The organism is Streptosporangium jomthongense, from assembly GCF_042650425.1.
GTDB lineage: Bacteria > Actinomycetota > Actinomycetes > Streptosporangiales > Streptosporangiaceae > Streptosporangium.
In genome coordinates this window covers 87,358-170,675 of the sequence record NZ_JBHSBC010000009.1, presented here as the reverse complement: position 1 = coordinate 170,675, position 83,318 = coordinate 87,358, and the positions used below count along the sequence as shown (strand labels likewise).

Annotated in this window: 86 protein-coding genes, 2 pseudogenes and 1 CRISPR repeat array; of the genes and pseudogenes, 47 read left to right on the top strand and 41 right to left on the bottom strand. The window is 69.2% G+C overall.

Annotated features, from left to right (window positions below; translation table 11 throughout):
- Window positions 1–46: 46 nt before the first annotated feature.
- From ACFOYY_RS10580 to ACFOYY_RS10570, 3 genes are all read right to left on the bottom strand, one after another.
- Window positions 47–1,027: a COG1361 S-layer family protein gene (locus ACFOYY_RS10580; protein ID WP_386189600.1), complete on the bottom strand. Its 981-nt coding sequence runs from the start codon at window positions 1,025–1,027 to the stop codon at window positions 47–49.
- A gap of 380 nt (window positions 1,028–1,407) precedes the next feature.
- Window positions 1,408–1,980, bottom strand: a complete 573-nt coding sequence (locus tag ACFOYY_RS10575; protein ID WP_352014005.1) for a MarR family winged helix-turn-helix transcriptional regulator — start codon at window positions 1,978–1,980, stop codon at window positions 1,408–1,410.
- Window positions 1,981–2,191: 211 nt separating this feature from the next.
- A complete protein-coding gene (locus tag ACFOYY_RS10570; protein ID WP_352014004.1) occupies window positions 2,192–3,001 on the bottom strand; it encodes an acetoacetate decarboxylase family protein in 810 nt (269 codons plus the stop codon).
- A gap of 175 nt (window positions 3,002–3,176) precedes the next feature.
- On the opposite strand from ACFOYY_RS10570, the gene ACFOYY_RS10565 reads away from it, so the two are divergent.
- On the top strand, window positions 3,177–4,541 hold the full coding sequence (locus ACFOYY_RS10565) for a glutamine synthetase family protein (protein WP_352014003.1): 1,365 nt from the start codon (window positions 3,177–3,179) through the stop codon (window positions 4,539–4,541).
- A gap of 61 nt (window positions 4,542–4,602) precedes the next feature.
- On the opposite strand, the gene ACFOYY_RS10560 is transcribed toward ACFOYY_RS10565, so the two are convergent.
- Complete coding sequence (locus tag ACFOYY_RS10560; protein WP_352014002.1) at window positions 4,603–4,803, bottom strand: ferredoxin; 201 nt, start codon at window positions 4,801–4,803, stop codon at window positions 4,603–4,605.
- A 128-nt stretch (window positions 4,804–4,931) separates the two neighbouring features.
- On the opposite strand from ACFOYY_RS10560, the gene ACFOYY_RS10555 reads away from it, so the two are divergent.
- The 3 genes from ACFOYY_RS10555 (at window position 4,932) to ACFOYY_RS10545 (ending at window position 8,263) form a co-directional block, all read left to right on the top strand.
- Entirely contained in the window at window positions 4,932–5,555 is a 624-nt protein-coding gene (locus ACFOYY_RS10555; RefSeq protein ID WP_352014001.1) for a TetR/AcrR family transcriptional regulator, read from the top strand.
- A gap of 183 nt (window positions 5,556–5,738) precedes the next feature.
- Entirely contained in the window at window positions 5,739–7,100 is a 1,362-nt protein-coding gene (locus tag ACFOYY_RS10550) for a YVTN family beta-propeller repeat protein (RefSeq protein ID WP_386189599.1), read from the top strand.
- Window positions 7,097–8,263, top strand: a complete 1,167-nt coding sequence (locus ACFOYY_RS10545) for a polysaccharide deacetylase family protein (protein WP_386189598.1) — start codon at window positions 7,097–7,099, stop codon at window positions 8,261–8,263. Before ACFOYY_RS10550 ends, ACFOYY_RS10545 begins: the two co-directional genes overlap by 4 nt.
- 3 nt (window positions 8,264–8,266) lie before the next feature.
- Here the strand turns inward: ACFOYY_RS10545 and ACFOYY_RS10540 are convergent, their stop codons facing one another.
- On the bottom strand, window positions 8,267–9,106 hold the full coding sequence (locus ACFOYY_RS10540) for an SAM-dependent methyltransferase (RefSeq protein WP_386189597.1): 840 nt from the start codon (window positions 9,104–9,106) through the stop codon (window positions 8,267–8,269).
- A gap of 146 nt (window positions 9,107–9,252) precedes the next feature.
- Here ACFOYY_RS10540 and ACFOYY_RS10535 point away from each other — a divergent pair, with 146 nt between their 5' ends.
- Complete coding sequence (locus ACFOYY_RS10535) at window positions 9,253–10,140, top strand: helix-turn-helix domain-containing protein (protein WP_386189653.1); 888 nt, start codon at window positions 9,253–9,255, stop codon at window positions 10,138–10,140.
- A gap of 468 nt (window positions 10,141–10,608) precedes the next feature.
- Here ACFOYY_RS10535 and ACFOYY_RS10530 read toward each other — a convergent pair whose 3' ends face one another.
- The 3 genes from ACFOYY_RS10530 to ACFOYY_RS10520 are packed head-to-tail and all read right to left on the bottom strand — an operon-like array spanning window position 10,609 to window position 12,439.
- Window positions 10,609–11,433, bottom strand: coding sequence for a class I SAM-dependent methyltransferase (locus ACFOYY_RS10530; protein ID WP_386189596.1), 825 nt, complete (start codon window positions 11,431–11,433; stop codon window positions 10,609–10,611).
- The gene (locus ACFOYY_RS10525) at window positions 11,430–12,284 is read right to left on the bottom strand and encodes an inositol monophosphatase family protein (RefSeq protein WP_386189595.1); all 855 of its coding nucleotides are present in this window, start codon (window positions 12,282–12,284) and stop codon (window positions 11,430–11,432) included. Before ACFOYY_RS10525 ends, ACFOYY_RS10530 begins: the two co-directional genes overlap by 4 nt.
- Window positions 12,281–12,439 carry a DUF5919 domain-containing protein gene (locus ACFOYY_RS10520; protein ID WP_352013994.1) on the bottom strand — a complete coding sequence of 53 codons (159 nt, stop codon included), beginning with the start codon at window positions 12,437–12,439 and terminating at the stop codon, window positions 12,281–12,283. The genes ACFOYY_RS10525 and ACFOYY_RS10520 overlap by 4 nt, the downstream gene beginning before the upstream one ends.
- Window positions 12,440–12,608: 169 nt before the next feature.
- Between ACFOYY_RS10520 and ACFOYY_RS10515 the strand changes: the two genes are divergently transcribed.
- From ACFOYY_RS10515 to ACFOYY_RS10485, 7 genes are all read left to right on the top strand, one after another.
- Window positions 12,609–13,817 carry a transcriptional regulator gene (locus tag ACFOYY_RS10515; protein ID WP_386189594.1) on the top strand — a complete coding sequence of 403 codons (1,209 nt, stop codon included), beginning with the start codon at window positions 12,609–12,611 and terminating at the stop codon, window positions 13,815–13,817.
- 53 nt (window positions 13,818–13,870) lie between these two features.
- Window positions 13,871–14,161, top strand: a complete 291-nt coding sequence (locus ACFOYY_RS10510) for a hypothetical protein (RefSeq protein WP_386189593.1) — start codon at window positions 13,871–13,873, stop codon at window positions 14,159–14,161.
- Between the two features lie 50 nt (window positions 14,162–14,211).
- Window positions 14,212–14,430 (top strand): hypothetical protein, encoded by a 219-nt coding sequence (locus ACFOYY_RS10505; protein WP_352013991.1) that lies wholly within the window; start codon window positions 14,212–14,214, stop codon window positions 14,428–14,430.
- The gene (locus tag ACFOYY_RS10500; RefSeq protein ID WP_386189592.1) at window positions 14,427–14,810 is read left to right on the top strand and encodes a hypothetical protein; all 384 of its coding nucleotides are present in this window, start codon (window positions 14,427–14,429) and stop codon (window positions 14,808–14,810) included. Before ACFOYY_RS10505 ends, ACFOYY_RS10500 begins: the two co-directional genes overlap by 4 nt.
- 59 nt (window positions 14,811–14,869) lie before the next feature.
- On the top strand, window positions 14,870–15,208 hold the full coding sequence (locus tag ACFOYY_RS10495) for a hypothetical protein (protein WP_386189591.1): 339 nt from the start codon (window positions 14,870–14,872) through the stop codon (window positions 15,206–15,208).
- 324 nt (window positions 15,209–15,532) lie between these two features.
- Window positions 15,533–15,766 carry a hypothetical protein gene (locus tag ACFOYY_RS10490; RefSeq protein WP_386189590.1) on the top strand — a complete coding sequence of 78 codons (234 nt, stop codon included), beginning with the start codon at window positions 15,533–15,535 and terminating at the stop codon, window positions 15,764–15,766.
- 17 nt (window positions 15,767–15,783) lie between these two features.
- Window positions 15,784–16,008, top strand: coding sequence for a BldC family transcriptional regulator (locus ACFOYY_RS10485; protein ID WP_352015793.1), 225 nt, complete (start codon window positions 15,784–15,786; stop codon window positions 16,006–16,008).
- An 18-nt stretch (window positions 16,009–16,026) separates the two neighbouring features.
- A CRISPR array of direct repeats spans window positions 16,027–16,298; the repeat unit is 28 nt; unit sequence GGACCATCCCCGCGTGCGCGGGGAGCAC.
- A 697-nt stretch (window positions 16,299–16,995) separates the two neighbouring features.
- Here the strand turns inward: ACFOYY_RS10485 and ACFOYY_RS10480 are convergent.
- Complete coding sequence (locus ACFOYY_RS10480) at window positions 16,996–17,814, bottom strand: SAM-dependent methyltransferase (protein WP_386189589.1); 819 nt, start codon at window positions 17,812–17,814, stop codon at window positions 16,996–16,998.
- 402 nt (window positions 17,815–18,216) lie between these two features.
- Here ACFOYY_RS10480 and ACFOYY_RS10475 point away from each other — a divergent pair, with 402 nt between their 5' ends.
- From ACFOYY_RS10475 to hutI, 5 genes are all read left to right on the top strand, one after another.
- On the top strand, window positions 18,217–19,080 hold the full coding sequence (locus ACFOYY_RS10475; RefSeq protein WP_352013983.1) for a MurR/RpiR family transcriptional regulator: 864 nt from the start codon (window positions 18,217–18,219) through the stop codon (window positions 19,078–19,080).
- 90 nt (window positions 19,081–19,170) lie between these two features.
- Complete coding sequence (hutU, locus tag ACFOYY_RS10470; RefSeq protein ID WP_352013982.1) at window positions 19,171–20,841, top strand: urocanate hydratase; 1,671 nt, start codon at window positions 19,171–19,173, stop codon at window positions 20,839–20,841.
- A gap of 47 nt (window positions 20,842–20,888) precedes the next feature.
- Entirely contained in the window at window positions 20,889–22,046 is a 1,158-nt protein-coding gene (locus ACFOYY_RS10465; protein WP_386189652.1) for an allantoate amidohydrolase, read from the top strand.
- A complete protein-coding gene (locus tag ACFOYY_RS10460; RefSeq protein WP_386189588.1) occupies window positions 22,043–23,446 on the top strand; it encodes a formimidoylglutamate deiminase in 1,404 nt (467 codons plus the stop codon). The genes ACFOYY_RS10465 and ACFOYY_RS10460 overlap by 4 nt, the downstream gene beginning before the upstream one ends.
- A 231-nt stretch (window positions 23,447–23,677) precedes the next feature.
- Entirely contained in the window at window positions 23,678–24,838 is a 1,161-nt protein-coding gene (gene hutI / locus ACFOYY_RS10455; RefSeq protein ID WP_386189587.1) for an imidazolonepropionase, read from the top strand.
- 75 nt (window positions 24,839–24,913) lie between these two features.
- Here the strand turns inward: hutI and ACFOYY_RS10450 are convergent, their stop codons facing one another.
- Window positions 24,914–25,213, bottom strand: a complete 300-nt coding sequence (locus ACFOYY_RS10450; RefSeq protein ID WP_362911261.1) for a putative quinol monooxygenase — start codon at window positions 25,211–25,213, stop codon at window positions 24,914–24,916.
- 33 nt (window positions 25,214–25,246) lie between these two features.
- Window positions 25,247–26,287 carry an aldo/keto reductase gene (locus tag ACFOYY_RS10445; protein ID WP_386189586.1) on the bottom strand — a complete coding sequence of 347 codons (1,041 nt, stop codon included), beginning with the start codon at window positions 26,285–26,287 and terminating at the stop codon, window positions 25,247–25,249.
- A gap of 132 nt (window positions 26,288–26,419) precedes the next feature.
- Between ACFOYY_RS10445 and ACFOYY_RS10440 the strand changes: the two genes are divergently transcribed.
- Window positions 26,420–27,295, top strand: coding sequence for a helix-turn-helix transcriptional regulator (locus ACFOYY_RS10440; RefSeq protein ID WP_386189585.1), 876 nt, complete (start codon window positions 26,420–26,422; stop codon window positions 27,293–27,295).
- Here the strand turns inward: ACFOYY_RS10440 and ACFOYY_RS10435 are convergent.
- The 5 genes from ACFOYY_RS10435 to ACFOYY_RS10415 form a co-directional block, all read right to left on the bottom strand.
- On the bottom strand, window positions 27,273–28,052 hold the full coding sequence (locus tag ACFOYY_RS10435) for a MerR family transcriptional regulator (protein ID WP_386189584.1): 780 nt from the start codon (window positions 28,050–28,052) through the stop codon (window positions 27,273–27,275). The two genes, ACFOYY_RS10440 and ACFOYY_RS10435, sit on opposite strands and share 23 nt — an antisense overlap.
- Before the next feature lie 101 nt (window positions 28,053–28,153).
- Window positions 28,154–28,438 (bottom strand): hypothetical protein, encoded by a 285-nt coding sequence (locus ACFOYY_RS10430; protein WP_352013974.1) that lies wholly within the window; start codon window positions 28,436–28,438, stop codon window positions 28,154–28,156.
- Window positions 28,439–28,754: 316 nt separating this feature from the next.
- Entirely contained in the window at window positions 28,755–29,267 is a 513-nt protein-coding gene (locus tag ACFOYY_RS10425; protein ID WP_386189583.1) for a GNAT family N-acetyltransferase, read from the bottom strand.
- Window positions 29,268–29,933: 666 nt separating this feature from the next.
- The gene (locus tag ACFOYY_RS10420; RefSeq protein ID WP_386189582.1) at window positions 29,934–31,697 is read right to left on the bottom strand and encodes a hypothetical protein; all 1,764 of its coding nucleotides are present in this window, start codon (window positions 31,695–31,697) and stop codon (window positions 29,934–29,936) included.
- A gap of 407 nt (window positions 31,698–32,104) precedes the next feature.
- Entirely contained in the window at window positions 32,105–33,184 is a 1,080-nt protein-coding gene (locus tag ACFOYY_RS10415; RefSeq protein ID WP_386189581.1) for a Gfo/Idh/MocA family protein, read from the bottom strand.
- A gap of 116 nt (window positions 33,185–33,300) precedes the next feature.
- On the opposite strand from ACFOYY_RS10415, the gene ACFOYY_RS10410 reads away from it, so the two are divergent.
- Complete coding sequence (locus ACFOYY_RS10410) at window positions 33,301–33,879, top strand: TetR/AcrR family transcriptional regulator (protein ID WP_386189580.1); 579 nt, start codon at window positions 33,301–33,303, stop codon at window positions 33,877–33,879.
- Between the two features lie 212 nt (window positions 33,880–34,091).
- Here the strand turns inward: ACFOYY_RS10410 and ACFOYY_RS10405 are convergent, their stop codons facing one another.
- Window positions 34,092–34,550 (bottom strand): NUDIX hydrolase, encoded by a 459-nt coding sequence (locus tag ACFOYY_RS10405; protein ID WP_352013969.1) that lies wholly within the window; start codon window positions 34,548–34,550, stop codon window positions 34,092–34,094.
- A 423-nt stretch (window positions 34,551–34,973) separates the two neighbouring features.
- On the opposite strand from ACFOYY_RS10405, the gene ACFOYY_RS10400 reads away from it, so the two are divergent.
- Entirely contained in the window at window positions 34,974–35,369 is a 396-nt protein-coding gene (locus ACFOYY_RS10400; RefSeq protein ID WP_386189579.1) for an ankyrin repeat domain-containing protein, read from the top strand.
- Window positions 35,370–35,445: 76 nt separating this feature from the next.
- On the opposite strand, the gene ACFOYY_RS10395 is transcribed toward ACFOYY_RS10400, so the two are convergent.
- The 3 genes from ACFOYY_RS10395 to ACFOYY_RS10385 all read right to left on the bottom strand — a co-directional run bounded on the left by ACFOYY_RS10395 (window position 35,446) and on the right by ACFOYY_RS10385 (window position 38,305).
- Window positions 35,446–36,333: a hypothetical protein gene (locus ACFOYY_RS10395; protein ID WP_352013967.1), complete on the bottom strand. Its 888-nt coding sequence runs from the start codon at window positions 36,331–36,333 to the stop codon at window positions 35,446–35,448.
- On the bottom strand, window positions 36,330–36,905 hold the full coding sequence (locus ACFOYY_RS10390; protein ID WP_386189578.1) for an RNA polymerase sigma factor: 576 nt from the start codon (window positions 36,903–36,905) through the stop codon (window positions 36,330–36,332). The genes ACFOYY_RS10395 and ACFOYY_RS10390 overlap by 4 nt, the downstream gene beginning before the upstream one ends.
- 209 nt (window positions 36,906–37,114) lie before the next feature.
- Window positions 37,115–38,305 carry an MFS transporter gene (locus ACFOYY_RS10385; RefSeq protein WP_386189577.1) on the bottom strand — a complete coding sequence of 397 codons (1,191 nt, stop codon included), beginning with the start codon at window positions 38,303–38,305 and terminating at the stop codon, window positions 37,115–37,117.
- A 101-nt stretch (window positions 38,306–38,406) separates the two neighbouring features.
- On the opposite strand from ACFOYY_RS10385, the gene ACFOYY_RS10380 reads away from it, so the two are divergent.
- Both ACFOYY_RS10380 and ACFOYY_RS10375 read left to right on the top strand, forming a co-directional pair.
- Window positions 38,407–38,988 carry a TetR/AcrR family transcriptional regulator gene (locus ACFOYY_RS10380; RefSeq protein ID WP_362784606.1) on the top strand — a complete coding sequence of 194 codons (582 nt, stop codon included), beginning with the start codon at window positions 38,407–38,409 and terminating at the stop codon, window positions 38,986–38,988.
- Between the two features lie 275 nt (window positions 38,989–39,263).
- The gene (locus ACFOYY_RS10375) at window positions 39,264–40,553 is read left to right on the top strand and encodes a cytochrome P450 (RefSeq protein ID WP_386189576.1); all 1,290 of its coding nucleotides are present in this window, start codon (window positions 39,264–39,266) and stop codon (window positions 40,551–40,553) included.
- Here the strand turns inward: ACFOYY_RS10375 and ACFOYY_RS10370 are convergent.
- On the bottom strand, window positions 40,505–41,188 hold the full coding sequence (locus ACFOYY_RS10370; protein ID WP_352013962.1) for an acyl-CoA-like ligand-binding transcription factor: 684 nt from the start codon (window positions 41,186–41,188) through the stop codon (window positions 40,505–40,507). The two genes, ACFOYY_RS10375 and ACFOYY_RS10370, sit on opposite strands and share 49 nt — an antisense overlap.
- A gap of 99 nt (window positions 41,189–41,287) precedes the next feature.
- Window positions 41,288–42,556: an MFS transporter gene (locus tag ACFOYY_RS10365; RefSeq protein WP_386189575.1), complete on the bottom strand. Its 1,269-nt coding sequence runs from the start codon at window positions 42,554–42,556 to the stop codon at window positions 41,288–41,290.
- A gap of 258 nt (window positions 42,557–42,814) precedes the next feature.
- Here ACFOYY_RS10365 and ACFOYY_RS10360 point away from each other — a divergent pair, with 258 nt between their 5' ends.
- From ACFOYY_RS10360 to ACFOYY_RS10350, 3 genes are all read left to right on the top strand, one after another.
- A complete protein-coding gene (locus tag ACFOYY_RS10360; protein ID WP_386189574.1) occupies window positions 42,815–43,342 on the top strand; it encodes a hypothetical protein in 528 nt (175 codons plus the stop codon).
- A 140-nt stretch (window positions 43,343–43,482) separates the two neighbouring features.
- The gene (locus tag ACFOYY_RS10355) at window positions 43,483–44,592 is read left to right on the top strand and encodes a serine hydrolase domain-containing protein (RefSeq protein WP_386189573.1); all 1,110 of its coding nucleotides are present in this window, start codon (window positions 43,483–43,485) and stop codon (window positions 44,590–44,592) included.
- 197 nt (window positions 44,593–44,789) lie between these two features.
- Window positions 44,790–45,101 carry a hypothetical protein gene (locus tag ACFOYY_RS10350; RefSeq protein WP_352013957.1) on the top strand — a complete coding sequence of 104 codons (312 nt, stop codon included), beginning with the start codon at window positions 44,790–44,792 and terminating at the stop codon, window positions 45,099–45,101.
- Window positions 45,102–45,273: 172 nt separating this feature from the next.
- On the opposite strand, the gene ACFOYY_RS10345 is transcribed toward ACFOYY_RS10350, so the two are convergent.
- On the bottom strand, window positions 45,274–45,690 hold the full coding sequence (locus ACFOYY_RS10345; RefSeq protein WP_386189572.1) for a ribonuclease domain-containing protein: 417 nt from the start codon (window positions 45,688–45,690) through the stop codon (window positions 45,274–45,276).
- A 194-nt stretch (window positions 45,691–45,884) separates the two neighbouring features.
- Window positions 45,885–46,832 (bottom strand): helix-turn-helix transcriptional regulator, encoded by a 948-nt coding sequence (locus tag ACFOYY_RS10340; RefSeq protein ID WP_352013955.1) that lies wholly within the window; start codon window positions 46,830–46,832, stop codon window positions 45,885–45,887.
- 147 nt (window positions 46,833–46,979) lie between these two features.
- Between ACFOYY_RS10340 and ACFOYY_RS10335 the strand changes: the two genes are divergently transcribed.
- Entirely contained in the window at window positions 46,980–47,924 is a 945-nt protein-coding gene (locus ACFOYY_RS10335; RefSeq protein WP_386189571.1) for an alpha/beta fold hydrolase, read from the top strand.
- 208 nt (window positions 47,925–48,132) lie between these two features.
- Here the strand turns inward: ACFOYY_RS10335 and ACFOYY_RS10330 are convergent, their stop codons facing one another.
- The 3 genes from ACFOYY_RS10330 to ACFOYY_RS10320 all read right to left on the bottom strand — a co-directional run bounded on the left by ACFOYY_RS10330 (window position 48,133) and on the right by ACFOYY_RS10320 (window position 52,448).
- A complete protein-coding gene (locus ACFOYY_RS10330; protein WP_386189570.1) occupies window positions 48,133–49,443 on the bottom strand; it encodes an FAD-dependent oxidoreductase in 1,311 nt (436 codons plus the stop codon).
- A gap of 28 nt (window positions 49,444–49,471) precedes the next feature.
- On the bottom strand, window positions 49,472–50,044 hold the full coding sequence (locus ACFOYY_RS10325; RefSeq protein ID WP_386189569.1) for a TetR/AcrR family transcriptional regulator: 573 nt from the start codon (window positions 50,042–50,044) through the stop codon (window positions 49,472–49,474).
- A gap of 301 nt (window positions 50,045–50,345) precedes the next feature.
- Window positions 50,346–52,448, bottom strand: a complete 2,103-nt coding sequence (locus tag ACFOYY_RS10320; RefSeq protein ID WP_386189568.1) for a HelD family protein — start codon at window positions 52,446–52,448, stop codon at window positions 50,346–50,348.
- A gap of 532 nt (window positions 52,449–52,980) precedes the next feature.
- Here ACFOYY_RS10320 and ACFOYY_RS10315 point away from each other — a divergent pair.
- The 4 genes and pseudogenes from ACFOYY_RS10315 (at window position 52,981) to ACFOYY_RS10300 (ending at window position 56,056) form a co-directional block, all read left to right on the top strand.
- A complete protein-coding gene (locus ACFOYY_RS10315) occupies window positions 52,981–54,066 on the top strand; it encodes a hypothetical protein (RefSeq protein WP_386189567.1) in 1,086 nt (361 codons plus the stop codon).
- A 109-nt stretch (window positions 54,067–54,175) separates the two neighbouring features.
- Window positions 54,176–54,484 (top strand): annotated as a pseudogene (locus ACFOYY_RS10310) (DNA glycosylase AlkZ-like family protein); the annotation flags it as partial.
- Window positions 54,485–54,502: 18 nt separating this feature from the next.
- The gene (locus ACFOYY_RS10305) at window positions 54,503–55,309 is read left to right on the top strand and encodes an alpha/beta fold hydrolase (RefSeq protein ID WP_386189566.1); all 807 of its coding nucleotides are present in this window, start codon (window positions 54,503–54,505) and stop codon (window positions 55,307–55,309) included.
- A gap of 27 nt (window positions 55,310–55,336) precedes the next feature.
- Window positions 55,337–56,056, top strand: coding sequence for a VOC family protein (locus ACFOYY_RS10300; protein WP_386189565.1), 720 nt, complete (start codon window positions 55,337–55,339; stop codon window positions 56,054–56,056).
- Window positions 56,057–56,152: 96 nt separating this feature from the next.
- On the opposite strand, the gene ACFOYY_RS10295 is transcribed toward ACFOYY_RS10300, so the two are convergent.
- The 4 genes from ACFOYY_RS10295 to ACFOYY_RS10280 form a co-directional block, all read right to left on the bottom strand.
- Window positions 56,153–57,571, bottom strand: coding sequence for an endo-1,4-beta-xylanase (locus tag ACFOYY_RS10295; protein ID WP_386189564.1), 1,419 nt, complete (start codon window positions 57,569–57,571; stop codon window positions 56,153–56,155).
- Between the two features lie 804 nt (window positions 57,572–58,375).
- Entirely contained in the window at window positions 58,376–58,579 is a 204-nt protein-coding gene (locus ACFOYY_RS10290) for a DUF397 domain-containing protein (RefSeq protein ID WP_362784551.1), read from the bottom strand.
- Between the two features lie 291 nt (window positions 58,580–58,870).
- A complete protein-coding gene (locus ACFOYY_RS10285) occupies window positions 58,871–59,224 on the bottom strand; it encodes a hypothetical protein (RefSeq protein WP_352013946.1) in 354 nt (117 codons plus the stop codon).
- 139 nt (window positions 59,225–59,363) lie between these two features.
- Window positions 59,364–59,555, bottom strand: coding sequence for a DUF397 domain-containing protein (locus tag ACFOYY_RS10280; protein WP_386189563.1), 192 nt, complete (start codon window positions 59,553–59,555; stop codon window positions 59,364–59,366).
- 187 nt (window positions 59,556–59,742) lie between these two features.
- On the opposite strand from ACFOYY_RS10280, the gene ACFOYY_RS10275 reads away from it, so the two are divergent.
- The gene (locus ACFOYY_RS10275; protein ID WP_386189562.1) at window positions 59,743–60,117 is read left to right on the top strand and encodes a hypothetical protein; all 375 of its coding nucleotides are present in this window, start codon (window positions 59,743–59,745) and stop codon (window positions 60,115–60,117) included.
- Between the two features lie 304 nt (window positions 60,118–60,421).
- On the opposite strand, the gene ACFOYY_RS10270 is transcribed toward ACFOYY_RS10275, so the two are convergent.
- Entirely contained in the window at window positions 60,422–60,907 is a 486-nt protein-coding gene (locus tag ACFOYY_RS10270) for a UTRA domain-containing protein (RefSeq protein ID WP_362784656.1), read from the bottom strand.
- 90 nt (window positions 60,908–60,997) lie between these two features.
- Window positions 60,998–61,195, bottom strand: a pseudogene (locus ACFOYY_RS10265) (winged helix-turn-helix domain-containing protein); the annotation flags it as partial.
- A 77-nt stretch (window positions 61,196–61,272) separates the two neighbouring features.
- Here ACFOYY_RS10265 and ACFOYY_RS10260 point away from each other — a divergent pair.
- The 9 genes from ACFOYY_RS10260 (at window position 61,273) to ACFOYY_RS10220 (ending at window position 66,358) form a co-directional block, all read left to right on the top strand.
- Window positions 61,273–61,626, top strand: a complete 354-nt coding sequence (locus tag ACFOYY_RS10260; RefSeq protein ID WP_352013942.1) for a hypothetical protein — start codon at window positions 61,273–61,275, stop codon at window positions 61,624–61,626.
- A gap of 952 nt (window positions 61,627–62,578) precedes the next feature.
- A complete protein-coding gene (locus tag ACFOYY_RS10255) occupies window positions 62,579–62,800 on the top strand; it encodes a hypothetical protein (protein WP_386189561.1) in 222 nt (73 codons plus the stop codon).
- Window positions 62,797–63,297, top strand: a complete 501-nt coding sequence (locus tag ACFOYY_RS10250) for a hypothetical protein (protein WP_386189560.1) — start codon at window positions 62,797–62,799, stop codon at window positions 63,295–63,297. The genes ACFOYY_RS10255 and ACFOYY_RS10250 overlap by 4 nt, the downstream gene beginning before the upstream one ends.
- Window positions 63,294–63,644, top strand: coding sequence for a hypothetical protein (locus tag ACFOYY_RS10245; protein ID WP_362784537.1), 351 nt, complete (start codon window positions 63,294–63,296; stop codon window positions 63,642–63,644). Before ACFOYY_RS10250 ends, ACFOYY_RS10245 begins: the two co-directional genes overlap by 4 nt.
- Before the next feature lie 548 nt (window positions 63,645–64,192).
- On the top strand, window positions 64,193–64,426 hold the full coding sequence (locus ACFOYY_RS10240; RefSeq protein WP_386189559.1) for a hypothetical protein: 234 nt from the start codon (window positions 64,193–64,195) through the stop codon (window positions 64,424–64,426).
- Between the two features lie 17 nt (window positions 64,427–64,443).
- Window positions 64,444–64,668: a BldC family transcriptional regulator gene (locus tag ACFOYY_RS10235; protein WP_386189558.1), complete on the top strand. Its 225-nt coding sequence runs from the start codon at window positions 64,444–64,446 to the stop codon at window positions 64,666–64,668.
- A 285-nt stretch (window positions 64,669–64,953) separates the two neighbouring features.
- On the top strand, window positions 64,954–65,079 hold the full coding sequence (locus ACFOYY_RS10230) for a hypothetical protein (protein ID WP_386189557.1): 126 nt from the start codon (window positions 64,954–64,956) through the stop codon (window positions 65,077–65,079).
- A gap of 48 nt (window positions 65,080–65,127) precedes the next feature.
- Window positions 65,128–65,973 (top strand): hypothetical protein, encoded by an 846-nt coding sequence (locus ACFOYY_RS10225; RefSeq protein WP_386189556.1) that lies wholly within the window; start codon window positions 65,128–65,130, stop codon window positions 65,971–65,973.
- 253 nt (window positions 65,974–66,226) lie between these two features.
- Window positions 66,227–66,358 (top strand): hypothetical protein, encoded by a 132-nt coding sequence (locus ACFOYY_RS10220; protein ID WP_386189555.1) that lies wholly within the window; start codon window positions 66,227–66,229, stop codon window positions 66,356–66,358.
- Window positions 66,359–67,214: 856 nt separating this feature from the next.
- Here ACFOYY_RS10220 and ACFOYY_RS10215 read toward each other — a convergent pair.
- Together ACFOYY_RS10215 and ACFOYY_RS10210 are read right to left on the bottom strand one after the other, a co-directional pair.
- On the bottom strand, window positions 67,215–68,033 hold the full coding sequence (locus tag ACFOYY_RS10215; RefSeq protein WP_386189554.1) for a phosphotransferase family protein: 819 nt from the start codon (window positions 68,031–68,033) through the stop codon (window positions 67,215–67,217).
- Window positions 68,034–68,233: 200 nt separating this feature from the next.
- The gene (locus ACFOYY_RS10210; protein ID WP_386189553.1) at window positions 68,234–68,518 is read right to left on the bottom strand and encodes a hypothetical protein; all 285 of its coding nucleotides are present in this window, start codon (window positions 68,516–68,518) and stop codon (window positions 68,234–68,236) included.
- 373 nt (window positions 68,519–68,891) lie between these two features.
- On the opposite strand from ACFOYY_RS10210, the gene ACFOYY_RS10205 reads away from it, so the two are divergent.
- The gene (locus ACFOYY_RS10205) at window positions 68,892–70,505 is read left to right on the top strand and encodes a M4 family metallopeptidase (RefSeq protein WP_386189552.1); all 1,614 of its coding nucleotides are present in this window, start codon (window positions 68,892–68,894) and stop codon (window positions 70,503–70,505) included.
- Between the two features lie 81 nt (window positions 70,506–70,586).
- Here the strand turns inward: ACFOYY_RS10205 and ACFOYY_RS10200 are convergent, their stop codons facing one another.
- Both ACFOYY_RS10200 and ACFOYY_RS10195 read right to left on the bottom strand, forming a co-directional pair.
- Window positions 70,587–71,096, bottom strand: a complete 510-nt coding sequence (locus ACFOYY_RS10200; protein WP_352015800.1) for a DinB family protein — start codon at window positions 71,094–71,096, stop codon at window positions 70,587–70,589.
- Window positions 71,097–71,152: 56 nt separating this feature from the next.
- A complete protein-coding gene (locus ACFOYY_RS10195; protein ID WP_386189551.1) occupies window positions 71,153–72,436 on the bottom strand; it encodes a sensor histidine kinase in 1,284 nt (427 codons plus the stop codon).
- Between the two features lie 276 nt (window positions 72,437–72,712).
- On the opposite strand from ACFOYY_RS10195, the gene ACFOYY_RS10190 reads away from it, so the two are divergent.
- The 4 genes from ACFOYY_RS10190 to ACFOYY_RS10175 all read left to right on the top strand — a co-directional run bounded on the left by ACFOYY_RS10190 (window position 72,713) and on the right by ACFOYY_RS10175 (window position 75,529).
- Window positions 72,713–73,291 carry an RICIN domain-containing protein gene (locus ACFOYY_RS10190; protein WP_386189550.1) on the top strand — a complete coding sequence of 193 codons (579 nt, stop codon included), beginning with the start codon at window positions 72,713–72,715 and terminating at the stop codon, window positions 73,289–73,291.
- A 96-nt stretch (window positions 73,292–73,387) separates the two neighbouring features.
- A complete protein-coding gene (locus ACFOYY_RS10185) occupies window positions 73,388–74,278 on the top strand; it encodes a DnaB-like helicase C-terminal domain-containing protein (protein ID WP_386189549.1) in 891 nt (296 codons plus the stop codon).
- A gap of 63 nt (window positions 74,279–74,341) precedes the next feature.
- A complete protein-coding gene (locus ACFOYY_RS10180) occupies window positions 74,342–74,713 on the top strand; it encodes a VOC family protein (RefSeq protein WP_386189548.1) in 372 nt (123 codons plus the stop codon).
- A gap of 183 nt (window positions 74,714–74,896) precedes the next feature.
- Window positions 74,897–75,529, top strand: a complete 633-nt coding sequence (locus ACFOYY_RS10175) for an AAA family ATPase (RefSeq protein WP_386189547.1) — start codon at window positions 74,897–74,899, stop codon at window positions 75,527–75,529.
- Between the two features lie 653 nt (window positions 75,530–76,182).
- Here ACFOYY_RS10175 and ACFOYY_RS10170 read toward each other — a convergent pair.
- On the bottom strand, window positions 76,183–76,704 hold the full coding sequence (locus ACFOYY_RS10170) for a hypothetical protein (protein ID WP_386189546.1): 522 nt from the start codon (window positions 76,702–76,704) through the stop codon (window positions 76,183–76,185).
- A 757-nt stretch (window positions 76,705–77,461) separates the two neighbouring features.
- Between ACFOYY_RS10170 and ACFOYY_RS10165 the strand changes: the two genes are divergently transcribed.
- Window positions 77,462–78,268, top strand: a complete 807-nt coding sequence (locus ACFOYY_RS10165; RefSeq protein ID WP_386189545.1) for a class I SAM-dependent methyltransferase — start codon at window positions 77,462–77,464, stop codon at window positions 78,266–78,268.
- Here the strand turns inward: ACFOYY_RS10165 and ACFOYY_RS10160 are convergent.
- A complete protein-coding gene (locus ACFOYY_RS10160; RefSeq protein ID WP_386189544.1) occupies window positions 78,244–79,089 on the bottom strand; it encodes a Vgb family protein in 846 nt (281 codons plus the stop codon). The two genes, ACFOYY_RS10165 and ACFOYY_RS10160, sit on opposite strands and share 25 nt — an antisense overlap.
- Entirely contained in the window at window positions 79,083–80,582 is a 1,500-nt protein-coding gene (locus ACFOYY_RS10155) for an ABC-F family ATP-binding cassette domain-containing protein (RefSeq protein ID WP_386189651.1), read from the bottom strand. Before ACFOYY_RS10155 ends, ACFOYY_RS10160 begins: the two co-directional genes overlap by 7 nt.
- A 74-nt stretch (window positions 80,583–80,656) precedes the next feature.
- Between ACFOYY_RS10155 and ACFOYY_RS10150 the strand changes: the two genes are divergently transcribed.
- Window positions 80,657–81,253, top strand: coding sequence for a TetR/AcrR family transcriptional regulator (locus ACFOYY_RS10150; protein ID WP_362911308.1), 597 nt, complete (start codon window positions 80,657–80,659; stop codon window positions 81,251–81,253).
- Window positions 81,254–81,705: 452 nt separating this feature from the next.
- On the opposite strand, the gene ACFOYY_RS10145 is transcribed toward ACFOYY_RS10150, so the two are convergent.
- Window positions 81,706–83,318 (bottom strand): helix-turn-helix transcriptional regulator (locus ACFOYY_RS10145; protein WP_386189543.1); only part of this gene is annotated, 1,613 nt, incomplete at its 5' end.

Below are 83,318 nucleotides of genomic sequence, written 5' to 3'. Positions count from 1 at the left end.
GGCTCGCCGTCCGCCCGGGCGGACGGCGAGCCCGACGGGAAGCGGGTTATCCGGCCCGCACGGACTTGGTGATCGTCAGATCGGCCACGGCGTTGATCGGCGTGTCGATCGTGACGGTGTTGTTGTCGGTGTCGGGGTCGGAGTTGTCACCGGTGACACTGGCGGTGTTGCTGACCGTTCCGGTCAGTTTGGCGTCGACGTTGACGTTCAGCGTGATGCTCGTGCTGGCTCCGGCGGCCAGGGTGCCGACCTCACAGGTCACCACCTGTCCCGCGGCGGTGCATCCGGGCGGCGTGCTGGAGACGAACGTCAGTCCGGCGGGCAGGGTGTCGGTGACGACGACTCCCGTGTCGTCCGACGGCCCGTTGTTCGTGACGGTGATGGTGTAGGTGCCGGTACCACCGGAGTTCAGCGTGCCGGCCGTCTTGGTGATCGACAGGTCGGACTCGGCGGCGACGTTGATGTTGGCGTTGTTACTGGTCTCCGGCGTCGAGTTGTCGGAGTCGACGTCGGCGACGTTGGGAATGACGGTCCCGACCGGCGTGTCGGGCCGGACCCTGACCGTGATGTCCCAGGTCTGCGTCGCGCCGACGGCGAGCGAGGCGACCGTACACGTGACGACCTGACCCGCGGCCGTACATCCCTCGGGCAGCGGGGGGACGATCTCAAGCCTGGAGTCCAGGGTGTCGGTGACCACGACGTTGGTGGCGACCGCGGGGCCGTTGTTGGTCACGCTCAGCGTGTAGATACCGTTCTGACCCGCGTTGACGGTGGCCTCGGGGTCGGCCTGCCTGATCCGCAGGACCCGGGGTGTCTCGCGCAACACCGTGCGGTGATGGACGACCAACCGGGCCCTCTTCTGGTCGGCGGCCGCCCGTGCGCGGTGCCGGAGCACGGGCCCCCTGGCCGTCTTGGCCCTCCTGGCCACCTTGCCCATCCTGTCGACGTGGGCCGTCTTGGCGATCTTGCCGGCCCTGGGGGCGCCGGTCGTGCCGGCCGCGCTCGCCGAGGTTGGGAGGGCCATCATGAGCGCGCAGGTCACCGCTCCCACGGACAGCCACACCGAGCGACGAGAACGCAGGATAGCTTTGGCGAACAATGTCTCTTTTATCACGGTTCTCCTTTTAGGTAATAAAGCAATGCATGCTATTTCCTTGAGAAACGCGAGGTCGCGCACCCGGTGTGGTGTTTTGTCAATGGTTTGTAGTAGGGGTTTCCGATGGGGTGGTTAACGGAAAGCCGCGATGGTCTTCCGTTAACTCCCCGAGGGAAAGGCCAGGGGCAATCGTCCCGGAGTGGAAAATAGGGTCATATCAATCGGATTTTGTCCTTCGGGCCGGAAAGCGCAAAAAGGCGGGGTCCCACCCGGAGAACGAGTGGGACCCCGCCCGAGGCGGAGCGAAGGGGCTACTCGGCGCGGCGGCGGCCACCGCGACGCGGCGGAGCCGGGTTCTCCTTGCGGAGCTTCGCGCGACGCTCCTCGCCGTGCTCCTCAAGATGGGTGACGATCCGGCGCAGGGACTCCGCCAGGGTCACGGCCTCCTCGGCGTCGAGGTCGGTGACCACGAACGCCTCCTCGTCGTTGAAGGCGGGGAAGAGCCGCTCCATCAGGGAGACCCCCTCGGGGGTCAGTCGCAGCAGGGCCAGCCTGCCGTCGTCGGGATGCTGGCTGCGTACGGCCAGGCCACGGGACTCAAGGGTCTTGATGATGCCGGTCAGCGTGCCCTTGGAGATGCCGGCCTCGGCGGCGACGTGCCGGGTCTCGATCTCCTCCCATATCCACACCACCCACAGCACGACGAACGCGCTCCAGGTCAGGTCGGCCACGCGCAGGGCGGAGTTCTCCAGGTGCTGTCGCACGGCGGTCGCCGCACGGTGCAGATTGGAGACGGCGGCCAGTGCCTCGCGTCTGATCGGGATGCTCCCGAGGCGGCGGCTGACCGCTTCCTCGGTCTCCGTCAATGAATAGTACGCGGGCACGCGAACTCCTCGATGTCGTACGGCGGGTGGTGGCCGGCCGGGAAGAACAGATCCTCACGCCATTTTCGACGGCGTCACTCCCTCCGCCGGTCAGGGGAGCGCTCTCCTTTCCATCCCAGCGGATGTTCGCCGCGCACGTCAACGGACTGGCGCCGGATATGACAGGACCCGTACGGGGTTGCACCGTACGGGTCCTGTCATATCCGGAAGGTCACTCGGCTCCGGAGCCACCCGCCTGCAGCAGGGTGCCGCCGTTCCAGACGACGCCGACCTGCCGGTAGTAGCCGCCGATGACCTCCTCGACGCGCAGCGCGGACAGCTCCTCGGTCGGGGCGTCGAACAGCTCGATCTCGGCGTCGCCCTTCCAGGCCTGGCCGCCCTCGAAGGACTGCCCGGCGCTGGAGATCAGCTCGTCGAGGGCCAGGCCGCCACCCGGCTCGATGGAGGGCAGCCAGCGGTTGTGGGCCATCGGGTGGCCGTTGACGAAGCCGTTGGTCTCGCTGGGCTCGTTCAGCCGTACGACGGCCTGGGCCAGACGGCGGTCGGCGGCGGCCAGGGTGGCGCCGAACGTGCCGCCCTCGCCGATGCGGGGCGCGGCCTGGCCGTACGGGTAGGGGCGGGTCTGGTGGATCGAGCCGAGCTTCTTGGGGTAGCCCTGGTGCATGCCACGGGCGATCGCGAAGTCCTTGTCCACCCAGATGTAGACGCAGCGGGAGAAGGTGCGCCCCTCGAAGGCGCAGCGCACCACGACGAAGCACTCCTTGTACTGCGAGCGCACCGGGTCGAGGAGCTCCTCCTTGCTTCCCGAGCAGGACTGCCAGTCGGCCCAGATGATCGCGACCGCGCCGGGGTCCTCGTCGGCGAGGGTCAGGGGCTCGGGCAGCAGCTCGGCCACCCTGGCGGGGTCGGTGCGATACTCGACGGTGAGCAGATCACCGGAGTAGTACCACGGCGGAGCCGGGACCAGCGAGGAGCGGCCGGTCGCCGTCTTGGGAGTGAAGAAGCCGCGCACCGTGGCCACGATGTCTCCTTGCCTAGGGAACGTCTTGGACTGTTTGGGGCCATACGATATGCCTTGAACTGCGAGATGTCACGATGGGAACGGCCGCCTTCCTGGCTGGAGCCTTGTTCCTCGGCTGTTCGAGGCGTATGTTTTGCATCCAAACGAAATCCTGGGACGAACCAAGGGGGACGCAGTGAGCGCGGAGTCCGCAGAACGGACGGTCGAGCGCCTGAGCGAACAGGGCATCGACGTCGTCCGGGTCGGCTACCCCGATCTGATCGGCACCGAGCGCGGCAAGGACGTCCTGCTGGAACGCCTGCCCGACGTCGTCCACAGCGGTGTCGCCTTCTGTCAGGCCGTCTACTACACCTCACCCCAGGGGGACACCGTCCCCGTCCCCGGGGGTCTGGACCGGGGCCTGCCCGACGTCTCCATCCGCCCCGACCTGGGCACCCTGGTCGAGCTGCCCTGGGAGCCCGGCGTCGCCCACGTCCTCGGCGACGCCTACGACCCGGCGACCGGCGACCCCTTCCTCGAATCCCCCCGCCAGGTGCTGCGCGCCGCCGTCGCCCGCCTGGCCGACCTCGGCCTGACCGCCCTGGCCGGTCCCGAGCTTGAGTACTATCTGCTCGAACCCGACCCCACGCCCGGCTCGTCCAGCGGGTGGCGGCGCTACGACGACGCCCTGGGCAACGTCTACGTCACCGGGCGCAAGGGGGACCGCCTGTCCCACGTCCTGCGCACGCTGCGCACCCTGCGCAAGCTCGACATCGGCGTCACCATGGGCAACCACGAGTTCTCCGGCGGCCAGTTCGAGATCAACCTGCACCACTCCGAGGCCCTCGACGCCGCCGACCGCGCCTTCCGCTTCAAGGGCGCGATCAAGGAGCTGGCCCGGCACGACGGCCTGATGGCCACCTTCATGGCCAAGCCCTTCGACGACGAGGGCGGCTCGGGCTTCCACGTCCACCTGTCATGTGTGGACGCCGAGGGCCGCAACGTCTTCGCCGCCCAGCCCGGCGACCAGGACGCCGAGCACGGCCTCTCCGTCACCGCGCTGCACGCCATCGGCGGCGTGCTCGCCCACGCCCCGGCCCTGGCCGCGCTGCTCAACCCCACGATCAACTCCTACAAGCGCTTCGGCCCCGACACCCTGGCGCCCTGGCTCAACGACTGGGGGCTGGACAACCGCAGCGCCATGCTGCGCATCCCGCCGGAGCGCGGCGCGGGCAGTCGCATCGAGGTACGGCTCGGCGACGCCTCGGCCAACCCCTACCTGGGCATCGCGGGACTGCTGGCCGCCGTCTACCTCGGCATCCGCGACCGGATCACGCCCCCGGCCCCGCTTGAGGGCTACGGCTACGACGCGACCAAGGCGCCGGTGCTGCCGATGACGCTGCCCGCCGCGCTGGACGCCTTCGAGGCCGACGCGGAGCTGACCGAGGTGCTGGGCAAGGAGTTCGCCGCGGCGTACCTGGCCTACAAGCGTGACGAGGTGCAGCGCTTCTCCAGGACCGTCACCGACTGGGAGTTCCGCGAGTACGCCTACCACCTCTGATGATCTTCCCGTCCCGGCCGGACTTTCGCGGGTCACGCGGCCGGGACGGGGAGCCAGGCGGTCAGTCGTCGAGAAGCACCGAGATGGCTCCCGAAGGGCACAGCCGCTCGGCCCGCTGGACCGCGGCCCGCTGGGCGGCCGGGGGCTCGGCGTCGAGAAGGACGACGGTGCCGTCGTCCTCGCTCTGGTCGAACACCTCGGGCACCGTGAGCGCGCACATGCCCGCGCCCACGCACCGTTGCGTGTCGGTGTGGATTTTCATCGGATCCTCCAGTATGTGTGGCCCGTGCGGTGGCGTGGGAGGAGATCGTTTGTCATCTCCCATAAAAGTACATGTGGTGTAAGTTTGCAATAAGTGCATAACATAATTCCATGCACTAAGATTCGCCCATGGGTGAGGTCCCCGGGCTGCGCGAACGCAAGAAACTCCGTACCAGACATGCTCTGATCTCCGGGGCCCTACGCCTCTTCCTGGAGAAGGGCTACGAGCAGACGACCATCTCCGAGATCGCCATGGCCGCCGACGTCTCGACACGGACGTTCTTCAGCTACTTCGCGAGCAAGGAGGAGGTGGTCCTGTGCGACGCCAGGGAGAGCCTCGACCGCCTGCTGCGGACGTTCGCCGAACGCCGCCCTGACGAGGGCCCCGCCGACCTGCTGGCCCGCGCCGTGGAGACGATCTTCGAAACCCTGGCCGAGGACGCCGAGATGGGCTGGGAGATCACCGAGATCAACCGCCTGGTCATGAGCGTCCCCTCACTCAGGGCGCAGGCGCTGCTGCTGATGTTCGACGTCCAGCACCAGATGGTCGAGGCCCTCCAGGACGCCTTCCCCGGCGAACTCGACGCCGTCGAGGCGTGCGCCGCCGTCGGCTCCGTGGTCGGGACCGCCAAACTCGCGATCTCCATGGGTCTGAAGCAGGGCGGCCCCGCCGAGGAGGTGCTCCAGGGGTGCAGAAGGGCCGTCGGCCTCGCCCTCGCCGGGCTGCGCGCCGTACCTCCCTTCGAGAGCTGACATTTCCTGACCTGGGTGGCCGTCGCGCGCCCGGGAGCGGGAAAAGGCGGGCCACCGATGACCACGGCATGACCCTTTCCTGACCGAGGGGTTCCTAGCGTCTTCCCTGGGCCTGTTCCGCGGGAGTCGCCCAGGTGTCCCGCGGGACGGGCCCTCGTTGGAACCAGGGCGACGGGGGCGGTCATGAGACGGCTGGAAGACGGACGAGGGCGGCTTCGCGCCGGTACGGCCCTGGTCATCGCGCTCGCGTGCGTGCCGGGATGCGGGAGCGGCCCCGCCGTACCGGCCGGCCCCGCCGAGCCCGCCGGGTCTCCGCACGGGCGGGTCCCGGTGAGGGCGGAGCCGAAGACGCCGGACGTCTACGCCCACGACCGGCCGGGGATGCTCAGCCCGGCCGTGAGGGACTTCCCGCCGCGGGTCTACGTGCCCAACAGCGAGAGTGACACCGTCAGCGTGATCGACCCAAGGACCTACCGGGTGATCCGCGAGTTCCCCGTCCACGGACGACCACAGCACGTCGTCCCCTCGTGGGACCTCAAGACGCTGTGGGTCAACAACAACGACGGCAACACGCTCACCCCGATCGACCCGAAGACCGGCAGACCGGGCAGGTCCATCCCCGTCGACGACCCCTACAACCTGTACTTCACCCCGGACGGCCGCACCGCCCTGGTGATGGCCGAACGCAACAACCGCCTCGACTTCCGCAACCCGCGCACCATGCGGCTGCGGTACTCGCTGCCGATGCCCTGCCGGGGCGTCAACCACGGCGACTTCACCGCCGACGAGACGGTCTTCCTGGCCAGCTGCGAGTTCTCCGGCCAGCTGGTGGCCGTGGACGTGGCCGCCAGGAAGGTCCGCGCCGTCGTCGACCTGACCCAGACGAAGGTGCCCCACGGCCACCCGGACACCGACGGCGTACGGCACGCCACGGCCGACGGCCACACGACGTCCGGAGGGCACGCGACGGTCGGTGGACATGCGCGGGTTGGGCACGCGAGGCCGGGTGGCCACGTGATGCCGGATGGGCGGGCGCCCGTGGGCCACGTGGCGTCCAGGGGACATGGGATGGCCGGGGTTCGGGGGAGCATGCCGCAGGACGTCAAGTTGTCCCCCGACGGCACCACCTTCTACGTCGCCGACATGTCCAGGAACGGGGTGTGGCTCGTCGGCGCGAAGGACTTCCGGGTGAAACGCTTCGTCAGGACCGGAGAGGGAGCCCACGGCCTCTACGTCAGTCGTGACTCGAAGCTGCTGTACGTGTCCAACCGGGGTGAGGGGTCGGTCTCGGTCATCTCCTTCGCCCGCCACAAACCGGTCGCCACCTGGCGCATCCCCGGCGGCGGCTCACCGGACATGGGCGGCCTGTCCGCCGACGGGCGCCGCCTGTGGCTGTCCGGCAGGTACGACGGGGTCGTCTACGTCCTCGACACCGCCGACGGCCGTCTCATCCGCAAGATCCCCGTCGGCGCCGGACCGCACGGCCTGGCCGTCTACCCCCAGCCGGGACGCTACTCGCTCGGCCACACCGGGATCTTCCGGTGAACGGGGAGGCCGTGGTCGGACGGCGCCTGGTCCTGGGCCTCGGGCTCGTCGCCGCCCTCGGCGGCGTGGTCTCCTGCTCCCCGGGCAGGAGAGGGCCGGGCGCGGCTCCCGAGATGGTGCCCGAGGCGGTTCCGAGGACGGTCCCCGGGGGGACCTCCCTGGTGCCGACCCCCCGGCCCCTCTCCGTCCCGGCCGCTCCGGGCCTCGCCGTGGGGCCCTCTGCGAGCCCCGCTGTGGGCCCTCGCCAGGCCGTTCAAGAACCCTGGCAACCTTTCCCCGACGACCGGCACCCCGCCCCGGGCCCCTGGCGGCCCACCGCTCCCGGGCAGGCCGCCTCGGATCTCCAGCACCCCGTCCGGAGATCGTGGCGGCCCGCCTCCGATCCTCCGGATCTTCAGAGCCCCGCCCCAGGCCCCTGGCAGACCGCCCCCGGTCCCGGGCAGGCCGTACCGGACCCGTGGCAGGCCCTGGGCATCCACCCCGCCCCTGCCCCCGGTCCCGCCGCCACCCCGGCCACCCGGAAGCGCATGTCCGCCAGGAGGAGGTCCGGTGCCGGGCGCATGGCTCGCGAGGTGAGCAACGGTCCCCGGGACCGGCCGAGGGTGGCGCTGACCTTCCACGGCGCCGGACCGGCCGACCTGGCCGAACGCGTCCTGTCCGAGGCCGAACGGCACGGCGCCCACCTGACGGTCCTCGCGGTCGGCGACTGGCTCGCCCGGCATCCCCGGATGGCCCGGCGCGTCCTGGCCGGTGGCCACGACCTGGGCAACCACACCGAGCACCACCTGGACATCTCCTCGATGGGGGAGCGCGAGGCCTACGACGAGATCGCCCGGTGCGCCGCCAGGCTGCGCCGCCTCACCGGGACGATCGGCTCCTACTTCAGGCCGTCGAGAGCCCACCACGCCACACCCATGGTCCGCGAACTCGCGGCCCGCGTCGGCTACCGGACCTGCCTGTCCTACGACGTGGACTCCGACGACCACAACGACCCCGGAGTCGCGACCGTCACGGCCAACGTCCTGGACACCGTACGGCCGGGCTCGATCGTCAGCCTGCACCTGGGCCACCCAGGTACGGCGGAGGCGATGCCCCACATCCTCAAGGGCCTTGCCCGCCGCCGCCTCCAGCCAGTGACCGTCACCGACCTCCTCGCCCTCTGACGGTCAGGGCTTTCTGGCGAGGGCACCGTACTGGGAGATCCGGGTGGGGAGCCCACCGATCTCGGGGAGGTCGGGGCGCCACAGGGAGCACGAGACCAGGCCGGGGTCGAGGATGTCGAGGCCGTCGAAGAAGCGGGCGATCTCCTCGCCGCTGCGGGCGGTGATCGGGGGCGTGGCGTGCTCGTTCCAGAACCGCATCGCCTCGACGTTCGCCTCCCCGCCCAGTTCCAGGGTCGGGTGGGTGAGCACCAGGTAGCTGCCCGAGGGCACCGCCGCCATCAGCCCGCGCACGATGGCCAGCGCCTCGTCGGTGTCGAGGATGAAGTTCAGGATGCCCAGCAGCATGACCGCGACGGGCCGGTCGAGGTCCAGTGTCCTGGCGGCCTCGCGCAGGATCTTCGCGGTGTCGCGGGCGTCGGCGTCGATGTAGTCGGTCGCGCCCTCGGGCGTGCTCGTCAGCAGGGCGCGGGCGTGCACCAGCACGAGGGGGTCGTTGTCGACGTAGACGATCCGCGACTCGGGGGCGAGGCGCTGGGCGACCTCGTGGGTGTTGTCCACGGTCGGCAGGCCGGTCCCGACGTCGAGGAACTGCCTGACGCCCGCCTGTCCGGCGAGGTGGCTGACCACGCGGCCGAGGAAGGCGCGGTCGGCGCGGGCGACGTGCACGATGTTCGGGAACATGCCGAAGACCCGTTCGCCGACCTCACGGTCCGCCGGGTAGTGGTCCTTACCGCCAAGCCAGTAGTTCCAGACCCTGGCGTTGTGCGCGACCCCGGGGTTCAGCCTGGTGGCCTCGGAGAAACCCGTCCTGTCGTCCACAAGCTCTCCCTGCTCCCGCGTCATGACGCCTCCGTCATGATCATTAGGATGATAATGAACACTTGGTTCCATGGATTCATCCCCCTGTGCCGGACCTGTCCGGCATGTAAAGCTTGGACCCGGCCGTACATCCTGAATAGGGAGCGAGCGTGCGTACTGTTCGGACGAGCATGACCTCGTCGGAGGAGAACCTCACGCCTGACTACCGGCGGACGGGACCAACGGTGGCGCGGATGCTGGTCGGCGCGCAGCTGCGCCGGCTGCGCGAGGCCAGGGGCGTCACCCGCGAGGAGGCCGGGGAGCACATCCGGGCCTCGCACTCCAAGATCAGCAGGCTGGAGCTCGGCCGTACCAGCTTCAAACGGCGTGACGTGGCCGACCTCCTCACCCTGTACGGCGTGGCGGACGAGGCCGAGCGCGCGACGCTGCTCTCGCTGGCCGAGCAGGCGAACGTGCCGGGGTGGTGGCAGGATTACCACGACGTGGTGCCCGACTGGTTCGAGGCCTTTCTCGGCCTCGAACAGGCCGCGAGCGTCATCCGCAGCTACGAGGTCCAGTTCGTCCCCGGCCTGTTGCAGACCGAGGGCTACGCGCGGGCCGTCGTCCAGCTCGGCCGTCGCGACGTCAGCCCCCTGGAGGCCGAACGACGGGTGGCCCTGCGGCTGCGGCGCCAGGAGCTGCTGCTCCGGAGGAACCCCCCGAAGCTGTGGATGGTGATCGACGAGGCCGCGCTACGCCGTCTCATCGGCGGCTCCGTGACGATGCGCGCCCAGATCGAGCACCTCATCCGCCTGTCCGCACTGCCCCACGTCACCCTGCAGATCATGCCGTTCCACATGGGGGGACACGCCTGCGCGGCGGGCCCCATCACGATCCTGCGCTTCCCCGAGGGGGAACTGCCCGACGTGGTCTACCTCGAACAACTCGCCGGTGCCCTCTACCTGGACAAACCTTCGGAGACCGAGAAGTACTGGCACGTCATGAACAGCCTCGACATAGAAGCCGAACAACCGAACGCGACCCCGATGATCCTGGAGCGAATCCTCAAGGAACTGTGAGGGGCCCTTCCCCGGGGTGCTTTCCGAAAGGCCGTCGTCGCTGGGCCTGTTCGTGAGGAGGGATGTTGTCGGCTGCGGGCATGGGTCGCGGTGGCGTTTGACGTGCGGGACCACCTGGTCAACGGCATCGTCCCAACCGAGGATCTTTAGCGGCCAGACTTCATTCAATCCGGTTGTGAACCCTTCAGGGCGATGAGCGACGAGATGATCAACAGTGGCGGACTCATGGTGTTGCGAACCCTTCAAGGTGATGAGCAACCCGAGGGTAAAGCCTCAGGTCAGGCCGGGCGCGGTGGGGGCGGAATGCGCTGGTTCTGCAACAGTCCGGCGGTAGCGCAGAGGTGCAGGCCAGAGCGTTGATCGTCTTTTGAAGTCTGGCCAGGTCCTATAACGCCCCCCTTCCCATGGCTGGTTTCAGGAGCCGCGAGAGATGTCCGGGCCGCTCGCTGGGTCACGGTGTAAGGCGGGTCATGTCCGGGTGCGGCAGGTGAGAATGCCGCCGTGGCAGGTGATGGTGAAGGCGCCTTCGGTTTCGATGACGGCTGCTGCCAGGTCGGTGGCGTGGCGGATGGTGGGGTGGAAGGGGACGCCGCTGAGGTGTGCCCAGGCTTCGTAGGAGGCCAAGTGGGCGGTGATCGGTGCGGGGTCGGTGAGGGTGATGGTGCCGGGCAGGTGGCGGGTGTGGATGTCGGTGAAGGCTTCGGCGAGGTAGGCGGGGGCTTTTTCCAGAGAGAAGCGGGAGCTGAGGGAGACGCGGGCGGGTCCTTCGGGGAGGCCGAGGATGTGGCCTGCGGCGGTGCTCCAGAGCCGGTCGAGTTCGTGTTTGTCGGTGTCGCTGTTGGTGGAGGCGATGAGCAGGCCGCCGGGGCGTAGGACGCGGGCGATCTCGGTGATCGTGGAGGGGACGTCGGTGACGTGGTAGAGCATGTGCATCGCCAGGACGGCATCGATGCTGTGGTCGGCGAAGGGCAGGGTCTGGGCGTCGGCCACGAGGACGGGCGGGGGAAGGTGGGTGAGGATGCCCGCTGACAGGTCCAGGCCGACGATGTTCAGGTCTGGCCGGCGGGCGCGCAGGTGGGTGAGGAATTTGCCGTTGCCGCAGCCGATGTCCGCGACGGCGCCGGTGACGGCGGCCAGTTCTTCGGTGACGATGCCGGGCAGGTCGTAGCGGGGGTGTTGCCAGCGGTAGATCGACTGGCGGGCGGCGAGGTGGCGCTCGTCGGCGTAGGCGTGTCCGGCGAGGATGGCCTTGTCGGCGACGGCGGCGTCCTGTCGTGTGGTGTTGCTCGTCACTGGGGCAACTCCGGAGGATTCGTGAGTGCGGGACGAGAATGATCTTCCCCGAAGGTGCTCTTGTCCGCTTTGGCAATGAGATCAAGTAGATCAGTGAGGATCGCCGGGGTGGTGGCGATGGTGGCCTGGGCGTTGACGGTGTGCGGAGTGCCGTCCAGATCGACGACCACAGCCCCGGCCTCGCGGGCGATGAGCACGCCTGCGGCGGTGTCCCATGGCTTGTTGCTCAACATGATCGCCGCGTCGATCCGTCCCTCGGCCACCCAGGCCAGATCGACGGCGGCCGAGCCGAACATCCGGACCCGCTGCACCCGGGCGGCCAGCTCCCCGGTGACGGCCAGCCGTAGCCGGTTCTTTTCTGCGGCGGCCTGTCCTACGGCGTAGTCGCCGATGCCCACGATCGCCTCGGTCAGGTCGTCGGTTCGGCCGCAGTGGATGGGGTGGCCGTTGAGGTGGGCGCCGCGGTGGTGGGCGGCGCTGTAGCGGGAGCCGAGGAAGGGCAGGTCGATCACTCCGAGGATGGAGGTGTCGTTGTCGATCAGGCCGAGGGAGACGCCGCACAGGGGGATGCCGTGCAGGAGGTTGGCGGTGCCGTCCACCGGATCGAGGGCCCACACCTGCCCCTCTTCCTTGGCTGGACCGCCCTCTTCCTCCCCGAGGAAGGCGATCTCCGGGGTTTCCCGGGTGAGGAAGTCACGCACGGCATGTTCCACGGCGTAGTCGACCTCGGTGGCCATGTCGCGGTCGCCTTTGGCGGTGACGGCTCCGGGAAGGCGGGTTCTGACGATGTCGGCGGCGATGGTCACGGCCTGCTCGGCGATGGGCAGAACCGTACGGACGTCAAGGGTCATACCGGCAGGCTCCGCTCCCACAGCGAGGTGAACACCCGATCGAAGACGGGGAACAACCCGTCGGCGGCGGTGTTGTCGTTGATCACAATCGTAGGGGAGTCGACACCGCGCGCCTGTGGGAGGTACGGCTGGACCACGCAGGTGGCACCGTCCACGATGAGGATGTTGAAGCCAGTCGCCCCTTTGAACGGGTTACCCAGGGCGTGACCTCTCCTGAGAGTTCGTGTCACGGTTCCCCTGGTTGGGAAGGCGTTGTCGCCCCGTGGTGAGGGGGGTGCGTCGTAGCCTGAGGGAGGTGTTGACACTCCCGGAGGTGCTGGGCGTATGCACGATCAAGCCACCATCGGAGCCCGGCTGAGGGCGCTGCGCCGTTGGCGGAGGATGAGCCTGGAACAGCTCGCCGGACAAGCCGGGCTGAGCAAGAGTTTCCTGTCGATGGCCGAGCGTGGGCAGCGGATTCTCGATCGCCGGTCCCATATCGCCGCACTGGCTTCGGCCCTTCGGGTCTCGGAGACCGAACTCGTGGGCGCTCCACATCTTGGCAGGGACCCCGAGCAGTCCGGCCCGCACAGGGTGGTGCCCATCGTGCGCGCAGCCCTGACCGGTAACACCCTCAACGACCCGGCCACGGATCAGGCGCGTCCTCTCGACGTCCTGCACACCGTCCTTTTTCGTGAGATAGCCGATATGCGGGATTCCGCGGACTACGTGAGCCGTGCGCAACTCGTGGCTCCCGTCATCGACGAGCTGCACTGGCACGCGGCCACAGGCGGTGAGGCGAACCGCCGCCGCGCACTGCGGCTGCTGATCGAGGCGTGCCACGAGACCGGGGTGACGACTCTGAAGTCGCTCGGTCATCAGGACCTGGCCTATCTCGCGGCGGCTCGGGCGAATGAGGCGGCGACGCTGCTGGATGAGCCCCTGACGACCGCCTATGCCGCGTATCTGCGGGCGAGGGCGATGCCGAAGGGCGACTGGGGCCGACCGTTGCGGATCGCCTCGACCGCTGCCGACCGCCTTGAGCCGCACATCGGGTCGAGGGACGCGGGCGAGCTGTACGGCATGCTGCACCTGACGGCGGCGCTGTCGGCCGCGGCCATCAGCAGGTCCGGCCTGGCCGCGGATCATTTGGCCGAGGCGCGGAGCGTGGCGGTACGGCTGGGCGAGCGTCAGAACGCGTTCGGCACGTTCGGTCCGACCAATGTGGCGCTGTGGGACATCGCCATCGCCATGGAGCGCGGTGACTACGGTCAGGCCGTCGCGGTCTCGTCCGGGGTGGTGCTCGGGCCGATGCCGAACATGGAGCGGCGTGCGGTCTTCCACGCCGACCGTGGGCGGGCGTTCGCTCATCTGAAAGGTGAGCTTCCCGGTGCGGTCACCGAGCTGAAGAAGGCTGAGCACATCGCCCCGCAGATCATTCGTAACAACCCTGTCGTGCAGGAGACGGTGCTTCATCTGCTCGGGCGTCCGCTGTCGGCTTCTCAGGGGCGGGAAGTGCGGGGCATGGCCGCTCGTATGGGCCTCCCTCACTGACCGCATCCGGCCAATCCCGTCGGAGTTCACACCTGTGAACTCCGACTGTTCCCATGCGACTACGTTCCGTGTCCATGGGGATCGACGCGGTCACTGACGCCGCCTTCCAGCTTGAGCGACTGCGCGCCGAACTCATCGGCCACTCGTGGGCCGCCGACATCCTCGGCACCGCGAAGCAGCCGGTTCTGCGCGTGAACAACCCCGCCGAGGCGGAGATGCACGACGAGGTCGTGTGCCAGGACGGCACCTTCCAGTGGGCATGGGGCGGGCTCATCGGACCGGTCGTCAATCCCGCTGAGGCAGCCGACCGCATCATGTTCGTGCTTCGAGAGGTCGCTTCCTGATGCACGCCGACCACCCGGCGCTCATGACTGATCACAAAGGAGTGAGACCCATGGAGAACGCCAGACCCGTTCAGTCGATCCCGGGGTGGCGGTTGATCATCAGCGACGCTGGCCGGTTCTGGGCGATCCGCAATCGGGCGTTCCCGCGTACGGCATTGCGCGCTGGGGCCGAGCCGACCGTGGACGCCGACACCTTCGAGCAGGTCCAGGAAGCCGTGGCCGCGCAGGAGGAGAAGGCTCGCGACGCTGTTGCGGGGGTGGTTTCGTGACCGGGCGGCATCGGGATGGCCTGCCGTACGCGCCGGTGTATCGGCGGGTGTGGGATGGCCCGGCGCGGGCCGAGGCCGAGCGGATCAACCAGGTGTGGGCCGACTGGACGGTTCTCTACAGCCTGGGGCGCCGCTGCTTCTACGCGATGGCTGTCTGGGACGGGCCGCGGCCGGTGATCGTCGAGGACGTCACAGGCGACGGGTTGGAGGAGCGGATGCGGGAGGCGGAGATGATTCGGGCGATGCGGCTCGCGGCTTCCACGTCGAAGTCTTCCCCGGCGCCGGTTCGTGGCGGGGCTTCCCGTAGGAGGGGTGGGGCGCTCGGTGAGGAGTCGGCGTTCGCTGGGGGACGGCGTTCGCCGGGTGGGAGGGCGGCATGATGCTCCCGGCCTGGGTTCCTCGTCAAGTTTCTGAGTTTTCAAATCGAGCCTGTAACTCCGTGCAGACGGCTCACCCGGACTGGCTCGTCTTCCACAGCTCGCGGTCCGGCCTGTGGAGCGCCTACCGAAGCGTCCTGCCCGGCAGGCCGTACCCCCGGGACGTGCTGTTGGTGCGGGCCGAGACTGCCGAGGAGCTTGACCGCAAGCTGAGCGCCCAGACGGTCCCGGCGGTGCCGCCGAGCATCCAGGCCGTCGCCGTCGCCCGCGCTCTGCAGGCCGCTCGGGTCAGGCAGTTGGCGAGGGCATCCGGTCTGGTCCAGGCCGCTCGAACCGTACGGACCGGTCAGGGCGCCGCGCTGGATCGTCCCACCGGATTGCGCAGGTTACTGCGCTCGTGAAGCCGGTACGGCGGGCGGTGGAAATTCATCCCACCCGCTGCTCGCCGTACCCCATGAACGTGCGGTCCAGGTAGGAGGGACCTGGGCCGCACATCTTCGCAAGGCGGCTCCCACGCACGTTCTGAGCGTGTTGGGGAAGGGGAGTCGTCTGGCGCACCGGTCTCACTCGTGGGGCCGGTCCTCCTCCAGGGTGCCCGGCCGTCGTGCTCCCCGGCTCGGGGCCGGGCACCCGCCCTCACTTCTTCGACTCTTCCTCGGCTCCCGGAACACCTCTGGAACAACCCCGGGAGGCTCTCGGAACAACTCCCGGAATCAGGGACGACCATGACCGAGTACGAACGCCGGTTGATCGACCTGCTCATCAGCGCCCACCCCGCCTGGCGCTACGAACACCTCCACCTACCCGGCCTTCCCCGATGGTGGGCCATCCGCTACAAACCGCTCCGCTCCGACCAACGCGCGGCCGGAGCCCGCGACATCCTCGGCAGAACCACCCTCCACCGCCTCGCCGAAGCCCTGGCCCACCACGACGAAATCCTCCACCGCACCCGCCCCTGACCCCTTACGGAGCCCCCATGTCCCCACTCAAGGCCGTAGCCCCCGACGGCACCTTCACCACCGGAACCGGCACCACCGAACGCCTCCTCACCCCAGGAGAGGTGGCCCGCATCTTCGGCGTCGACCCCAAAACCGTCAACCGCTGGGCCCTCACCGGCCGCATCCCCTCGGTGAGAACCCCCAGCAACCAACGCCGCTACCGCGAAACCGACATCAACGCCCTCCTCAACACCACGTCTTGATCACCATCGGATGGTGACGGATCATCCCCGCGTGCGCGGGGAGCACGGCACTGGAAGTTCACTTCTGCCGCACACGGCGGGACCATCCCCGCGTGCGCGGGGAGCACCGCTACCCCGCGACCGCGTGGCAGTGGTCGCAGGGACCATCCCCGCGTGCGCGGGGAGCACTGGTCCGGGGTGATCCCGGCCTTTTTCCAGGCGGGACCATCCCCGCGTGCGCGGGGAGCACTCAAGGGCGACTGGATCGACAAGATCCGGTTGAGGACCATCCCCGCGTGCGCGGGGAGCACCCTCGGCGACCTGCGGGTTTGTCGGCAGCGAGGGCTGAAAATCATTACTTTCGTTGAGACGGACATTTCGGGCATGTTGTTTGGTTGATGCGGAGGGCTCTGGGGGCAAGGGCGGCGGCATGGCTTTCTGGTGAGCGGTGGGTTTTCCGCCTCGGGGCGTACTTGTGGATCGGGGAGTTTTGCGTTGTGTCGCACGTTAGCCTGTGGTCGGCGCTGTCTCGGTGAACTTCATGGTGTGTCCGGTATGTCCAAGTCGATGGAAGTGATGATTTTCGGCCCTTGCCGCTGATAAACCCGCAGGTCGGCGAGGGTGCTCCCCGCGCACGCGGGGATGGCCCCTCCCCAGGACCCCCGGCCAAAGCCGGGGGTCTGTGCTCCCCGCGCACGCGGGGATGGCCCCCATGGAGCGCGTCCACATGGTCCAGGCGACCGGTGCTCCCCGCGCACGCGGGGATGGCCCCATGAGCGGCGTGCAGTTCCGCGCTCGTAACGCGTGCTCCCCGCGCACGCGGGGATGGTCCCGTCACCGGCACGGGCATCACATCGGCCAAGCAGTGCTCCCCGCGCACGCGGGGATGGTCCGGAGGGTGAGGTGACCTTGCTGCGCTGGTCGCCGTGCTCCCCGCGCACGCGGGGGTGGTCAGGTCGGTTGTGTGATGTGGTCGGACGCGCAGGGAGGCCCTGTTGAGGGGGTCGCCTATTCCTTGTGGCCGATGCCGCCGACTACCCAGATTGAGTCGGGGCGGTGGATCAGGTCGTCCTCGGGGCGCCATTCGGGGATGTAGACGACTCCGGGGTCCACCAGGGCGAGGCCGTCGAAGTAGCGTTCGATCTCGGCCTTGCTGCGCAGGCCCTTCCTGTGGGGGCCGCTGACGGCGCCCTCGTTCTGGTAGAAGGCGGCGAGCTTGGCGGTTGCCTCGGGGCGCAGGTCGCCGACCGGGTGGGAGATGGCCAGGTAGCTGCCCGGCGAGATGGTCTTGCGGAGGTAGTCGATGATCTGGTCGACCTGGGAGTCGTCCTGGATGTCCTGGAGCACGCCGAACAGCAGGATCGCGACCGGCTCCTCGGGGTTGATCATCTTGGTGAGGCCGGGGTCGGCGAGCAGCGCCTCGGGATCGCGGAGGTCGGCCTCGACGACCACGGTCAGCCGGTCGTCCTGCAGCAGGGCCTGGCCGTGGACCACGACCATGGGGTCGTTGTCGACGTAGACGACCCGGGCGTCCGGCGCCACCGCGTGGGCGATCTCGTGCACGTTGCCCTGGGTCGGCAGGCCGCAGCCGACGTCGATGAACTGCCGGATCCCGGCCTCCTGGGCGAGGAAGCGTACGGCCCGGCCGAGGAAGCGCCGTCCCTCACGCCAGAGCACGGGCAGTTCGGGGGTGATGGCCATCGCCGCTTTGGCCGCTTCCCGGTCGGCGGCGAAGTTGTCCTTGCCACCCAGGAAGTAGTCAGCGACCCGCCCCATGTTCGGGGTCGTGGTGTCGAGCCTGGGCCTCTCCGGCTTCGACGATGCCACCGTGTTCTCCGTCCAGCAGATCCATTTTCTGCGGAGGTTATCCGCTTTTCTTATGCCCCGGGGTCATATTCCGGCAACCGGTAGCCCCAGCCTGGCGGTTCATGGCACTTTTCGCGCGGGTCATGTCCACTTCCGCGCATGATCATGCGTTGAGGGCCCGGGCCTGGCACGGAAGGCGGGCAAACGACGGTGACGGCTGTCACTGGTCTCCGGCGGACGGCCGACCGGGCGGTGACCGAATAGCCCTTTAGGGAGCCTCCACCGTTCTGCATGTAGCCATGCAGGAGGCATGATGAATGAATATATTCCATGCCCAAGTCTGAAGCCCGGCCCCACTCCAGACCCGGGCTCTGAGTCACGGCCGCGCTGGGCCCCGACCGACGCCCCCGACCGAGGAGAAGTATGAGTCACGACGACGCCGGACCCCGCATGCTGCGGCTGTTCGAGGGACACCGGCTGACCCCCGCGCAGCGCAGGATCGCGCACTGCCTGGTGCAGCACGCCGGGGAGGCGGCCTTCCTGTCCAGCGTGGAGGTGGCCGAGCTGGCCGGGGTCAGTCAGCCGTCGGTGACCCGCTTCGCGATGGCCCTCGGGTTCGACGGCTACCCCGCGCTGCGCAGACAGCTGCGTGAGCTGGGCTCCCCGGAGACGGTCGTCCAGGACGAGGCCGGGGAGGGCGCCGAGGAGGAGGCGCCGAACGAGTTGCAGCGGGCCGTACTGGCGGAGATCGCCCACCTGCGGCGGCTGGCCGGGACGCTGGCCGATCCCAAGCCGGTCGTCGCCGCCGCGCGGCTGCTGTCGGTCTCCCGGCCGCTGCCGGTCCTCGGGCTGCGGGCCGCCGCCGCGCAGGCCGCGGGGTTCTCCTACTTCGCGGCCAAGGTCCACCCGGACGTGCGGTTGCTCGACGAGGGCGGGTCCATGCTGGCCGACCGGATCGAGCGGGCCGCGGCGGCGGGGGCGACCGCGCTGTTGTGCTTCGCGCTGCCCCGCTATCCGGCGGAGCTGACCGAGGCGCTCACCGTCGCCAGGGACGCCGGGCTGAGCGTGGTGACGGTCGCCGACAGCGCCTTCGCGCCCGCCGCGGCGCTGTCGGATGTGGTGCTGGCCGCCGAGGTCGGCACGAGTCTGGTCTTCGACACGGCCTGCGGCCCCATGATGCTGGGCAGAGTCCTTCTTGAGGCGATGTGCGATGAGATCCCCGGGGCCGAGGGACGGCTTGAGGCGTTCGAGGTGTCGGCCGCGGCCAGGGAGATCTTCACGGACTAGCCTGTTGACTGAAACTATTCAAGCGGGATACAAGTGAATACATCTATTTGAACATGTCGGCTGACGGCCGACGTGCTGGAGGGCGGAAGCGTGGCTGAGCAGAACGGCCGAGGTCCGATCAGGGCTCCGCGTGGGACGGAGCTGAACACGCGCGGCTGGCAGCAGGAGGCCGCGCTACGGATGCTCATGAACAACCTCGACCCCGAGGTCGCCGAGCATCCCGACAAGCTCGTCGTGTACGGCGGCACCGGCAAGGCGGCGCGTGACTGGCGCTCCTACGACGCCATCACCCGCACCCTGAGCACGCTGAAGGGCGACGAGACCCTCCTCGTGCAGTCCGGCCGTCCCGTCGGGGTCATGACGACCCACGAGTGGGCGCCGCGTGTCCTGATCGCCAACTCCAACCTGGTCGGCGACTGGGCGACCTGGCCCGAGTTCCGGCGCCTCGAACAGCTCGGCCTGACCATGTACGGGCAGATGACCGCCGGGTCGTGGATCTACATCGGCACCCAGGGCATCCTCCAGGGCACCTACGAGACCTTCAGCGCCGTCGCCGCCAAGCGGTTCGGCGGCTCCCTCGCCGGGACGATCACCCTCACCGCCGGGCTCGGCGGCATGGGCGGCGCCCAGCCGCTGGCCGTCACCATGAACGGCGGCGTCGTCATCTGCATCGACTGCGACCCGCGCAGCATCGACCGGCGCATCGAGCACCGCTACCTCGACGTCAAGGCCGACAACCTCGACGAGGCCCTGCGCCTGGCCTACGAGGCGCGCGACGCCCGCAGGCCGCTGTCCATCGGTGTCGAGGCCAACGCCGCGCAGGCCGTACCGGAGCTGCTCGCCAGGGGCGCCGAGATCGACGTCGTCACCGACCAGACCTCCGCGCACGACCCGCTGGCCTACCTGCCGATCGGCGTCGCCTTCGAGGACATGGCCGACGAGGCCGCCAAGGACCCGGAGGGCTTCACCCAGCGGGCCCGCGAGTCCATGGCCAGGCACGTCGAGGCGATGGTCGGCTTCCAGGACGCCGGGGCCGAGGTCTTCGACTACGGCAACTCGATCCGCGGTGAGGCCAAGCTGGCGGGCTACGCGCGCGCCTTCGACTTCCCCGGCTTCGTGCCCGCCTACATCAGGCCGCTGTTCTGCGAGGGCAAGGGCCCCTTCCGCTGGGCCGCGCTGTCCGGCGACCCCGCCGACATCGCCAGGACCGACCGGGCCATCCTCGACCTGTTCCCCGAGAACGAGTCCCTGGCTCGCTGGATCAAGATGGCCGGGGAGCGCGTCCACTTCCAGGGCCTGCCCGCGCGCATCTGCTGGCTCGGGTACGGCGAGCGCGACCGGGCCGGTGAGCGCTTCAACGACATGGTCGCCTCCGGCGAGCTGTCCGCCCCCGTCGCGATCGGCCGTGACCACCTCGACTGCGGCTCGGTGGCCTCGCCGTACCGGGAGACCGAGGCGATGCTCGACGGGTCGGACGCCATCGCGGACTGGCCGCTGCTCAACGCCATGGTGAACGTCGCCTCCGGCGCGTCGTGGGTCTCCATCCACCACGGCGGCGGTGTCGGCATCGGCCGTTCCATCCACGCGGGCCAGGTCACGGTCGCCGACGGTACGGCCCTGGCCGGGGAGAAGATCCGCCGGGTGCTGACCAACGACCCCGGCATGGGCGTCATCAGGCACGTGGACGCCGGATACGACCGGGCCAACGAGGTCGCCGAGGAGCGCGACGTGCGCGTCCCGATGCGCGAGGGCGACGCGTGAGCGACGCGTACGAGAAGGCGGGCGCGGCGGGGGAGGGCTTCCGCCGGATGTGGCGGGAGCTGCTGCCCGTCGGCCGGCACGCGGGCAGCGGCGGTTACCGGCGCCACGCCTGGACCTCCGCCGACGCCGAGTGCCGCGCCTGGTTCGCCGAGCAGGCCGAGGCCAGGGGCCTGGGCTACGAGATCGACCGCAACGGCAACCAGTGGGCCTGGCTGGGCGACCCGGCCGCCGGGGACGCCGTCGTCGTCGGCTCGCACCTGGACTCGGTGCCGGACGGCGGCGCCTACGACGGCCCGCTCGGCGTCGTGTCCTCCTTCGCCGCCCTCGACGCGCTGCGCGAGCGGGGCGTCACCCCGTCAAGGCCGTTGGCCGTCGTGAACTTCGGCGACGAGGAGGGCGCCAGGTTCGGCGTCGCCTGCGTCGGGTCACGGCTGATGGCCGGTGTCCTGGAGCCGGGCCACGCCAGGGACCTGCGTGACGGCGACGGCGTACGGCTGGCCGACGCGATGGAACGCGCGGGCCGGGACCCGGAGGCGATCGGCCGCGACGACGAGCGGCTGTCGCGGATCGGGGCGTTCGTCGAACTCCACGTCGAACAGGGCAGGTACCTCGCGGACACCCCGCACGCCGTCGGCGTCGCCTCCGCCATCTGGCCGCACGGCCGCTGGCGGTTCGACTTCCCCGGCGAGGCCAACCACGCCGGGACCACCCGGCTCGTCGACCGTCACGACCCCATGCTCGCCTACGCGGCGGCCGTGCTTTCGGCCAGGGAGCTGGCGCGGGAGGCCGGGGCGCTGGCGACCTTCGGCAAGATTCGCGTCGAGCCCAACGGGACCAACGCCATCGCCTCCCTGGTGACGGCCTGGCTCGACTCGCGGGCGGCCGACTCGGCGACGCTGGACGCGCTGGTCAAGGCCATCGCCGAGGCCGCCGAGGGAGCCGAGGTCACCCGGGAGTCCTACACGCCGGTCGTCGACTTCGACGTCCCGCTGCGGGACCGGCTGGCCCGGGTGCTCGGCGGCGTCCCGGTGCTGCCGACCGGCGCCGGGCACGACGCGGGCATCCTCGCCTCCGCCGTACCGACCGCGATGCTCTTCGTGCGCAACCCGACCGGGGTCTCGCACTCCCCGCACGAGCACGCCGAGGAGACCGACTGCCTGGCCGGGGTGAGCGCCCTGACCGACGTTCTTCAGGACCTGCTGTGAACGGCAGGTTCTGGGCACGACACGCCTGGACGGGAGGGGCACAGGCAGGAGCCCCCGGTCCCGGAACCCCTGGGGCTGGGGTATCCGGGTCCGGGGGTTCCGACCCCCTTGAGTCCGGGCTGCTCATCGAGGTGACCGACGGCCGGATCACGGCGTTGCGGCCGGGCGGCGAGCCCGGCGACGCCGTGGTCCTCGACGGGCTGGTGCTGCCCGGACTGGCCAACGCCCACTCGCACGCCTTCCACCGGGCGCTGCGCGGCGAGACCCAGGTCGGCGGCGGCACCTTCTGGACCTGGCGGGAGACGATGTACCGCGCCGCCGCGGCCCTCGACCCCGACACCTACCTCGACCTCGCCACGGCCGTCTACGCCGAGATGGCCCTGGCCGGGATCACCTGCGTCGGGGAGTTCCACTACCTGCACCACGCGCCGGGCGGCACGCCGTACGCCGACCCGAACGTCATGGGGGAGGCGCTGGTCGAGGCGGCGGCACGGGCGGGCATCCGGATCACGCTGCTCGACACCTGTTACCTGTCGTCCGGGTTCGGGGCGCCGCCCGACGCGACGCAGGCCCGCTTCAGCGACGGTACGGCCCACGCCTGGGCGGAACGCGCCGAGGCGCTGGCCGTCGCGCTGGACAAGCACCCGCACGCCGTCGCGGGCGCCGCCGTGCACTCCGTGCGGGCCGTCCCCGCCGACCAGCTCGCCGTCGTCGCGGCCTGGGCCGAGGGCAGGCTGGCGCCGATCCACGCGCACCTGTCCGAGCAGCCCGCCGAGAACGAGGGCTGCGTCGAGGCGTACGGCGTCACGCCGACCAGGCTGCTGGCCGACCACGGCGTGCTCGGTCCCCGGGCGACGGCCGTACACGCCACCCACCTGACCGGCGACGACGTCGCCCTGCTCGGCGGCAGCGCCACGACCGTCTGCATGTGCCCGACGACCGAACGGGACCTCGCCGACGGCATCGGACCGGCCAAGGACCTCCAGCTCGCCGGGTCGCGGCTCACCCTGGGCAGCGACAGCCACGCCGTCATCGACCTGTTCGAGGAGGCGCGCGGCATGGAGCTGGACGAACGGCTGCGCACCCGCCGCAGGGGGCACTGGAGCGCCGACGAACTGCTGCGCGCCGCCACCGGCGACGGACACGCCTCACTCGGCTGGCCGGAGGCGGGCCGCATCGAGGTCGGCGCCGTCGCCGACCTGGTGACGGTCTCCCTCGACTCGGTCCGCACCGTCACTCCACGGCCCCGCCCGGAGACCGCCGTCTTCGCCGCGACGGCCGCCGACGTGCGGGACGTCGTGGTCGGCGGCAGGCTGGTCGTACGGCACGGCGCCCACCGGCTCGTCCCCGACGTCCCCGCCGCCCTGCGCCGGGCCGTCGGCCGCCTCTGGGCGTCGTGACGTCATGGTCTCCCCGTCGCACCGGAGACATGAGCCGAGGTGCGCCGTGGTCTCCTCGCCGCGTCGGAGCCGTGTCACCCGGCACGACGGCGGCATCATGAACGCAGGGGCCGGTCCCTGGCCCGTCCCACACCATGCCGTGGTGAGCGCCGGGACCGGTCCCTGTACCCATTCACGCCGTGCCGTGGTGAGTCCCTGTTCCGCCTGTCTTTCCGCACGTCCGGAGGTACCGTGAGCCTGCTCGTCACCGGTCTGTCCCGTCTCGTCACCAACGATCCGTCGCTGGGGCAGGGGCCGCTCGGCGTGGTCGAGGACGCCGCCGTCGTCCTCGACGGGCCCACGGTCGCGTGGGTGGGTCCCGCCTCCTCGGCTCCGGCGGCCGACGAGGTCCACGACGCCGGGGGCAGGGCCGCGATCCCCGGCTTCGTCGACTCCCACGCCCACCTGGTCTTCGCCGGGGACCGCACGGCCGAGTTCGACGCCCGCATGTCGGGCACGCCGTACACGGCCGGGGGGATCCGCACGACGGTCGCGGCGACCAGGGCGGCGAGCGACGCCGAACTGTCGGCCAACGTCGCCAGGCTGGTCGCCGAGGCGCTGCGCCAGGGGACCACGGTCATCGAGTGCAAGTCCGGCTACGGGCTCACCGTCGAGGACGAGGCCCGTTCGCTGCGGATCGCGGGTGAGCACACCGACGAGGTGACCTATCTCGGCGCCCACGTGGTCCCGGCCGACACCGACGCCGACGCCTACGTGGACCTCGTCACCGGGCCGATGCTCGACCGGTGCGCGCCGTACGCCCGCTGGGTCGACGTCTTCTGCGAGCGCGGCGCCTTCGACGGCGACCAGGCGCGGGCGATCCTCGAAGCGGGCGCCAAGCGCGGGCTCACCCCCCGGGTCCACGCCAACCAGCTCGGTCACGGCCCCGGCGTACGGCTCGCCGTCGAACTCAGCGCCGCTTCCGCCGACCACTGCACCCACCTCGACGACGCCGACGTCGACGCCCTGGCCTCGGGGAACACGGTCGCCACGCTGCTGCCCGGCGCCGAGTTCTCCACCAGGGCCGCCTACCCGGACGCCCGGCGCCTGCTGGAGGCGGGGGCGACGGTCGCGCTGTCCACCGACTGCAACCCGGGGTCGAGTTTCACCACGAGCATGCCGTTCTGCGTGGCCGTCGCGGTGCGGGAGATGGGGATGACCCCGGACGAGGCCGTGTGGGCGGCGACGATGGGCGGGGCGCGGGCGCTGCGCCGTACGGACGTGGGCCACCTCGGCCCCGGCGCCCGCGCGGACCTCGTCCTGCTCGACGCCCCCTCCCACGTCCACCTGGCCTACCGCCCCGGCGTCCCCCTCGTCTCGGCGGTCTGGCACCGGGGCGAACGCGCCGTCTGACCCTCGGATGAGCGAATGCGGGAAACTATCCCGCACCGTGCGCGAAACTATCCTGCATTCGCGCACGGTTCTCGGTCACCCGTCGAACTTCGTGGGGGTGAAGGTGCCGACGGTCATCGGGGCGGCGAGGATCAGGTCGAGGACCTGCCGCACGTGCTGGAAGTGCGGGGTGGCGAAGTGCTCGGTCAGGGCCTCGGGGCCGGTCCACTCCTCGACGACGACCATCCGGGCGGGCTCGTTGGGGTCGACGTACGGCCGGTAGGCCAGGCAGCCGGGCTCGTCCAGGGACGGTTCGATCATCGCTTCGAGGGCGGTACGGAGCCGGTCCTCCTGGCCGGGCCTGGCCAGGAGTTCGGCGATGACGGTCAGGGACATGTCAGCACTCCTCCTTGGTTCTCGGAAAGGGCGTCACGGCCGGGCCGGGCCGACGCCCGCGCCCGAGGCGGTGATCGCGACGGCGATCTCCTCAAGGTCGGCCGGGGTGAGGCGCACCGCGTCCGCCGCGATCCACCCGTCGACCTGCGCGGCCGTACGGGCTCCGACGATGGCGCCGGTGATGCCCGGCCAGGCCAGCGTCCAGGCGATGGCCACCTCGGCGACCGTCACGCCGTGCCGCGCGGCGACGGGACGCAGGGCGTCGGCGAGCCGGAGGTTGGCGGGCAGGCCCGTGGTGAAGTCGCGGCTGGCGCGACGCCAGTCGTCGGCGGGCAGGGAGGCGACGCGTCCGGCGGAGAAGGTGCCGGTGAGCAGCCCCGACTGGAGCGGGGAGTAGACGATCACGCCGGTGCCGTGGGCGTTGGCCCAGGCGACCTCCGCCGCCGCCGAACGGTTGATCGCCGAGAACGGCGGCTGGACGACGTCGACGTGGGCGATCTCCTCGGCCGCCTGGAGCTGTTCGGGGGAGTGGTTGGACAGGCCGATCGCCCGGACCTTGCCCTCGGCCTTGAGGTCGGCCATGACCTGCCAGTACTCCTGAAGCGGTGTGGCGTTCGGCGAGACGGCGCCGCTACCGTCACCGGCGAACTCCAGCGACTCGCCGGTGTCCGGCCAGTGCACCTGGTACAGGTCGATGTGCTCGACTCCGAGCCGCCTGAGTGAGTCCTCGACCTCGCGGCGCACACTGGCGGGCTTCATGATCCGGCGCGGCGCGGCCAGCGGGTTGTCCGGGTCCCAGACCAGGCCGACCTTGGTGAACAGGTAGGGCCGGTCGGCCTCGGGCAGGCCCGCAACGGCCCTGCCGACCAGCTCCTCGGAGTGGCCGAGGCCGTAAACGGCGGCGGTGTCGATCCAGTTGACGCCGGAGGTGACCGCGCGCCGGATGGCGGCGATCGACTCGGCGTCGTCGGTGGCGCCCCAGCCGAAGTGCCAGCCGGGGCCGGAGACGGCCCAGGAGCCGAAGCCGAGACGGCTGACGTTCATGCCGGTGCTGCCAAGGGGAACGGTGGTCATGTCGGTGCCTTTCGGAGTTACCGGGTTGATGTCCACCACTTTCCTGCTCTTTCCACGGCTTACCCAGTGGCGGCCCGTGCCTGGGCACGGCGTGACCAGGCTCGCGTTTCCGGGGTTGGGGATACTGGATTCATGGCACTGGACAGACGTGTGGAACTGGGCGAATTCCTAAGATCCCGTCGCGCCAGGCTGCGGCCCGAGGAGCTCGGGCTGCCCGCCTACGGCGGCAACAGACGTGTCCCGGGGCTGCGCCGGGAGGAGCTGGCCATGCTCGCCGGGGTGAGCGTGGACCACTACGTACGGCTTGAGCAGGGCCGTACCCTGCACTTCTCCGAGGCGGTCCTGGACGCGGTCGCCCGCGCGCTGCGGCTGGACGCGGCCGAACGCGACCACCTGTACCGGCTCGCCCGCCCCTGGTCGGAGGCCGACCGGCGGGAGAACGTCCCCGAGCCGCAGCGGGTCAGGCCAGGACTGCGCAGGCTGCTCGACCTGGCGTCCGGGGTCCCGGCGTACGTCGTCGGACGCAACACCGACGTCCTGGCCTGGAACCCGCTCGCGGCGGCGTTGATCACCGACTTCGGCGCGCTGCCGCCGCGGCGGCGGAACCTGGCCCGGCTGGTGTTCCTGGACGAGGGGACGCGCGGCCTCTACGCCGACTGGTACGGCAAGGCCGCGGACGTGACCGCCTTCCTCAGGCTCGACATCGCGCGTTATCCCGACGATCCGGAGACGGCGGTGATGGTGGACGAGTTGTCGGCCGCCAGCCCCGAGTTCAGGGAACTCTGGAGTGAGCACGGCGTCCGCGACAAGACCCACGGCCGGTACGTCTACCGGCACCCGGTGGTCGGTGAGCTGGAGCTCGGATACGAGACGCTCCGGCTGCCCGACGACCCCGACCAGGCGCTGATCGCCCACACGGTCGAGGAGGGGTCAGGCTCGGAGACCGCGCTGCGGCTGCTGGCCCTCTGGGCGAAGGAGAGCCTCGTCAGCCCTCAGCCGCGTTCCTGACGCGCTCCAGGTAGGGGACGAGGGCGGCCATCAGGTCGGCGGGCCAGGGGAGGTTCCGGCTGAGTTCGGCGCCGTTGTCCCGCCACATCCGCCGGGCCGCCTCCTGGGTGTCGCCGGTCGTCCCGCCACCGGGGTGGAAGGCGGCGCCCAGTTCGTCCCAGCGGGTGACGAGTTCCCGGACCCGGGGGTCGTCCACGGGGGTGTCGGCCCGCACGTGGCCGAGGAGTTCCTCGACCAGACCGGCCCAGCGGGTCCTGGTCTCCTCGACGGCGGCGGCGCCGAGTACGGCCCTGCGCTCGGCGAGCTGTTCGCGCTGTTCCGGGGTGAAGTGGGTTTCGAACACAGAGATCATCTCCAGGGTCGTCATGAACCGCCCCGGGTCGGGCATCGTGCCGCCGTCGAGCTGCCCCAGCAGGTCGCGCAGCCGCAGCTTGAGCCGGTCGATCCGCTCGGCCTGCTCGTCAAGGCCGCGGAGCTGCGCGGACAGCAGCCCGCGCATCGTCGCCAGGTCGTCCGCCGGGTCCGCGAGCACGACCGCGATCTCGTCGAGCGACAGGCCGAGCGAGCGCAGGGCCCGAACCCGGTACAGCCGCCGCAGGTCGTCCTCGGTGTAGCGGCGGTGTCCTGAGGCGGTGCGTTCGCTCGCCGACAGCAGGCCGATCTCGTCGTAGTGGTACAGCGCGCGCACGGTCGTCCCGCTGGCCCGCGCCAGTTCTCCGATGCTCCACCGGCGTCCGGTGATGTCCTTCCCGGTCACCCTTGAAAAGGTAGAACCCCCCGTTACGGGGGGTTCAAGTCTCTTCTGGAGGAAGCGAGACTTCGAGGGGTGCCGACCGGAAGGCCGACACCCCGGTTCTCTTAGAAGAAGCGGACGGGGAAGCCGTTGAAGACGCCACCCCGGCAGAAGCCCCAGCGCCCGATCACGCGCACGGGCACGCCGCCGCCCAACTGGCACCGAGCCGGAGAGATCCAGCGAATGGTGATCTCGCCGGTCTCGGGTGTGGGGTCGTCGGCGGTGGTCGGGGCGGTGACGATCTCGGCGGGAGCCGGGTCGGCTGCTGCGCTGGCGGGCACCCCGGCGGCCAGCGGCGTCGCGACGACCGCTCCTGCGAGCGCCAGACCTGCGAGAAGACGACGGATCATGTTGAGTCCCTTCACGGTTTGTGATTTTGACGTAACCGATCGTGACTCATTCTCGGCCGGGCGAGGCTCTCCCACGCCGGGCCATTTGACTGACCGTGAGTTTTTAATCACTGGCGGTAATGCTGTCTTTCCCCGGCTTCTCGGTGGTTTTTTTCGGAGGCATTTCCTGTTTTGTCGCTCCGGGATGATGTGTTCAGTGGGGAAGGGGTGCTTTATTTGTTAAGCGAGAAAAGGGGCCTGTTTATCTGCTTTTGGCGGATGGATGTCGGCATTTTCTGCCAGATGGCGGTGATCGGTGGGGGTAGAGCGGGGGCCCTCACGGCTCGCCGATGGCCCCCCGGGCGGTGAACGAGATCCAGGCGTCGGGTGGCAGGTCGGGCCGGTTCGGGACAAGCCGGTGCTCCTCGGTCCAGGCGTCCCCGGCGATCGCGGTCGCGACCCGGCGCCAGAAACGCGCCGCGTCGGCGTTGTCGTCCTGGAAGGCGATCTCCCACGTGCCCGGATGCCGTGCGACGACCTGCCGTACGGCACGCAGCCCGACGCCCGTCCCCCGTGCGCCGCGCACGACGAAGAAACCGCTCAGCACGCGGACCGGGCCGTCCAGGCCGCGGACGACGGCCAGGCCGAGAGGGCGCTCGCCGTTCGTCACCAGATACGGCGCCCAGCCGGGATCGGTGAACGCCGCGTGCAACCGGTCGCTCCTGAAGGTCCCGTCCGCGTCGGGCAGGGCTCCGCGAAACTCCGACATGTCATGACAGAACATCAGCCAGAGCCGCTCGGCGACGGGCAGGTCGGCTTCCTGGGCGAGCTGGACGAAAACCTCTGACATGGATCTCCCCGGTGAAGGTCGTGGAACGCGAAAAGCCTCCTCGCGGGACGGGGTCCTGGCCGAGGAGGCTCAACGTTTCCCGGGAAACATATCAGGGTTTCCTCGTGGCTTGGACCGAAGGCGCCAGTTTGGTGAACTTCCGGATGTTTCACAGTGGTGTGGGACGGTCTCGGCTGGGCGGTGCGCGACGCTCGTCAATCCCGAACCCCTTTAACGTATATGCGCCGGTCTCCACGCTTTGACTGGATGTTGTGGGAAATTTCGGTGCGTGGTATTCGTTAGGACGGTGAGATCTGCGCGGCAGCGGCCCGATCGGGCCTGCGTGCCGTACGGACCGCACTTCCCCTCGACGGTCACAAGTCTTATCGCGGAGAGGTTCGATCCCGGTCGTCCGTGCTGATGTCACAGAAACCATCAACGACGCCGATCGGAACAGCGTGAACAAAAGGTTTACGCGTCACGGAGAGGGCGAGTCGTGAGCGACCCCCGAATTTATTCTCTTATCTGCGAAGCGCCTGAATGACGTTTGCGGGATGGCGGGGAACACGGCACGGACAGGAAAAGCGTTGCCGGGTCTCACCCTTGGGGCGGGACCGGTGGGCGAGCCACGGGCGTTCGGATGTCCGCCCGTGGCCGCTCAGCTCCCGGTACGGCCGGAGCCGGGCCTCACCGGATGAGCTGCTCGACGTTGATCTTCACCTCGTAGACGTCCCGGTACGGGCTCGTCCCACCACTGCTCAGGGGCCACAGGATGGGCAACGGCTGCGTCAGGTCGAAGGAGATGATCGGTGTGGTCGGCTGGACGGTGTCGACCGGATAGATGTTCCACCGCGGGGACGCCGTACCCCCCGTCCCGGGGGAGGACTGCGAGCCGGTGGGCGTGGGCCTGGGCTGCGAGCCGGGGTTCGTGGGGAACAGCGGCGGATCGAGGTTGACGAAGGTCATGGTCGAGCGCGGACCCACGTTGGGGGTGCTGCTGCCGCCTCCCCCACCGCCGCCGGTGCCGCCGGTCGATCCACCGCTCTGGGTGGGGGTGACGGGCAGGTTGTGGCGGTCGTTGCGGCTGGAGTCGCACGGCTGCGCAGCTCTGGCCGGTGGGCGCGCTCCGTCGGGCGCCTTGACGCGCAGCCCGAGTTCGCCCGCGATCATCAGGGCGTAGTGTCCCGCCAGCGCCTTCTGCCCCTGCTGGTTGGGATGCCCTGACTGCTGTTTCTGGTTGAAGGAGTCCCCGGCGGGTGCCCAGACGAGGTTGCGGGTGTAGGGGGTTCTGGTCCCCAGTTCGTGGCCGGCGAAGGCGTTCTCGATGTCCAGCAGGTCGGCGGCGATCCCGTGGTCGGCCAGGACCTGCTGCGCCTTCTTGATGGAGGCGGTCAGCCGAGGCGACAGGGCACGGAGTCTCGCCCAGTCCGCGTCCCGGTTGAGGATGAACGTCAACCATCTCATCGGGCCTCCGGGAAGGAGGCCGTTCGCGAGAGACTGGGGGTAGTTGACCATCATGATCCTGGCCTTGCCGCCGGTGGCGGTCTTCGTCGCCCGTACCAGCTGCACCAGTCGCGCCGACAGGGTCGACGGTTGCGTCAGCGGACGGACGAACGGCGGGCGCGGAGGTTCCGAATCCGCCCATTCCTGTTCGGAGGTGCGGGTGGTGTCGAACAATGGCGCGGTCTCCGCCTCGACGGCGCTCAGGTCGCCCTTCTTTTCGAGGAGGGCCTGCAGCCTGGGCCCGAAGTCGACGTCGTTTCCGCCGAAGCCGGAGATCACCAGGTCGGTGGCGTTGTCCAGCCCCTGGCTCTGCGGCGGGTTGACGCGGCCGTGGTCGTTCTGGCCCACGAAGAAGTGCTCGCTGGCGGCGCCGGAGGAGGCGTTGAAACGTACGTCGAAGAAAACCTCGGGATTGGCGCGGCGCAGCAGGTCGATGCCCTGCAGGACCGCCGCGTTGGCCGAACGGTGCCGGAAGTCATCCTCGTAGTCGGCCTGGGTGTGCCCCAGCGCCGGGATGGGCGGCTTCCCGTTACCGACCCAGAGGTAGGGGTCGGGCAGGAAACCGCGCTTGTTGAAGTAGTCTCCCGCCCCCTCTCCCGATATGTACGAGTCGCCCATGATGACGATCTTCACGACCTTCTGCCCAGGCAGGGGGACACCCTGGCGGAACTGGGTGGGTTTGTCGTCCCCCCAGAACAGCGGCCCGCCCGGCCCGGTACCCGTCGGCGGGCAGGTGTCGGTCGGCGCGTACCGCTGAGCCAGGTAATCCAGGCCGTTGGTGTTGGGGAGGTTCGCGAGCGTTTCGGCGTCGTAGTCGTTGAGCAGCGGGACGTCGCCGCCCACGGTGGCGCTCGCGGGAGTGAGGCCGGCGGCCGCGACCAGGACCGTGGCGAGGGCCGCTCCTGCGAGCGCGCGAGGCAGGGGGCGATGTAAGGATCTTCGCGTCATGCCGTCAACTATGAGCAACGCTCACATGGGGTACCTCCTGCTGAGGAAGGAGCCCACCCCCCGCCGACCGGCCGCCGCCCCCTCCTGCCGGGGAAGGATCCTCCCGTCACATCCGCGAAGGCGATGGCGGGTCCGGCCTGGTCACGGGCGCGGCTCGGTGGCCGGACGCCGTACGGACCGGGGCCGCCGCCGTCGTGGGTCGCCGGTTCACGCTCGGATGTCCCGGGTCGGGTGTGTGCGATCATGACCGGAACGGACGCCCGTTTCCTCGGCATCGCCGACCTGGTCGAAACCCCGTCCGTCGCGAGGGAGTCCATCCCGACGACGTCGCGCTCTGCCTGGAGGTCGACCGGTTCCCCTTCGCCATGGTGGCGGCCCTGGAAGGTCCGCTCATGGTTCTGCGTCCTTCACGCGACTCTCTGGGCGGTTCCCTCGGCCGCCGACCGTTCGACGGCGGCGAGGAGCCGGTGGTGGCGTAGGGCGGTCTCGAAACCGGGATACGGCTGCCGGGCTTCGGCGAGGGCTCGGGCCACCTCCTGGTAGAGGGCCGCGATGTTGGCCGGAGGGCCGGACCGGACGCTGTCCGGAACCGTGCGACAGGTGTCGGGCACGGCCAGGACGTCGTCTCCGATCCTGATGTTCCAGTCGCCCCAGTGGATGAACGTCCCGGGCTGGGCGGGGGTGGCGGTCAGCGTTCCCTCGCTGCCGACGAGTTTGAGAAGGAAGGCGTCCTGGGTGGACGCGTTGCCGCCGTGCACGACGACGGAGGCGGTGGCGCCGCTCGCCAGCAGCCCGTGCAGCAGCACGTGACCGGGCGTGGCGTTGGGCACGATCCGCTCCGTCCCGGTCACCAGCACGCGGTCGTGCAGGCGGGGCAGCCGGGCGGAGACCTCGGTCAGCGGGCCCGCGACCCGTTCGAGCGCGGCCAGGAAGTGACCGGCCATGATGGTCAGGACGTTGGTTCCCGCCGAGGGGTCGAGGCTGAACACCAGGTCCGGCCAGATCCGGTTGCCTCCGAAGGGGGCGCCCTCCGCCACCAGCGCGACCGATTCGAGCGTGCCGATCCGGCCCTCGGCCAGCAGGTCGGCGACGAAGCGGGCACTCGGGGAGTGGTGCCCCTGGAGCACGACCGCGTGGACGACACCCGCGGCGACGGCGGCCTCGGTCAGCTCCCTCGCCTCGTCGGCGTCGACGCCCAACGGCCACTCGGACACGACGTGCTTACCGGCGGCGAGGGCGGCCCTGATCACGGCGGCGTGCCCGGGGGTCTTCACCGAGACGACGACCAGGTCGACATCGGGATGCGCGACGAGTTCACCCACGTCGGCGAAGGCGTGCCGTACGCCGTGGGCGGCGGCGGCCCGGTCCGCGCCGGCCTGATCGGTGGTCGCGACCGCGGTCACGTCGAACTCCTCAAGCGCGGCGAGCGCGGGCAGGTGCGAGCCGTTCGCCCAACCGCCGGCACCGACAACCCCGACTCGGATCATGCGTGTCACCCCTTAGTTTCGTACCGATTGGTACGAAATTAGGATGATGCGGCGCCCTCGCGCAAGGGGTAACGTACCGATAGGTATAAAACTCGGAGGAGAGCACGGAGGACGGCATGCCCGGCGGGCGCCCACGCTCGTTCGACGCGGACACCGCACTCGACCGCGCGCTTGAGGTGTTCTGGCGGCACGGCTACGAGGGCACCTCGCTGACCGACCTGACCACCGCGATGGGCATCAACAAGCCCAGCCTCTACGCCGCCTTCGGCAACAAGGAGGAACTGTTCGCCAAGGTCCTCGCCCGCTACCTCGACGGTCCCGGCGCCTACACCGCCGACGCGCTGGCCGCCCCCACCGGCAGGGAGGTCGTCGAACGGCTGGTCCGCGGGGCAGTGGACCTGGTCGCGGGAGAGGACACGCCCCACGGTTGCCTGTGCGTCAACAGCGTGCACGCCTGCGGGCCCGACGCGCACGCCGTACGGCGGGACGCCATCGCGGTGCGCAAGGCCAGTGAGGCGGCGCTGCGCAGAAGGCTGGAACAGGCCACCGACCTGCCCTCCCGCCACGACCCGGCCACCCTGGCCGCCCTGGTCCACACGATCACCGACGGCATAGCCGTACAGGCCGCCGCAGGCCGAGGTCACGACGAACTACGCCGGATAGGCGACCTGGCCCTGCACGCCGTACTGACCTGAGAACCGCGGCTCACCATCAGGGCGACCCCGCCACGGCCGCCGAGCTGAGCCTGTCGGTCGGCATGGCCGGGGCCGCCGCCCGGTCACGCCCCGGGCGATGCCGTAAGGCGACGGCCTGTGGCGCGGTGCCGGGTGACGCTCCGCCTTCTCTCGGACATGCCTGACCGGTCCGGGAACGCGCGTCCCGCGCCACCCGGTCGCCTGCCCGGATTTCAGTCGGTGGGAAAGCCGTTCTCCAGCGAGGCCACCGTCCCGCTGTCGGCCGCGTGGACACACGCCTCGATCCGCCGGGCCGGCAGCGGACCGAGCCGCTCACCCACCTGACCGACCTCGACGAACGCCCATCCGGCCAACTCCTCCTCCGGCACCCGGATCGAGGCGATCTCCTGCGGCGTGAGCCGCCCGCCGTCGAACATGACGATCAGCCCTTCGGGTCGCTGCGGTTGTGAGGCCACCCAATCGATCGCCAGCACCCGTCCGGTCGGCCGGTCCAGCCCGAGTTCCTCGGCCAGCTCCCGCCGACACGCCGCCTGAGGCGACTCCTCGGTCTCCACCGCGCCACCGGGGATCTCCCAGCCGGGCTTGTAAGCCGGGTCGACCAGCAGAATCCGGCCTGCCGCGTCCCGCAGCAACGCCCCGGCCGCCATCCATTTACGTGCCAGCGATGCCATGTACTCATCCGGCGACATTCGTGGAGTGCTCGAAGTCATGGACGCGACCGTAACGGCGGCACGACCCCCAGCCCACCGGACACGCCTGCCTTCGTCCACATCATCAACGACGCGTACTTGGTATGAACAGGCCAAGCGGAAGGGCTGACCACTTGTCCGTTTCCAGCTGCCTTTTTCACATGGGTGCGGTGCTGAACCGGACGTTGGAACATGACGACCTGCGTGCGGATCGCCGGAGCCGAACGGGAAGGGCTTCGAGTCAGGCTCGCCGACACCGAGGGCGAGCTTGCCCAAGTCGGCCGATGCTCCTATGCGACTATTGTCGATCTTGATCTGTACGGGTCGGTGATGCCTCCGACCCGAGGTGCTTCGCTACACCGGTCGCACCTCCACGCTGACGTCCTCCGCAGAGGAGAGAGTGCCATGAGTCTTGATCGTGCTCGCAGGTCGCCGTTGCACTACGCGGCGATGTCCAACGACGTCAGCGCGGCCGAGGCGCTCCTGGACGCCGGAGCCGATCCGAGTGGATCAGACGAAAAAGGACTGACGCCACTGCACTTCGCAGCTCAGGAAGGCTCTGTGGCGGTCGCCCAGCTGCTCCTGCACCGACACGCGTTGGTTGACCAGGCCGACCACTACGGCAATACGCCGCTGAGCACTGCCGTGTTCTCCTCACGCGGAGATGGTCGAATGATCGAATTGCTGCGCCGGTGGGGAGCCGACCCGCTCAGGGCGAACAACAGCGGTCAGACCCCACTCGGCCTCGCCCGATTGATCGCCAACTACGAGGTCGCACGTTTCTTCGCCGACCTGACGTGACTTCGGAGAACGCCTCCTGATGGGTGGAGGAGGGCCTTTCCCGAGTACGACATAGGACCGGTAGCCGAGTACCGGTTCAGCGGTGCCGGGGGAAGGCGAGGGTTCGTGTGACGTACAGGCGGATCGTTCCCTTCGTCGATTCGTCCGCCTGCCAGACGAGCCAGTCACCCCCCACCGGGGTGTTCTGCCTCGTGGGGTACATCACGTAGGGCATGTCCGGGTCGCGTGGCCTGTCGGGGGCGGGTTCGGTGACCAGGTAGGTGGCCTTGAGGCCGCGTCTGCCGATCTCCGGGAGGACCTCGCCCACGGTCCTGCCCTCGACCCGGTACCCGCCCAGCGACGTCGCCCTCACCCAGGGGGGAGGCGTCTTCGCCAGGTAGTGCGGCCGGTCGTCGGGGACCGGATCGCAGGGCGCCACCGGGTCCCGCATGAGGATCGTGCTGGTGCCGTTCCATCCGTTGACGGGGTCGACGTACAGGGTCCAGACGAAGGTCTGGCCGGGCTTGAACAGCTTGGTGTCGATCTGCATCCGCCAGGCCCCGGGATCACCGGGGACGTTCGTGGGCGTGCGGTAGAGCCCCCCGGGGACGTCCGTCACGACGGCGCCGCGTGGCTCCCTGCACTTCCGGCCCGCCGGGACGTAGTCCACGACGGCGGGCACGTCGAGCTCCTGGAGCTGCCTGGTCAGCCCCTTCACGTCCGGGAAGTCGCCGGGTGCGACGTCGCGTACGGTGACGTGCACGACGCCGTCGGAGTCCTTGCTGACGGCGTAGGCGGGGGCGGCCCCTCCGACGGACGAGACGGTGATCGCGCCCGCCGCGGCGGCGACCGCCGTCCCCGCCGCCAGGGCCATGACGATCCGGCGGCGTGGCCGTCCGGCCCGCTCGGCCGTCGCCCGCGCCGCCACGTGCTCCTTCAGCTCGGCCAGCCGGCGCTCTTCGAAGCCTGCGAGAGATCCGTTCATGACGATCCTTCCAAGATGGTCTCCGGGCAGGTGCCGGGTTCGTTCACGAGCCGGCGGTGCGCGCGGTGCAGCCGTACCCGGGCGGTGGCGACACGGATGCGCAGGGCCGTGGCGGCGTCGGTGACGGACAGGCCGTCGACGTCCACCAGTTCGGCCACGGCTCGCAGGCCCTTGGGCAGCCGCTCGATGGCCGCCAGCAACGGGCGGGTGGCCCGTTCGGCGTCGATGCGTTCCTCAAGCCGCGCGATGTCGTCGTCGTCCAGAGGACGGCGCCCCGCGGCCCTGCCGTTCTTGTGCAGTTCCCTGGCCGCTCTGCGCAGTTCGGACGCCACCACGTTGCGCGCGATGCCGAACAGCCACGCCTCCTGGCTGCCCCGGTCGGGCCGGTAGGTGTTCGCCGCGTCGACGGCGGCCAGGAAGACCTCGGTGGTGAGGTCGTCCACCGTGTGCGGATCGGTCATCCGGCGGGCCACGAAGCGGCTCACCCGTTCGACGTGTCTTCGGTAGAAGACCTCGAACGCCTCGGGATCCCGCATCGTCTGCCGGAGATCCTCCGGTGGAACGTCTGTCATCCACTGCGCCTTCCGCTGACTCGGGACTTTCCCCTTCTTGGTGAGCAGCGGGGCGGGATATTACATCCCGATCGGATCGGCCTCCCGCCGTACCGGCGTCCTCGTCATGAGCGCGACGGACATCGCGGGCCAGACGGACGCGGCGACAGGACCCGCCTCCGACGACGGAACCCACGCCAGGGCCCGCACGCGGCGTCAGACCCCTGACGTCACCGCAGGCTCGGGACACGGCGCGCGCTCCACACGGCCAGCGCGGCGGCCAGGAGGAGGACACCGGCCAGCCAGAGGACGCCCCGCAGCGGCAGCGCGTCGACGACCGTGCCCCCGGCCAGCGCGCCGAGGCCGATCGCGAGGTTGAACACCGCGACCCACAGGGCGGAGGCCTCCTCGACGGCCTGGGGAGCGGCCTTGATCATCCAGGTCTGCAGGCTGGTGGAGACCCCGCCGTAGACCAGGCCCCAGATGACGAGCAGGGTGACTCCGCCCCCGGCGGTGAGTCCCGCGACGGGGTAGAGGAGCACGGTCACTCCCAGGGCGGTGGCGATGGCCAGGACGGTGCGGTGGAGCCTCTTGGCGACGACGGCACCGGCGACGAAGTTGCCCGCGACGCCGGCGACGCCGAACCCGAACAGCAGGGGCCCGACGAATCCCTCGTCGACGCCGGACAGGTCCCGCAGCACGGGGCCGACGAAGGTGTAGGCCGAGAAGTGGCCGGTGACGATGAGGAAGGTCGCCAGGACGCCGATCCGGACGCCCCGGTTGCGGAACTGGCCGGTCAGCCGTCGTAGGGCGACGGGACGCGCGGCGGCCAGCGGAGGCAGTACGGCCAGCAGGGCGACCAGCACGACGAGTGCGAGGACGCTCAGCGCGCCGAACGCGACCCGCCAGTTCGTCAGCCCGCCGAGGACGGTGCCGATGGGGACGCCGAAAACGTTGGCGGCGCCGACGCCGCCGAAGATGACGGCCGTGGCCCGTGGCACGTCGGCGGGGGCGACGAGCCGTACGGCCAGGCCACCGGCGACGGCCCAGAACCCGCCGATCGCGACTCCGGCCAGCACCCGGGCGACGATCAGGAGCGGGTAGTCGGGGGCCAGGGCGGAGGCCAGGTTGGCGAGCGTCATGAGCCCCATCAGGGCGACGAGCAGAAGCCTGCGGTTCATGGTGCCGACCAGGATCGGGACTGCGGGCGCCGCGACGGCGGCGACGACGCTGGGGACGGTGACCATCAGGCCCGCGGCGCCCTCGGACACCGACAGGGCCGACCCGACGGGACTGAGCAGCCCGATGGGGAGTTGCTCGGCCGTCACCAGGAGAAAGGTGCCGAGGGCCACGGCGAAGACCGCGATCCAGTGGCTTCCCGGTGAGATGTCCGGCTCGGTCGGCGTACGTTCGGTGGCCATCACGTCGGGCTCTCCTCACTCGTTCGGGAGCGATCGCTCCCATACGACGGCACACCCTAATACGGGAGCGATCGCTCCACAACGTTGGTAGGGTTCGTAGCATGGCGCGACCCAGGGAGTTCGACGAGCAGGACGTGATCGACAGGGCGACCCGGCTGTTCTGGTGTCGCGGTTACAACGCCACGTCCGTGCGTGATCTGGGGACCGAACTCGGGCTCAGGCAGAGCAGCCTGTATCGGACCTTCAACGACAAGCACACGCTGTTCCTGCGCGCGCTGGACCACTACCGGGCGACCGAGTCCACCCAGGCCGAAGAGCAGCTGAACGCCCCCGGCTCCTGCCTCGACATCCTGCGGGAGTGGCTGCTCTGGCTGGTCGGCCACGAGGCCGGACGGGGCTGCTTCGTGGTCAACACCGCCACCGAACTCGGCGCCGCCGACCCCGAGGTCCACGAAAGGGTCGAGGCCGCCTTCGACGTCACCCGGCGGACCCTGACGTCGCTGCTGCGCCGTGGCGTCAGGGAGGGCGACCTGCCCGCCACACTCGACGTGGACGCCGCGGTGGAGACGTTGTTCACGACGGTGCTCGGCCTACGCGTCCGCGAACGCGCCGGACACGACCCTCAACGACTGGCCACGGCCATCGACTTCACGATCAGAACACTCACGACCCCGCCGCCCTGATCGCGGTGGTTCCGCAGGTCGATTTTGGTATGGCCGTGTGCGGAAAGGCCTGTCCAAAATCCCGATGTTTTCGTGTCGGATGTGCATTCTCGGGGTCGTACGGCGTGGCGATTATGGAATGTCATGTTTTGTAGCGAATTGTGGCGCGTGGCTGGTATGGCATCGGCTGACTGTGTTCTCGACGGGCGGAAAAAGTCAAAGTTGCATGGCGTGCAAGTCCGGGTATGGTCGAAAACAGGACGCACCATCCACTGTGATCCACCACAGGAGCGCTGATGCCTCGTTCCACCACCGAGATCCATCGCGTCGAGAAAGCACCCGAGGCCGACCAGGCCACATTGCGGGTGCAGTTGCCCGACGAGCTGAAGGTCAGGCAGTGTCCGTTCGATCCGCCGCAGGCGCTGGCCAGGATGCACGCGCGGGCGCCGGTCAACCAGGTGACGCTGGGCACCGGAGAGAAGATGTGGGTGGTCACCGGCATCGACGAGGCCCGCTTCGTGATGTCCGACCCCCGTTTCAGCGCCGACCGCTTCAACCGCCGCAACGCCCTGATCTCCGTCCCCGAGGAGATGCGCGAGAAGCTGTTCGACGCACGCGCCATGGCCGGGCAGTTCGTGGCCATGGATCCACCGCAGCACACCCGCCTGCGCAAGCTGGTCGTCGGCCAGTTCACCCTGCGCCGGATGCGCGCGCTCGTCCCGCGCATCACCGAGATCGTCGAGGATCACCTGGACGCGATGGAGGCCGCGGGCACCTCGGCCGACCTGGTCAGGGCGTTCGCCCTGCCCGTGCCCTCCCTGGTGATCTGCGAGCTGCTCGGCGTGCCGTACGAGGCCCGCGCGGACTTCCAGCGCCGCACCTCCACCCTCATCCGCATGGACACACCGGTGAAGGAGGTGCTGCGGGTCCGTGAGGAGATGCGGGAGTTCATGCGCGAGCTGGTCGACGCCAAGCGGGCCCAGCCCGACGACGGCCTGATCTCCGGGCTGATCCACGGCGACCACGCCGGAGAGCTCACCGACGACGAGCTGGTCGGCATCGCGAACCTGCTGCTCGCCGCCGGGCACGAGACCACGGCCAACATGATCGCCCTGGGCGCCTTCGCCCTCCTGGAACACCCCGACCAGCTCGAACTGCTGCGCGGCAACTCCGAGATAGCCGACAGGGCCGTCGAGGAGCTGCTGCGTTACGTCTCGATCCTCCACATGGGTCCGTTCCGCGTCGCCACCGACGACGTGGAGGTGGGCGGCGTGCGGGTCCCGGCGGGCGACACGGTGATGATCTCGACTCCGGAGACCAACCGGGACCCCGCCCACTGGGAGGACCCGACCACCTTCGACCTCACCCGCGAACGCAACCCGCACGTGGCCTTCGGGTACGGCATCCACCAGTGCCTCGGCCAGCAGCTGGCCCGCGCGGAGCTGAGCGTCGCCCTGCCCGCCCTGGTGCGCCGCTTCCCGCACCTGCGGCTGGCCTGCCGTCCGGACGAGGTGCCGATGCGCGACGACATGTTCATCTACGGCGTGCACTCCCTGCCCGTCGCCTGGGACGCCCCCCAGGCCTGAGCCCGTACCGGTTCCGGGCGGCCGTTCGCGTCGGCCCGGGACCGGTCGAGCGGGGCGCCCAGCCCCGCGTCGAGCTGGGCCACCACCGTGTCGATGAGCGAGCTGAGCGGGCCCGGCTCGCTCAGCCAGCGCTGGGTCGCCACCCGCAGCGCGCTCAGCATGCACGACGCCACCAGGCCCGGATACAGGTCCTCGTCCCCGACCCCCGTCCGCTCCGAGACCGCGGCGGCCAGTTCACGCTCGCGCGCGGCGAACGCCTTGAGCCGGTACGGCAGCAGCGCCGGGTCACCACGCAGGACCTGGAGGTGTTCGACGTGGAAGCGCAGCTTGTCCTCGTCGACCACCTCCAGTACGGCCGCACGCAGCGCCGCCAGCACCGGTTCGGCGGCGGGGCGGCCCCGGAAGGCGGCGACGATGGCCTCGGCGATGGCCGCGTCACCCGCGACCACCGCCTCCTCCTTGCAGGAGAAGTAGTTGAAGAAGGTCCGCAGCGCGACCCCGACCTCCTCGGCGACCTGCTCGGCGGTGACGTTGGCCACCCCGCGCTCGGCGCACATCCGTAGCGCCGCCTCGCTCAACGCCGCCCGGGTCGCGCGCTTCCTGCGCTCCCGCCGCCCCATGCCGCCTTCGTCCATGCACCGCACCTCAGCGCTCGCGCCTGCCGTACCCGGAGAATAGATGGTCACCCGCCGGGCGACCATGGGCCATACGCCCGGTCCTGCGGTGGCCAAGAGTCATGTGGACGAGGTTCGTACGGCGCTCTCCGCGACGGGGTCCAGGCGTGCGTCGCTCAGCGCGGCCTCGACGCGGCGGTTGCTGGTCATGGTCGCGGTGACGGCGGTCATGGTGAGCAGGAGACCCGCGGCGACGTACAGCGGGGTGCGCAGGCCGTAGGCGTTGGCCAGCCCGCCGCCCAGGAACGCGCCGAACGGGGCGGCGCACATGGAGAGCATGCGGGAGGTGGAGGCGACCCGGCCCATCAGACGGGCCGGGACGATGGCCTGCCGGAGCGAGGGGCCGAGGACCATCGTGGCGCCGATGCCCGCCCCGCAGACGGCGAGCGCGAGCCCGGCCACGTACGCGTTCGGCGCCGCGGCGAGCCCCACGATGGCGAGGCCCTCGATGGTGGCGGTGCAGGTCAGCGCGGTGCCGGTGCCCAGGCGCCTTCCGAGGAAGGAGGCGACGCCCGCGCCGAGCAGGCCGCCCGCGGCCTCGGCGGTGAGGAGCAGGCCGAAGCCGAAGGCGCCGATGCCGAGACGTTCGCGGGCGAACAGCGGCAGGACGGTCTCCACGGCGAGGAAGGCGATGTTCCCGACCGCCGGACGCAGCGCGAGCCCGAGCAGCAGCCGGTCCCGGAAGACGTAGGAGGCCCCGGCCCGAGCCTGCCGGAGCAGTGACTCGCCGGCGCTCGCGGCGGGGCGCGGTACGGCGGGCAGCGACCGGACGAGCAACGCGGACAACGCGAACGACACCGCGTCGGCGAGCAACGGAACCGAACGTCCGAGCGCGAGCAGCGCGCTACCCACGGGTGGCCCGGCGAAGCCGGACGCCGCGGTCTGGGTGCCGCGCAGGCGGGCGTTGGCCCGCTCAAGCTGGGCGGGGTCACGGCCGAGCAGGTCCGGCAGGTACGCGGTGGCGGCCGTGTCGAAGAACAGTGAGCCGAGGGCGAGCAGGAACGCCACGGCCGTCAGCAGCGGGACGCTCAGCACGTCGAGCGCCGCCGCGGCGGCGGGTACGGCCAGCAGCACCGCACGCGCGGCGTCCGTGACCCACATCGTGCGGCGACGGTCCCAGCGGTCGACCAGCGCGCCGCCGAGCACTCCGAACAGCAGCCAGGGCAGCGTCCCGGCGGCCGTGACGACGGCCAGCACCATCGGATCCCGGGTCAGCGTCAACGCCAGCAGCGGCAGCGCGGCGTGCATCACCCCGTCGCCGAGCGAGGACACCGTCTGCGCGGTCCACAGTCGTCCGAAGCCGGCCGGTAACTTCGTTGCGTCACTCATCGGATCAGGCGTCCCCCTCGCCCTGGTCGGCGAAGGTCCCAGAGGTGCCCGCCACCACGGTCGCGGCGAGATTATTCGTTTTCATCACGGTATGTTCCACTATGGGAGGGAGTGTAGAACCGGCGCCCCCGAGATTTCCGCGCGGCTCCGATGACGGCGGTCAGCGCATCCGAGGGCTGCCCGACTCACCCCGAAGCTCAGCTCGGGAGAACCAACCCCCATCCCAGGCCGTGGATCGACAGAGCCGGGGAGGCCGTCATGCTGCTCGGGTCGCGGGCCGGGTTCGGCCTGGAGTTCCATATCGAGCGGGACCCGGGACTGCTGTGCGTCGACGTCTTCGTCGGCGGGCTCCACGTGAACACGTGGGACAACGCGTTCTACCCGCCGCTGCTGGTCAAGAAGCTCAGGGACGAACTCGGCCGCTTCCGCACGCCGGCCGCGCGACCGGTGGGGTTCACCTCGCCGTCCGAGTCCTTCCTCATCGCCGAGAACGGGCTGTACGGCGACGCCGGTACCGACGCCGAGGCGGCACTCGCACGGTGTGTGTTCCTGGAATGGGGCGAGTGCACCGACGAGGTGACGGCGTTCGCGTTCCCCGACGGGGACCGGGTGCACCTCGCCTGCCGGGTCCGTGACGGAGGCAGTCCCGCCTGGGGCACCGAGGCCCGGCATGAGCCGACGGTGGTTTCGGTGAGCCGGACGGCGCTCGTCGAGACGCTGGAGGGCGGCCTCGCCGTCGCCGAACACGAGTGGTCCGTCCGGCTCACCACAGGGGACCCCGCCTGACGGCGTCCCTCCCAAGTCGGAGATCGGCGTATGGAACCAGGGTTTCCGTAGGGGACAACTCCGATGCCCTACCGCCCTCCCACGTCGGATCTTGATATGGCGGAGGCCGAGAGCCGGACTCCGTGAATCGGAGGAACACCGTGAAGGGAAGACGCACCGGCACGGCCGTCGTGGCGTGCCTGACCGTGTCGCTGCTGGCGACGCCCGCCGTGACCGCCCCCGCGGCGGCGGACGCGAGCCCGAGCGGTCGGCCGGGTTTGCAGGCGATGCTGGACAAGATCGTCGCAGGCGGTGCGGTCGCCGCGATCGCCGAGGTTCGCGACGGGGACAGGACCTGGCGAGCCGCAAGCGGCAAGGCGAGGATGAACAACGCCCAGCCGGCCCCGGTGAACGGGCGCTTCCGGGCCGGGAGCGTGACCAAGTCGTTCACGGCGACCGTGGTGCTTCAACTGGTGGGAGAGGGAAGGCTGCGCCTGTCCGACAGCGTGGAGAAGTGGCTGCCGGGGCTCGTGGACAAGGGTGCCGACATCACGATCAGGCACCTCCTCCAGCACACCAGCGGCCTTCCCGAGTACTCGACGGACATGATGGACGAGGCGGGCATCCCCAAGGAGCGCTACCGCACCTGGACGGCACGCGAACTGGTGGAGAAAGCGGAGAAGCTCCCGCGCGACTTCCCACCCGGGTCTGACTACAAGTACTCCAACACCAACTACATCGTGCTCGGCATGCTGATCGAGAAGGTCACCGGCAGGCCGTACGCGACAGAGATCAGGGAGCGGATCCTGCGACCGCTCGGCCTGCGTGACACCCGCGTGCCGGGAGCCTCCCCGGAGGTGTACGGCCCGCACGCCCACGCGTACGCGCCGGTCACCAGGGGTGGCCAGGTCGTCCCCGTCGACGTCACACGGTTCAATCCCACGATGGCCGGTGCGGCGGGTGAGATCGTCTCCACCACCGAGGACATCAACCGGTTCTACCGCGCCCTGTTCCAGGGCAAGCTGCTCCGTCCCGGTCTGCTGAAGGAGATGAAGGATCCCGGCACGACCGAGGGGTACGGGCTGGGGCTGGAGTTGGCGCCTCTTCCCTGCGGCACCGCGTTCGGCCACGGCGGCGGCGCCCCGGGTTACCTCACGGTGGCGTTCAACTCGGCCGACGGCTCACGACAGGTCACGTTGTCGATGACCCCGTTCTCCGGCGACCCTCACCAGGCGGCCATGACCCTGCTGACCTCCGCGCTGTGCCCCTAGACCGTGGCTCACGGTGAGGGCTTCGTCCTCACCGGCCGCCGATCCCGTTCGCCCGCCGCGATGCTCACCGGCGGGCGACGCGGAACGGTCGGTTCATTGCCTGGTGGTCCCCCGCGGCCGTCGCCGCCACGCGCGCTTTCGCGCCGCCTTTCCTTGAATTACTCTTTGTTATAAATCGAACACAAGGGGTGATTGTTGTGCGACGTGTGATGTCCACGGTCACGGGCGCTCTGGCCGTCGGGGCCGCGCTCATCGTGGCCGCCCCCGGCTTCGCCTCCGCCGCGACCGGGACCTTCGAGTACAGCTCCCGCGGCATCTCGCACACCTTGAAAGACCCGAACGACCGTCAGTGCTACGACCTCGGTGACGCGGTCGGCGCCGAGAACGACACCGACCGTGTCGCGGTGCTGTACACCGGCAGGGGCTGCCGTGGAACCGCTGTCGCGAGGGTCGTCCCGGGTGGTTCCGCCGTGCGGGTCCGGTACGCGAGCGTGATATTCGAGAGTTGACGGCATCGAGGCGGGGCTTGCCGTGGAGTGGCGGGAAGCCCCCGAGCGGTCGAACGAGTGCGGAAAGGCGTGACCGCTGACAGGTGTTCGGCCGTCCGGGTGCGGCCTCATCGGCGGAACGACCGGAATCCGGCGACGTGACGCCGGTGGCGCTGTCGCCGGAGAGCCGTGATCAGAGCTGGTAGAAGTTCCTGTAGTGGTCGGGGGAGTACCAGACGGTGCCGGTGTTGCGGTCGAGGACGATCCGGTGGGCGTCGCGGGGGCTGCCCTGGCGGCGGGGGAAGACGTCGTATTCGGCGTAGTCACCCCCGGCCGGGAGTTGGTGCTCGCGGTTGCCGAAGACGCCGCCGCTGAAGTTCGACTGGCCGGTGGGCCAGGGGAACCACCTGCGGGCGGCGGGGTAGTGCAGTTGGGTGCCCCAGATCATGTTCGCGTCGCGGGCGGCGGCACAGCCGGGGATGGTGCAGTTGGGATAGACCGCCGCGGGTGAGGTGTGCGCGGAGGCGGGGGAGAGCGTCCCGGTCAGGCCGGTCAGCAGGGTGATCGCGGTGGCCAACGCCACGAGGAGCCGGGTAGGAGAAGTACGCATGGGGGGCCTTTCTAGGCGACATCCCTACCATCATCACCTCATGGATGCATTCGACTACTTACCGTAATGGTTCAGGCATGTTCCGGATACGCGGAAGTGGCGCGAAGGTCATGACGGTCTGATCGCATACCGTCGGCGCATCGTGACCGAGGGGATGTCGTTCGGCGGATTCTCGAACAGCGCGCGTGCCGGTCTCAGCCGTATCGCTCGACGAGCGCGTTGCCGATCGAGGCCAGGTGGCCCCGCACACCTGGCGGGCCGGTCACCTCCAGCCATTCGACCAGCCCGGAAAGCTCGCCGGCGAGCGTGTAATCGTCGTAGCCGCGGATCACGACCTCGATGCGGCCGTCCGGCGTGGAACCTCCCACTTCGAGCCGACCGCCGAACGCCATCCGGAGCAGGCCTATCCCGTGGGGCACGCACACCGCCTGGATTTCGAAGGGCGTTCGCCCGTGGTCGATCTTGTCGGCGATCTCGCGCCAGCTCTCGGCGAGGTCGAAGTCCTCAGGCCGGTGCACGGGATCATCGGTCGGGCCGACGGACGACACACGGTCGATCCTGAAGGTCCGCCGACCGGCCTCGGTGCCGGAGACGAGGTACCACGACGGGCCTTTGGCGACGATGCCCAGCGGGTGGACGGTTCTCACGGTTTCGGCGCCTTTGCCGTCGACGTAGCCGAGCCGTACCTGGACGCCGCGGATCACCGCGTCCTGGAGTTCGTCGAGGAAGCGAGGTGGTCGGTGCTCGATCCGACTCGACCCCCATCGTTGCGGGTCCATGACCAACGACGACGCCGCCGCCTCGGCCTGCGCCCGGAAGGGCTCCGGCAGGGCGTGGACGAGCTTGCGCAGGGCCGCCTTCACGGCCGGCGTCGCGGCCGAGGCCTGGCCGGCGACCAGGAACAGGGCGCGGGCCTCACCCGCGGTCAACCCGGACAGGTCGGTGCGGGCGCCGCCCACGAGGCGCCAGCCGCCGCCTCGGCCCTGCATGGAGTACACCGGCACCCCGGCCATGGCCAGGGCGTCGAGGTCGCGGCGGGCGGTGCGCTCGGAGACCTCCAGCTCCCGGGCGACCTCCGCCGCCGTCACCTGCTCGCGCCGCTGCAGCAGGAGAAGGACGGCCACCAGCCGATCGGTTCGCACGCCGACAACACTTTCACAGGAAACCGGTCACGAGATGACCGGTTTCGGTCGGCAGGATGGTCACCGACATCGGCCCTCGGCCTTTCGGAGGTGCTCTTCGGGCACCTTCGTCCCCCGATCAATCAGAAAAGACGAAGAGGAAACGCAGTGTTCGATCCAGTCGATTTTCCCAAGCCCACTCTTGTTTCGGTAAACGGTGTGGAAATTGAGGTCTTCGAAGCAGGCCGACGAAATGCGGGGAAACCCATCGTGCTCTGTCACGGCTGGCCGGAGCACGCCTTCTCCTGGCGCCATCAGATGCCCGCCCTCGCCGCGGCGGGTTACCACGTCATCGTCCCGAACCAGCGGGGTTACGGAAATTCATCCCGCCCGGCCGAAGTGACGGACTACGACATCGCACACCTGTCGGGCGATCTCATCGCTCTTCTCGATCACTACGGATACGAAGACGCCACCTTCGTCGGCCATGATTGGGGGGCGGCCGTCGTCTGGGGACTGACCCTGCTGCATCCGGACCGGGTGAACACGGTGATCAACCTGAGCCTGCCCTACCTGGAGCGCGGGGAGAGGCCCTGGATCGAGTCCATGGAAGAGGCGTTCGGCGGCGACTTCTACTTCGTCCACTTCAACCGGCGGCCGGGTGTCGCAGACGCCGTGTTCGAAGAGAACACCTTTCGGTTCCTCCGCAACATCTACCGGAAGAACGAACCTCCAAGAGAGCCTCAGCCGGGTATGGCGTTGATCGATCTCGCCAGAGCGGAGAAGCCACTCGGTGAGCCCGTGATGAGTGACGGCGAACTGGCCGTTTTCGTCTCCGCCTTCGAGTCGACAGGGTTCACAGGCGGTATGAACTGGTACAGGAACCTTGACCGCAACTGGCACCTGCTGGCGGACGTGGACCCGATCATCCAACAGCCCACACTCATGATCTACGGCGACCGGGACGTGGTCGCGAAGTCCGAAAGACTGACGGATTTCGTACCCAACGCGGAAACGGTCAGCCTGGATTGCGGTCACTGGATCCAGCAGGAGAAGCCGGAGGAAACAAACCAGGTGATCCTGGAGTGGCTGGGCCGGCGGGACGCCACCTGACGCGTGTCCAGGAGCGCTGTGAGCCGGTCGCCCGACGGCCCGCAGAAGCATGTGCCGGCCATGGACGGAAGGCGAGATCTCCGGTAGGCCGTTCGACGACCAGGAGGAACGAGACCGGGGACCTCGGGGCGGCACGACCTGACCGACGCGCGGCGGGCGGTGCCGCGGCCCGGACACCGACCGGTCGGCTGGAACACCCGGTGAACGGTCAGTCCGAGAAGATCGCGCGGCGCAGCGGGGGGATCACGCCGCACATCCGGAAGAACGTCCGTGCGACGGTCCGGACCGTACGGCTGGGCAGGGTGGCCAGGCGCAGGTACATGGTGGCGGCCCGCACGGCGGCGAAGCCGTTCCTCAACATCGCGCGCTCGTACTCGGCGAGGGCGGGCAGCAGGTCGAGTTCGCCCCGGTCGACCGCGACCAACGCGCGGCGCAGCACGTTGGCGTCGTACAGCGCGGCGTTGCCGCCGAGACCGCCGACCGGCGGCATGGAGTGGACGGCGTCGCCCAGCACGGTCACGTTCGTGGTCGTCCACGGCCTCACCCGTTCGGCGGCGGCGAAGTCGAACCGCTCGACGGTGTCCGCGGGCGTCCGGGCGATCAGCTCGCGCAGGCCGGGGTGCCAGTCCGTCAGGCGGGACGCGACCACCTCGCGCAGCCGTTGCCCGCGTTCGCGTTCCTGGGTGCCGGACGGGTCCGTGGGCGACACGCGCCGATGGGCGACGTAGGCCCACATGACGTAGTCGTCGTCCCCGGCGTCCTGGACGAGGAGATCCGGGTCCAGGCCCACGGCCCGCATCCGGTCACCGACACGCTCGACGACGGCCTCGTCCGTCTCCCGGCGGCGGAACACCGCAGTGAACAGGAAGTCCCGTTTCGGCAGGAACATGTTCTTGGCGCTGGTCACCTCCTCGGGCAGCCACGCCGCTCCGTCTTCGAGCCGGAGCTTGCCGCCGATCCCGACGCCGGGTACGGAGGACCGCCGCGCGTGCGGCAACAGCTGCCGCCGCACGCGCGAGTTGGCACCGTCCGCGCCGACCAGCAGGTCGCCGGTGACCGAGGTGCCGTCGGCGAAAAGGGCGGTGACGGTGCCGTCGGGGTTCTGCCGGTAGCCGGTGAACTCCTTGCCGAAGTGGACGACGTCATCCAGACCGGCGAGCAGCAGCCGCCGCAACGTGATCCGGCTGACCGCGTGCGTCCGCTCGGACGGGTCGAGCCCCGCGGGCGGGGCGTCCTCCCGCATCAGCAGCCGCATCCGCTCGGTGAACACCCCCATGCCGGGTCCGGGATCACCGGCGGTGGCCACCAGGATCTGCCAGAGGTGCGGAGGAAGGCAGTCGTGCAGCGCCCGGCTGCCGACCGGTTCGATGTTGAGCCGGTATCCCTGTAACCGGGCGTCGGGCGCGGCGTCGCGTTCGAAGACCGCCACGTCGATCCCGGCGGCGTGCAGGCCCTGGGCCAGGCACAGGCCGCCGATGCCGCCGCCGACGATGACGACCCGGAGCGTACGTGTGGACATGGATGCTCCTCCTGAGAGCGAACCGGAGTTAGGTACGGATCAGTAACCGTTCGAGGAGTTCGAGGACGTCGTCGGCGCGGTCGGAGGCCAGGCTCGCCCCCTTGACGGTGGCGATGACCAACTCCGCCCCTGTCGCCGGGTCGACGCCCGGGGCCAGTGCTCCGGCAGCGGCGGCGTCGGTCAGCAGGGTGCGCAGTGAGTTCCGCCAGCCCTCCTCCCTGCCGGCGATGATCTCCCGTAGCTCGGGGTCGCGCCGGGCCCGCAGATCCAGCTCACGCAGGACGATGTGGAGCTCGGGCTGGCCGACGATCTTCTGACGGAGCGTGGCCAGGTGGCCCCGCAGCCGCTCGACGGCGCTTCCTTCCGGCGGTGTGGTCGACCAGAACTGCCGGGTGGTGTGGTCCACGACCGCTATCACCAGGTCCTGCTTGGTGGGGAAGTGGTGGTGGATCGACGAGTGGTCGATGCCCACCTGGGCGGCCACGTCGCGCATCCGCAACCGCTCGAACCCGCCTTCGGCCAGACATCGGTACGCCGCCTGCACCAGCGCGTTCCAACGCTCCGGACCGCCCGGCGGTCTGCCTCGTCGCGTCGTCGCCATGTCCGTCCCCTTTAATCCACCAACCACTTGGTGGATTAATATCAAGGGCGCTGACGGGGTGTCAATACGATCGGCGAAATGAGATCCCGCGGCGCTTCGTGATCAGCCGTTCTCGGCCGTGGGCCAACGCTCCCCGGACAGGGCGACAGCCGTCCGACCACCCTCTCGCACGCCGGGTGATCCCCGGCCCGGTGCGGCAACGTTCGACGAGACGCCTGCGGCCGGTGGCTCGTGACCTGCCCTGACCGGCTTTCTGGGCGACGGCCCCGAGCACCGGCCGTTCGACGTCATGCTTCGCGGTTCACCCTTCGGGCGCCGCCGCTCCGGTGGAGGCGACAGTGCGATCGACCGTGAGCGTGATGAGGCGCTTGGTCGCCCGGGTCTGCGCCACGTAGAGGTCCCGGAGGCCGGCCTCGCTCGCCCCCTCGATCTCGTCCGGGTCGACGATGATCACCGTGTCGAACTCCAGGCCCCGCGCGTCGGGCGCGGCCACGACCGTGGCGTCGCCTCCGAGGGATCCCGGTTCGATCTCCATCGCGCGCCGAGACGAGACGACGACGCCGACGAGTTCTTCGGGATGGTCCTCCCGAAGCCGGGCGAGGAGGTCGCCGACGCCGGTGTCGACGTCGGCCTCGGCGACCGTGACGGAGGCCGGGGGTTCGCCGTGGCGGATGGAGCGGGAGAGGCGTTGCGCGGGGGCGATCCGGGCGAGCAGGGGCCTGGTCGCCTCCAGGATCTCGGCGGTCGTGCGGTAGTTGACCGTGAGCGTGTGATGGACGTACCGGTCCGCGACGAACGGCTCCAGCGCGTCCTCCCAGCTCGTGACGGTGGTCGTCGACCCCGTCTGCGCGAGGTCGCCCACGATGGTCATCGAACGGTTCGGGCAACGACGCATGAGCATCCGCCACCGCATCTCGGAGAGCTGCTGCGCCTCATCGACGACGATGTGCCCGTAGACCCTTTCCGGAGGCCCGTCGACGAGCGCTCGCGCCTCGTCCAGCAACGGGAGGTCCGCGCCGCTCCACCCCGCCCTTACTCCCTCGACGATCGAGTCGATGTCTTCTTCGGTGAGCTCGGCGAACGCGTGGGCGAGCGCACCGGGATCAGAGAGCAGGCCGCGCAGGACGTCCTCCGCGCGAAGGCGGGGCCAGACCGTGTCGACCATCCGGTCGACGTCGGCGTCACCGAGGAGGTCGTCCCGGATGCGGTCCCAGTCGATGTCGAGCCCGTCCTCCTCCGGCTCTGGATCTCCCGGGCGGTGCGCGAACATGCGATCGAGGTCGATTCCGCTGAGTTCCCTGAGCTCGTCCTCGAAGTCCGCGATCTCTTTCGCGGTCTGCTGCTCCAGTTCGTTCACGAGTTCGTCGACGATGTACTCAAGGAACAGTTCCCTCGCGCGGTTGTGACCGATACCGCCCTGCAGGGCGCCGCGTCGGGCGGCGTCGACGCGCGTGGAGTCCAAGGTGACGCTGCCGTGCGCCGTGGTGAGCGGCAGGGGCACGCCGTACGGCTCTCGCGCCCGGACCCGCCGCGCGAGCGCCTCGGCGAAGCGCGCGCGTCCTTTGACGCGGGCGATCGCCTCCGGCTCGGTTCTCGTCGCCTCGACCCCCACGAGATCAGGCGCCGTGGCCAACTCGACGTCGTTCTCACCGAGCGATGGCAGCACGTTGGAGATGTAGGCCAGGAAGCGTCTGTTCGGGCCGAAGACGAGCACGCCGCGCTCCGCGATCGCGGGAAACGCGTACAGCACGTACGCCGCCCGATGCAGGGCGACGATGGTCTTGCCCGTTCCTGGGCCGCCGTCGACGACCGTGATCCCGCGATGCTCGGACCTGACGATCTCGTCCTGCTCCCGCTGCAGGGTCGAGGCGGCCTCGCGCATACGCCCCGTCCGCGCCCCGCTCAACGCCGAAACGAGAGGGCCGTCGCCGACGACGTCCTCGGCGGTCGGGTCGGTCCCGTCAAGGATCTCGTCGGTGACGTCGACGACCCGGCGATCCTCGACACGCAGGTGACGACGACGACGCAACCCCAGCGGTGAGGCCATCGTGGCCGCGTAGAAGGGCCGCGCGGCCTCGGCCCGCCAGTCCACCAGCAGTATCTCGCCCGACTCGGAACGCAGTCCGATGCGGCCGACGTGCAAGGACGCGCCGCCTTCTGAACCGTCGATGCGCCCGAAGCACAGAGACCGCTCAGCCAACCGGAGCCGACCGATGACCCCGGCCAGCCGTGAGACTTCCGCGTCTCTCGCCTGATGATCTTCCGGGCCCTCGACCGGAGCGGCCATCACCTTCTCCCGCGCCGCGACGCTCTCGGCCTCCTCCGCGTCAAGACGCGCGTACATCACCTCGATCGAACGCTGCTCGTCCGCGATCTGCCCCACCTTGCCGGCGACCGTGTCCACCACCGGTGCTCCCCTCGTCGGGCGTCCATCTTGGGGGGCGAGTTCGTCAAAGACAAATTTGACTTTCCCGGCGGAATTTGGCCTTCTGACCAGCCTTTACGAGGAACGCGCGACACCGCGCCAAGGCATGAACGCGCTTGTCGCGCAACCGCTCGCGAGGGGACACCTCCCGACGAGCGAGCCGGACGACGCGTCACCGTGCCGCCGTCGACAACCGATGGCCGGCACCGGTCAGACGATGAAGGATGCGCCACCCCGCCTTCTTCTGGCACGCGACACACCCACCCGCCCGTGCGACCCGTCACCGCAGGATGACGCGCCCGCGCGGAGGAAGGACCTCCGTGGGCCTCGGCGTCATCAGCATCCAGGGCCCGACGACCACACCGTTTGTCAGCCGGCGGTCATTCGTGGCGGAGGGCCTGTCTCACGGCGCGGGTCCGAGTGCGGAAGCCCATGAGTGGGCCCGGATAGCATCGAACACACAGAGTGTTGATCCGACTACACAATCGGAATATGGGGAAGGCAGCGGAGCATGGCATTCACCGGTCCAGCCGTCGGCAAGCGGTACAAGATCAAGCATGTGAAGAGCGGGAGATACCTGGCGCACGCTCAGCTCGCCAAGGGGCAAGTCTACGAGTACGTCTTCTACCCGACGAGCGCAGACCCGGACTACTTCATGGTGCTCATCTGGGGCAGCCCCCACCTGGAATGCCTGAAGTCCGTCGATGGGGAGTCCCTGTTCACCTCACTCTCACCCGTCAAACCGGAGAGTGGGGGCCAGACGGAGAACACCGTGCAGGACGAGAAGAAAGCGATCTTCGAGCTGGAGGCCGTGGGCGACAACTTCCTGTTCCGCCATCCCGACACCGACACCTACCTGCACTCCTGGGTCAGGAACGCGGACTTCACCCTGCTCCGCGCCGGCAGCCGTGAGCAGGCGGCCGGCGACGTGTTCGCCCTGGAGGAAACCGGGACCTACGACGCCGTCGTCAAGGCATGGGAGGAGGCCAAATCCATCACGGGCGCGATTCCGTCACCACCGAAGCTGACGTCGTTGAACAAGCCCGCCGACGATTACCCCACCGATCCCAAAGAGGGCCCCCTGACCGGAAAGACGGTCGTCCCCTGGTTCCTTGTCGAACGTGACGGCACCCACAACGCTGACTGGCAGGCGTTCAACACCCCCTACTACGTCATCGATCGGCATTCGCGCTGGCACCTGGAGAAGTTCCAGGTGTACGCCAACAACACCACCGAGTCACGCGAGTGGAGCACCACCGTCGGCGTGACCAAGACCGAGAGCACGGAGATCGACAGAACGCTCAACATGAGCGTCACCGCCGAGGCCGGCTTCGCCTTCGAAGGCATCAGCGCGGGCGTCAGCACCACCGTGTCGAAAGGGCTCGACGTCCGATGCGTCAAGGCGACGGAGACCAGCTGGACCGGCACCTACAAGGAGTCCAAGCAAATAGCGCCCGTCGGAGGCGACGAGGCGATCGGCACCTGGCTCCGCCACGACCAGTACCGCATCTACCGAGCCGACGGACAACACCTCCTGATACCTTTCGAGGTCGTCGACCCCACCCCGCACCAAGACAGCTACACCGACAAGGCATAGCCACACCCAACGCCACCGAGTACACCCGGCCGGTATGTCCGGTGAGGGGCGCGCCAGCCTGCTTACCGATGAACGGATCCACAGCCGCACCATCTGATCGGCTCCGGTACTGGCCAGGTGGGTACCGTCCCGGCTGACCGCCACCGTAAGGCCGGCACGGACAGGCCTGGGGCCACCCCGCGGCTCTGGAACACACCTCCAGCCCGCGGAACCGGTCTTCCTGACCCCGTTCGACAACCTCATCTGGGACCGCGACCGCACCCGGCGGCCGTTCCGGTTCGACTACACCTTCGAAGCCTGCGAACCGCCCACCAAACGCCGGTTCGGCTACTACGTCACCCCGCTCCTGGCCGGAACCCGCCTGGTCGCCCGGGTTTCGACTCCGCGGGAACATTTGTCCAAGACCGGCGGCCGACTGACCGTGCACAGTCTCCCCATGAGTCAATACGACATTGAGCACTCGCATGGGATGCACGTGGTCCATGACGGCCCGCGGCAGGCACCGCCGTTGCTGCTCATCCACGGGTCGGGGGCCTCGGGCGGTTTCTGGGGCCCGGTGGTCCCGGCGCTGGCCGGCCACCATCATGTCATCCGGGTCGATCTGCCGGGTTGCGGCCAGTCCCCGCCCGCGCCGTCGTACGACGTGCCCGCGCAGGCGGGTCAGGTGGCGGCGTTGCTGGACGACCATGGGCTTCGTCATGTCGCCGTGGTCGGGCACTCCAGCGGCGGCTACGTCGCCACCGCGCTCGCCGAGCAACGTCCCGACCTCGTGGGTTCGCTTTCGTTGATCAGTAGCGGCCCGAGTCCGGACGCGCTCCTTCGGCAGCCGTTCATTCTTCGGGTGCTGCTGGCCCCGCCGTTGGGCCCGCTCATTTGGCCGAGGCGTTCGGATGCGATGATCCGCAAGGGGATCAGCGCGATGGCCGTTCGCCCGGTGGACCTCCCGGACGACGTGGTCGCCGACGTACGGGGCATCACCTACCGCGTGATGAGGACGGTGCTGCGCCAGAACACCGCCTACATCGCCGAACGGAGCGTGCCCGAGCGTCTGGCCGCCCTCGGGGTCCCCGTACAGGTGATCTTCGGCGCTGCGGACCCCCGCTGGGAGCCGTCCTCGGCACACCGGTACGACGCGGTGCCGAGCACACGGGTCGAGCTGCTACCCGGCGTCGGGCACCTGCCCATGGTGGAAGCGCCCGAGAAGGTCGGCGAACTGCTGCTGCGCTTCACGGCAACGGCCTGATGGGTAGGCCGCGGTATGGCGGAGCGCGTGCAGTGTCGCCGAGGTGCCCGCGCGCTCGTTGACCCACTCGAACATGCGGATAGGTCAACGGCCGGGCCGTCCACCTTCACGGGGTTCCACGCCTTCCATTCGGAGGCGCTGAAGGTCAGGGCGGGGGTTCTTGCCGTCGCGGACGGCGACCAGGCCGGGGAGGTCGGTGGCGACCTCGACGCGGTTGTCGTGGGCGCGGAGCTCGGCGCCGGTCAGGTCAGCGTTGATCGTCTGTCAGACCCGTCTGGGATGCTCCCGCGCATGGACATGACGCTGCAACTGACGATCGACTGCTCCGATCCCCAGAGGATGGTGACCTTCTGGGCCGAGGCCCTGGGTTACGTGCCTGAGCCTCCGCCAGGTGGGCACGCCACCTGGCGTGCCTACTGGGCGGCGATGGGGGTGCCCGAGGCGGAGTTGCCGACCGGTGCCGGGGACGTCCCGGAGTCGATCATCGACCCCGAGGGACGTGGGCCGAGGGTGTGGTTCCAGCAGGTTCCGGAGCCGAAGGTCGCCAAGAACCGTTGGCACTTCGACCTGAAGGTCGGCGGGGGCCGTGACGTTCCGTTGGACGTCCGTGCGGGGCGGGTCAGGGCCACGGTGGAACGGCTGGTCGAAGCCGGTGCCACCGTGCTGCGCATCAAGGACGAGCCGGACATGGGGCTCTACGCAGCCGCCATGCGGGACCCCGAGGGCAACGAGTTCGACATCGTCTGAGGGTCCGTCGCGACGGTGCCGGTCACCGCCGCTCGTTCACGGACGACCCGCGCGGCCCGCCCGCGCCCGGCGCCGAGAACCGGGGCTCTTTCGGGCCTACGGGTGTCCCGGCATGTCGGTCAGCTCCCAGACCGGGGTGCCCGAGCACGGCGCCTGTTCGAGTACGGCTCCCGCGGCGGTGCTCCGGTCCCTGACCACGACGCACCTGGAGCTGCGCAGGGACACGAGCTGCTGCCCGTCCCCCGAAGGACGCACCTCGAACCGCTGGTCGTCGCCGGAGGCCGGGCACGGGGTGCGGGTCAGGGTGTTCTGGGACCCCGCTGTGAGGCACCAATATCCGGTCGGGTCGGTGATCTGGTAGGTCTTCGTCGCCACGCGGTGGAACAGCAGCCGCTGGTCCTTCCCGCACACCGCCTGGACGGCCTGCGTGCCGGAGAGGGACAGGCACCTGCCGGAATGGCTCGCGACGGCGTTCGAGGTGAAGTCCCGGTCCTTCAGCCCGGACCGTAGCCGGAGGTAGGCGGGTTTCTTGGCCAGATTCTCGTCCAGAGGGTGGGCCGCACCCCAGCCGGGAACCGAGGACGGCACCCATGAGTACCTGTCGGTGAGACTCCACATGGTCAGGGACACACAGCGGGCGACGGCGAGGCACGCCTCGGCGGCCCGGCGGTAGACCTCGCCCTGGGCGGCCAGCCTGCTCTCGTCCACCGGCAGCTTGAGCCGGACGTCCAGCTCGGTGACGGCCACGTCGACGCCCAGCCCGGCGAACAACTGCAGAGTGCTCCTGAGCTGCGTCAGCGGGAGCGGCTCCGACGCCGACTCCTTGATCATGGCGTGGGTCTGGAAGCCGACGCCGTCGATCGGCACGCCCTGCGCCCGCAGGTCGCGTACCAGGTTGTAGAGGCCGGCGCGCTTGGGGTTGTTCCACTCGGCGTTGTAGTCGTTGATGTAGAGCTTGGCGGAGGGGTCGGCGGCCCTGGCCCACCGGAAGGCGTCGGCGATGTAGCCGGGACCCAGTCGCCTGAGCCAGATGGACTGCCTGAGGGTGCCGTCCTCCGCGAGGACCTCGTTGACGACGTCCCACACGGCGACCCGTCCGGCGTAACGCTTGACGGTGGTCTCGACGTGCCGCTGGAGCGCGGCGCGCAGTTCCTGGTCGCTGAGTGAGCCGTCGCTGACCCAGGTGGGCAGACCGCCGTGCCAGACGAGGGTGTGACCGCGGACCATCTGGTTGTTCTCCTGGGCGAAGGAGACGACGGCGTCCGCCTTGGCCCAGGTGTGCACGCCGGGTTCTGGCTCCACGTTCCCCCATTTCATGGCGTTCTCGGGGGTCACGCTGTTGAACTCGTATTTGAGCTTGTCGCGGTAACCGTTGTCGGTCTCCAGGGCACGGTCGTTGACGGCCGCCCCGACGCGCAGGTTCCGGGCCGCCGCCACGGTGCGCAGGGTCTCCTCGGCGGCGGCGGAGGCGGGGACGACGGCCGTCGCCATCACGCCAAGCAGAACGGCGCTCATACCGGCCAGGGACAAGAGGGGTAGTTTCATCTCTTCTTTCGCAGTCGGATCACAAGCCGGAAGCTCGCGGTTTGAGGCTGGGTGCCGGTCTCGGCCGGCTTCTTCACGGCCTCGTGGTATTTGTCCCTTCTGGGGCCGCAGCCGTCCCGGACGATACTGATCAACAGCGCGCGGCATGACGTCAGTGCGTCGGAGGCCATCACGGTGCCGTGCGCGCCCCGGTAGCCGGTACCGGGCGGGGGCCGCAGACGAGGCCGGAGCCGGTGGTCACCCGTCAGGCGCAGGCCGAAGGCTTCCCGCAGGCGGACGCCGGAATCGACCGGCCGACTTCCCATCGCTCGTCATGATCAGTTGAACGCCGCCCGCCTGCACGGGGTTCCACGTTTTCGGCTGCGCGGCCTTGGTCCTCACCGTGAGAGCCGGTCACAACCCACGCGACCCCTTGGCGCCGTACGGCACAGCGAGGCCGCCGATTCAGTCGGAGAACGTCGTGAACCCTTCAGGGTGATGAGGGACGCCAACCGACATCGTGGATGCGGATCTCGTCGGAGAGTTGCGAACCCTTCAGGGTGATGAGGGACGCGGCCCGTACGCTCCGGGACGGCATCGCCGAGATGGCGTTGCGAACCCTTCAGGGTGATGAGGGACCCGAGAGTAAAGCCCCAGGTCAGGTGGGTTTGCGCAAGGGCGGGGCGAGCTGATTCTGCGGCGGTCCGGCGGTAGTGCAGAGGTGCAGGTCAGAGCGTTGATCATCTTTGGGTACGGCCTCGGGGGCGGCCCTGTCCATGATGACGGGCTCGCCGGTCAGGAGTCGAACGTTCCGATTTTTATGTCGCCTATGAAGGCGTTCCATTCGGAGGCGCTGAAGGTCAGGGCGGGGCCGGAGGGGTTTTTGCTGTCGCGGACGGCTACTAGGCCGGGGAGGTTGGTGGCGACCTCTACGCATTGCCCGTTGGCTCCGCTGAGGCTGCTCTTGTGGAACTCGGCGCTGGACAGGTCGGGGGACATGGGGTTCCTCGCCTTCGGACAGGCGGTCTTGGTCCTCACTGTGAGAGTCGGTCGCCGCCCATGCAACCTCTCGATGCCGTACGGGCACAACGAGGCCGAGAGGTTGGGCATCGAAGGCGCTGATTCGGTTGGGGAACGTTGTGAACGAGAAACTGTCAAGACCTGTGGATTCGCGATCCCCTGCGACGTCCGCCTCCCCGCACAGGGCCGGATGGAGGCCAGGTGCTTGCGAGGCATGTTCGGCAGAGCGCCTTGGAACGATCAGCACCTGGCGGCGGACATGTCGACTCGTCAGGACGGTTCGTGGGCCAGCCGTTTGAGTGCAACGATCTGACTGCCTGCGAAACCAGCGACATCTGCCGCGACCGTTGCGAGAGTGAGCAGGACAAGCACACTCGCCGCCGTCGCAGACGCGACGGCGAGCACGCATGCCGCAAGCAGATTCGCCAGAAGTACCAGGCGAAGGCTCCCCATCGAAGGACGGAGACTGAGCCGCCACACGACACCGGACCACAGCACGACGGCCACACCGATGCCGCCGACGACAAGTGCCGGCAGCCTCACCGCAGGCGCGGTCAGGGGCGCGGTCGAAGCGATCACCACCCCGACGAGCAGGCAGTAGAGCGCATCAGCGCGGAGACTCAACCGACCAAGCCGACTCCCAGGCATACGCAGAGGCTAACGCCCGCCCATCATGGACGTACAGCCCAAGATCTTTGCCTGCGAGCATCTCGTCCAGGCGCAGGTGACCGTCCCCCGTTCGTTGGCGTGGCCCTTGCCCGGATCACATCAGGGCGGGGCCGGAGGGGTTCTTGCTGTCGCGGACGGCGACCAGGCCGGGGAGGTTGGTGGCGACCTCAACGCGGTTGTCGTGGGTGCCGCTGAGGCTGCTCTTGCGGAACTCGGCGTTGGACAGGTCAGGGGAGATGGCTGCTTCCCGCCTTCTCGGGGAACCTGATTCCCGCCGTACGAACAAGACCCCGGCCTGTGAATGGTGCCAGGGTCCTTGGGAGTGAAAGTGGTCAGGCGCCGAAGGCGCCGATTGGTGTCCCCGGTTCCCCGGGCCGACCGGGCTCCTACCCATCAACAGACCGGTGGCGACGGACGTGCTCTTGGCGCTCATCGCGGAGGCGGTTGCCCGGACGCTGTAAGAATCGCGGACTATGGACAATCCGCACTCTTGCGACGAGAACGAGCCGACCGTCGCAGCGGTGGAGCGATGGCGGCGCGATCGATCCGATGCTCTGGCCGCTGACGGGATCGCCCTTACCGTGAAGGGTCCGTTCGACGCCCTCGGCATGGATCCCGTCTACATCCTTCAGTTGGAGCGGGCTTCGATCGAGTGTGTGATCGCGGTCTTCCGGGGCGGCATATTGGACGTGACACGCGTTGACTGGGATGACCAGTCGATAGAGCATGAAGGCGTCCAGGTCACCTCTGCCGTCGAACTGGCGGAGGCGCTGGATCGGATCGTCTGGAAACAGCGGCGAGGCGGTTCTGAAGGTCATGGTTTTCGGCACTCGCACCCTGGCGTTTGATCACCTCGGGGTTCGCGGCCTGGGCGATCCCCCGAAACCGTGGAGTCCATGATCTTCATCTATGCGAGTCGGGTGACCATTGAGGACAGGTAGCCCTGCGTCGTGTTGACATCCAAGGCTTTCGTCTGGACCCGGTCTCACCCGAGCGTAGAACTCACGACACCGTTGTCCACAGGCGAACAGGTGAATGTGGGCGTACGGCAAGGCCGCAGGAGCCCAAGAAGCCCTTGGACGGGAGGCACTACCTCGCGCTGGTGCGGCAGGGGCTGGGCAACCGGTAAACGCGCCTGATCGTGGGGGTGTCTCAGGTCTGCGGTATTTCGTCGATCGCTGTGCCGTAGATCACCTGGTACCGGTCCACGGGGATCACGATGTCGGCGGTTTCGACGGGTTGTTCGTCGGCCCAGTAGGTGCGCTCGATGGTGAGGACGATCGAGCCCGGCGCCATCTGCAGACGGGTCGCTTCGGTGGTCAGCACCATCCGGGCGGATACGGCCTCGGCGGAGTGGGTGATGCGTATGCCGATCGCCATCATGCGTTCGACGACGCCGCGTCCGGCGTAGGGGCCGTCCTCGGGCAGGACGATGGGTGTTCCCTTGGTCAGGGCGAAGGGTTCCCAGCTTGTGGAGAGCATCACCGGTTCGTCGTCGGCGGTGAACACGTAGTCGGTTCTGATCGCGTCCGGCCCGTTGTCGCTCTCGGCGAGCAGCAGTCTTTGCCGTACGGCGGGTGGCGCGGTCTCGGTGCGACTGCTGTACTGCCAGCCGCCGTTGACTCCTTGGGCTCTCATCTCGGCGGCGAAGGGACTGCCGCCGCGCAGAGAGCGATGCCAGGAGCGGACAAGTCTTCGGGGAGTGGGGCGTTCCCGAACGAACGTCCCCGCTCCTGGACGTGCGACTGCGTGCCCCTCGACGACCAACGTCCGGATGACCTTCCGCGCGACACCATCGGAAACCCCGAACTGTCGGGCGATTTCCGTCTGTGAGGGAAGAGCGGCTCCGGGGGCCAGTTCGCCATTGACGATCTGCTGGCGGAGCTGGTCCGCGATAGCGAGGTACAGGGCTCCTGACTGATCCACGATTCCAGCTTGACAGCAGGCTATCTTGCTCAGCAAGCTGGGTACCCTGAAAGCAAGCGGGATACCCAGGAGGGTCGGTGTATGAAGCCACGATTCCCGCCCGGCCAGAGATGGTGGAAACCATCCAAGCTTGGGCGCGCAACCTTGCTCTAGCCGCTCATCTCGACCTCGCTGATGCGGTTCAACAGGTGGCCGCAGCTCTTACCGAGGATGCGGTTCGGCGGAATCAGCCCACGGCGACCGTGACCGTGCAGATGACGCTTTGGGAGACCGGGCTGCGCCTTGAAGTGCGGGATCCCGGAGAGAACGACCAGGTCGAAAGCGAAGGTGTCGCAGTCGTATCCCGACTCGCACGCGCATTCGGCACAAGCAAGAACAGGACTGGCCACCTGGCATGGGCCGAGATCGGCAGAGAACCCAACACGCCCTGACCAGTCAAGACGAACTCGCCACATCGAAAACGGACCTGCCCGACGGTTGCGACGTCGGGACAGGTCCTTGATCAGGAAGGTGACTCCTGACGTGAGCAAGAGTAATGCCCGGGACTCCAGCTCGGGCACGTCGATCCGGGACGGTTGCGGCTGCTTCGCCGGTGCCGTACCTCTGCCCATGGGGTGTGCCCGCTGTGGCCATTCCCCCTACGCCCATGGCTGTTCGCAGCAGGACGGGCACGACTACGTGCAGCCGTCCGGGCTGTTGATGAACGCCCGTCTCCAGGCCCGCCGCGAGTACGGCCCGCAGCTTCTTCCCGCGCCCCGGCCTCCGGTGGAGGTCGCGCCCGCTGAGGTGGTTCCGTTGGTGCCCGCCCAGCGGCGTCCCGAGCATGACCCCGATCCTGAGGCGCCCGCGCCGGCCCCGGCTGCGAAGGCCGTACCGGGTGGTCCTGTGGATGAGACCGGCCCGGATCGTGGGCCGGTGCCTGGTCGGCGTCGTCCTGCTCCTGAGCCGGGAGTGGCCGCGACCGCCGTACGGGAAGGCCCTGCGGATTCCGGGCCGGGGGCGGCTGCGGTGGTTCCGGACGGCCCTGTGGAGGAGGGCGGCGCTTCTGGGCCGGTGCCTGTGGACAGGCCGGCCGCCGCTCCGGAGGCCGCGCCCGTTGTGCCGGTACGGCCGTCGCCGCCTCGGCGAATCCGGCGCCCTTTCCCTCACGTGCCCCGGTCGGGGGTCACCTGGACGAGGGCGTGTCGGCCTGGCGGCGTACGGCCCGCGAGCGGTCGGCCGCCTCGACGCGGCGGCCGATGTCGTGTTCCCCAGGCTCAGGCGGTCTGTCGGCCCGGCGTTCGTCCGGCCGGCACACACCTTCTTCATCGTCCCGCAGGGCAGGCCCGGCCGGTGATCACCTTGTCGGCACAAGCCTCTGGTCGGATCTTGGAGGTCCAGATCATGCACAGCACCCCCGGCCGCCCGGTGATCCCGGGCTGGCGGTTGATCATCAGTGACGCGGGCCGCTTCTGGGCCTTCCGCACCCACCTCTTCCCCCGCGCCGCCGTACAGGCCGGAGCCGAGTCGGCCGTGGACGCCGACACCTTCGACGAGATCCAGGCCATCGTCGCCGAGCAGGAGGAGACCGCCCGCACCGCCCTGGTCGAGGAGGTCACCTCGTGACCGGACGCCACCGTGACGGCCTGCCGTACGCCCCGGTCTATCGGCGGGTGTGGGACGGCCCCGCGCGGGCCGAAGCCGAGCGGATCGACCAGGCCTGGGCGGACTGGACGGTTCTCTACAGCCTGGGACGACGCTGTTTCTACGCCGTGGCCGCCTGGGACGGCCCTCGACCGGTGATCGTTGAGGACCCCACGGCTGACGGATTGGAGGAGCGGATGAGGGAGGCCGAGATGATTCGGGCGATGCGGCTCTCGCCGCAGTCCTCCCCGGCGCCGGTTCGCAGGAGGGCTTCCCGCAGGCGGGCCGCAGTGGCGGTCACCGAGGAGCCCGGCGGGACGCGAACCGAGGCGATCACCAAGGAGCGTGGTTCACCGGGCGGGGAAACGGCATCCGCTGGGGCACGGCCTTCGCCGGATGAGGGAACGGGGCCATGGCCTTCGTCGGGTGAAGGAGTGGTGTCCGCCGGAGGGCGTTTGCCGGGTGGGAGGGCGGCGTGATGTCGGGTGTCGTGCTTCGGAGTTGCGACGCCGTACAGCGGGCCCATCCGGAGTGGCTGGTTTTCCACAGCTCGCGGTCCGGCCTGTGGAGCGCCTACCGTCGCTTTCCGCCGGTCAGGCCGGGGCTCGGGGAGGTGCTGCTGGTGCGAGCCGAGTCGGTCGAGGAACTGGACCGCAAGCTGACCGCCCACGCGCCTTCGGTCGTGCCGCCGAGCATCCGGGGTGTCGCCGTCGCCCGCGCCCTCCGGAGCGCTCGGGCCAAACAGGCAGCGCGGGCGTCCCGGCTGGTCCGGGCCGTGCGGGCTGGGGACTGCTCCACTGGATTGCGTAGGTTGCTGCGCTCCTGAAAGCCGGTACGGCGGCTCGCCGTACCCCTTGAGCGTGCGGTCCAGGGATGAGGGACCTGGATCGCACACAACTCCGGAAAGCCGGTACGGCGGGCGGGAAGGCTCATGACCCGCCGTACCTCCTCAAACGTGCGGCTCAGGTGGGAGGGACCTGGGCCGCACACCTCCGCAAGGCGGCTCCCATGCACGCTGGGCGCGTGGTGGGGAAGGGGAGTCGTCTGGCGCACCGGCCCTGAACGTGTGGGGCCGGTCCTCCTCCAGGGTGCCCGGCCGTCGTGCTCCCCGGCTCGGGGCCGGGCACCCGCCCTCCTTGTCTCCGCGAGGACCTGCCGTCCAAGCCCGAACGGCTGGAAATCCCGGACCTCACGGCCCCAGCGGTCGAGGGCCCCGCCCAAGGGAAAGCCCCGGTCTCGCGGTCCCTGCGAAGGTTCTCCCGGCCTGGGTGAAACCCCGGCCTTGCGGCCCGAGCGATCGGGAATCCCCGCCCGAGTGAAAGGCCCTGGCCTTGCGGTCCGGGTTTCTTGTCCGCCCTCTGAACCAGGACGACCATGACCGACTACGAGCGACGAATGATCGACCTGCTCACCAGCACCCACCCCGCCTGGCGCTACGAACACCTCCACCTGCCCGGCCTGCCCCGATGGTGGGCCATCCGCTACAAACCACTACGGCCTGACCAGCGCGCGGCCGGAGCCCGCGACATGCTCGGCCGAACCACCCTCCACCGCCTCGCCGACGCCCTGGCCCACCACGACGAAATCCTCCGCCGCACCCGCCCCTGACCCCTTACGGAGCCCCCATGTCCCCACTCAAGGCCGTCGCCCCCGACGGCACCTTCACCACCGGAACCGGCACCACCGAACGCCTCCTCACCCCCGGCGAGGTGGCCCGCATCTTCGGCGTAGACCCCAAAACCGTCAACCGCTGGGCGCTGACCGGCCGCATCCCCTCGGTCAGAACCCCCAGCAACCAACGCCGCTACCGAGAAACCGATATCAACGCCCTCCTCAACGCCACGTCTTGATCACCATCGGATGGTGACGGATCATCCCCGCGTGCGCGGGGAGCACTCGATCTGTCCACGGGCTGCAGGGAAGGAAGGGGGACCATCCCCGCGCGGGGATGGTCCGTGCTCTGGGACGGTGCTCTGGTCGGCCAGGGTGTGCTCCCCGTGTATGCGGGGAAGTGCCGCGTTCGTTCGCCTCCAAGTCCACCCTGGCCGCGTGGATGATCGGTGCGGCTCTGGGCGCCGGTCTCGACGGCTCCTGGGTGACCGGGGACGAGGTCTACGGCCAAGCTTCCCACCCGCGTGCCTTCCTGGAAGCGGCACCGGCTGGGATACGTGCTGGTGATCGCCGCCAGTCGGCACGTCAGCGTGCGAGGCGCCGAGGTCGCCGCCCTTCTGGGCGCGGGCCCTGGCCATGCCGTGACGTGACCGATTCGTACAAGAGAAGTCCGAGGCCGACGACGTATCGTCGCTCGCATGAACGACCTTCTGCACCGGGCGAGCGGCTACCTGCTGCTCCACGCGAGGCTCCTTGACAGGCTCAGGTTCGAGGCGCTGTTCGGCGGCGGCTCCCGGGCCCGTGTGCTCGACGCGCTGCGTGGTTACCAGAACGCCGACGGCGGCTTCGGCCACGCGCTGGAGCCCGACCTGCGCGGCTCCGGCAGCCAGCCGCAGCCCGTCGAGATCGCGTTCTGGCTACTGGACGAGCTCGACGCGTTCGCCGACCCGATGACGGCCGCCGCCTGTGACTACCTGACCGGCATCAGCACGCCTGAGGGCGGCGTGCCCTTCATGCTGCCCACCGACGCGCCGCGCGCCCCCTGGTGGCAGACCGACGCCGACCCGCCCGCCAACCTCAACCCCACCGCACCCCTCGCAGGCCTGCTCCACAAGCACGGAGTCACCCACCCGTGGCTCGGGCCCGCCACCGACTTCTGCTGGTCACGAATCGCCGGCCTCGACAAGATGCAGCAGTATGAGGCCCGCGCCGTGCTCACCTTCCTGGAGCACGTACCCGACAGGGAGCGGGCCCTGGCCGAGTTCACCCGCCTCAAGCCAGCCTTCCTGGCGGCCGTCTCCCTCGAACCGGACCAGCCGGGCCACGTCCACTACCCGCTCGACTTCGCCCCCGAGCCGCTGCGGCTGCCTCTGTTCGACACCGCCGTGCTGGAGCGCCACCTGGACGTGGCAGTGCGCGACCAGGCCGACGACGGAGGCTGGGCTCCCAACTGGGAGATGTGGACCCCCCTCGTCCAGCACGAATGGGGCGGCTACCTCACCGTGGGCAAGCTCAAGACCCTGCGCGCGTACGGACGCCTCTAGCGAACCGGTTCTGTCGTGGGCCCCTGGTACTCCGATGACATTTTGAGGTCATGGTTGGGGTCCGCGCTGGTACCAGCCGGATCCGGCGCTCGTGGTCGTCCCAGAGGTAGTTGGCGTGGTTGCCATCCGCCAGGCCGATGACGGGCGGAACGGGTTCACGGTGAGTTCGTCCGGGCGGTCGAGGACAGCCAGGCAACTGCCTCACAGTAGGCGTGCCGTACAAGGGGAACGAGGTCGAGGCCGCGTCCCGGCGGTGGGTCGAGCGGGGGAGGCCGGGCACGAGGAGTTCGGGCTGACGGTCACGGTAGACGGCCGTCAGGAGGTACGGCTGGGCGACCCGGGCGAGATGCCATACTCGCCCGCTGAGGTGACGATTCGGGGCTGATGACACGTCCAAATGACCGTGCCACCAACACCCAGCGAACGGGCCTGTCCTTCGATCGTCGCCAACGAAAAGAGGGTCATCCCCGCGTGCGCGGGGAGCACCCGTACGGCGAATGGTCCCCCGGCCGCCCCACGGGACCATCCCCGCGTGCGCGGGGAGCACCCTCGGCGACCTGCGGGTTTGTCGGCGGTGAGGGCTGGAAATCATTACTTTCGTTGAGTCGGATATTTCGGGCATGTTGTTTGGCGGGTGTGGAGGACTCTGAGGGCAAGGGCGGCGGTGTGGCTTTCTGGTGGGCGGGTTTCCCGTCTTGGGGCGTGCTTGTGGATCAGGGGGTTTTGTGTCGTGTTGCACGTTAGCCTGTGGTCGGCGTTGTCTCGGTGAACTTGATGGTGTGTCCGGTATGTCCAAGTCGATGGAAGTGATGAATTTCGGCCCTCTGCGCTGATAAACCCGCAGGTCGGCGAGGGTGCTCCCCGCGCACGCGGGGATGGTCCCATCGCGCGGACGGTGTTGGAAGCGCTGGAGCGGTGCTCCCCGCGCACGCGGGGATGGTCCCGATCCTCACCGAGCGGTGGGCGTCCTCCCCGTGTGCTCCCCGCGCACGCGGGGATGGTCCCTTCGCCTTGCGTTCGATGGTCTGCCAGCTGTAGTGCTCCCCGCGCATGCGGGGATGGTCCGTGCTCTGGGACGGCGCTTTGGTCGGCCAGGGGGTGCTCCCCGTGTATGCGGGGAAGGTCGCGTTCGTTCGTTGGGCGTTGTGTGGTGTGACCTCTGCCGAAGGCTTGCCGGTGACCGGCTGGAGCGGGTGCGCCTGCCGTACCTGCGAGTGGGTGACGGTCCCGGCGTGAGGGCGTCAGGTGAGGAGGCGTACGAGCCTTTTCGCCTGGCGCCTCAGGGTGCCTGGTGGGTTGTGGGGGGTGGCCGGGCCGGTGGGGCCCAACTGGAGGAACCACAGCAGGGCGATGAGGCGGCGGAAGCCGTTTACGCGGTTGGCCTCTTCCGGGGTGAGGGTGAAGTGAGCCAGGAGTTTCTCCGCGTCGAGGGTGCCGTCGAGGCGGGAGATGTGTTCGACCACCTCGCCGAGTTCGAAGGCGCGGTCGTTGTGGCCGGAGTCCTCCCAGTCGACCAGCCGGATCCGGCGTTCGTGGTCGTCCCAGAGGTAGTTGGCGTGGTTGCCGTCCGCCAGGCCGATGACGGGCGGGAACGGGTTCACGGTGAGTTCGTCCGGGGCGGTCGAGGACAGCCAGGCGACTCCCGCGCGGTAGGCGTGCCGTACAAGAGGGTCGTCGCCGAGGTCGGGGCGCCTGTCGGCCCAGGTACGGGCCTTGTTCACGGCCACGGCGGGCCCCCAGGGGGCGGGCTGGAGCGTCCGCGCCACCGTGGCGGGAATCCGGTGGAGCCGGTTCAGGGCGGCGGCCAGCGCGCCGATCTGCTCGTCGGTGGCGTGTGTTCCGCGCAGGACACGGCCGGGGAGCCTGCTCATCGTGATCGTCGGTGGGTCGGCGTCGAGCGCGGCCCTCACGGGGGTGGGGGCGAGGCCGGGGGCGTGTTCGGCCAGGAGTGTCAGTGTCGTCCACTCCCGGTGTGGCTCTCCTCGGTCCCACGAGGCGTATCGCTTGGTCACGACGTTGTCGCCGAGTTCGAGGTCGTGGGTGCTGAACCGGTCGGCCATGCGTTCGCCGTACGCCTTCTCCGTTGTCCGGGATGGGACGGGACGAGGTTATCGAAGGGCGCCGTTCGGCAGACGGGAAACGTTCTTCTCGGGCGGGTCGGGTACGGCGGGCATTCCGTGTCCTCACATGATCGGTATGACGTCTGCCCCGGTGGCGGGATCGGAACGGTCGGCCGTGCACGCGTGTGACGGAGTTCCGGTCACTCGCCTTCCGGGTCGGTCTTTCGTGTGGAGAGGGAAGCGGCGATTAATGTCGCTCCGCCGGCGACGATGAGGACAGTGATCGGGATCCGGACAAGGCTCCTCGTGTCCGTGCAGCCGCTCTGAGGACCGATATTCCGAAACGATTCATCCTCGGACGTGAAATCGGTCTCGAAGAACACCGAACCGCACTCTCCTCCTTCCGCGGTGACGGGCATCATTCCGGCGAGGACGCCTGAACCCACCAACAGGAGGCCGATGAAAGCGAGCACCTTGGTGTTCATGCACTTCCCTTCGGTCGATCCCGGTCGCAGTGGATCATTCCATTATGGCCCGTGAGGGGAAAGGCCACCGGTGAAAGCGGCTACGAGTGGCCGCCGCCCGTCGACTCCCTGGTGAACCGTTTTAGCTATTCCGCAGGCTCGGTGAAGGTCATCCGGTCGGAGAGTTTTCGGGTTGCCGCAACTCTTTGGGCATGATTGGAAACAGGTGTTCCGTGCCATCCGTAAACGTTTCCATAACGCCATTCTATGGAAAGTTGCAGGGTATTCCCGCCCTGTGTACGGGGTCAGCTTGAGGGCAGGTTCAGGCCCATTTCATCCGGGCTCTCTGCAATCCCTTCACCCCCCGAGGGAACTGTGAGAGGAGTCATCGAGAGTGAACCGCATTCACAGGACAGGTGCGATCGCCATGCTGGCGGCGGCGGCCATGACCGCGGCCTCGACGTCCAGCGGCGCGCTCGCCGCCGCACCGGGTGCCGTGCCGTACGGCAAGGCCGCCTCCGCCGGCACGCCGGTGTTCGCCCCCTCCGACCCCCAGTCCCGCCTGCGGGCCGAGTCCGCGGCCGACGTGGCCATCGCGGCCCAGGCCAAGCGGCTTCACAAGGGAAGCGGTGAGACGCTGACCCTGGCCGAGAACGTCACGGGCGCGTTCGGCGTGCAGTATCTGCGGTATTCACGCACCTACAAGGGGCTGCCGGTGTACGGCGGCGAGGTCGTTGTGGGCACCGACCGGTCGGGCGGCGTGGTCCAGCAGGTGACCACCGGGCAGACGGCCGACATCACCGTCGGCACCGTGGCGAAGGTCACCGGCGAGCGGGCCGCCGCGATCGCCCGATCCCAGCTCGCCACCGTGGAGAGCGCGGGCGCGCCCGCGTTGGTGGTCCACGCCACCACGGCGACACCCCGGCTGGCCTGGGCGGTCGACGTGTCCGGCGCGACCACGAGAGGCCCGAGCGTGCTGCACGTCTTCGTGGACGCCCGCACCGGCGCGGTGATCGACAAGGTGGACGAGGTCAGGGAAGGTACGGGCAACAGCTACTACAACGGCAACCCCGTCACCATCTCCACGTCCGGATCGTTCGGGTCGTACACCATGTCCGACCTGACTCGGCCGGGCCTCAAGTGCGGCAACCAGAGCGGGCAGGTGTACGCCCGAGCCTCCGACTCGTGGGGCAACGGCACCGGGACCGACCTCGTGACGGCCTGCGTGGACGTCATGTTCGCCGCGCAGACCCAGTGGAACATGCTCAAGAACTGGCTGGGTCGTAACGGTCACGACGGATTGGGCCACGGCTTCCCCGGCCGGGTCGGCCTCGACGATGTCAACGCGTTCTGGAACGGCAGTTACACCAGCTTCGGCCACTCCAGTGACAACCTGCGCCAGGTGACCTCGCTGGACACGGTGGGCCACGAGTACGGGCATGCCATCTTCCAGGGCACGCCGGGCGGAGCGGGCAGCGGTGTCGAGACCGACGGCCTGAACGAGTCCGCGGGCGACATCTTCGGCGCGCTGACCGAGGCGTACGCCAACGAGCCCGCCACCCTCGACCCGCCGGACTACCTGGTCGGTGAGGAGGTCAACCTGGTGGGAACCGGGCCGATCCGCTACATGTACAACCCCTCCCTCGCGGGCGACCCGAACTGTTACCCGTTGCCTTCGAACATCGATCCCCACAAGGCTGCGGGGCCGCAGAACCACTGGTTCTACCTGCTGGCCGAGGGCAGCAACCCCGGAGGCGGCAAGCCCAGTTCCCCGATCTGCTCGGGCGGGCCGGTGGAGGTGGTCGGCATCGGCATCCAGAAGGCGGGATTGATCTTCATGGGAGGGCTGCAGGGCAAGACCCAGCCGTGGACCCACCGCGCGTCGCGCATCGCCACGCTCAGGACGGCCAAGACGCACTTCAACTGCTCCTACGAGTTCAGCGCGACCAAGGCCGCGTGGGACGCCGTCGGCGTGCACGCCCAGTTCCTCGAACCGACCTGCCCGTAGTGCACACATGACGGCCACAGGAGGACCCCGGACGGGAGTCGGCACGCGTCCGGGGACACTCCTGGAGCCGCCCTGGCGCCGTCAGTAGTACCCCTTCTGTCCGTCGAGGAGTTCGCGCATCGCGTCCAGGTGGCCGACGTGGCGGGCGGTCTCCTCGACCATGTGGATCAGGATCCACCGCAGGGTCGGGGCGTAGTCCGGCTGCCCGCCGACGTCGTCCAACGAGTGGGCCGCGGTGATCTCGTTCGAACGCGCGTACTGCGCCTCGAACTCGTCCAGCAGCCGGGCCAGCGGTACGCCGTCGGCCATCATGTCGGCGTTGAACGGCAGATCCTTCCGGAACTGCGGGTTCGTCTCCTCGGGCTCACCGAGGAAGATCACGTTGAACCAGCAGTGCTCGGTCCACCGCATGTGCGAGACCAGCCCGGCCGGTGTCATCAGCGGAGACTCCGGCAGCACGGCACGGTGCTCGTCCTCGGCCCGCAGCCCCTCCAGCTTGTGGCGTACCAGCACCCGCTGCAGGTCCAGCCATCCGACCAGCTGGGTCCGCTCATCCGCGACGAGGGGAGGCCGTCGCTCGTAAAGGCTCATGCCCGGAACCTAACCGCCGGACAGGCCCGCCGTACGGCCGAAGCGGACGTCGATCGTCAGGCACGGGGGAGCCGCAGGACCAGCCGTGTCTGCGGGCCGTCTCCGACGCTGAGGTCGCCGCCGTGGTCGCGGGCGATGTCCCGGGCGATGGGCAGCCCGAGCCCGGTCCCTCCGGCGTCGCGTGAGCGGGTGCGGTCAAGCCGGGTGAACCGTTCGAACACCCGCTCCCGCATCTCCGGTGGAATCCCCGGACCGTCGTCCACGACCTCCAGTACGGCCTCGTCGCCGTGGCCCCGTACGACCACCCGCACCATCGAGTCGCCGTACCGGTCGGCGTTGGACAGCAGGTTGGTGAACAGGCGGGCCAGCCGCAGCCGGTTGCCCTGCACGTACACGCCGGGCTCGACGTCCAGTGTCAGTGAGAGGCGGCAGGGCCGCCGCCCGCTCTCGTCCTTGACCATTCGTCCCAGGTCGAAGCGTTCCTGCGAGACGGGCGCCCCCGCGTCGAGCCGGGCCATGAGCAGCAGGTCCTGCACGATGTCGGCCAACCGCTGCACGTCGTCCAGGGCCGCCCGCCAGTCGGCCTCGGTACGCTCCTCCATCCCCGCCTCTAGGCGCACCATCAGACCGCTGATCGGGGTGCGCAGCTCGTGGGAGGCGTCGGAGACGAAGCGGCGCTGCCGTTCGACGGCGTTCTCCAGCCGGTTCAGCGTCTCGTTGGCCGTGGCGGCCAGTTCGGCCACCTCGTCCCCGGTGGACGGGACCTCGACACGTCCGCTGAGGTCCTCGGCGCTGAACCGTTCCAGGGCTTGCCTGATCCGTTCGACGGGTGCCAGGACGCGGCCGACGCCGTACCAGGTGCCCCACCCCATCAGGGCCAGGAGCAGCGCGGACGAGCCGAACAGGAGGGCGGGCAGGAGGGGCGAGTTCACCATGAACGGCTCTTCCATGGCGGCGTAGGCCACGACCGGGCCGTACACGGTGGCGCGGTTGCTGGTGCCCACGATCACCATGCAATGTGACCCCGCGCACACCCGGTCGTCGACCCGCGAGTCGCCTCCGGTCGGCCTGGCCCGCGTCAGTGGCGGACGGCCCTCCAACCTGCGGGAGGAAACCAGGACACGGCCCTGGTCGTCCACGATCTGCAGGAGCCGGACGTCGCCCTGCGGTGGGATCTGCCCGGGGAACCGCTGGTTGTCGATCATGGTGGTGAGGTGGCGGCTGGCGGCGGCGGCCTGGTCGGTGAGCTGGGCCCGCACCCGCGCAGGGTAGGTGACCGAGATCGTCGCCGCTCCACCCAGGATGACCAGGCCGAACGCGACCACCGTCGTGATCGTCATCCGGGCTCTGATGGAGTGAGCGCGCGCCATGTGTCCGACTGTGCCAGGACCACCACAAACACCAGGTCAAATGCCCTTCCGGGGGTGAACTCGTGGTCGAAAGGTCGCCGGCCGAGTGGTACGGCTTCCGCACCTTGACGACCTTCATGGGGCTTGGGCGTGAAGTCTGGGCGCGAAAATCGACGATGGACAAAGCCCTACGTGTTTGATTCATTACATACGGTGTTGGAAATGCTTGAGTGATCTTCCCGAATCGGTCGAAAAGGAAAAATCACGATGAAGGCAACGATCTCCACCGTACGAATCGCCGCCGGTCTGTGCGCCCTGGCGGTCAGCGGGACGATGCCGGCCGCCGCCCCCGCCGCGTCGGCGGCGACCTCGGTCCCCGCCCCGTTGTTCAGGGCGAAGCTGATGGTCAACCACAGCGGCAAGTGCCTGGACGTCCCCGGCGCGAACCAGGCCGCCGGGCAGCCCGTACAGCAGTGGCACTGCTACGACGCCCCCGACAACCAGACGTGGAACCTCGTCGCCGCCTACAACAGCGACCTCGCGGATGGGTTCGTCGCGGACAACTACTACACGATCCGCGCCCAGCACAGCGGCAAGTGCCTGGAGGTCCAGGGAGGGGCCACCACTGACCAGGCGTCCGTCATCCAGCAGGCCTGCGACACCACCTACCGCACGACCCAGCAGCAGTGGAAGCTCGTCCAGCGGCCCAACGGCTACTTCAGCCTGGTCGCCCGTCACAGCGGCAAGTGCCTGACGGTCCCGCGAGGCAACCTCACCGACGGCGTCCTCGTGGTCCAGCAGGACTGTTCGAACGACCTGCCCTACCAGGAGTGGAAGCTTCTCTGAGTCACCTGTCATGACCGGCCGCCGCGCTGTGGAACCGCTGACAGGTCCTCGTGCGGCGACCGGTGGGTGTCGGTACCGGCTGACAAGATGACCGCCATGCCTTACGACCCCGCCCCAGCCTCGGTCCGCGAGGAGTTCCACGGTCTTCTAGAGCACCTCGACGCCGTTCGGAGTCGGCCTTCCGGCCGTGTCCTCACGGGCATCACCGACCTTGACGCCCTTCTCGTCTCCCTGAGTCCCGGCACCCTGTCCGTCGTGGCCTCCCGTCCCGGCGTGGGAAGCACGACCCTGCTGCTCGCCTTCTGCCGAGGCGCCGCCCTCACCGACGACACCCCTACTCTGCTGGTCAGCTACGAGTCCTCCCGGCGTGACCTGCTCACCCGCATCGCTTCGGCCGAGGCCCGCGTCAGCCGGCACGCGATACGCCGCGGCACCCTGCACGACATCGACCGCGACAGGCTCGCCCAGGTGACACCCCGCATCGCCGAAGCCCCGCTGTTCCTGGCCACTCCCGCCGACTGGACCCTGGGCGAGCTGAGCGCCCGCATCACCCGTGCCTGCACCGACGAGCCCGCGGCCCGCCTGGTCGCCGTCGACGGCCTGCGGCACATCCGCCCCGACACGCGCGGTGGCACCCACGAGCAGGAGATCGCCGAAACCGTCCAGACCCTCAAGGCGCTCGCCGTACGGCTGGAGGTCCCCATCATCGTCTCCACCGACCTCGACCTCCCGTCCGAGGCGGGTTCCAACCGGCCGCCGGACATGTACACCGACCTGTGCGCCCCCGTCGCCCGCACCGCCGACCTTGTCGTCCTGGTGCACCGCGACGACGCCGCCGAGCGCGAGTCCTCCCGTGCGGGGGAGGCCGACCTGATCGTGGCCAAGGACCGCAACGGTCCCACGGCCTTGGTCACCGTGGCCTTCCAGGGGCACTACGGTCGCTTTGTCGACATGCCACATGATGTGGACGTGCCTCCGCACGGCTGATGTTTCGGCTCGCGGTGGGGCGGACGGCCGCGCGCTGTCGGGTTGTTGGCGAAGGGGTTTTCGATGATCGGCAGGCTGCAGTGCGTGGTTCTGGACTGCCCGGACGTTCTGGGACTCGCACGGTTCTACCGGGCGCTTCTGGGCGGCGTGGTCAATCGGCCCGATCCTCGGTGGGCGGTCGACGACGACTTCTCGACCCTGCACACCGGCTCCGGTCGTGTGCTCGCGTTCCAGCGGGTGGAGGACCACCGGCCGCCCCGATGGCCTGACAGCGCGCACCCGCAACAGTTCCACCTGGACATCGACGTCCCCGACCTCGACCAGGCCCAGAACGAGGTCCTCAGCCTCGGCGCCACCCTGCTCCACACGGACCCCCGAGGCTGGAGGATCTTCGCAGACCCGGCGGGTCACCCGTTCTGTTTGCTCAGGGGGTGAGGAAGGGACTCGCTGATGAACCATCCCCACGTGCGCGGGGACGGCCCCAACTAGACAGGATCGACGCCCACCACTGGAAAGTGCTCCCCGCGCACGCGGGGATGGTCCCCCGGGGTTGATCGGGAGCGTGATGTCGTACTGGTGCTCCCCGCGCATGTGGGGATGGGGTCGTAGGGTCGGGGGATGTTGGTTTGGGTTAATGGGCCTTTTGGGGGCGGGAAGACGCAGACGGCTCATGAGCTTCGGCGGCGGTTGCCGGGCAGTGTGATCTGTGATCCGGAGCATGTCGGGTTCGGTCTGCACCGGATGCTGCCGCCGGAGTTGCGGGGTGACTTCCAGGATCTGCCCGCCTGGCGGCGTGGGGTTCACGAGATGCTTGAGCTGGTCCTCGGCAAGCACGACGGGCCGGTGATCGTGCCGATGACGGTCGTTGAGCCGGAGTACTTCGGGGAGATCGTCGGCCGGTTGCGGGATAACGGCCATGACGTACGGCACTTCGCGTTGCTGGCCGACCGGGCGACCGTGTTGCGGCGGTTGCGTGAGCGCGGCTTCGGCCAGGTCGTGCGGTTCTTCGCGGGGCGCAAGGTCGCCCTGAGGAGGGAGAGCTTCGCCGTGGCCAAGCTCGACCGGTGCCTGGAGCGGTTGCGCGGTGAGGAGTTCGCCGAGCACATCTGGACCGACCACATCACCGTCGCCCAGGTCGCCGACCGGATCGCCGCCTCGACCGGCCTGAAGCTCGCCCCGAACACCGACGGCCGACTACGGGGACGTGTCCGCCGGGCGGCGACGGGCCTCAGGCACATTCGGTTCGACTGATGACTTGAGCCAGTTGGTGTTGTCGAGTGACGAAGCGCCATATCCGCGCGTAGCCGTACCTGTTCACGTCTGGCTCGTGGACGGAGGTCAGCCCGCCGTTCTGCGAATATCGCATACCGCGGTATCCCGATACATCCATATGATCACCGAACGTCACGCATGAGGATCAGTGGCGGTTGGCTGACCATCGCCGGTCGTGGGCGCCTTTCGGCGATGCGTATTTCGGTCATCGGCCGTTCGAAAAGAGGCCTTGCGGGAGGTCGCCTTCGGGGAAATTCGGTCGGCCAAATGCATTATCGTCGAAAACGCAGTCGGATCCAACGTGACATCCCTGACCTAAGACGCCGGCTGACTATTTCGGCTAGTCTGGCAATTCGGTTCTGCGGGAGTGGCTTGGGTTGGTATTCGAAAGACCCGCGGGACCATGTTTCAATAGGGTCGGTGGATCCTCTGTTCGGATCCGCTGGCAGCACCCTTACCTTTTTGTTCCGCTTTTTCGGCATTCTGGTTCTCACCCTCATGGGTCGGGCGCCCTGGTGTGGGGCAGCTCGGATCGGGCGGCGCTGATAAGCGGGCCGGTTGGCACGCTTTTCGCAGCCGCCCGATCAAGTCACCTCTGAGGAGTTGTGAAAACAGGGTGAAAAGAGGTCACTTTACCCGCAGTTTGACCTGTAGGAGGCGTAGTTTCCGTAGACATCGGGCCCCGTGTGGTAGCTGAGGTCCTCGGAACTCTGTGCGGTCTGCCTACCGACTCCCCGGTAGTAATACCATCCTCCACCGTCGCAGTCCACCTGGAACCTATTCTCGTCGTTGGCGGACGATGACCATCCGCCCTTCGTCCATCCGGTCCAGTCTTCCCATCCCCAATATCCGCCGTCCTCGTCCCACTGGAATTTTAGTTCCGTCTCCTGCTTTACGAAGGCCCCTGAGCAGGAGCCGGTGGTGTTGACTTGTATGACCTCGTCATCGCCCACGTAGTTGGCCTGGCTTACGTACAGCGAGCATACGTATCCAACGGATTTTGCTGCCTTGAGGGCCGTCGGGTCCGGAGTGCTGATCGGCTCTGTGGCATCTTCGTGACGGATGCCTTCTGCGGGAAAACCGGGCCCCCAGTCGACGCGAACCCAACCGGTGAAGTCCTTGATGCTGGAGAAGGGAACCTCGACAGTCGTCACGCGAACCTTCTTGTGCGCTGGGCTCGGCTTGCTGTCGGCAAAAGCAGGAGTGGGTGAGGTCAGCAATCCCGCTGCGATGCCGACAAGGGCGAGAACGGATGACTTTCTGTTCATGCTTCCCCTTCCGAAGATGAGACTTGATCAGTCAAACATTTCTGTTTGTGTCATGTCAATCGGTAAGTAAAGACAATTCATGCAACGTGAACCCACTTGAGGTGACCCCTCTGAAAATGGATGTGATCATTATTCCTTTAGGGTCTTGCCGGATCTTTATTAGGGGCGATATTTATTGATGTATCGAAAATATCCTTTTGTGTCGATGGTGCTGTGTCGCCGACCGGGCCCGGGTCGAAGCTGATGCGCCGTTCGACCCCTGAACCTTCTTGCCGTCGGCCTGACGGTCGGCCTTTCTGGGATGGCCGCGGTGATCCGCGCGGTACGCGCGGTGCGACGGATCTAGGGAGGTGTGGGGTCCGGTCGTTGCTGGATCATGTCCGCCTGACCGACCTTGCTTCGGCGAGTCCAGAACACCGGGTGCGCGCGATCGCACACGGGCTGAGGAGGATCCGGTAGGCGGCCGCATCGCGGAGGCCGGCCCGGCCCCAGATCGTCATAACACCACGAATTAAGGTCGGCGGCGTTCTCTGTCGTTTCTATGAATGAGGTTAATTCTTGACCTTATCGCTGTTCCGCCGTGATCGATGGAAAATCTCTCCCGGGGGGCCGAAATCAGCCTTTGGGCAATAGAGTGATTTCCATGGAGGACGAAAAGGCGTACACGGAACGGCACGCTCTGTCATTCGGGGGTGTCGCCCAGGTTTACGACGACGCTCGGCCGGATTATCCGGACGAGCTTTTCGAGTACATCGCGGGCAGGCTCCCCGGGCCGAAGGTGCTCGAAGTCGGGGCGGGCACGGGGAAGGCCACGGTGGGGCTCGTCGACCAGGGGCTCACGGTGACGGCCGTGGAGCCCGATCCCCGGATGGCGGCCATCCTGCCGAGCCGCGCCGGGGGACAGGTCGGGGTCGAGGTGGCGACCTTCGAGTCGTTCGCGGCGGCCGGGCCGTACGACGGGCTGGTCAGCGCGCAGGCCTGGCACTGGACCGACCCGGAGACCCGGATGGACCGGGCCGCCGCCCTGCTGCGGCCCGGCGGGTTCCTGGGGCTGGTCTGGAACTGCGGCCCGCTCAGGCAGGAGGAGGTCGTCGCCGCGATCCGCGCGATCTACGACGACTTCGGGCTGTCCGACCTTGAGCGGCCCGCCGAACCGGTCACCAGGGCCGAGGCCGAGGTGATCCAGGACCCGGAGACCTGGCCGGGCGACGAACTGGACGCGCATCCCGGGTTCGAATATCTCGGCAGTGTCCTTTTCCCGTGGCAGGAGACGCTCAGGGCCGCGGAATTCGGTGCCTACCTGCGTTCGACGTCCTATTTTCAGACGCTCGGGCCGGAGAGAGGTGATTCCCTGATCGGGAGAATAACCACGATGATTCACCGGGATTTCGACGACCTGGTGACCGTCGACTGGACCACGCAGTGTTATGAGGCCGTGAGGCTGGGCTGAACCAGGGCTCCGGACTCCATCGCGACCCAGATCGCGCCGTCGGGCCCGACCGTGAGCCCGTGGGGTTCGGCGCCCTCCAGGGGATACTCCTCGATCCGGCCCTCGGTGGTGACGCGGCCCAGCTTGCCCGCGCCCCACTCGGTGAACCAGAGGGCGCCGTCCTGGCCGGTCACGATGGCGTGCGGCCTGGCGGCGCGGTCGGGCAGCGGGAACTCGCTGATCGCGCCGGAGGTGTCGATCCTGCCCACCTGACCCGCGCCGATTTCCACGAACCACAGCGCCTCGTCCGGTCCGGCGCAGATGCCCACCGGGGCGGCGCCCGGTGTGGGCAGCGCGTACCGCGTCACCTCGCCGTCGACGGTGACGCGGCCGATCGCGTCGCCCTGGTTGAGGGTGAACCAGAGCGCGCCGTCAGGACCCGCCGTGATCGCCGACGGCATCGCGCCCTCGGTCGGCAGCCGGTGGAGGGTGATGTCGCCCGACGTGGTGATACGTCCGATCCGGTCGCCCTGGAGCTGGGTGAACCACATGGCCCCGTCGGGGCCCGCGGCGATGCCGTACGGCGACTGCACGTCGAAGGCGGTGACCGTGCCGTCCAGGGTGATCCGCCCGATCCGGCCACCGGCGAACTCCGTGTACCACAGCGCCCCGTCGTGCCCTGTGGTGATCACCGTGGGCTGACCGTCGGCGGGATCGAGCTGGAAGATCGTGGGTTCCTCGCCCGGCACGACCCGCCCGATCCGCCCCTGATGGACGAGCGTGAACCACAGCGCGCCGTCGGAACCGGTGACGACGCCGTAAGGTGAACCATTGATCAACATATGTCGCCCCCTGAGACTTCGATCTCCGTGCCGGTGAAACGGCGCCGCAGCGCCCGGTCGTGCGTGACCACCACGAGTGCGCCGCCGTAGCCGTCGAGCGCCTCTTCGAGCTCCTCGACCAGAGTGAGCGAGAGGTGGTTGGTGGGCTCGTCGAGCAGCAGCAGGTCGTGCTCGCCCGCCAGCAGTACGGCCAGCGCCAGCCGTCGTCGCTGTCCCACCGACAGGGCGCCGACCTTGAGTTCGAGTGCCTCCGGAGGGAACAGGCCGGTCGCCAGCAGCGCCTCCTCCTCTCCGCCGTAGGTCTCGATGACCGTCCTGTCCGGATCGAACGTCACCTCCTGCGGGAGGTAGCCGGTCCGTGCGCCCGCCTCGGCCGCGATCGCGGCGAGCAGTGTCGACTTGCCCGCGCCGTTGGGCCCGTGGATGAGCAGCCGGTCGCCCGCCGCGATCCGCAACCGGTCGAGGCGCACGAGCGTGCCCGTGCGCCCACCGGCGGGCGTGAACGTGCCGTGGAAGCGCAGTGGCCTGGGCGGGCGTGGGACCGGGTTCTCCTCCAGGCGGCGCAGGCGCTCCTGGGCCTGCCGTACGCGTGAGGCCACCGAGCTCTGCACGCGCCCGGCGTTGCGGTCGTAGGCCATCTTGTTGTTGTCCTTCATGGCCCGGCCGACGGCGACGCGGTGCGCGGTGGTCGTGGCGAACTCCTTGACCTGCCGGATCTCCTCCCGCCAGTCGGCGTGGGCCTGTTCCCGGCGCAGCCTGGCCGCCGCCTTCTCGGCGAGGAACCCGCTGTAACCGCCGCCGAACCTGGTCGTCGTGCCGTCCTCGACTTCGAGGATCGCCGTCGCCACCCGGTCAAGGAAGGTCCGGTCGTGTGAGACCGTCACCACGGTGCCCCTGTGTTCGCGCAGCCGGTCCTCCAGCCAGATCACCGCCGCCTCGTCGAGGTGGTTGGTCGGCTCGTCGAGCAGCAGGATCTCCGGCGAGGCCGCCAGCACGCACGCCAGCCCCAGCCGCGCCTGCTCGCCGCCGGACAGACTCGACAGCACGCGTGAGCGCTCGATCCGTGACAGACCCAGCCCGTGCGTCGCCTTGTCCACCCGGGCGTCGGCCTCGTAGCCGTCTCTGGCCTCGAACGCGGTGAGCAGCTCGCCGTACCTGTCCATGTCCTGTGCCTCGGCGGCCTCCTGGATGTCGCGTTCGAGCGCGCGCAGCTCGGCCAGGGCGGCGTCGATCGCCTGCTGGACGGTGTGGTCACCCGGCAGGCCGAGGGTCTGGCTCAGATAGCCGACGCCACCCGCCGCCGAGACCGTCACCTCGCCGTCGTCCGGCGTCTCCGTCCCGGCGATGATCCGGAGCAGCGTGGACTTGCCGGAACCGTTCTCGCCCACGATCCCCGCGCGTTCGCCGGGGCGGACGCTGAGGGTGACCTGGTTGAGGACCCGGCGTTCGCCGTAGGACTTCGAGACTCCTTTGAGGGAGAGCTGTGTGGTCAGTGAAGAACTCCAATCGCAACTCGTGTTGCTTTAGGCTAGCAGGGTCAAGGCGCCTAATGCAACTGGAGTAGACTTTGGAGCAGCGTCCCGGTGGTCGCAGCGCTCGCGTGCGCGACGCCGTACGGCAGGCGACCCTCGCCGAACTGGCCGAACACGGTTACGGCGGACTGACGGTGGAGAACGTGGCGATCCGCTCAGGTGTCCACAAGACGACCGTGTACCGCCGCTGGGGGAGCGTGGAGGGGCTGATCGCGGACGCGCTGGAGCTCGCGCGTGAGGAGCCGTGGCCGATGCCCGACACCGGCTCCTTCCAGGAGGACCTGCGGGAGATCGTCCGGCTGGTGCAGAGCGGGTTCGCCGACCCCGTCGCCGGCCCGGTCTCCGCCGCGTTCGTGACGGCCGCCGTGCAGAACGGCGACGCCGCGCGATCCCTGCACGACTTCTTCACGGCCCGCCACGAGCAGGCGGCCGAGGTGGTACGGCGGGCCGTCGAACGGGGCGAGGTGCCCGCGGGCACGGACGGCGCCGACGTGATCAGGACGGCCGTCGCCCCGGTCTACTACCGGCTGTTCGTCACCCACGAGCCGGTCACCGAACACGACGCGGTACGCGCTGCCGACGCCGCTGCCGCAGCCGCCCGCGCGGGCGTCTTCTCGGCACTCCAGCCGTAGACCCTGACCACGGCCCGCGAACGGCCCGCCGTCGGCGACGGCCGATCCGGGCACGGATCGACGTGAGTCTCCCGCGCTTTTTGGGAGAGACGTGCGCCAGGCCCCCGGGTTTCCCGAGCCCCGGGGGCCACTCGCATCCAGGGATGCCCTTACCCGGCGGCTCCCAACAGCACTGCCGATCCCTGGCTCCCGAACCTCGTGTGGTGGGTGGGGGAAGATGCCGTTTCCGCCCTCCCACCGACCGAGGAGACCCCGCTGAGACGGGGGACGCCGTTGCCCGTCCCGGGAGGCACCGCAGTCCTTTCCGTACTCCACGAGGTGGGAGGGCGTCATGGACAACTCTGTGCCGACGGCGGACGCCGAACAATCCGGGACGACATCCGTAGGGGTACGTGGTTTTTGCCCGTCGTACCCACGGACCCCACTGACCCCACGACCCCCGTGAAGAAGGGTCAGTCGTCGAGCAGGTCGGTTCTGGATTGTTTGCCGAGTTTCTTGAGGGTTCTGGCGACGTGTTGTTCGACCGTACGGGGAGACAGGAACAGCGCCTGGGCGATCTCGCGGTTGGTCCGGCCCTTCGCCAGCAGTCTGGCCACGTCCTGTTCGCGGGGGGACAGTACGTCGCCGTACCCCCGGCGGCCCCGCTTGGACGGTTTGACCGTGCCATGACTGCGCAGGCGGTACCTGCACCGGTCGGCGTCGCGGGGCGCGCCCATCGCGGCGAAGTCGTCGGCCAGCGCGGACAGCTCCTCGGTCGCCCGCGCCGCCTCGGCGCCGCCCCGGTCCATCCGGCACAGCGCGGCCTGTTCGGCGGCCAGCGCCGCGTAGTACGGCGCGGGCAGCGCGCGGTAGAGGTCCCTGGCCCGTTCGTAACCGTCGAGGGCCAGGGCCAGGTCGCCGGAGGCCCGGGCCAGCCAGGCCCCGGCCATCTCCAGCGCGGCGGCGGCCATCGGGGTGTCCTTGCCCTTGATGTTGCGTTCCAGTTCCCGGGTGAGCTGCCTGGCGTCGTCCGTCCTGCCGACCTCGACGAGTACGGCGACCGCGACGGGGACGAGTTCCCCGGTCCAGGACCAGACGCCCTTCGCGCGCGCGACGGCCAGGCCGCGTTCGATCTCGGCCAGGGCGAGCGCGTTCTGCCCCTGGGCGAGCCTGAGCCTGGCCAGGCCGGCGAAGCCGCCGATGGCGATCGGGGTGATGGCGTCGTGCGGGGCGGCGACGCCGGTCACGGCCAGGCGTTCCTCCGCCTCCTCCCAGTCGCCGCGGACGATCGCCAGCGAGCCGAGGACGAGGGAGAGTTCGCTGGCGACGGGGAACAGGTCGTGGTACTCGTCGAGCAGGTCGGTCGCGCGTTCTGCCAGGCCGTTCCACTCGCCGAGGAACCAGGAGAGCCTGGCCTGGGAGGCGCGGGCGGTGCTGACGACGAACGGCGCCCCGGAGTCGATGGCCAGCCGCAGGCCCGTCTCCAGCAGGGTCCTGGCCTGGTCGTGGTGGCCGACGCAGGTGCAGGCGTCGGCCATGTTGCAGTGCACGCGGGCGAGGTGCCGCTGTTCGCCGGTGGTCAGCGGGGCGGGGGGCGACAGGAACGCCAGCTCCCGCAGGACGCTCGGGTCCCCGGTCTGTAGCAGCGACGACAGGTGGTTGGCCAGCAGGGACAGGCGCACCTCGCCCTCAGAGGCCCTGATCAGCTCGCGCAGCCGTTCCCGCCACAGCAGGACCTGCGACACCGGAGCCGTGCCGTAGAAGGGCTGCGCCAGGACGGAGACCCCTCTGGCGAGCAGGTGGGGGCGTTCGCCGAGCTCGTCGAGGGCCGTCTCGATCACGGCGCGGCCCGCTTCGAGACCGCCGATCTGCCGCACCAGGAGCATGCCGAGGAAGAGCCGCACCTCGCCCCTGGCGGCGGTCGAGAGCCGGGGGTCGCTCAGCAGCCGTTCCAGGGTGGCCACCGGGTCGTACTGGTCGAGGCCGGTGTGCGCGACCTGGCCGAGCTTGACCGCCAGCCGGTCGACGTCGCGGGCGGGCAGCCCCGGGTATCCCAGCAGGCGCTGGAGCAGGCCGGTGGCCGCCG

Coding starts and splice junctions, on each gene's coding strand:
- ACFOYY_RS10390 (WP_386189578.1), bottom strand. CDS start 36,905: ATGACAGACGTTCCACCGGAGGATCTCCGGCAGACGATGCGGGATCCC.
- ACFOYY_RS10410 (WP_386189580.1), top strand. CDS start 33,301: ATGCCCGGCGGGCGCCCACGCTCGTTCGACGCGGACACCGCACTCGAC.
- ACFOYY_RS10510 (WP_386189593.1), top strand. CDS start 13,871: ATGCGACTACGTTCCGTGTCCATGGGGATCGACGCGGTCACTGACGCC.
- ACFOYY_RS10580 (WP_386189600.1), bottom strand. CDS start 1,027: ATGATGGCCCTCCCAACCTCGGCGAGCGCGGCCGGCACGACCGGCGCC.
- ACFOYY_RS10420 (WP_386189582.1), bottom strand. CDS start 31,697: ATGACGCGAAGATCCTTACATCGCCCCCTGCCTCGCGCGCTCGCAGGA.
- ACFOYY_RS10560 (WP_352014002.1), bottom strand. CDS start 4,803: ATGAAAATCCACACCGACACGCAACGGTGCGTGGGCGCGGGCATGTGC.
- ACFOYY_RS10440 (WP_386189585.1), top strand. CDS start 26,420: ATGGCACTGGACAGACGTGTGGAACTGGGCGAATTCCTAAGATCCCGT.
- ACFOYY_RS10325 (WP_386189569.1), bottom strand. CDS start 50,044: ATGGCGACGACGCGACGAGGCAGACCGCCGGGCGGTCCGGAGCGTTGG.
- ACFOYY_RS10235 (WP_386189558.1), top strand. CDS start 64,444: ATGTCCCCACTCAAGGCCGTCGCCCCCGACGGCACCTTCACCACCGGA.
- ACFOYY_RS10305 (WP_386189566.1), top strand. CDS start 54,503: ATGAGTCAATACGACATTGAGCACTCGCATGGGATGCACGTGGTCCAT.
- ACFOYY_RS10330 (WP_386189570.1), bottom strand. CDS start 49,443: ATGTCCACACGTACGCTCCGGGTCGTCATCGTCGGCGGCGGCATCGGC.
- ACFOYY_RS10465 (WP_386189652.1), top strand. CDS start 20,889: ATGTGGCGGGAGCTGCTGCCCGTCGGCCGGCACGCGGGCAGCGGCGGT.
- ACFOYY_RS10485 (WP_352015793.1), top strand. CDS start 15,784: ATGTCCCCACTCAAGGCCGTAGCCCCCGACGGCACCTTCACCACCGGA.
- ACFOYY_RS10475 (WP_352013983.1), top strand. CDS start 18,217: ATGAGTCACGACGACGCCGGACCCCGCATGCTGCGGCTGTTCGAGGGA.
- ACFOYY_RS10540 (WP_386189597.1), bottom strand. CDS start 9,106: ATGACGCGGGAGCAGGGAGAGCTTGTGGACGACAGGACGGGTTTCTCC.
- ACFOYY_RS10535 (WP_386189653.1), top strand. CDS start 9,253: ATGACCTCGTCGGAGGAGAACCTCACGCCTGACTACCGGCGGACGGGA.
- ACFOYY_RS10360 (WP_386189574.1), top strand. CDS start 42,815: ATGCTGCTCGGGTCGCGGGCCGGGTTCGGCCTGGAGTTCCATATCGAG.
- ACFOYY_RS10225 (WP_386189556.1), top strand. CDS start 65,128: ATGAACGACCTTCTGCACCGGGCGAGCGGCTACCTGCTGCTCCACGCG.
- ACFOYY_RS10165 (WP_386189545.1), top strand. CDS start 77,462: ATGGAGGACGAAAAGGCGTACACGGAACGGCACGCTCTGTCATTCGGG.
- ACFOYY_RS10415 (WP_386189581.1), bottom strand. CDS start 33,184: ATGATCCGAGTCGGGGTTGTCGGTGCCGGCGGTTGGGCGAACGGCTCG.
- ACFOYY_RS10295 (WP_386189564.1), bottom strand. CDS start 57,571: ATGAGCGCCGTTCTGCTTGGCGTGATGGCGACGGCCGTCGTCCCCGCC.
- ACFOYY_RS10425 (WP_386189583.1), bottom strand. CDS start 29,267: ATGTCAGAGGTTTTCGTCCAGCTCGCCCAGGAAGCCGACCTGCCCGTC.
- ACFOYY_RS10345 (WP_386189572.1), bottom strand. CDS start 45,690: ATGCGTACTTCTCCTACCCGGCTCCTCGTGGCGTTGGCCACCGCGATC.
- ACFOYY_RS10210 (WP_386189553.1), bottom strand. CDS start 68,518: ATGAACACCAAGGTGCTCGCTTTCATCGGCCTCCTGTTGGTGGGTTCA.
- ACFOYY_RS10515 (WP_386189594.1), top strand. CDS start 12,609: ATGCACGATCAAGCCACCATCGGAGCCCGGCTGAGGGCGCTGCGCCGT.
- ACFOYY_RS10190 (WP_386189550.1), top strand. CDS start 72,713: ATGAAGGCAACGATCTCCACCGTACGAATCGCCGCCGGTCTGTGCGCC.
- ACFOYY_RS10555 (WP_352014001.1), top strand. CDS start 4,932: ATGGGTGAGGTCCCCGGGCTGCGCGAACGCAAGAAACTCCGTACCAGA.
- ACFOYY_RS10380 (WP_362784606.1), top strand. CDS start 38,407: ATGGCGCGACCCAGGGAGTTCGACGAGCAGGACGTGATCGACAGGGCG.
- ACFOYY_RS10180 (WP_386189548.1), top strand. CDS start 74,342: ATGATCGGCAGGCTGCAGTGCGTGGTTCTGGACTGCCCGGACGTTCTG.
- ACFOYY_RS10200 (WP_352015800.1), bottom strand. CDS start 71,096: ATGAGCCTTTACGAGCGACGGCCTCCCCTCGTCGCGGATGAGCGGACC.
- ACFOYY_RS10370 (WP_352013962.1), bottom strand. CDS start 41,188: ATGGACGAAGGCGGCATGGGGCGGCGGGAGCGCAGGAAGCGCGCGACC.
- ACFOYY_RS10215 (WP_386189554.1), bottom strand. CDS start 68,033: ATGGCCGACCGGTTCAGCACCCACGACCTCGAACTCGGCGACAACGTC.
- ACFOYY_RS10185 (WP_386189549.1), top strand. CDS start 73,388: ATGCCTTACGACCCCGCCCCAGCCTCGGTCCGCGAGGAGTTCCACGGT.
- ACFOYY_RS10430 (WP_352013974.1), bottom strand. CDS start 28,438: ATGATCCGTCGTCTTCTCGCAGGTCTGGCGCTCGCAGGAGCGGTCGTC.
- ACFOYY_RS10290 (WP_362784551.1), bottom strand. CDS start 58,579: ATGTCCCCCGACCTGTCCAGCGCCGAGTTCCACAAGAGCAGCCTCAGC.
- ACFOYY_RS10445 (WP_386189586.1), bottom strand. CDS start 26,287: ATGACCACCGTTCCCCTTGGCAGCACCGGCATGAACGTCAGCCGTCTC.
- ACFOYY_RS10195 (WP_386189551.1), bottom strand. CDS start 72,436: ATGACGATCACGACGGTGGTCGCGTTCGGCCTGGTCATCCTGGGTGGA.
- ACFOYY_RS10365 (WP_386189575.1), bottom strand. CDS start 42,556: ATGAGTGACGCAACGAAGTTACCGGCCGGCTTCGGACGACTGTGGACC.
- ACFOYY_RS10525 (WP_386189595.1), bottom strand. CDS start 12,284: ATGACCCTTGACGTCCGTACGGTTCTGCCCATCGCCGAGCAGGCCGTG.
- ACFOYY_RS10315 (WP_386189567.1), top strand. CDS start 52,981: ATGGCATTCACCGGTCCAGCCGTCGGCAAGCGGTACAAGATCAAGCAT.
- ACFOYY_RS10375 (WP_386189576.1), top strand. CDS start 39,264: ATGCCTCGTTCCACCACCGAGATCCATCGCGTCGAGAAAGCACCCGAG.
- ACFOYY_RS10255 (WP_386189561.1), top strand. CDS start 62,579: ATGCACAGCACCCCCGGCCGCCCGGTGATCCCGGGCTGGCGGTTGATC.
- ACFOYY_RS10490 (WP_386189590.1), top strand. CDS start 15,533: ATGACCGAGTACGAACGCCGGTTGATCGACCTGCTCATCAGCGCCCAC.
- ACFOYY_RS10385 (WP_386189577.1), bottom strand. CDS start 38,305: ATGGCCACCGAACGTACGCCGACCGAGCCGGACATCTCACCGGGAAGC.
- ACFOYY_RS10405 (WP_352013969.1), bottom strand. CDS start 34,550: ATGGCATCGCTGGCACGTAAATGGATGGCGGCCGGGGCGTTGCTGCGG.
- ACFOYY_RS10550 (WP_386189599.1), top strand. CDS start 5,739: ATGAGACGGCTGGAAGACGGACGAGGGCGGCTTCGCGCCGGTACGGCC.
- ACFOYY_RS10450 (WP_362911261.1), bottom strand. CDS start 25,213: ATGTCCCTGACCGTCATCGCCGAACTCCTGGCCAGGCCCGGCCAGGAG.
- ACFOYY_RS10505 (WP_352013991.1), top strand. CDS start 14,212: ATGGAGAACGCCAGACCCGTTCAGTCGATCCCGGGGTGGCGGTTGATC.
- ACFOYY_RS10395 (WP_352013967.1), bottom strand. CDS start 36,333: ATGAACGGATCTCTCGCAGGCTTCGAAGAGCGCCGGCTGGCCGAGCTG.
- ACFOYY_RS10240 (WP_386189559.1), top strand. CDS start 64,193: ATGACCGACTACGAGCGACGAATGATCGACCTGCTCACCAGCACCCAC.
- ACFOYY_RS10175 (WP_386189547.1), top strand. CDS start 74,897: ATGTTGGTTTGGGTTAATGGGCCTTTTGGGGGCGGGAAGACGCAGACG.
- ACFOYY_RS10400 (WP_386189579.1), top strand. CDS start 34,974: ATGAGTCTTGATCGTGCTCGCAGGTCGCCGTTGCACTACGCGGCGATG.
- ACFOYY_RS10160 (WP_386189544.1), bottom strand. CDS start 79,089: ATGTTGATCAATGGTTCACCTTACGGCGTCGTCACCGGTTCCGACGGC.
- ACFOYY_RS10270 (WP_362784656.1), bottom strand. CDS start 60,907: ATGAGAGCCCAAGGAGTCAACGGCGGCTGGCAGTACAGCAGTCGCACC.
- ACFOYY_RS10275 (WP_386189562.1), top strand. CDS start 59,743: ATGGACAATCCGCACTCTTGCGACGAGAACGAGCCGACCGTCGCAGCG.